General features: G+C 37.0%; 98 protein-coding genes, 6 pseudogenes and 2 riboswitches (2 of these 106 cut by a window edge). Of the genes and pseudogenes, 25 read left to right on the forward strand and 79 right to left on the reverse strand.

Translation table 11 applies throughout. The features are described from left to right. Both A6749_RS26795 and A6749_RS26800 read left to right on the forward strand, forming a co-directional pair. Nucleotides 1-28: the end of a DUF6022 family protein gene (locus A6749_RS26795; RefSeq protein WP_236719745.1), read on the forward strand. 731 nt of this gene lie to the left of the window's left edge; the window shows 28 of its 759 coding nt (coding positions 732-759); its start codon lies beyond the left edge, outside the window; its stop codon occupies nucleotides 26-28. A 568-nt stretch (nucleotides 29-596) separates the two neighbouring features. Beyond that, nucleotides 597-875, forward strand: a complete 279-nt coding sequence (locus tag A6749_RS26800; protein WP_066400187.1) for an HU family DNA-binding protein — start codon at nucleotides 597-599, stop codon at nucleotides 873-875. Between the two features lie 264 nt (nucleotides 876-1,139). On the opposite strand, the gene A6749_RS26805 is transcribed toward A6749_RS26800, so the two are convergent. The 4 genes from A6749_RS26805 to A6749_RS26820 form a co-directional block, all read right to left on the reverse strand. Then, nucleotides 1,140-1,643, reverse strand: a complete 504-nt coding sequence (locus A6749_RS26805; RefSeq protein WP_066400189.1) for a DinB family protein — start codon at nucleotides 1,641-1,643, stop codon at nucleotides 1,140-1,142. A gap of 499 nt (nucleotides 1,644-2,142) precedes the next feature. Continuing rightward, a complete protein-coding gene (locus A6749_RS26810) occupies nucleotides 2,143-2,397 on the reverse strand; it encodes a DUF1292 domain-containing protein (protein WP_066400191.1) in 255 nt (84 codons plus the stop codon). 250 nt (nucleotides 2,398-2,647) lie between these two features. Continuing rightward, on the reverse strand, nucleotides 2,648-3,103 hold the full coding sequence (locus A6749_RS26815; RefSeq protein ID WP_066400194.1) for an NUDIX hydrolase: 456 nt from the start codon (nucleotides 3,101-3,103) through the stop codon (nucleotides 2,648-2,650). A 388-nt stretch (nucleotides 3,104-3,491) separates the two neighbouring features. Then, nucleotides 3,492-3,779 carry a hypothetical protein gene (locus tag A6749_RS26820; protein WP_066401241.1) on the reverse strand — a complete coding sequence of 96 codons (288 nt, stop codon included), beginning with the start codon at nucleotides 3,777-3,779 and terminating at the stop codon, nucleotides 3,492-3,494. Between the two features lie 355 nt (nucleotides 3,780-4,134). Here A6749_RS26820 and A6749_RS26825 point away from each other — a divergent pair. Further along, nucleotides 4,135-4,530: pseudogene (locus A6749_RS26825) on the forward strand (tyrosine-type recombinase/integrase); the annotation flags it as partial. Between the two features lie 210 nt (nucleotides 4,531-4,740). Here the strand turns inward: A6749_RS26825 and A6749_RS26830 are convergent. Together A6749_RS26830 and A6749_RS26835 are read right to left on the reverse strand one after the other, a co-directional pair. After that, on the reverse strand, nucleotides 4,741-5,208 hold the full coding sequence (locus tag A6749_RS26830; protein WP_066400198.1) for a hypothetical protein: 468 nt from the start codon (nucleotides 5,206-5,208) through the stop codon (nucleotides 4,741-4,743). Nucleotides 5,209-5,843: 635 nt separating this feature from the next. Then, complete coding sequence (locus A6749_RS26835) at nucleotides 5,844-6,725, reverse strand: aminoglycoside phosphotransferase family protein (protein WP_066400202.1); 882 nt, start codon at nucleotides 6,723-6,725, stop codon at nucleotides 5,844-5,846. 309 nt (nucleotides 6,726-7,034) lie between these two features. On the opposite strand from A6749_RS26835, the pseudogene A6749_RS26840 reads away from it, so the two are divergent. Further along, a pseudogene (locus tag A6749_RS26840) lies at nucleotides 7,035-7,795 on the forward strand (tyrosine-type recombinase/integrase); the annotation flags it as partial. Between the two features lie 244 nt (nucleotides 7,796-8,039). Here A6749_RS26840 and A6749_RS26845 read toward each other — a convergent pair. From A6749_RS26845 to A6749_RS26910, 12 genes and pseudogenes are all read right to left on the reverse strand, one after another. Beyond that, entirely contained in the window at nucleotides 8,040-8,624 is a 585-nt protein-coding gene (locus tag A6749_RS26845) for an O-methyltransferase (protein ID WP_066400210.1), read from the reverse strand. A gap of 410 nt (nucleotides 8,625-9,034) precedes the next feature. Continuing rightward, nucleotides 9,035-9,226 (reverse strand): annotated as a pseudogene (locus A6749_RS26850) (3-hydroxyacyl-ACP dehydratase FabZ); the annotation flags it as partial. A gap of 287 nt (nucleotides 9,227-9,513) precedes the next feature. Beyond that, on the reverse strand, nucleotides 9,514-10,005 hold the full coding sequence (locus A6749_RS26855) for a GNAT family N-acetyltransferase (RefSeq protein ID WP_066400220.1): 492 nt from the start codon (nucleotides 10,003-10,005) through the stop codon (nucleotides 9,514-9,516). A 236-nt stretch (nucleotides 10,006-10,241) separates the two neighbouring features. Further along, complete coding sequence (locus A6749_RS26860) at nucleotides 10,242-10,748, reverse strand: SRPBCC domain-containing protein (RefSeq protein WP_066400223.1); 507 nt, start codon at nucleotides 10,746-10,748, stop codon at nucleotides 10,242-10,244. A gap of 216 nt (nucleotides 10,749-10,964) precedes the next feature. Beyond that, the gene (locus A6749_RS26865) at nucleotides 10,965-11,666 is read right to left on the reverse strand and encodes an MBL fold metallo-hydrolase (protein ID WP_066400226.1); all 702 of its coding nucleotides are present in this window, start codon (nucleotides 11,664-11,666) and stop codon (nucleotides 10,965-10,967) included. Between the two features lie 582 nt (nucleotides 11,667-12,248). Then, nucleotides 12,249-12,503 (reverse strand): hypothetical protein, encoded by a 255-nt coding sequence (locus tag A6749_RS26870; RefSeq protein WP_066400228.1) that lies wholly within the window; start codon nucleotides 12,501-12,503, stop codon nucleotides 12,249-12,251. A 938-nt stretch (nucleotides 12,504-13,441) separates the two neighbouring features. Continuing rightward, nucleotides 13,442-13,708, reverse strand: a complete 267-nt coding sequence (locus A6749_RS26880) for a hypothetical protein (protein WP_066400234.1) — start codon at nucleotides 13,706-13,708, stop codon at nucleotides 13,442-13,444. An 867-nt stretch (nucleotides 13,709-14,575) separates the two neighbouring features. After that, nucleotides 14,576-15,016 (reverse strand): DoxX family protein, encoded by a 441-nt coding sequence (locus A6749_RS26890; protein ID WP_066400243.1) that lies wholly within the window; start codon nucleotides 15,014-15,016, stop codon nucleotides 14,576-14,578. An 88-nt stretch (nucleotides 15,017-15,104) separates the two neighbouring features. Continuing rightward, nucleotides 15,105-15,758: a Vat family streptogramin A O-acetyltransferase gene (locus A6749_RS26895; RefSeq protein WP_066400250.1), complete on the reverse strand. Its 654-nt coding sequence runs from the start codon at nucleotides 15,756-15,758 to the stop codon at nucleotides 15,105-15,107. A gap of 24 nt (nucleotides 15,759-15,782) precedes the next feature. Continuing rightward, a complete protein-coding gene (locus tag A6749_RS26900) occupies nucleotides 15,783-16,667 on the reverse strand; it encodes a Vgb family protein (protein ID WP_066400253.1) in 885 nt (294 codons plus the stop codon). Nucleotides 16,668-17,099: 432 nt separating this feature from the next. After that, nucleotides 17,100-17,561: a hypothetical protein gene (locus A6749_RS26905; RefSeq protein WP_066400255.1), complete on the reverse strand. Its 462-nt coding sequence runs from the start codon at nucleotides 17,559-17,561 to the stop codon at nucleotides 17,100-17,102. Between the two features lie 267 nt (nucleotides 17,562-17,828). After that, complete coding sequence (locus A6749_RS26910) at nucleotides 17,829-18,485, reverse strand: hypothetical protein (RefSeq protein WP_066400259.1); 657 nt, start codon at nucleotides 18,483-18,485, stop codon at nucleotides 17,829-17,831. Nucleotides 18,486-18,651: 166 nt separating this feature from the next. Here A6749_RS26910 and A6749_RS26915 point away from each other — a divergent pair, with 166 nt between their 5' ends. Further along, on the forward strand, nucleotides 18,652-19,485 hold the full coding sequence (locus A6749_RS26915; protein ID WP_236719821.1) for a tyrosine-type recombinase/integrase: 834 nt from the start codon (nucleotides 18,652-18,654) through the stop codon (nucleotides 19,483-19,485). A 159-nt stretch (nucleotides 19,486-19,644) separates the two neighbouring features. On the opposite strand, the gene A6749_RS26920 is transcribed toward A6749_RS26915, so the two are convergent. From A6749_RS26920 to A6749_RS29230, 13 genes are all read right to left on the reverse strand, one after another. Further along, nucleotides 19,645-20,661, reverse strand: a complete 1,017-nt coding sequence (locus A6749_RS26920) for a DUF1835 domain-containing protein (protein ID WP_084798012.1) — start codon at nucleotides 20,659-20,661, stop codon at nucleotides 19,645-19,647. Between the two features lie 221 nt (nucleotides 20,662-20,882). Further along, complete coding sequence (locus A6749_RS26925; protein ID WP_066400264.1) at nucleotides 20,883-21,374, reverse strand: hypothetical protein; 492 nt, start codon at nucleotides 21,372-21,374, stop codon at nucleotides 20,883-20,885. Between the two features lie 155 nt (nucleotides 21,375-21,529). Further along, on the reverse strand, nucleotides 21,530-21,991 hold the full coding sequence (locus A6749_RS26930) for a hypothetical protein (protein ID WP_066400268.1): 462 nt from the start codon (nucleotides 21,989-21,991) through the stop codon (nucleotides 21,530-21,532). Between the two features lie 160 nt (nucleotides 21,992-22,151). Then, the gene (locus A6749_RS26935) at nucleotides 22,152-22,508 is read right to left on the reverse strand and encodes a hypothetical protein (RefSeq protein WP_153043050.1); all 357 of its coding nucleotides are present in this window, start codon (nucleotides 22,506-22,508) and stop codon (nucleotides 22,152-22,154) included. A 554-nt stretch (nucleotides 22,509-23,062) separates the two neighbouring features. Next, a complete protein-coding gene (locus tag A6749_RS26940; protein WP_066400277.1) occupies nucleotides 23,063-23,485 on the reverse strand; it encodes a hypothetical protein in 423 nt (140 codons plus the stop codon). 449 nt (nucleotides 23,486-23,934) lie between these two features. Next, nucleotides 23,935-24,273 carry a YolD-like family protein gene (locus tag A6749_RS26950; protein WP_066400285.1) on the reverse strand — a complete coding sequence of 113 codons (339 nt, stop codon included), beginning with the start codon at nucleotides 24,271-24,273 and terminating at the stop codon, nucleotides 23,935-23,937. A gap of 189 nt (nucleotides 24,274-24,462) precedes the next feature. Then, nucleotides 24,463-25,149, reverse strand: coding sequence for a hypothetical protein (locus A6749_RS26955; protein ID WP_066400290.1), 687 nt, complete (start codon nucleotides 25,147-25,149; stop codon nucleotides 24,463-24,465). 283 nt (nucleotides 25,150-25,432) lie between these two features. Further along, complete coding sequence (locus tag A6749_RS26960; protein ID WP_201787882.1) at nucleotides 25,433-25,819, reverse strand: hypothetical protein; 387 nt, start codon at nucleotides 25,817-25,819, stop codon at nucleotides 25,433-25,435. 283 nt (nucleotides 25,820-26,102) lie between these two features. Next, nucleotides 26,103-26,468, reverse strand: a complete 366-nt coding sequence (locus tag A6749_RS26965) for a DUF4362 domain-containing protein (RefSeq protein WP_153043051.1) — start codon at nucleotides 26,466-26,468, stop codon at nucleotides 26,103-26,105. 456 nt (nucleotides 26,469-26,924) lie between these two features. Further along, nucleotides 26,925-27,221 carry a hypothetical protein gene (locus tag A6749_RS26970; RefSeq protein ID WP_236719746.1) on the reverse strand — a complete coding sequence of 99 codons (297 nt, stop codon included), beginning with the start codon at nucleotides 27,219-27,221 and terminating at the stop codon, nucleotides 26,925-26,927. Between the two features lie 111 nt (nucleotides 27,222-27,332). Then, nucleotides 27,333-27,578: a hypothetical protein gene (locus A6749_RS26975; protein WP_066400298.1), complete on the reverse strand. Its 246-nt coding sequence runs from the start codon at nucleotides 27,576-27,578 to the stop codon at nucleotides 27,333-27,335. Nucleotides 27,579-28,006: 428 nt separating this feature from the next. Then, nucleotides 28,007-29,251, reverse strand: coding sequence for a serine hydrolase domain-containing protein (locus tag A6749_RS26980; RefSeq protein ID WP_066400301.1), 1,245 nt, complete (start codon nucleotides 29,249-29,251; stop codon nucleotides 28,007-28,009). 70 nt (nucleotides 29,252-29,321) lie between these two features. Then, nucleotides 29,322-29,450, reverse strand: a complete 129-nt coding sequence (locus tag A6749_RS29230; RefSeq protein WP_269085718.1) for a hypothetical protein — start codon at nucleotides 29,448-29,450, stop codon at nucleotides 29,322-29,324. Between the two features lie 971 nt (nucleotides 29,451-30,421). On the opposite strand from A6749_RS29230, the gene A6749_RS29080 reads away from it, so the two are divergent. The 3 genes and pseudogenes from A6749_RS29080 (at nucleotide 30,422) to A6749_RS26990 (ending at nucleotide 32,655) form a co-directional block, all read left to right on the forward strand. Beyond that, entirely contained in the window at nucleotides 30,422-30,766 is a 345-nt protein-coding gene (locus tag A6749_RS29080; RefSeq protein ID WP_236719747.1) for a DUF3995 domain-containing protein, read from the forward strand. Next, nucleotides 30,753-30,929, forward strand: coding sequence for a hypothetical protein (locus tag A6749_RS29085; RefSeq protein WP_236719748.1), 177 nt, complete (start codon nucleotides 30,753-30,755; stop codon nucleotides 30,927-30,929). The genes A6749_RS29080 and A6749_RS29085 overlap by 14 nt, the downstream gene beginning before the upstream one ends. Before the next feature lie 711 nt (nucleotides 30,930-31,640). After that, nucleotides 31,641-32,655 (forward strand): annotated as a pseudogene (locus A6749_RS26990) (S66 family peptidase). A 264-nt stretch (nucleotides 32,656-32,919) separates the two neighbouring features. On the opposite strand, the gene A6749_RS26995 reads toward A6749_RS26990, so the two are convergent. Further along, nucleotides 32,920-33,774 carry a malate synthase gene (locus A6749_RS26995; RefSeq protein WP_066400305.1) on the reverse strand — a complete coding sequence of 285 codons (855 nt, stop codon included), beginning with the start codon at nucleotides 33,772-33,774 and terminating at the stop codon, nucleotides 32,920-32,922. Between the two features lie 617 nt (nucleotides 33,775-34,391). After that, a pseudogene (locus A6749_RS27955) lies at nucleotides 34,392-34,511 on the reverse strand (cold-shock protein); the annotation flags it as partial. A gap of 666 nt (nucleotides 34,512-35,177) precedes the next feature. On the opposite strand from A6749_RS27955, the gene A6749_RS27005 reads away from it, so the two are divergent. Next, nucleotides 35,178-36,029 (forward strand): hypothetical protein, encoded by an 852-nt coding sequence (locus A6749_RS27005; protein WP_066400314.1) that lies wholly within the window; start codon nucleotides 35,178-35,180, stop codon nucleotides 36,027-36,029. Between the two features lie 1,268 nt (nucleotides 36,030-37,297). Here A6749_RS27005 and A6749_RS27010 read toward each other — a convergent pair. Then, nucleotides 37,298-38,005, reverse strand: coding sequence for a M48 family metallopeptidase (locus A6749_RS27010; protein WP_066400317.1), 708 nt, complete (start codon nucleotides 38,003-38,005; stop codon nucleotides 37,298-37,300). A 237-nt stretch (nucleotides 38,006-38,242) separates the two neighbouring features. On the opposite strand from A6749_RS27010, the gene A6749_RS27015 reads away from it, so the two are divergent. Beyond that, nucleotides 38,243-39,247 (forward strand): DUF3231 family protein, encoded by a 1,005-nt coding sequence (locus A6749_RS27015; protein ID WP_180321145.1) that lies wholly within the window; start codon nucleotides 38,243-38,245, stop codon nucleotides 39,245-39,247. A 606-nt stretch (nucleotides 39,248-39,853) separates the two neighbouring features. On the opposite strand, the gene A6749_RS27020 is transcribed toward A6749_RS27015, so the two are convergent. The 27 genes from A6749_RS27020 to A6749_RS27155 form a co-directional block, all read right to left on the reverse strand. Then, complete coding sequence (locus A6749_RS27020) at nucleotides 39,854-41,260, reverse strand: amidase (protein WP_066400320.1); 1,407 nt, start codon at nucleotides 41,258-41,260, stop codon at nucleotides 39,854-39,856. Nucleotides 41,261-41,289: 29 nt separating this feature from the next. Continuing rightward, a complete protein-coding gene (locus A6749_RS27025) occupies nucleotides 41,290-42,060 on the reverse strand; it encodes an SDR family NAD(P)-dependent oxidoreductase (RefSeq protein WP_066400323.1) in 771 nt (256 codons plus the stop codon). Between the two features lie 481 nt (nucleotides 42,061-42,541). Then, the gene (locus A6749_RS27030; RefSeq protein ID WP_066400327.1) at nucleotides 42,542-43,105 is read right to left on the reverse strand and encodes a hypothetical protein; all 564 of its coding nucleotides are present in this window, start codon (nucleotides 43,103-43,105) and stop codon (nucleotides 42,542-42,544) included. Nucleotides 43,106-43,167: 62 nt separating this feature from the next. After that, nucleotides 43,168-43,569 carry a hypothetical protein gene (locus A6749_RS27035; RefSeq protein ID WP_066400329.1) on the reverse strand — a complete coding sequence of 134 codons (402 nt, stop codon included), beginning with the start codon at nucleotides 43,567-43,569 and terminating at the stop codon, nucleotides 43,168-43,170. Nucleotides 43,570-43,727: 158 nt separating this feature from the next. After that, a complete protein-coding gene (locus A6749_RS27040; RefSeq protein WP_066400332.1) occupies nucleotides 43,728-45,062 on the reverse strand; it encodes a 5-methylcytosine restriction system specificity protein McrC in 1,335 nt (444 codons plus the stop codon). A gap of 5 nt (nucleotides 45,063-45,067) precedes the next feature. Beyond that, nucleotides 45,068-46,855, reverse strand: coding sequence for an McrB family protein (locus A6749_RS27045; protein WP_066400335.1), 1,788 nt, complete (start codon nucleotides 46,853-46,855; stop codon nucleotides 45,068-45,070). Between the two features lie 169 nt (nucleotides 46,856-47,024). Then, nucleotides 47,025-47,714: a DNA/RNA nuclease SfsA gene (locus tag A6749_RS27050; RefSeq protein WP_066400339.1), complete on the reverse strand. Its 690-nt coding sequence runs from the start codon at nucleotides 47,712-47,714 to the stop codon at nucleotides 47,025-47,027. A gap of 81 nt (nucleotides 47,715-47,795) precedes the next feature. Further along, on the reverse strand, nucleotides 47,796-52,493 hold the full coding sequence (locus A6749_RS27055) for an FtsK/SpoIIIE domain-containing protein (protein ID WP_066400342.1): 4,698 nt from the start codon (nucleotides 52,491-52,493) through the stop codon (nucleotides 47,796-47,798). Nucleotides 52,494-52,503: 10 nt separating this feature from the next. Continuing rightward, complete coding sequence (locus A6749_RS27060; RefSeq protein WP_066400348.1) at nucleotides 52,504-53,967, reverse strand: hypothetical protein; 1,464 nt, start codon at nucleotides 53,965-53,967, stop codon at nucleotides 52,504-52,506. Between the two features lie 6 nt (nucleotides 53,968-53,973). Beyond that, a complete protein-coding gene (locus A6749_RS27065; RefSeq protein WP_066400350.1) occupies nucleotides 53,974-55,536 on the reverse strand; it encodes a hypothetical protein in 1,563 nt (520 codons plus the stop codon). Nucleotides 55,537-55,554: 18 nt separating this feature from the next. Further along, complete coding sequence (locus tag A6749_RS27070; RefSeq protein ID WP_066400352.1) at nucleotides 55,555-57,630, reverse strand: Druantia anti-phage system protein DruA; 2,076 nt, start codon at nucleotides 57,628-57,630, stop codon at nucleotides 55,555-55,557. Between the two features lie 764 nt (nucleotides 57,631-58,394). Beyond that, nucleotides 58,395-58,676 carry a hypothetical protein gene (locus tag A6749_RS27075; RefSeq protein ID WP_066400354.1) on the reverse strand — a complete coding sequence of 94 codons (282 nt, stop codon included), beginning with the start codon at nucleotides 58,674-58,676 and terminating at the stop codon, nucleotides 58,395-58,397. Nucleotides 58,677-58,810: 134 nt separating this feature from the next. Then, nucleotides 58,811-64,327, reverse strand: a complete 5,517-nt coding sequence (locus A6749_RS27080; RefSeq protein WP_066400356.1) for a DEAD/DEAH box helicase — start codon at nucleotides 64,325-64,327, stop codon at nucleotides 58,811-58,813. A 16-nt stretch (nucleotides 64,328-64,343) separates the two neighbouring features. Then, nucleotides 64,344-65,453 (reverse strand): hypothetical protein, encoded by a 1,110-nt coding sequence (locus A6749_RS27085; RefSeq protein ID WP_066400366.1) that lies wholly within the window; start codon nucleotides 65,451-65,453, stop codon nucleotides 64,344-64,346. Beyond that, nucleotides 65,434-67,350 carry a hypothetical protein gene (locus A6749_RS27090; RefSeq protein ID WP_066400371.1) on the reverse strand — a complete coding sequence of 639 codons (1,917 nt, stop codon included), beginning with the start codon at nucleotides 67,348-67,350 and terminating at the stop codon, nucleotides 65,434-65,436. The genes A6749_RS27085 and A6749_RS27090 overlap by 20 nt, the downstream gene beginning before the upstream one ends. Then, nucleotides 67,340-69,064 carry a competence protein CoiA family protein gene (locus tag A6749_RS27095; protein WP_066400374.1) on the reverse strand — a complete coding sequence of 575 codons (1,725 nt, stop codon included), beginning with the start codon at nucleotides 69,062-69,064 and terminating at the stop codon, nucleotides 67,340-67,342. Before A6749_RS27095 ends, A6749_RS27090 begins: the two co-directional genes overlap by 11 nt. Before the next feature lie 1,347 nt (nucleotides 69,065-70,411). Next, the gene (locus tag A6749_RS28525; RefSeq protein WP_161487176.1) at nucleotides 70,412-70,579 is read right to left on the reverse strand and encodes a hypothetical protein; all 168 of its coding nucleotides are present in this window, start codon (nucleotides 70,577-70,579) and stop codon (nucleotides 70,412-70,414) included. A 429-nt stretch (nucleotides 70,580-71,008) separates the two neighbouring features. After that, nucleotides 71,009-73,435 (reverse strand): DEAD/DEAH box helicase family protein, encoded by a 2,427-nt coding sequence (locus A6749_RS27110; RefSeq protein WP_066400398.1) that lies wholly within the window; start codon nucleotides 73,433-73,435, stop codon nucleotides 71,009-71,011. Then, nucleotides 73,428-73,754: a nucleoside triphosphate pyrophosphohydrolase gene (locus A6749_RS27115; protein WP_066400400.1), complete on the reverse strand. Its 327-nt coding sequence runs from the start codon at nucleotides 73,752-73,754 to the stop codon at nucleotides 73,428-73,430. The genes A6749_RS27110 and A6749_RS27115 overlap by 8 nt, the downstream gene beginning before the upstream one ends. 133 nt (nucleotides 73,755-73,887) lie before the next feature. Beyond that, nucleotides 73,888-74,478 carry a competence protein ComK gene (locus A6749_RS27120; RefSeq protein ID WP_066400411.1) on the reverse strand — a complete coding sequence of 197 codons (591 nt, stop codon included), beginning with the start codon at nucleotides 74,476-74,478 and terminating at the stop codon, nucleotides 73,888-73,890. 173 nt (nucleotides 74,479-74,651) lie between these two features. Next, nucleotides 74,652-75,683 carry a DNA sulfur modification protein DndB gene (locus tag A6749_RS27125; protein ID WP_066400415.1) on the reverse strand — a complete coding sequence of 344 codons (1,032 nt, stop codon included), beginning with the start codon at nucleotides 75,681-75,683 and terminating at the stop codon, nucleotides 74,652-74,654. Continuing rightward, nucleotides 75,680-76,777 (reverse strand): DNA sulfur modification protein DndB, encoded by a 1,098-nt coding sequence (locus A6749_RS27130; protein WP_066400417.1) that lies wholly within the window; start codon nucleotides 76,775-76,777, stop codon nucleotides 75,680-75,682. Before A6749_RS27130 ends, A6749_RS27125 begins: the two co-directional genes overlap by 4 nt. A gap of 716 nt (nucleotides 76,778-77,493) precedes the next feature. Beyond that, nucleotides 77,494-77,874 carry a VOC family protein gene (locus A6749_RS27135; protein WP_066400419.1) on the reverse strand — a complete coding sequence of 127 codons (381 nt, stop codon included), beginning with the start codon at nucleotides 77,872-77,874 and terminating at the stop codon, nucleotides 77,494-77,496. A gap of 74 nt (nucleotides 77,875-77,948) precedes the next feature. Continuing rightward, nucleotides 77,949-78,464: an SRPBCC domain-containing protein gene (locus A6749_RS27140; RefSeq protein ID WP_066400423.1), complete on the reverse strand. Its 516-nt coding sequence runs from the start codon at nucleotides 78,462-78,464 to the stop codon at nucleotides 77,949-77,951. A gap of 45 nt (nucleotides 78,465-78,509) precedes the next feature. Further along, a complete protein-coding gene (locus A6749_RS27145; RefSeq protein WP_066400425.1) occupies nucleotides 78,510-78,992 on the reverse strand; it encodes an SRPBCC family protein in 483 nt (160 codons plus the stop codon). Between the two features lie 27 nt (nucleotides 78,993-79,019). Next, complete coding sequence (locus tag A6749_RS27150) at nucleotides 79,020-79,343, reverse strand: ArsR/SmtB family transcription factor (RefSeq protein ID WP_066400427.1); 324 nt, start codon at nucleotides 79,341-79,343, stop codon at nucleotides 79,020-79,022. 709 nt (nucleotides 79,344-80,052) lie between these two features. After that, nucleotides 80,053-80,520, reverse strand: a complete 468-nt coding sequence (locus A6749_RS27155; protein WP_066401253.1) for a DUF3995 domain-containing protein — start codon at nucleotides 80,518-80,520, stop codon at nucleotides 80,053-80,055. A 177-nt stretch (nucleotides 80,521-80,697) separates the two neighbouring features. Between A6749_RS27155 and A6749_RS27160 the strand changes: the two genes are divergently transcribed. The 3 genes from A6749_RS27160 to A6749_RS27170 all read left to right on the forward strand — a co-directional run bounded on the left by A6749_RS27160 (nucleotide 80,698) and on the right by A6749_RS27170 (nucleotide 81,400). Next, on the forward strand, nucleotides 80,698-80,919 hold the full coding sequence (locus A6749_RS27160; protein ID WP_066400437.1) for a DUF1659 domain-containing protein: 222 nt from the start codon (nucleotides 80,698-80,700) through the stop codon (nucleotides 80,917-80,919). Between the two features lie 49 nt (nucleotides 80,920-80,968). Beyond that, on the forward strand, nucleotides 80,969-81,187 hold the full coding sequence (locus tag A6749_RS27165; RefSeq protein WP_066400440.1) for a DUF2922 domain-containing protein: 219 nt from the start codon (nucleotides 80,969-80,971) through the stop codon (nucleotides 81,185-81,187). 75 nt (nucleotides 81,188-81,262) lie between these two features. Continuing rightward, the gene (locus A6749_RS27170) at nucleotides 81,263-81,400 is read left to right on the forward strand and encodes a YvrJ family protein (protein WP_042462125.1); all 138 of its coding nucleotides are present in this window, start codon (nucleotides 81,263-81,265) and stop codon (nucleotides 81,398-81,400) included. Between the two features lie 465 nt (nucleotides 81,401-81,865). On the opposite strand, the gene A6749_RS27175 is transcribed toward A6749_RS27170, so the two are convergent. The 5 genes from A6749_RS27175 to A6749_RS27195 form a co-directional block, all read right to left on the reverse strand. Then, entirely contained in the window at nucleotides 81,866-82,318 is a 453-nt protein-coding gene (locus tag A6749_RS27175) for a hypothetical protein (protein ID WP_066400442.1), read from the reverse strand. Nucleotides 82,319-82,766: 448 nt separating this feature from the next. After that, nucleotides 82,767-83,342, reverse strand: a complete 576-nt coding sequence (locus A6749_RS27180; protein ID WP_330220459.1) for a thermonuclease family protein — start codon at nucleotides 83,340-83,342, stop codon at nucleotides 82,767-82,769. A gap of 144 nt (nucleotides 83,343-83,486) precedes the next feature. Beyond that, nucleotides 83,487-83,909 carry a hypothetical protein gene (locus A6749_RS27185; RefSeq protein ID WP_066400455.1) on the reverse strand — a complete coding sequence of 141 codons (423 nt, stop codon included), beginning with the start codon at nucleotides 83,907-83,909 and terminating at the stop codon, nucleotides 83,487-83,489. Nucleotides 83,910-83,972: 63 nt separating this feature from the next. Then, complete coding sequence (locus tag A6749_RS27190) at nucleotides 83,973-85,235, reverse strand: replicative DNA helicase (RefSeq protein ID WP_066400457.1); 1,263 nt, start codon at nucleotides 85,233-85,235, stop codon at nucleotides 83,973-83,975. Then, nucleotides 85,232-86,230, reverse strand: a complete 999-nt coding sequence (locus tag A6749_RS27195; protein ID WP_456237951.1) for a DnaD domain-containing protein — start codon at nucleotides 86,228-86,230, stop codon at nucleotides 85,232-85,234. The genes A6749_RS27190 and A6749_RS27195 overlap by 4 nt, the downstream gene beginning before the upstream one ends. A 267-nt stretch (nucleotides 86,231-86,497) precedes the next feature. Further along, a riboswitch (purine riboswitch) is annotated at nucleotides 86,498-86,595 on the forward strand. A 61-nt stretch (nucleotides 86,596-86,656) separates the two neighbouring features. Here A6749_RS27195 and A6749_RS27200 point away from each other — a divergent pair. Both A6749_RS27200 and A6749_RS27205 read left to right on the forward strand, forming a co-directional pair. Next, a complete protein-coding gene (locus A6749_RS27200) occupies nucleotides 86,657-87,829 on the forward strand; it encodes an MFS transporter (protein ID WP_066401257.1) in 1,173 nt (390 codons plus the stop codon). 267 nt (nucleotides 87,830-88,096) lie between these two features. Further along, on the forward strand, nucleotides 88,097-89,017 hold the full coding sequence (locus tag A6749_RS27205) for an alpha/beta hydrolase (protein WP_066400460.1): 921 nt from the start codon (nucleotides 88,097-88,099) through the stop codon (nucleotides 89,015-89,017). A 200-nt stretch (nucleotides 89,018-89,217) separates the two neighbouring features. Here A6749_RS27205 and A6749_RS29320 read toward each other — a convergent pair whose 3' ends face one another. The 3 genes from A6749_RS29320 to A6749_RS27220 form a co-directional block, all read right to left on the reverse strand. Continuing rightward, a complete protein-coding gene (locus A6749_RS29320) occupies nucleotides 89,218-90,513 on the reverse strand; it encodes a LysM peptidoglycan-binding domain-containing protein (RefSeq protein WP_066400463.1) in 1,296 nt (431 codons plus the stop codon). A gap of 22 nt (nucleotides 90,514-90,535) precedes the next feature. After that, a riboswitch (cyclic di-GMP riboswitch) is annotated at nucleotides 90,536-90,620 on the reverse strand. A gap of 199 nt (nucleotides 90,621-90,819) precedes the next feature. Continuing rightward, a complete protein-coding gene (rpmG, locus tag A6749_RS27215) occupies nucleotides 90,820-90,969 on the reverse strand; it encodes a 50S ribosomal protein L33 (RefSeq protein ID WP_066400466.1) in 150 nt (49 codons plus the stop codon). A 19-nt stretch (nucleotides 90,970-90,988) separates the two neighbouring features. Then, nucleotides 90,989-92,176: a GTP-binding protein gene (locus A6749_RS27220; protein ID WP_066400468.1), complete on the reverse strand. Its 1,188-nt coding sequence runs from the start codon at nucleotides 92,174-92,176 to the stop codon at nucleotides 90,989-90,991. 338 nt (nucleotides 92,177-92,514) lie between these two features. Between A6749_RS27220 and A6749_RS27225 the strand changes: the two genes are divergently transcribed. The 4 genes from A6749_RS27225 to A6749_RS27240 all read left to right on the forward strand — a co-directional run bounded on the left by A6749_RS27225 (nucleotide 92,515) and on the right by A6749_RS27240 (nucleotide 96,224). Next, nucleotides 92,515-93,555, forward strand: coding sequence for a metal ABC transporter solute-binding protein, Zn/Mn family (locus tag A6749_RS27225; protein ID WP_066400472.1), 1,041 nt, complete (start codon nucleotides 92,515-92,517; stop codon nucleotides 93,553-93,555). A gap of 116 nt (nucleotides 93,556-93,671) precedes the next feature. Then, complete coding sequence (locus A6749_RS27230) at nucleotides 93,672-94,670, forward strand: permease (RefSeq protein WP_066400474.1); 999 nt, start codon at nucleotides 93,672-93,674, stop codon at nucleotides 94,668-94,670. A gap of 12 nt (nucleotides 94,671-94,682) precedes the next feature. Then, nucleotides 94,683-95,579 carry a TIGR03943 family putative permease subunit gene (locus A6749_RS27235; RefSeq protein ID WP_066400475.1) on the forward strand — a complete coding sequence of 299 codons (897 nt, stop codon included), beginning with the start codon at nucleotides 94,683-94,685 and terminating at the stop codon, nucleotides 95,577-95,579. Between the two features lie 309 nt (nucleotides 95,580-95,888). Further along, nucleotides 95,889-96,224 (forward strand): L,D-transpeptidase, encoded by a 336-nt coding sequence (locus tag A6749_RS27240; RefSeq protein ID WP_066400476.1) that lies wholly within the window; start codon nucleotides 95,889-95,891, stop codon nucleotides 96,222-96,224. 1,304 nt (nucleotides 96,225-97,528) lie between these two features. On the opposite strand, the gene tcuA is transcribed toward A6749_RS27240, so the two are convergent. Then, on the reverse strand, nucleotides 97,529-99,028 hold the full coding sequence (gene tcuA / locus A6749_RS27245) for an FAD-dependent tricarballylate dehydrogenase TcuA (protein ID WP_066400477.1): 1,500 nt from the start codon (nucleotides 99,026-99,028) through the stop codon (nucleotides 97,529-97,531). A 183-nt stretch (nucleotides 99,029-99,211) separates the two neighbouring features. Here tcuA and A6749_RS27250 point away from each other — a divergent pair, with 183 nt between their 5' ends. Continuing rightward, a complete protein-coding gene (locus tag A6749_RS27250; RefSeq protein WP_066400483.1) occupies nucleotides 99,212-100,078 on the forward strand; it encodes a LysR family transcriptional regulator in 867 nt (288 codons plus the stop codon). Between the two features lie 52 nt (nucleotides 100,079-100,130). Here the strand turns inward: A6749_RS27250 and A6749_RS27255 are convergent, their stop codons facing one another. The 4 genes from A6749_RS27255 to A6749_RS27270 form a co-directional block, all read right to left on the reverse strand. After that, nucleotides 100,131-101,240, reverse strand: coding sequence for an AbrB family transcriptional regulator (locus tag A6749_RS27255; protein ID WP_066400484.1), 1,110 nt, complete (start codon nucleotides 101,238-101,240; stop codon nucleotides 100,131-100,133). Nucleotides 101,241-101,341: 101 nt separating this feature from the next. Continuing rightward, complete coding sequence (locus tag A6749_RS27260) at nucleotides 101,342-102,370, reverse strand: ABC transporter substrate-binding protein (protein ID WP_066400486.1); 1,029 nt, start codon at nucleotides 102,368-102,370, stop codon at nucleotides 101,342-101,344. Between the two features lie 23 nt (nucleotides 102,371-102,393). Beyond that, the gene (locus A6749_RS27265) at nucleotides 102,394-103,230 is read right to left on the reverse strand and encodes an ABC transporter permease (RefSeq protein ID WP_127487395.1); all 837 of its coding nucleotides are present in this window, start codon (nucleotides 103,228-103,230) and stop codon (nucleotides 102,394-102,396) included. Then, a complete protein-coding gene (locus A6749_RS27270; RefSeq protein WP_066400488.1) occupies nucleotides 103,227-104,006 on the reverse strand; it encodes an ABC transporter ATP-binding protein in 780 nt (259 codons plus the stop codon). The genes A6749_RS27265 and A6749_RS27270 overlap by 4 nt, the downstream gene beginning before the upstream one ends. 227 nt (nucleotides 104,007-104,233) lie before the next feature. Between A6749_RS27270 and A6749_RS27275 the strand changes: the two genes are divergently transcribed. Continuing rightward, nucleotides 104,234-105,436: a 2-methylaconitate cis-trans isomerase PrpF family protein gene (locus A6749_RS27275; RefSeq protein WP_066400489.1), complete on the forward strand. Its 1,203-nt coding sequence runs from the start codon at nucleotides 104,234-104,236 to the stop codon at nucleotides 105,434-105,436. A 243-nt stretch (nucleotides 105,437-105,679) separates the two neighbouring features. Here A6749_RS27275 and solA read toward each other — a convergent pair whose 3' ends face one another. The 5 genes and pseudogenes from solA to fdhF form a co-directional block, all read right to left on the reverse strand. Further along, nucleotides 105,680-106,819, reverse strand: coding sequence for an N-methyl-L-tryptophan oxidase (solA, locus tag A6749_RS27280; RefSeq protein ID WP_066400491.1), 1,140 nt, complete (start codon nucleotides 106,817-106,819; stop codon nucleotides 105,680-105,682). Between the two features lie 38 nt (nucleotides 106,820-106,857). After that, on the reverse strand, nucleotides 106,858-108,198 hold the full coding sequence (locus A6749_RS27285; protein WP_066400493.1) for an MFS transporter: 1,341 nt from the start codon (nucleotides 108,196-108,198) through the stop codon (nucleotides 106,858-106,860). Nucleotides 108,199-108,653: 455 nt separating this feature from the next. After that, nucleotides 108,654-108,968, reverse strand: a pseudogene (locus tag A6749_RS27965) (formate dehydrogenase accessory sulfurtransferase FdhD); the annotation flags it as partial. A 180-nt stretch (nucleotides 108,969-109,148) separates the two neighbouring features. Continuing rightward, nucleotides 109,149-109,691, reverse strand: a complete 543-nt coding sequence (locus tag A6749_RS27290) for a helical membrane plugin domain-containing protein (protein WP_066400495.1) — start codon at nucleotides 109,689-109,691, stop codon at nucleotides 109,149-109,151. Next, complete coding sequence (gene fdhF / locus A6749_RS27295; RefSeq protein WP_269085719.1) at nucleotides 109,684-112,644, reverse strand: formate dehydrogenase subunit alpha; 2,961 nt, start codon at nucleotides 112,642-112,644, stop codon at nucleotides 109,684-109,686. Before fdhF ends, A6749_RS27290 begins: the two co-directional genes overlap by 8 nt. Before the next feature lie 239 nt (nucleotides 112,645-112,883). Between fdhF and A6749_RS29235 the strand changes: the two genes are divergently transcribed. The 4 genes from A6749_RS29235 to A6749_RS27310 all read left to right on the forward strand — a co-directional run. After that, nucleotides 112,884-113,012, forward strand: a complete 129-nt coding sequence (locus tag A6749_RS29235) for a hypothetical protein (RefSeq protein WP_269085720.1) — start codon at nucleotides 112,884-112,886, stop codon at nucleotides 113,010-113,012. Between the two features lie 140 nt (nucleotides 113,013-113,152). Next, entirely contained in the window at nucleotides 113,153-113,524 is a 372-nt protein-coding gene (locus tag A6749_RS27300; protein WP_066400497.1) for a hypothetical protein, read from the forward strand. Nucleotides 113,525-113,728: 204 nt separating this feature from the next. After that, nucleotides 113,729-113,944 (forward strand): aspartyl-phosphate phosphatase Spo0E family protein, encoded by a 216-nt coding sequence (locus A6749_RS27305; RefSeq protein WP_084798016.1) that lies wholly within the window; start codon nucleotides 113,729-113,731, stop codon nucleotides 113,942-113,944. A 297-nt stretch (nucleotides 113,945-114,241) separates the two neighbouring features. Beyond that, on the forward strand, nucleotides 114,242-115,343 hold the 5' portion of the coding sequence (locus A6749_RS27310) for a cytochrome P450 (RefSeq protein WP_066400501.1). 128 nt of this gene lie beyond the right edge of the window; only the first 1,102 of its 1,230 coding nucleotides appear in the window; it begins with the start codon at nucleotides 114,242-114,244; the stop codon falls past the right edge of the window.

The raw sequence follows: 115,343 nt of genomic DNA on the forward strand, positions 1-115,343 counted from the left end.
TAAACGTCCTGTTTTCGGAAGAGAGTAGAAATTAAAAGTAAGCACTGTAGTTACGTGCCTTCTATGGTGAAGGACCATGGGAATTAAAAACGAGCGCTTAGCAGATTCTTGCTCGTAGGAAAACTGCGAAAATCATTTCAGTAAGTAGATTGCAGTTGATCACACAGTTACGGTTACTGTTTCTACCAAAATTGTAGCTAACCCCCTCGATATCATCTACTCCTTGACGCATGGGTATCTTAGGGGTTCGCTTATATTTTATATTGACGTACACTTTACCCAAAAAGCTTTAATCCCTGTCAATTCTTTTTTAGTAAAAGTCCACAACTTAAACACGTTATCTTCAACAATCTGGCCCGATTGCGGAATAAAAAAATCCTACATATCAATACAAAACTTTTAATCAAACTTTTTTATAAACATCGCGACTTTATTTCAAAGCCACATGAAATCGTTCGGATGTTAAACAACAATGAATCTACTCAAAGATCCTTTTATCTTGCTACCTAATTTAATAGTTGCGAACTTAGGTACGATATGGTAAAACTTAGGTACGCCCATAAGGGTTCAATGTTATTTTTAAGGAGTGTTATGCAATGAATAAAACAGAACTTGTAAGTCAAGTGGCTCAAACTTCCGAACTTACCCAAAAAGATGCTGGTAAAGCTGTTGATGCTGTTTTTAATTCTATATTGGAAGCATTAAAAAATGGAGATAAAGTTCAATTAATTGGTTTCGGTAACTTTGAAGTTCGTGAACGTGCTGCTCGTAAGGGACGTAACCCACAAACTGGAGAAGAAATTGAAATCCAGGGCGGGAAAGTACCTGCATTTAAGCCTGGAAAGCAATTAAAGGATGCTGTAGCTGGTAAATAACTTACTCTTACTACATAACAAAAAGTGATGGTTTCAATCATCACTTTTTTATTTTGATCTGCTAAATTCCATTGTTGATAAGGGGCAAAGAAGACTCTAATAATTCAGCCAATAATATATTATAGTTTTCAACTAATGCACCTGTTAGCTTAAGTACACTCTTTCACAAACTCATACAATAACACCGTTAAATTACGATACTTTTTTCAAATAAAGCCTTGTTTGTACTGCTTGTTTATATTACTCGACGCTCAATAATTGAAATTACATTTTAGGGGCTTCCATACCTATCATTGCCCATTCCTCTTTTGATGGACCATAAAGACCTGGGACTGTTAAACCTGCTTGACGCATAAGAATTGTCATTTGTCCTCGATGGTGAATTTGATGTTGAATTAAAAAAGATAAAATCTCTCCCTTTGACATTTTTTGCCCAAACATATCCTGTACTTCTCTAAGACTGTTGTCAGTCCATTGATTTTTTACTGCTTCAACCAAACCATTACTTGCTTGTTGATAGCTGTCAGAGATGGACTTTGCTGAAGTTGGAACTGTATAATCTTGATTAGGAGAATCAAAAGAAAGGTCTGTTCTAGATGTCACAACGCCAATTGCTGTTACCGTATGCCAAGCAATCCGACCTAAAGTCCAATTTTGAGGTGTTACTTCTTGAGGTAATGATTCATCAGTAAGTTGATTAAGGATTTTCTGAGTAGCGTCTGCTTCAAAATTCCATAATTTAAAGAAACCATCTAAAGTTTGAAACATATTCATCCTCCTCACTTAAATACTTAACAAATATATTCTACACTTTCAAAAAGATGCCTGCTCATTTAACAAAAAACCACTAATTAATTTCTAAAACAATAATATTAATTGAAGTTATTATTAGCTATCTTGGTGTACTAACCTGCTCCGTTAGTACAATAACCTCAACAAAAAAGGCACTTTTCCTTCTTGAAGGTAAGCACCATAAAGTCTCTGTTATTGTTCCTCTAACCATTTCTCTCTAGCTAACCATCCCCAAAGTCCCATTCCTGTCATCACAATTATAAAAACAAGGTATACCCAATGCATTTTAAAAATCCTATCCTTGTTAATTTAAAACACTTATGAGAATTTCTTATAGTAAAACGGGGCGTTGTCTCTATAACTGTTAGTCCCAGAAGCCTTGTTATTAAAGAATGGTGCACGATTGCGATTGCTGAACAACAAAAAACCCTGCATGAGCAAGGTTTTCATATTCCTTTTTTTGTCCTGTAAAGTATTAGTCTTCTTGCATTATTTCATCAAAAGCTGAAGAAACTCTGTCGAATTCCTCGTCGCTTTCAATGGCTGTGAAGTCTCCATCCTGGTTGACCTTTAAAAAGAAAATATCAATGTCTTCCTCGATTTCTTCTTGAAGATCCTCCACAAATCCGACTGCAACGTATTCTGTCCCTTCCATATTTACCACTGCCAGCACTTCAATTTCCTCGCCCTGGTCATTTGTAAAAATTTCGCCTACTTCAATGTTTTCCATGAGATAGCCCCTCTCCTTTTTGAAAAATTTTCTTGCACAAATTATCGTTTAGAAGGATTCATAATCATTTTATTTCCAAAGAAAACTTTATTCATGCAGGAAATCCATATTTAAACATTAAACATACTATTATTAATATATAACAAAATTATCTGAGGTTTCAAACTACCACTAACCTGCCTTTTAGTTCAATAAAAAAGAGCTATTCTCCTTCTTGAAGAATTGCACCCGTTAGTTGAACAAGGGCGATTTAAATTAGTTGCTCATTATACACGCTAATTGGGTGTATTTTCTTTTGTAATAAGTTATTAATTATTTGCTTTATTACACAAGGTTCTCGTAAGTCTTTGTTTTCAAATGTTACAAGTTCATTTACTTTTATCCACTTGCTGTCAGAAATTACATCTTCTTCGAGATTTAGAGAACCTCCTGTAACCTCACCAACAAAATGAAATAAAATAACTTGATTGTTTGTATTACTAACAAAATTATATACACCAGTGGTACCAATTAGTTTTACATCAAACCCTGTTTCCTCTTTAACTTCCCTCTGAGCCGAATAGAGAATGTCCTCACCGTTTTCGACATGACCACTTGGAAAGTTCCACTTATCAATTGCAGTAGGTTTATTCTCTTTTATAATTAAGACTTTATCGTCATTAAAGATTGACACACTTGCTACTAAAACAATTCCATCTTGCGACATCTGAGTTCTCCCCAATTCCCTCTTCAAATTAATTTATCTCTATTATACCTGTTTAGCTTTCTTTCACTAACCTGCCCCGTTAGTGAAAATCGTTCCTGAATATAACAGAAACGCACTTCATTAGTTGATTTTCAATCTTAACGAATTATCTCGTAAGATTGAAAAAAAATACCATTAAAAAGAATGACTAAAATGATTATTAATAAAAGAATAGTGACAATCAATAAACTTTCTTTATTTTTAATTTTTTCAAGCACTCTTTTTTGTTTTATTTTTTGCTTATAATTTTCTTCGAACCATAAGAATCACCTTTTTGATTTATGTAATTCCTTCAAAAGATGGTCCCTTCCTCTACTAACGCACCCGTTAGTTGAATAAGCAGTTTCTTTTACCACTCTCTCCATTCTTCGGTAATGTCTTCATCGGATACTAAGCCAGCTATATTTGCTGCTTCAATAAAATATTCACACAGTTCTTCTCTCTCCATTGTCTCAATAAAATAATCATATTTGTCATTTATTTCATTTAAACTGATTACAACCTCTTTAACAAATTTCATTATTTCTTTCTTTTTCGGCTTAACTCCAAGTTTTATTAGGTTTTTAATGTAAGAATCAAGAACCTTGATAGTAGCTTCAATATTTTCGAGATTAAAAATATCATCACCATCAGTCATTCTCTTTGTCCATTCATTTGTAGGTTTAGTTAATTCCTGAAGATTCCTTTTTCCACCAGAAATCTGTTTAGTTTTGAGTTTCTGTTTAGTATAATACACATACTCAATTCCGTCACAAACTGTTAAATTTTCATCTATGATATTCGTTTCAGGAAACACGAGACTCTTGAGTTTGGTTAATTTTTTGACAAAGCTAAGGGATGGTATATCACCACAGGCTATTATTTTGAGATCTTCAAGTTCCTTTAGATTCTGGATAGGAGAAAAATCCTCTATGCTTTTACAATTCTCAAAAAACAATTCGGATACTGGAGCCTTTAATTCTTCCAAAGTTGTTATATTAGCTAATGTTCTTAGTAATTGGTCTAATCCCTCAGTAATTGTAATGGGAAAAGGAGACAAGGAACGTGAGGTCTTTTTTAATATAAGGGCCGAAATCTGGCTTAAGCGATACATCAATGGTCGCCAGGATACGGATCCTGCCATATTTGTGACAGAACGACTGCAGCCACATAGGATGAGTATTGCCCAAATGAGATATGTCATAAAACGAATCTCAGCTCGTGCGGCCATAAATAAGGAAATTTATCCTCATCAACTCAGACACATCTATGCAACCCATTTGTTGAATAACGGAGCCCCTGTTGAAGTCATACAACGTCTTTTGGGCCACGAGAAGAGTGAGACTACTCGAATATATGCCCAGCTAAGCGGAAGGGTAAGGCAAGAATTTTATCAAAAGTATTTCTAGAGAAAGAAGCGACGCTGTTGGCGTCGCTTTTGTATTCTCGCATCCTTTACTTTAAGTATATTTATTAACAACTAAAAATTAAATTTAATAAATCCCCCTTCATTATAGAGGGAAGTTTTGTTTGGTTAATATTTTTCCTGCATCCCTATTTTAATGACCATATATAGGAAGGAGATAAGATTATGATCTCATCTCCCCCTTGATTTTACTTCACTTTGAAATAAACTTCCATTGTCCATTGCTAGAGGCTCCACCTAAAGTTGGTCTGGTAATATTGTTTGTTGGAAATAAATCATGATGGCGGAAGAACATAGTAGGCTCATTCATATCGTCTGATGAGCGTATACCAATAACTTCTACTTCTAGTAATGTCCCATTTCTTCTTACGTCACCTGTCATTGATACACGAACAACTTGCCCCGGAACGAAAGTTACAGGCACAGCAAGCGTAATGAGACTATCAGCAGGAAATGTGATAACACCGGATGGAAAAACATGTGTTAGAGGACTACCGGGTTCAGTACCAAAATCAGCGAAAAATTCAGCTTCCAAATCTGTGTGTGTAGGATTCATTACCTCCACAAGAACGATGTCAGGATTAGTCCCAACTGGATCCCCACTCACTTTACTAGGAACACGAAATGGACCTGTTGTAAGACCAAGAAACCTTATTCCCATGTAAACAACTCCTTTTAATATTTGATAATACTTCGATTGAGAAGCGTTTCCGTATAAATTATGTTGAAATAAGTAAACTGGCACAACAGTTGTCCATAATCCGGTGAAAGTTTTCCAAAATGTGTAGATGATTATATGATTGCGAATAAAAGTGGTTTTTTTTCGTCAATACAAGAGAAAGATAAATCGGAAAGTTACCCGTATTCTTATAGCGAAAAAAGATATCAAATAATAACAACATTTAATCAAAGGTGTGCAGGTGGTGGGAGAGTGTCTTAAATTACCTGTTACTCTTTTGGAAAGCGCCTATTTAATTTACCTAAGTATGGAGCAAACTTTTAGGTCGCCACTTGAAAGTAAGCTGTATTCTAGACAGTCTAGAGGAATGTCTCAATTTTGGAGACATTCCTTTTTATTTAACCAACAATATTTAATTCCTTCCTAAACAAAAGCACCCGTTAGTTTAATAAGAACAGCGACGCTTCTTCAACAATCGCGCCCTTTAATGGCATAACTAAGATATGTCTCAATTCTTAAATCACTGAATTGTTCTTAAACTAACGCCCCTCATATGTTCAAGGAGCTTCCATTTCGGTGTTGAACAAGGAGGGGGTTGGCACTCCTCCAGTTGCGTGTCAATTAAAACAATCGTCTCTCAGCACTAGGTCTAGCCAGGCTTTCGCCTCATTGTACAAAATCGGATTGTTTTGCGGCGTGTAGTAAGCGAGGATTGCGACTGCCTGTGATACGACCCATCCGCGGGCCCTTGCCCATGTAGCGTCGTCCATCGGGAGAGCCTTACGGAACGCATCGCGTGCCACAGGCGAATGCAACTTCCATGCGACCATCACATCGCACGCAGGATCGCCAATGCCCATTGTTTCCCAATCAATCACACCGCTGATACGCTTATCTCGTACAAGCCAGTTACGTACATCTAGATCGCCGTGATGCCAAACAGGAGGGCCGTTCCACCGAGGCGCAGCAAGAGCCGACTCCCACACAGCAGACACCGCTGGGTCGCCATCGAATCGTGCCAACCAGTATCGGAAGTCCTCATCCCGTTGGGCCAAAGGAATGCCGCGTCCTAACGGCCCTCCCGATGAATCGACTTGTTGCAGCGCTGCGACGAACGATGCGAGATCACGCGCTGCCTGAACCTCGTCAATCGCCTCTATCGGCACCGTCTCGCCCTGAAGCCACGTATGTACCTCCCAAAACCATGGATATTCATTATTGGGACTCCCCTGAGCTATAGGCACAGGGATTTCAAGCGGAACCAAGGGTGCGAGTTTTGGAAGCCATGTGAGCTCACGACCTCCCGGTGTCGTCGGTCCTGCCCTCCGTGCGAGCCGAACTGAATATTCGTCGCCAAGTCGGAAAATGGCGTGTACCGTTCCAACTGGCTCGACCCGCGACAGGGGCAGTTCTGCCCAGTGGGGGAACTGATCGACAAGCAAACGACGCACGAGTCGCTCGTCAATTTCTAATTCGTCAACGTGCATTTTCTCGCCCATCAAAATATCCCCCCTCGGTTGCTGTGAGGTAAAATTTGCGATCGCCATGTCTTGAACAAATGTCCTGACATTTCCATCTAGTTAAATGCATTACATTGTATCCCCCTCGTGTCATTAGATGTTACACCTTAGTTTTTGGTGGAATCTTATATGTTGCCTCCTTTTCCCCACCTAACCAATATCTGTTTCTACAAAATGGTTAATAACTCCTTCTTCAACTATCCTGCCACTTTAGCTTAATAAGCCTATATTTCGATAATCTAGGCAATAATTCCTCTTAAATGAGAAGTTTAAATGGGAGGGATTGGGTTGTTAATATCAAAAGCGTGGGAAACATATGCAGCCGACAAACGAATTGAGGGCTTTTCACCGTATACAATAAAAGCCTATGGCATTCAGGCAAAGTTGCTTGTTCTATATTTCAAGGATGCAGAAATTGCTACTCTTAACACAGAAAGTTTGAAGGAATACCTAAATAATTCAGCGGCTGCCCTAAAGCCATCCAGTATGGCTCATAGGATACGGTTTATGAAATCATTATTCCGTTGGTGCCACGAAGAAGGTCATATACACCATAACCCTGCATCAATGTTAGAGGAACCCAAGGTCGGAAAACGCATACCGAAGTTCTTAACTGAAAGAGAAATCGAACTTCTGAGTGAAGCGTGTGTTAGCCCGATGGAAAAACCTTGTTTGAATTTATGTTTTCGACAGGATGCAGAATTGGGGAAATAGTTTCACTTGAACGTAATTGCATTAATTGGTCCAATCGCTTAGCAATTGTAAAGGGAAAAGGAGACAAGGAACGTGAGGTCTATTTTAATATAAGAGCCGAAATCTGGCTTAAGCGATAAATCAATGATCGCCAGGATACGGATCCTGCCATATTTGTGACAGAACGGCTGCCACATAGGATGAGCATTGCCCAAATGAGATATGTCATAAAACGAATCTCAGCTCGTGCGGCCATAAATAAGGAAATTTATCCTCATCAACTCAGACACAGCTATGCAACCCATTTGTTGAATAACGGAGCCCCTGTTGAAGTCATACAAAGTCTTTTGGGCCACGCCTATGAAGGGACTCTTAACGGGTTCCGAAGATAGGTGTAATTAGAATAATGACAGTAATATTTCTAAGTAAATTGACACGAAAAAACGTTATAATGTAATACGAAAAAGGGCGGCATTTGCCGTCCTTTTCGAATAGCTCTGTTAAAACTTGTTGTTGATTTTTGACTAAAACACAACCCACCGATTAGGAGGGTTCTTACTATGCTATTGAACTAAAGAATCCCCGTTACTCCAATAAGCATCACTTTTTATAAATCATTAGCTGACCTTTGCCAACATCAACTATCAATGAATCATGAACCTCAGAATTTTTAACAATCTCGATAAACTCATCGACTTCTTGACGATGTGAATTTACGTTATCGACAATCATTAAAGAATTTGGTTTAAGAATCCTATTTAAGTCTTCCCACCAATTTAAATATTGCTTTCGGTCAGAATCTAAAAAAATAAAATCAAATATCTGGTCTTCTTGGTTCTTTATGAATTCTCCTGCATCTCCGTGGTGCAATGAAATAATACTTTCTAACTCTGCCCTTCTAAAATTATCTAAAGCCATCGTTACCTTATTATCATTAAATTCTAAAGTGGTTACATGCCCTTCTGAATCTAAGAAGTTTTGAGCCAACCAAATAGTTGAGTATCCATTTGAAGTACCTACTTCTAAAACACTCTTAGCTTTATTACTTTTAATTAATATTGAAAGGAATTCCCCAGTTTCTTTCGTAATATTTTTCATTTTTAATCTGCCCTCTTGCATGTTTAAATCGTTATTTAGACCAAAAGACTCAAGCTCATTTAAGAGTAGCTCAATATTTTTTTGCATTGTATCCCCCTCCAATGTTATCAACTAACATATAAAATTCTGTGTATCCTCGTTAAATCCTTTTAAAGTTTTCTGCCCGGTTGTTCTAATAAGAAATTCAACAATGAAGGCTATTAGTCCTTCTAGATGACCACCTCTGTAAGTTTTTGTTGTGGCGTATTTCTTTGCTCCACAAACGATAAAAGCAGTGCGATTTCAGTTGCGAAATCCACTGCTCTTATACTTGTTTTTATACTTGTTTTTTGCTGTGCAGGTACTCCAAAAGAGAACGGCTTAGAAAACATCCCAAGCTTTTTATCTTTAATGTATTGTTCTTATTCCACTAAAGCCCCCCGATTCTGAATGGGCACTTTAACTCATTCTCGACTATTTTTTAAAATTCTCATCTACCAAGGGTTTTCCTTCTTGATCAATGCCTCTACAATTAATACGCCTGGCATAACTGGATAATTGGGGAAGTGTCCGTTAAAAAAATCCTCATTCACACTCACATTTTTTATACCAACTGCTCTATTTCCTTCTTCTAATTCCAAAATTCTATCCACTAAAAGAAATGGATAACGATGTCTAATAACTTCCTTAATTTTTTGAGTATCTAACATCATAAAAGCTCCCGAATCAATAATATTTAAAAAAATCTATTTTTTTATTTTATCACTTGGTATTAATAGTTTGTACTAAAAGAAAGAGCTTCATTAACTCTACTGCCCGTTAGCACAATATTTCTAGTTCAATACTAACATAATATTGCAAAAAACATTTAATTCCCCTAATAGAAAAGACGACCTAATATGATCGCCTTGTATAACAATTGCACCTGTTAGTTAAACAACAGAAGGTATCTTAGTCAAGAACTTCCCAACCCGTATTAGAGTATTTATTACATATCCTAAGGTTCAAGCCTCAAAATAAATTCTTCAACAACCTTGCCTCTTGCGTTGGAAAAACCCTTATCTTCAGGGATGATTTTAAACCTGCATTTTTCCAATACCCTGATGGAGGCGAGATTATCTTTAGCGGCACGAGCATAAAGCGGGCGCAGCTTTATATACTTCAGAAATTCTAACAACGCTTTAGTTGCAATACCTTGACCCCAATATTCCTTCCCAATCCAGTAGCTTACTTCGGGTTCGCCGAACTGTTCAAAGTTCGAGAGGTGTCCAGTGACAATGCCATTGAATAATATAGTCTTAATTGTGATGGTCTCATCAGCGATAATTTTTGTCCAATGGTCAAAAAATGCGTCCTTATCAGTGGGGTCTTTAGTTGTAAATGCAGCCATATAGTTCGCCGTTGAGTCAAGTTGTTGTTCGAAAAAGATAGGAAGATCTTCCTCTGTGATATCTCGTAGCTTCACTTCGCTTTTGCTAATGGATTCCATATAATTCACAAGCTCCCTAACATATTTTTGGATATAAATTCTGCCTAGTTTAGATAAATTCCTTCTTCCACAAACCTGCCCGTTTGTTCAGTAAGGAATTTAATTATAAAGGCGGTTAATCCTACTTGGATCAACGCACCCGTTAAGAGATAATCGTATCTTACTAAGGGAGTTCAATGACCTGTAGCGTTCAAAGTGATTAGGGTTTTTTGGCCAATTAAATTTGTTATCGCATTCTAATTCAGGGAGACAAGATAGTCGGCAAGTTTATCGAAAGCACCCTCAAGATCTTGTTGAAGCATTGGAGCCATATCGTTGTAGGATTCTTGTTCCTCAGCAGAAGCGTTCACAGGGCAACCTTTCAGTTTTAAAACAGTTTTCCCTTCGTTATCTTCAAGCGTTATGAGATTCATAATTTCAAGAGGCCAGCTCCCACTAAAAGGCGCTCCGACCGTATTGCCATGCTCATCGGAAAAAGATTGAATATAAGACACTTTCTCAGGTTCGACAACCTCTTGGTATGTAAATTTTCTCCACATAACTAGATTTCCGTCAGGAGACGTCAGAATACCTAAAAATCGGCCACCTGATTGAGCGTCCATTATAACGACTTCGAGTGTGAATCCCTTTGGTCCCCACCATTTCGCGAAATGCCCGAGCTCTGTCCATGCTTTAAATACGAGTTCGCGAGGGGCATCGAATACACGCGTAAATTCGAACGATTGATTCAGATTGTTAACCATAAAATCCTCCTTGTTTTTTGAAAGGAACTATTTCTAGTCTACAACTTTATTTTCTCAGTCAAAAACTTTGTTTTTCAGTTTTAATACTTAATCTCACAGAACAATGATACCATGTATTGGAAGTATCCTGCCCCGTTAGTGGAACAAAAAAAGGAGTTGCCACAGCAACTCCCTGTTCAATCCTTATCACCCGTTCATTAAGAACTCTTTTCTTTACTATTCAAATGCAAGTAAATCTGAGATAAATCCATTAATATTTCCTTTTAACACTACCCCGTGTCCCGTACATAAATATTCAACATCAAATTTATTAATAGCCCTTAAACCTTCGATAAATAAATTAAAATTGTGTTTTTTTCTCATATCCTCGTTTTGGGACCAATCAGACACAAATTGTTTAAACTTTTCTCTTTCCAATTTACCTGTATCTACAACATTATTCCCCTTCAATGGTTCTCCAAAGAAACAGATATGGTCTCCACAAAATAATACTTTGCTTTTACGATGATATAGTAAGACAGAACCTTTTGTATGATATCCAAGTAGCACACATTCTAAATTGCTTACGGTTGAACCGTTATCTGGGAGATTCATTTTTAATTGGTTTCTAAGATTTTCTGGAATTAATTCTAAATCTTTATTATGAATAAAACCTTCTATTTCTCCTAAAAAGTGAGCTCCCCCGATATGGTCTTTATGACCGTGTGTGGCAATAAAGTGAGTTATATCTTTATTGGAAATCCCTTTACTGTTTAGGGCAGAATACAGGAAGCCAGAATGTTCTTCCTTCCCTGAATCAATAAGTATATAATGATTGTTTTCGAGCAACAAGTAGCAATTATTATATGAGTTCCAGGATTTATCCCACAATAAAAAAGCGTACACATCTTTCGCTATTTCTTCGAGATATGTTTTCATTCTATCCCCCCAATACTCTACAATTATTAAGTACTATTCGTTCAATTTTTGGAAAATACCTTCCTCTACTAACATGACCCGTTAGCTCAACAAAAAAAGACCGCCGCAGCGATCAATCACTTTTTTACTAACGCCCCCGTTACTTTAAGTACATTTCTTCACAATATTGCTTTAATATAAAAGTTTTATGAAATACTAACTCTTTAGAATGTAAGCAATAAGGTCTAATATCGTTCCTAAACCAACTAAAGATGTCCAAAAAACATTTAGTTTTAACAAACGTTTTTCTTCTTTATCTAATAAATTATCATCAGTTCTTTTGTATTATTATCTTACCTTTTAATTTCTTTAAGACTTTTATTGAGTTCAACAACCCAAGAAGTTCCAGTATAGTCCCAATTACAAATAGCCAAAAACTAATACTCATATTCCGCCCCTAACAATAATATGGTGGGATTTCTCTTTAAAAAGGTTTTAATTCCAACGTCTGCAATAGCTTTATTAATGATGTTCCATAATGGAGTATTTTCAAATTGTTATTTGGATGAGACATTTTATGTACCTCCTTCACTCAAGCACCCTTTAGCGTAAGTGAGTAAATGCATAAACACTAAAATAAAAACAAATAAAGGCAAATATAAATAAAAATGTTTTGCTAACCTGATATGGCAACAGTCTTAATAAGATGACAACGGATAAAGCGATGATGGTACCGATGATTGAATCGGCTCCAGAACCATCTAAACCCTCGTTTTCGTGTCTTTTTTTATTATAGGCAAATCCACCATATAACGCCAAAAAACCAATTAAAACAGACATTGACCCCAATAAAGCCATTATCTCACCCCATTAATTTAGCGAAGTCTTATTCAAGTATCCTGCTCCGTTAGCTCAATAACAAAAGGCTGCCGTTTGTGCAGTCAGTTCTTTAAGGAACAACCGTTAGTTGAGTTAGGATTTTCACTTACTGTCTTTCAAAAAATTAGAAATTAGAGATATTACTAAACCTAAAAATGAAACGCCTAATCCAAATGTAGTTGCCGAACCACTGGATGTTAGTATAAGTGCTATACCAAAAAGAGATATTGAAATACCTAAAAGTGATAAACGCATTTTATCTTCACCCCACCTTAATGTAATAATTCTACACAAAGTCTAAATATCCCTGTTAAACTATTCTGCCATTTAGTTGAAGAAGAAAAAGATGGAATCTCCGTGGAATCCCATCTTGTAAAGCACCCGTTAGTGAAGTAAGGAAGTAAGGGCAGTCTGACTTTAACTGTTCCAACGTAAGATAAATTTCCACCAAACAAAATCAAAAATTATAAGGATGCCTATCCCAAACAAAATGTAAGCGGAAATTTTGTGTTTTTTCATATATTCTTCAACCCCACCCACAATGGCACCACAAAAAAAGAAAAGATAGCCCAATCTGGTAAGCCATATCGTAAACGAAGTTTCAGGTGGGACTAAGAATGAGCGGATACTGAACATAACAACACCTATTATCATCAACAAATACCACAAACGCTGCTTGAGGTGATTCAATTTATTCACCCTCACTTACAGTTTTATTAGAATAAATTTATAATTTCTTAACAAATAACTGTTTTCTTTACTATCATCTTGAGTATCCTACTAGATTCTTCATTATTTGCATACGGTGAATTAATTCCTTTATTTCATACTCCTTATTCAAGCATGCTGCCCCGTTACTTATAGGAAATTATTTCACAATGTTTCCTAAATATAAAAGGAGGTTGACCTAATCTAAACTACTTTTCAAACCTTCTAATATTAGCATTCCAACTGTTATTTCCGACCCATACTCCCAATGGAATATAGACTATTAGGGCAAATAGATAGATAAAAATAACTTGAGGAATATTGGATAATGTTGTTCTATTAAACACAAACATATCAAATGTAACAATTAACAATATAAAAACTTCATAAATAAATATTGATTTTAAAACATAACCTTTTTTACCTTTGGATTTTATCCTATTCCATTTTTCTTTTTTATTATCAAAACTACTCATTTGAATCGAAGCCTCCATTTGTTTTCAATCATCTTTCATTGTAATCGCTTAAAATGGCTCAATGATACTGGAAATTAAAGGGGTTTTTTCGAAGACAAAAAGGAACCCTTCGGGTTCCCATAGCGGATTGCTCTATTCAATTAACGCACCCGATAGTTTAAGTACAATGCTTCACATACTTACCTTATTGCTATGTAGAAAGGGTCTATTTGGTAGGAGTCCATAGTGGAATATTATTTGCCAATTGCCGTTTCTTTTTTCAAATAGAACTTCGCAAAGTATATTTATTTCTGTTTTCTCATCGTTTTACATTTAACACAATTACCACACTTGAAGCTGTTCTGAAATTCCATCTTTGTCCTATGCTATAAATATATATTCCTTCCTCACCTGGCGATGTAAAGCTAAAGTCTGGTAATTCTTCTTCTTTCTCCAACTTATTATTCGCCCACTGTTTCAGAACCATTTTGGGAACTTCGTCATAATTTAACTCAATTATTGTATTAGGTTTAATAGTATATGGTTCCACATCTTTATAAACTGATGGAGGTTCATTATTATCTACCCCCGACTGATTAGCAACATAACCTAATTTATTAGTATATTTATCATGCTTTTATTAGTCACTTGCTCATACTGTATTTTTTATTCTACGTCGACTAAGAAAATTTTCTCTTTAAGGGGTAGAGTGAGCAAAGCTACGATATACCTCAAAGTAGATTCCATTCCAAGAAATGTATTAAACAAGACCTCACTGGAGTTCAACGGGTTTTTAGCTGCTTTGGTTCACTTTTTTCGATATAAGGTCATTCGCGAAATACTCACTTTAGAGATCGTAGCTTCTTGATTAATGTCCACACTAGTCTATCACTGCAATCCTGCGAAAATAACAGCTATAAAAAATATGATTTGTAAAATCGTTCGGGGGAAAAGAGGTGTACTTGGTCTTCCACCAATGGTGATTCCTTTTCGTGCAGCTCGAATGTTAGCTGGGAACATAACAATAAGTAAGAATGCTAAAATGACTGAAGCAATACTTGAAGTAATAGGAATCAACAGGCCTATGGCGCAAGCGATTTCGATTATTCCAGTAATGGTCACGATGAGACCTGGTTTTGGCAGAACTGGAGGTACCATTTTGATAAGATCTGGACGTCTCTTTCCCCAATGAGCAGTTGCCGTAAATAAAAACATCAGAGCAACAGCGATTCGTAAAGAAGTTTCCCAACCATCAAAATATGACAGTCCGAAAAAACCGATCAAGTAAAATATCAAGAATGATCCAATCAATAGGATAAATGGAGCCATTTTTTCCCCCCTTCTTATTTAAAACCATTGGTAAGCATTAAATACAAAATAACGACAGGTAATAAATATTCTCGGAAGTTGTACTTTGTCATATTTTATTTTTTAAATTTCTTAGATTTTCTATATCTCCATTTACTATTACATCTATATGAGCAGAAATAATATCAATATTTAAATCCCACCATTTAATTTCTAGCAATTCGTTAATAATTTCTTCTGAGAAACGATTTTTAAGTTTCTTTGCAGGATTTCCCCCAACGATAGTGTAAGGTTCCACATCCTGTGTAATAACCGATTTGGCTGCTACAATTGCACCGTTCCCTATTTTTATTCCAGGCATAATGACAGTATCCATTCCAATCCAAACATCATTTCCAATTATGGTATCACCTTTAAACGGCAACTGATCTAACGTTGGCGTATATTTCTCCCAACCGTGTCCGAAAATATTGAACGGGTAGGTTGAAAAACCATCCATTCTATGATTAGCTCCATTCATAATAAACGTTACACCGGGGGCTATGGCACAAAATTTCCCTATAATAAGTTTGTCACCGAAGAATTCGTAGTGGTATAGCACTTGATCTTCAAAGGATTCACCATTTCTTGCGTCGTAATATGAGTATTCACCCACATTAATGTTTGGTCTAGTAATTGTATTTTTAATAAATTGCACAACTTGATTTCCTTTAATGGGATACATATCTGTAGGATTTGGCCCATGTTGCTTATTTGATTCCATAGGATCTACTTCCTTTCAGGATTTTTATAATAAACTTAGCCGACCTATCTTATTGCATTCCTCAGCGAACCAAATGGCCCCATCGGGTCCTAATACAATTCCATGTGGCTCCGCATTTTGTGTAGGGATTGAATATTCTGTAAATTCTCCTTTCGTTGTAATTCGACCAATTTGATTACTTCCCCATTCGCTGAACCATAAAGCACGATCAGGGCCTTCTACTATTGCGTGTGGGCGAGCATTTGCAGTAGGGATTGAATATTCACTTATTGTTCCAGAGGGAGTAATTCTGCCGATTTTATTTCCATTAATTTCTACGAACCAGAGGGCGTTGTCAGGTCCACATGTAATACCTACAGGACAAGCATTCTTTGTGGGTAAAAGGTAATTCGATACTTCTCCAAGAATAGTAATCCGCCCAATTTGATTACTCTGATTTTCAGTAAACCAAATCGCATCATCCGGTCCAGCAACAATAAAAGAGGGGGAGGAACCAGGATTCGGTAAATCATACTCAATCATTTCACCTGACGGTAAAATTCGTCCTATTCTATTTCCGTTCATTTCCGTAAACCAAATGTCTCCATTGTGTCCCTCAGTTATTCCAAAAGGTGCTGAATCTGGATACGGTAGAACATATTCGATGATTTCACCTGTTACTGTCAGTTTTCCAATTTTATTAGCCTTATTTTCCGTAAACCATACATCACCCTGAGTTGTGGAGACTATAGACAGAACACCGGCATTGGATGTAGGAACAACGAAATGAGTGAATTCGCCGTTAACAGTCATTCGCCCAATTTGATTGGCTTTATGTTGTGTAAACCATAGCGCACCATCTTTTCCTGTGGTTATTCCATAAGGGCCAGAATCTATGTCAAGAAGTTCGTATTCTTCAATTTTTAACATTCGTGTAGTTCCTCCTTTTCTTAATAAAAAATCTTTTAGTAATTCGTTAGAGAATAATTGGATTGCTGTTAAAGAAGCTTTTTAAAAGGTGGGCAAAGTTAGTTTCCATAAACACATATGCTATCGGTATTAGAATTATCTCGAAAATTTTTATGAAACCATTTCTATTTGAATTCTAGAGTAGAAAACATTCATTATATAGGCCGGTTAACTAATTAGCCATGTGGTCTATTTGATCATGACAAGTTGTCTTCTAATTGAATAATTTTTTTAATAATTTCTTCTCAATTAATTTCTTCTAAAGGAAAGCGCACGATTGCTGAAGATTAAGATATGATCGTGATTGCTGCCTTTATCTTGTTGAACTAATGCACCCGTTAGTTTAAGTACATTATTTCACAAACTTTTCTTTGAAGTTAAATGAGATACTATCTAAGACAAATCGATAAATTCTAGTTCCATTTCTGCTTCTGCTTTCGAACGATAAACGGTAACTTTATCATAGGGTTTCAAGTTGTCATACCATGATTCTATATTACTCAGAAAATCTTCTCCGTTTTCAGAAATTATCATGCACTCTAAATTCTTATTGATATAACAGATTGGTGCGACACTTTCTAGGTCACATTGTTGTCCAACGGTTCCGATAAATCCACCTTTACTATCTTTTGCCATAATATCCACATGTGGTACCGTATAAAATTCTAAATGTGGAATATAATCGTCAAATATAAATTGAATATCATAATCGTTAGCATATTTTTGATACTCCTCATTTCTATCATAAACACTCATAGAAAAAATTGTTGTACCTGCTGATATAAACTCAGTATCTTTTAAAAATACATTTATGGCTCCAGTTAATTCTGTTCTATCTAGATAAACTTTTCGCATCTTTAACCTCCGTCAAATCTGTATTTATGCAGATATCCATATTGCTTTAATGTCGCATTTTTCTACTAATGTGTATGTCCTTGATATTTTACATAACTTTTTTATTAGTACTTTAATACGTCTAATCTAATTTTACAGTAAATGCCCATTCCTTTTGTGATTTCTTATTGAACAAGCCTGTCCCTTTAGTACAATAAGTTCAACAAAAAAGGCGTTAACCCTTCTTAGATTAACGCTACCCTTTAGTTGAACAAGAAACGAATAAGATCACCCGTAAATATCAAGTCCAACTACACTCATATCCTTATGATCAACAACTAAAACAATTTGTTTTGCAAATGTACTAAAAGTACGAATCGTCACTGAATCTTTCAATTTATCATCTAATTTCCATCCTGTTGGTTGAAGCATTATTGAACCTCTTTCAGTAAAGAAAGAACTCATAAAAAATCCTCGTATCTTCTCTGTCTCTTCAATATGTAGTGATTCAATCATTTCTTGATTTACCAAATAATATTTCAATTCTCTTGGTCCAGTTGCCAAATTAAGATTTTTTGTACGATATAAATCTGGAAAAACTGGATATATATCATTTGAAAGTAAGTCCTGTACAATCCTTTTAGACTCCTTTTTAAGACCCCTAACGTTTATTTCTTTTAGCTTCCCATCAATGAATATTTGTTTTATATCTAAATAATGAGGAACTACTTCATTCAATATAGTTTCTAATGCATAATCATTAGGGGTTGGCAATGATGTAACGAAATCAATACCTAAAATAACATCAATTGAGGCAAAAAACTGGCAAACAGGACTCATTTCATTTATTTCAACCGATGAAATCATTCTCTTGATACTATATTCACCATTGTCGAAATTAAATCTGAATGGTGATTCATCAATTTCAGTAATCCACTTTAACATCGTGACCCCTCAATTCATAGTTATTTTATATCCATTATATACCAATACATAGGTTGTTTCCTTCCTCCACTAAACTGCCCCTTTAGCTTAATAAGTCTATATTTCGATAATCTAGGCAATAATTCCTCTTAAATGAGAAGTTTAAATGGGAGGGATTGGGTTGTGAATATCAAAAGCGTGGGAAGCATATGCAGCCGACAAACGAATTGAGGGCTTTTCACCGTATACAATAAAAGCCTATGGCATTCAGGCAAAGTTGCTTGTTCTATATTTCAAGGATGCAGAAATTGCTACTCTTAACACAGAAAGTTTGAAGGAATACCTAAATAATTCAGCGGCAGCCCTAAAGCCATCCAGTATGGCACATAGGATACGGTTTATGAAATCATTATTCCGTTGGTGCCACGAAGAAGGTCATATACACCATAACCCTGCATCAAAGTTAAAGGAACCCAAGGTCGGAAAACGCATACCGAAGTTCTTAACTGAAAGAGAAATCGAACTTCTGCGTGAAGCGTGTATTAGCCCGATGGAAAAAGCCTTGTTTGAATTTATGTTTTCGACAGGATGCAGAATTGGGGAAATAGTTTCACTTGAACGTAATTGCATTAATTGGTCCAATCGCTCAGCAATTGTAAAGGGAAAAGGAGACAAGGAACGTGAGGTCTATTTTAATATAAGAGCCGAAATCTGGCTTAAGCGATACATCAATGATCGCCAGGATACGGATCCTGCCATATTTGTGACAGAACGGCTGCCACATAGGATGAGCATTGCCCAAATGAGATATGTCATAAAACGAATCTCAGCTCGTGCGGCCATAAATAAGGAAATTTATCCTCATCAACTCAGACACAGCTATGCAACCCATTTGTTGAATAACGGAGCCCCTGTTGAAGTCATACAAAGTCTTTTGGGCCACGAGAAGAGTGAGACTACTAGAATATATGCCCAGCTAAGCGGAAGGGTAAGGCAAGAATTTTATCAAAAGTATTTCTAGAGAAAGAAGCGACGCTGTTGGTGTCGCTTATGTATTCTTGCACCCGTTTCTTTAAGTAAAATTCTTCACAAACATTTTTACAAAAGTAAAAGAAGAATTATCAAAAAGAGAAGCCCGTATTTCTATTTCGAGCTTCCCTCACCGTATCCAATAAAACATTTAACAAAATTTAATACCGTAACTACGCATTGCCTCTAAGCTACCTTCATAAGTAAAAATTCCATTTTCGATTAACTTTCTAACCCTATATTCTATAAAGCTGTCACCGATATATTGAAAAATATGTCCATATACTTCACCGACTAATCTTGCACATTTTATATATCCCTTTTTCTTCCCAATCAGCTTCTTGGCTTTTTCAATTATAAAATCATCGTAATAGTCTTCAGAAACTATCTTTATTTCACCGTTTTCCCATATTCTTAACGTTGCAGAATTTCCAGAAAGTTTTAACCATTGTATTTCAACCTGTTTACGCTCTGTGTCAGATAAATTTTTTTGATTTTCTTGAGTATATTTGTAAATGGATTGTAATTCTTCAGTAAGTATTTCTCCTGAAAAAAATGGGATGTACTTTTTAGATTTTCTCTTAAATAATTCACTATACAATTGCCCAGTATTAACGATAAAGATATTATTTTTTCTTTCCCTTAACAAGTACATTGTAAAAAGAAGTCCTGTTTGTTCATTAGCATTGCCTGAAACCCATATGTAAATTGGTATGTTTTCTGGAATAGAAACTAATCGATCAATTGTTCTTTGAAGTTTTTCAGAAAATTTTTCTGTTTCTTCTAAGTTGTTTTTAATCCATTCAAATCTTTCTCTTTGACCTTTTTCTGTTTCCAAATTACCTATTGGGGCAACAGCAAAATTATCTTCGAAAGTAACAATAAATTCTTCTTCGTGTAGGTTTATTTCTTTTAATGTATGTCTTAAATATGGGTATCCAAAATTGATGTGAACTTTTTTGTAATCGCCTTTATCGAATATATTTTCATTAGGGTCTTGTGGGTATAGAATGTGGTTATAAAATTCTTTAAGATCTTTTGAAAACTCAACTAAAGAAGATTCACTTTCCTCCAACATTCCTATCCTAAAAAGAATAAGTTGCAAGTATGACCTTACTTCCCGTTCTGGTAAGTCTTTAACAATGCTTTTAATCTCAAAAATATCCACATAAAAAACTCCTTATCTTATTGAGCTGTTCATATGTTCAGTATATCAAAGCTCTAAATATAAATTCTAAATCCTATAAATCATATTTAACTCCTTATCCGTTAATTGGATTAAGTTTCTTGTTCCACTAACCTGCCCGTTTGTCCAATAAGCAATTTAACAAAAAAGGCGGTTAATCCTTCTAGTTCAACGCACCTGTTGAACAACACTTTCAAATTTATTTAAGAATTTTGCTTAATCGCTTCTTCCACATAAGTGAGCAAATTGCTATATCGGCAGTTCCCTTTTAATAGCTGCGATACTACATTTAAAGGTAATATCACTTTATCCTTCCTTTTAGAATAAAGTACACTCTGTGTTTTATTAACACTATGCAATTCATTAAGATAGGGAGAAAAGTTTTGTACGGAATCAGATTCATACCAGTAAAAGTCTTGTTTGACATTATTTTTAATAACCTCACCTACATATGCACCTAAACGAACCACTAAATTATCAAAATGCTTATTTAAGAGTTCAATGCCAAACTCAGTATTCAATAATCTTTCGGTATACATATCAATATAACGAACGCTTTCAATAGTAAAATCTAAATTTCTTCTAGTAAGGTTCTCTTTATCCCAGGAATCATTTGAATTATCCTGATACATCAATTTGGAAATGCCTTTTAAATCATCTTTTTTTAATTTTGCTCTATTTAAGAAACCAAACATTTAATGGGATTTCTCCTTTTACAATTGTCTACTAACAGCTATGCTAATTATAACTCTTATTAAGCTCCTGCTTAGTTACTTCAAAAAGAAAAGCCGCCAAAATGGCAACTGAATCTTTAACTCTTGCACCCCATTAGTTGAAGAAAAGTTATTTTTCATTCGTTATAAAAAGAGTCCCATATCATTTCCATCCGTTTATATCGAAGTCTTAAGTAGCCCCAGGAATCTTCACCAAAATTCCAAGCAAAGCCCTCAAAAGTTTGTTCGATAAATGATTCATTTTTAACTTTTATATCTTCAGTAACAATTGTAAAGTCATTAATTAACTGTAATAATGGAATTTCCACAAAAGTACAATCTTTATCAAGGTCTATGGTTTGTTTTTTTACGTGTGAACAGTCATAATAACCTGATTCCAATACTTCAAAGTCATAAAATACTAATACTACTTCGTTTGTATCACGTTCATTATCAAATGGATTTAGTGGGTGTTCTTTTACTATTTCAAGACATTCAAGTGTTAAAAATAAATTGTTGTTTTCTACTCTAACTGCTTCAATATAAACGGACTGCCAATTTAAATATTCAAAGCAATTTTCTGATATATATTTTGCCACTTTTTTCAGTCCTTTTGTTTTTATAATATCACCTTATTTAATTAACCTGCCCCGTTACTTCAATAAGAAAAGCCGTCTAAATGGCAGCTCGATCTTCAACTATTCCCCCTGTTTGTTGAATAAGCTTTGTTAAAACAACCCAGTATTTTTAAAGCAAAAGTTAATCTTCAAACTTTTCCAAAATTGCATTTAACCTTTTTTCGATTTCCTCAAGTTTTAATTCTTTTGCTTGTTTTTTTAATACTGAAAGTTCTTCCCACAACGTATATATTTTTTTCCGAAATTGTGCTACACCCTTCGCGTAATCAATCCATATCCAAGTAATGATGAAAACAAAAACAACAGATAAAAGCATTAAAAGGAATGGATGTTGAGTTTTCTTTCCAAATAGCATTAGGAAAAAATTTAAGGGAGGTCCTAATAAACTAAGTGTAATAAAAATGGTAAAACTCAGATTTGGCTTTAAAATTTTCATCAAAGCACTAATCGTTTGGATATATTCTTTTTTTGTAGACAACAACTAATACCCTCTCTCAAAACTGCGTAATCATAACTCTATAGTAAAACAGATGAAGGGCAGCCGTAGCCGCCCTTTGTTAAACTCAAGCACCCGTTCAACAACGTCTATTCATTTTTCTTTTGACTTTATATTCTCTGATTTTTGAACTAATCTTAAAGAAACGATTTATCATTAATAACCACACAATAATACTGATAGTGTTACGAAAATCTCTATGGATGTTAAACAAGAAACCAATTAAATAATAAATACAGTAAAAAGTTAAAATAATTAATAAATAATCAAATATTGCTAATTTCATTTCTTTAGATGTAACAACATAAATAACTGCCATTATTATTAAAAAAACCAAAATCAATCAAATCCATAATGTGTGTTTCACATCCAGTTTTTAAACTTTGTTTTCTAATCAATAATAATTGTTATTTTTAAGTATTACATCAGGTAATTTTAGCCTGCATCCCTTCTTCAACTAACCTGCCCCGTTACTTCAATAAGAAAAAGCGATCCTTCGTTATTGAAGAATCGCACCCATTTATTCAAGAAGGTGGTTACTGATTTCCTGACATAACATCGAATGAGGCTTCTTCATCATTACTAATAGGCTTAATAATCTCATATTTCTTGTCTAAATTAACCTTATATAAAAGTTCATTGTTTAATGATTGATTTGAATAATCAGCAGTTTCAGCAGTATTGTATAAAATGCTTAATGTCTCACCGTTTTTTTCAACATTAAAATCAGTAAAATGTATTGCTTTTTCACCTTGTTTTACATTTGAACCATTCAAATATACATAAACAGCTTTTTGTTTTTCGAAGTAAAGATGTACTCCATTTTCATCCTTTACATTATCAATAAACGATTTAATATCTTTACTAACCCTCCCATCACTTACTTCTGAAAAAGATAGTTTTGAACTACAACCAGATAGCAAAGAGATAATTACAAGTAAGGATAGTAGCTTTTTCATTTTACAACACCCCCATTTTTTGACTATTCATTTTATTCTAACACAAAAGTCCCTATAAAATATCCTTCTTGTTGAACTAAACTGCCCGTTAGTGAAAAACGTTCCTGTATATAACAGAAACGCACTTCATTAGTTGATTTTCAATCTTAACGAATTATCTCGTAAGGTTGGAAAAAAATATCATTAAAAAGAATGACTAAAATGATTATTAATAAAAGAATAGTTACAATCAATAAACTTTCTTTATTTTTATTTTTTTCGTGCACTCTTTTTTGTTTTATTTTTTGCTTATAATTTTCTTGAACTTGTTTCCTTTTAGCATTCATTCTCATAAGAATCACCTTTTTGATTTATGTAATTAACCTTCAAAAGATGGTCCCTGCCTCTACTAACGCACCCTTTTAGCTTAAGAAGAAAAAAATAAACACTCCACTCGACATAATGTCTGCCTAATTAACGACCTTCACTCCGACAACATTGTCGAACGCCACTTTCTCGAATTTGCCAGGCTCTACTTCAATCCGCAGTTCATTTGTAATAGGATCGACGTAATGAACACAACCAGTTATATCCCAAGTAAATCCGTCATCCCATATCTTCAGCGATACAGCATGACCGTATTCCATTGAGTAAATTATGCGAAGGTCAAACTCTTCTGCCTCATTTTCATCAATTATCGGTTTACTTATCCGCTCAGTACACCGCCAAAAGTTACGTTGTTTTTTTGCCAATTCAGGCAATTGAAATGCAGCCTGCCATTTAACCATCCCACGATCACGTATTGCCATATAATAGCCTCCTTTGTTTATATTATATACGAACTAACGTTCTATATGCGAATAAAAATTAAAGACCACTTTTACAGTAGTCCTTGGCTTATTATTCGATTAAAGCTACCCTATAGATTAAGTACATACCTTCACAATTTTTATTAATAAAGTATGTTAATTCCTATTCCGAATTTATTGACCGACTGACTAACTTTCGGAGTGGAAAGTAGTAGACTGTACCTTCTCACCAATATTCTGGTTACTTTGCCTCCACAAGCCTACCGCTATCCATAAACAACCTATGGCGACCAGAATTCCGTGGGTAATTCGCAGCGGCTGCCCACCGAAAAATTGCGGAATATATAATCCCATTCCTAAAGCGAAAGGAACACCACTCCATTTTGGGTACCTGCCAGACCTCCAAATTACGATAGCAAGTATAATCGCTGCAATGGCAAGTAGTAGTAGTCCTACAAGGAACATAACGAGACCCGCGCCAGAACGGACGACAGTTGCTAAACTAATAAGGGTGGACGCTTGTAGCCTTATCGCCTCTTGCCCTATAGCGTGTAGACCGAACGTTTCCCCTCCGTAAAACGGCAAGGTTAAACCTGTTCCTATCAAACACAGCACGACCGCCCAATACGCAAGTGAGTTTACGGCCGTCCCTTGTAAAGAGTTATGAAGCCCAAGTAAACCTAGTGGTAGTAGTGTAAAAGCGACAATGGCTAGTATATGTGCCACTAGCCAATCGGTGGAGGCGAAAGCTGTGGCACCTTGCAAGGATGTTTCATCTGAAAAAGGTCGTATCGTTGGATAAAGTACAAACAAGATTCCAGAAATCACGAGAGATGAAGCACCAAGGCGCATTCGTAACAATTTGGGTACTGGCATAGGATCTTCCTCCTTCGTTTGGATGTTCGATATAAATATGCATTAAAGAAAAGTAAGGTTAACTAATTACAAAGTTGATAATATATCCTGATTTTATATTAATTCAACTATTCAGATAATTGTGTGGTTTTATGTAAAAATTAAATTAAGTTTTTCTCTCATTGGATTAATTCGGAGTCAACCATTGCTTTTGTTAACTGATTCACCTTCTGTCATCTTTTAGGTGAAGAACAAAAGGAATTGCTGCGGTCGCCTTAGCAATCCCGTTTTTTAACCATCAAGGTTAGACGGTTTCTCGCGGAAAAAAATATCTAAAAGGTAGCATCAATCCCAGGAGAGATATAACAATGAAAAAAACTTGATGGATATGATCATTCCCTGGCGGCAGTCCGCCAACCAAGTGCAAAGTCCAAAAGGTGGGATAATACCAGAGTGTAAGCCACGCCAATCTTTCTTTTCTTCTATACGACGTAAGAGTTATCACTATACCGAAAAACCCCATTCCTGTCGTTGCAACACCAAGAGCTCGAAGCAATCCTAAATCATATGGACCTGCAATCCTTGGATACGTGACAACTAATATTCCAAAGATCAAGATCCCAATTCCATTAAATAGAAGAAACATCCAGCTGATTCTTAGAAGAACAGTCTGCTCTTTAAATTTTGCCAAATCCGAACACCCTTTGCCCGTTTTTAGTTCAATAATTTTTAACATAGTCGGTTTATTAGAGTCTACTATGTCTAATTAACTTTTATAACCTGGGACATTTGCTCAATAAGAAAAATGACTGCCGTAACAATTTTGCTCTATAACATAAGCACCCATTAGTTGAACAAGAAAAAATGACTGCCGATAAGACAAGTATATCTTGAACCAACATAGTGAGTAAAACTACTTCAACTGGGTAGTATATGTTTGGGATGGTGTGCTTTCATCATCAGCATATTCCCCATTAATAAACAAGGAAGTGAATAGATGAATCAGAGTAACGAACGCTGTTATTGCAGTTATATTCTTCAATAAAATCACCATCGACACTATGGGAAACATTAATTTTTTCTCCATCAAACGTTAATGTCCTGACTCCCCGTTGCCCTTCAATCCCATATTGCACATAGTTAATTTTAGTTTTATTATGATCGTTTACATTTTCAACAAATCTATTTAATCCTTCTAAATTTTGAATGTCATTGTGTTTGTTTATTACTTCTTCAATATTATAATTTTTTGATTCGCAACCTATTACAATAAATAGAAACATTAAGCCAATAAAAACACGCCACATTTTTATTTTCCTCCCCCCACCTAATTTAGACAATTTTCCCCCTCAAAAGTTCCAAAAACCTTGTTAAACTAAACTGCCCCGTTAATCGAATAAGAAAAGGCTGCCGCAGCAGCCAATCTTATTTAATTCAAGCACCCGTTTGTTTAAGTGTAATATTTCACAACTATTATTTTCTTAAAGAACATTCATTTTCATCCTTATCCATTACCTCTATTATTTTATCCAATTTCTTTTCAAGTTGTACTAACCTGCCCCGTTAGTACAATTACTTTAACAAAAATAAATGATAATCCTTCTTGGCTCATCGCACCTATTAGTGTAATAAGGTTTAAACTTCTTCCTGATATATCTCTGATTTTATCGGCTTTAGATTCAATGGTATTTTAAACTCCTGAAGGTTAATAAACAAAAATGCTGCAATTAGCAGCCGAATCTTCAATTAATGCACCCTAATTGAAGAAGATTATCATCATTTATGCAAAACTATTTCTAATGAATTGAACTTAATGGAGTATGTTTTTCCCATTTCCCTTGTAAATTTCCCCAATAATCTCCAGTTTGTTTATCAAAAATCATATCGTAATCATCCGACGTTTTGATATATTCATAACGATTTTGTTCTTGTTGTATCTTTACGACATCATCTTTTTTGAATTTTAAAGATTGTGAAATAAACCAAGAACCTAGAACTATACATAGCCCCAAAAAAATAATAGAAAAAGCCATTAGGTTTTTATTCATAACTACCCCTATATTTTCCCTTTTTAAAGTCATATTCCACAACATTAATCATTATTCCTTCTTCAACTAAACTGCCCTTTAGTTGAAGAAGAAAAAGATGGTATCTCTATGGAATCCCATCTTTAAGTAAAGCCCCCGTTCCATATAGAGATTACATTATTTATTTCCCTTTAAAAAACCAAAAACTAAAAGTAATAACCCGATTAGGAAAAAAAACCAAACAAAAAAGTTATCAAAAAAACCAGGATAATATTGATTTCCCACTGAAGAGCCGCTATAAGAAGCAAATCCAGCATCAGTAATACCTACTGCCAGCCTTTCTGCAATTCTTTCAGCAGTAAAGAATAATCCACTAAGTGAAATAAATATTGTCCCCATTATCCAATAATTATTTTGCCTCATACAAATCCCCCATTTTTTAAACTTGTATTTCTCGCCATTAAAGTCTTACTTCTCCTAGACTAACCTGCCAGTTAGTTCTATAACTTCAACAAAAAGGGCGTTAATCCTTTCTGGAATAACGCACCCTTAAGTCGAGCATTTTTATCAATTTATTTTTTTAACTTAAAAAGGGGTAGTACCAGCGAAGCTGACACCACCCGCAATGTAGATGTAATTAAATGGGGAATAATTTATTGATGACCTCGTTATATCCCTGCTGGGCATCGGTGATTGCAAGCTTTGAATAGACCTCCAAGGACTTGCGGCCATGCCCCTGCCCGTTTCCACTCCGTCCAACCAACTCCGCATCACGTCATGGTTCTGCCCCAATAAGTTCGATGAAATTCACCGGCCTCTTTTTAAACGAACGACGAACCGCGGGCTCGGTGTCAGTCTTCGATTGCCTGGTAGACCATAGTCCAGAAGTCGTGGATAAGCCGCGCTGAATCCGGAGTGGACGCCCCAACCTGGGTGAGCAGGATTCCGATGAGCTGTTTGTCCGGGTCAGCGTACGTCGCGGTGCCGCTTCCGCCGTCCCAGCCGAACTGGCCGATGGACGCGTAGTCACCACGGTAGGTGCGCACCGCCATCCCGAAGCCCCAGCCGCCGTGCTGCCCTTGGCCGAATGACACATGGACGTTGTTGTGAGCCATGGCGTTTCGGGCGGCTTGTTGCTCGGGCGTGAGGCGGTTGGTGGTCATCAGCTGGACGGCGGGCCGGGATAGGATCCGTTCGCTCCCGTGCATCCCGTTATTCAGCAGCATCTGGAAGTAGGCGTGGTAGTCGTCGACGGTGGAGACCAGTCCGCCGCCGCCGCCCTGGAACGCTGGAGGCTGGCTGTGGCGTCCCCCCTTGGCCTCGTCCCACACTATGAACTCTCCGGTCTGCGGGTCGGGGGCGTAGAGGGTTGGCAGCCGATCAATCTTGTCGGCGGGCACGTGGAAACCGGTGTCCTTCATGCCCAGGGGGTCGAAGATGCGTTCGCGCAGGAACGTCTCAAACGACTGGCCCGTGACCCTGGCGACAAGCACGCCGAGTAGATCGTTGCCGATGTGGTACTGCCATCGCTCTCCGGGATGGTGCATTAGCGGAAGCGCGCCAAGGCGGCGCATCCACTCATCCGGCTCGGGCACCTGCACCGGTAGATTGGGCGTGAGCCCCTGCTCGAAGATCGCGTTCATGATCGGAGTGCCCAGCGAGGTCATATCCATGCCGAGCCCGAAAGTGGAGGTCAGCAGGTCCCGTACGGTGATCGGCCGCCGCGCCGGCACGGTATCGTCCAGCGGGCCGTCGATTCGCTTCAGCACCCGCCGGTCGGCGAGTTCCGGCAGCCACTGCTCTACCAGGTCATCCAGCCGCAGTCTGCACTCGTCGAGCAGGACCATCGCCGCCGCGATCGTAACCGGCTTGGACGTCGAGGCCATCCGGAAGATCGTGTCCCGGCGCATCTGCGCACCACCGTCATGGCACATCGTCCCGATCGCTTCGACGTACTTCTCATCGTACCGGCTGACCAGGGCGACGAGCCCAGGAATCTTCCCGGATTCGACATACCGTGCCAGCACGTCGCGCATTCTGCGCAACCCTGTTTCGGAGAAGCCGCTGTTGCTTTGTCCCGTTGTAATCTTCTTCATTTGGTTTCCCTCTCTTTACTTTTTTATCTGCCCTATGGATATGTCCTGCGCTTAGCATAGAGCTAATTGTTCATCGGACGATTATTCTCGGTTTTATTAAATCAAAGTCACCATTATTCCGTAAGTAAGCTTCTTTGACAACCGTTGTCTTGCCCGCCCTATTGGAGCCGAGCAGGGCGAAAAAACTGACCTTATCCATTTAAGCTCCCACTTTCACATTACCTAATTATGTATATTATGTAAGTGAATACATATTCCTTCTTCAACTATCCTGCCCTTATCTACAGTATGTTTTTTCACCGTATTTATCGTATTTTAAGATACTAAATATGCGAAAATTTATCTTTGTGGAAGCATTATCTACAGTAATTATTTATCGTATTCAACGTACACAAACATAGGACTTTACTTGGAGAAGTGGGTATGATAGGCTCGTTTGCCAGATGAAACAACTGCTTCAGCCTTTCAAGACAAATCGTACCCACAGAGGCTCCAAGTCAAGTCCTTAAACACCTTATCAATGGATACATATAGTCAATGATAAAAGGGCTATTCTATCAACCTTTTTATGAGGGTACTGTAGATAAGGGCAGGTTACTTGAATAAAGAAAAGCGACAATTCCATTTGAAAAGTCGCCCAAGTTCATTATTTTTTTAAAACCTTAGCTAATTTAAATAACGAGAATTCCCAAACCTACTGTAAGAGCTAATATAAAAATAGGCATCAGTATATTTGCTATCATCGAACATCATCCTTCACTGGATATTTGGGTTAATTTTACCACTATTTCCATTGCTTGTGTTCCGAACTTTTATTGAACTATCCTGCCCGATAGTTTAAGTACACCTATTCACAATCTATCCTTGAAATGAAAAAAGAGCGCATTGTTTCAGGATAACGCCCTTTTCTTGAACACTCGATATAAGAAAATATTAGACCAAAGTATAATGATCTTCTGTTTTTGTTCCCGATTAAGGAATAAGACGATCGTATACCTAATATGTTTAGTTAACATAATCGGATGTTAAAGACATATGAAAAAAGATTTTCATTCAAAGAATTGTGTAAGGGTACAGTTATTAAATAAATCATTAATTTAAACAAAATTTAAACTTAAGTTTACCTTATCTTATATTTTCAGCAAACATAATAATGGTGAGGTGAAGAAATTGAAGATTAAACAAATAAAGTGGGCTGGTTATGCTGCGTGTATCTGGTCACTCTTGTATATTCCGATTCACATTTATTGGGCATTGGGAGGAACTGCATTAATGCCTGGGGTTTGGAAAGATGAAGCAAAGTGGGCTGTAGTAAATTGGGGAGCGTCTGTAGTGATGTTAGCTGCGGCAATATTTGGATTATTACTGGTTCATCATTGGGGACAAAAGATCCCGAGATTTTTGATGCTAACTATAGGTTGGGTTGCTTGCCTATTGCCAATCATGCATGCTGTTTATGGATATATTACAAAGGGGCTTTTTCTGGCGGGTGTTAATTCGTTTGGAGTTTTTTGATTTCTCCGCATCGGCAACAGTAGACGTCGATAATATTGTCTTAACAGATCTACTGCTTTTCGAACCTTGGTTTTTAATTGCAGGGGTCTTATTTGGATTAGCTGTATTACATTACCAGAATGGAAGGAAAAAAATAAAAATGAAGCCTCATGAGCAAAGTTGAAGCTCATTTATATTTATGATTAAACTTTTTTGAGCATAAAAGATGTTTTTGGCATATGAAAAGGATCTTCTCATGTTGAAGATCCTTTTATACTAAAGTAAAGCGCCCTATAACGGAAGTTTGTTTCCAATACCTTTTGTTTCGAAAACATCCTTATAGTTTGAGGCGTTTGAAAACTATGAGAATCACTGACATATTCCTAAATTACTTGTACATTTCTTTCTAATTAATATTTCCAAATCAACGGTTATTTGAACTGAATTAGCTTTTAAGAATGGTTTATCTTGCCACTTCGTTGTTGCCCATGGTAATGGAGTCATTTGAATCAACGTATGAATCGATGGTTTGTCAAGTGCCACGGTATAACATAGTCTTGAACGATCTATCAATTGAAAATTCAAATACATTTAGTTTGTGTGACATGGTTTTCACTCCTTTTGCACTCTCTCTACCCTTTAAATGTTTCAAGAGGGATGAAAAGATATGGGGGCAGCAAAAATTTTATTACCATTTATTTTATTATATTCATACATGATTAACATTCGCTTCATGGTTTAGTAACAAATTTGGGCTAAAGTAAAGATAGCGGGGGCAGCACGCGTGGCTGCCACGGTATTTGGCGAAGGTGGAGCCGATACTAATTCATGAAAAGGGATGGTTCGTTTTCAATAATTTTGGTAAAATCATCTAAAACCGCTAAGGAGGATTCCCATGATTACCTATCCTCATTTAAAGAATGGAGCAACAATTGGTGTCACAGCACCTTCATCGGGAGTACCCGTTGAGTTGCAAGACATCGTGAAGCTTGCAAGCACGCGTTTGGAACAAAATGGATTCCGAGTCGTCTGCGGCGATACAGTTTGGACGCAGGAAAAGGCGAAATCCGCTCCCGCTGTTAAACGAGCAGCTGAATTTAATGAAATGATGGCGAACCATGAGGTGGACATCATCATCCCCCCTGGGGCGGCGAGCTATTGATTGAAATTCTTGAACCTATTGATTTTAAAAATATGAAAAACAAATGGGTGCTTGGCTACTCAGATCTCAGCGCCTTGCTGCTGGCGATTACCTTGAGAACAGGCATCGCCACCGCGCATGGAACGAATCTTGTGGATTTAAGAGGAGAATGTTCAGATGAAACGACATCGATGTGGCAGAAGGTTCTATCATGTAAGCCTGGGGAATCGGTGCTGCAAAAGTCTTCTGATTATTATCAGAAGGAATGGCAGCACGACAATCCCTCCCCTTGTGTCTATCATTTAACTGAACGACGCGATGGAAAACAGTCTCCAACCGTAATGTGAAAATCCAGGGACGCTTGCTTGGCAGCTGTATTGATATTATCAGACATCTCATTGGTACGCCGTTTGGGGATGTTCAAAGCTTTAGAAACACCTTTTTGGACGGTGGCCCCATCATCTGGTATCTGGAAAACTGTGAAATGAATACGACTGATCTAAGGCGGTCATTGGTGCAAATGAAGCTGGCAGGCTGGTTTGACCGTTGTTCCGGTTTGATGTTTGGCAGGAGCTCAGCGAATACACCGGTTGACAATTACACGGTTGAGGATGTCTATCACAAGCTTGCCGATGAACTCGGCATTCCGATTATATACGATATCGATTGCGGCCATGTTCCACCGCAAATTACCTTTATTAATGGGGCTTATGCGGAGGTCGAGGCTTCAGAAGGGAAAGGGTCAGCTTTGCAGTATTTCCAGCCCTAATGAATAACTTGAATGATAACGAATCCGATTTTCGTCCTTTATGAGGATAAAATTTCATAGTTTTAGAGTTTTTTCGTCCCCATGGATGCCCCATGAGAACGTTTTTCTGGTTCTTTCTTCGTTTTCGTCCTCATGACATTAGAGGACAGTGAGTCAGTCCGTTGGTACGTCAATGCTTCAACTCACAGTAGGACTGTCCCTAAATTCACACGGGAACGGTTCTTATGTTTACTAATCTAAACACAAGAACCGTTCCCCTGTTTTCTAAATACTCATTAATACACCATTAGGTTTTGGTATTTCTTGATCACAGATCTGATTCATCTTACAAAAATATTCAAAAAATCGTTGTGCTAGCTCGCGTTCTCTTGGGTCACTTCTCAAAGAAACAATATCAAGCAAAATTTGAGCCAGCCATACATTATCAAAATAACGGTATTTACCGGAATTCCACGTCATTTTGTGGGGCGTTCTTTCATTTGTGTAATATTTCCAGAAAAGCATTTTAGCCGATTCCTGCTCTGTCAGTTGGAGTCTGTATTCAGAATGAGCGGGAATATACCCATCTTCACAAAGCTTTCCGATAAAATTTTCATTCACCATATAAACACCTAAGATACGTCTGTCTTTTTCTGGCTTTCCTGAATCTATTGCTGTTAAAAGACAAGCGCTATTTTGGTGAAGGCGGATGGGTTTGTTTGGCTTCCCTTTGTTATTACCACTTTTTATGACGCCGGAAAAAACCTTCCACCCTGAACAAGAAATATCCTGTTCTTCAGGGTCACACCAAAAAGCCATTTGTGATTGAGGATGAAGTTTATGATTTTTCATAAGTTTTTCATGTTCTGAACGAAGCTGCTGTTTTTTATGTTGTAGTTTTTTTTCCTCTTCCTTCCTCCATTCTTCCTCCTTTCGTTCCATTTCTATTTTTTGTATAACCTTTTCCATTGAATCAGCAGCACTCTGATCATGTAATTTTAGGTGTTTTTCAAATACATCGGGGAAAACAAACTTTTTATTTTCCGATGCGAAATGTATTTCAATAATAGAATCATTATGTTTAACTATACTACCCGTGCCAAAACGATTGTGTGTTACCTTCTCATTGATTAAATTCATTTTTCTAGTCCTCCTTGTAGAATAAAAACTCAGTTACTAAAAGATAGCAGCTTGAATATTTTATTAGTCTTTCTTCCGTTTAAAAAAGGATATAAAAAAACGTATCCATAATTCCATCTGCAAAAAAATACAGCAGAATTGAAATACGCTTGGAAAATAATTGTAAGATTATTATAACATTTTTCCAAAAAAGGAGCAAATTTTTATTGACAAAATGTTTTATTATGATGTAAAATAAAATTTTTGTTTCAAAAATTGTACAAGGCAGTTCCTATATTTCCTGGCTGCTACTCTATATATGAAGTTGATAATTACATATATTTTGGATTTAAATTTGAATGGCAGAAGGATAAAATAATAATAAGAAAATTAGGGATTGCTACTTTCCTGTGTTATACTTAGTCTACCATTTGTACTTGTACCGTTTTTATTTTATATTTGTTGTTGCAAAAGCTCTATTCAATTATTGAATAGAGCTTTTGAGCTTTATTGAGACCGCCATCTCCTGCTTTGTCTCTCGTTCGGCACCTAGTCTTGAGTTGGAGTGTGTCGGATCCTGTAAAAGAGATACATATAAAAAAACAGACCCTGCATTAAGGGACTGTCAGTAGCAATTATTAAGCTTTTTGAACGTTAGTAGCTTGTGGATCACATTGTCCTTGTTCAATTTCAAAAGTTACACTTTGACCTTCGTCTAAAGATTTGAAACCTTCGCCTTGGATTGCTGAGAAATGTACACCCATCGATCGTAATACCGTCATTATTAAACAATATATCGATTTTTTCATACTGTTCCAATATTTCTTGTACCATCGCTTGAACATCTTGCGTTTCCACCGACATTGCATTGGATAAATGGAATTTGACCCAAATTCCTCAAGCTCTTCATCTGCAGCATTCCCCGCTTCGGGATTCAAATCGCTAATGACGACATTGGCGCCTCCCTATAAACTATATCCTGCCATAAATGAACCCTGGGAGTTGATCCGAAAGAATTAGGCTTCCAAATCCTGTTCTTCTTTGGTGAACCGGGTGCGGGTCTTCCGTCAACAAAGAAAAAGATTGAGGAGACCTTTGGGGGCTCTTTTGCTTTTTATAATGTAGGAATTACAAAAAGACTGGACATTGTTGGAAAAATGTCCTGTCAGAGTGATAGACGGTTCCCAAGCAAAATTAATACCAAAAACGCACGAAATGGCAAAAATCAGCTCCAAAAAATCATTTTGGAGCTAAAAAAATGCATTTTCATATCAAAATTGGCTCCAAAATAGATTTTTGGTCATTCGCGAACCCCACCCATAAGCGATATCTTAAAAGTACTTGGGAGCATTATGAGAAACTTTTGCTCTGATAAACATACGAAGCAGGAGTACCTTCACTGTGCTACGAAAGGGTGGCTCAAGATGCAAAATTTAAAATCAGGATCCATTGAACAATTCGAGATGTATTCACAGTTTGAGAGCCTAAATGAATTTAATCGGCATATGGAGCAGTGGATGTTGGAGTACAAGGATGATTTTTCAAAAGGGGAATTAATTGGATTAAAGCGTCTAGTACGTTTCGCGGCGAAAATCCCTGGTGTTTGCAATGCCAAAATTGGAACAATGGTTGCGGCGATTCAAAAAGAATATAATGGCAATGGGATTTCCCGCTCTACCTTTAAAAGAATGGTAAGCAAAGCCAAAGACTTAGGGATTTTCACCGTCTATGAAACCGAACGAAAAAACGGATCCCAAACCAGCAACTTATACATATTTAATCGTTTTCCTTCAAATGAACCACCTAAGGAGGAAATAATGAACCAGCCAAAAGAAACTACTAATCTTTTAAAAACTGAAAAAGATCAAAAGAATAATAAACGTAAAGAAGAACCGTCAGCATCTGAAATCAAATTAGATCACACTTATGTCAGCAGCCGTGTTCCTAAACAGTTTGTTGACTTGGTTAAGTATTGTGTTTCCGATGCAAAGACCATCGAGGAGTATTGGCATATGACCAAAATCGCTGCTCACAGTTTTGATTTTACAAACGCAACAGAATTCATGCTGGATGTGGCAATCGATTCTTTTAAGCAGCTGATTCGGAAGATGAAGTTAACTGGGACTGTTAATAATCCGATAGCTTACTATTATGGGATCTTGAAGAATAAGTTTTTTGATCATTACGAGCAGAAACACTGTGTAGGAACTGGTGTTGGTAAGGACGAAAGTGACTATATTAGCCTGCTCTATTCTGCACTTGATTATGTTCTATAAGCTAGTCCAAGAGCGTTAATTGAGGGCTTCTATTCGGGAAATTAAGATAGTAAAATGAGCATTGGGAGTATTTTATCCAATGCGGGACAAGGGGAAAAGGTTCCTTGCCCTATCTGATATAAATTTTGAATTGATGGAAAAGGGGTCACTCCCCCATTACATTTATACAGTTTCCATCATTTCAGCATAAAATAAACTCCAAAGCAAAAATTTCAACTAATGAGTTTTCATGGAGACGCGATTTGTTTGCAAATCCAGCAAACGCAACGAAAAAAACAGTTAAGTCGCCAATATTTCGGAGATGACCTTTTATCATTGAATTAAATTATGATCTTTGGATGTCCTTCATAAGGTTGATGAAGACCATTTTGGATGAAAAGCCGAAGTGAAATGTCCTTCATAAGGGTGATGAAGACCATTTTGGATGAAAAGCCAAAGAGAAATGTCCTTCATAAGGTGTATGAAGACCATTTTGGATGAAAAGCCTAAGAGAATTGTCCTTCATAAGGGTGATGAAGACCATTTTGGATGAAATGCCGAAGAGAAATGTCCTTCATAAGGGTGATGAAGACCATTTTGGATAAAAAGCCAAAGAGAAATGTCCTTCATAAGGTGTATGAAGACCATTTTGGATGAAAAGCCAAAGAGAAATGTCCTTCATAAGGTGTATGAAGACCATTTTGGATGAAATGCCGAAGAGAAATGTCCTTCATAAAGGTGATGAAGACCATTTTGGATGAAAAGCCAAAGAGATATGTCCTTCATAAGGTGTATGAAGACCATTTTGAACGAAAAGCCGAAGTGAAATGTCCTTCATAAGGGTGATGAAGACCATTTTGGATGAAAAGCCGAGTTAATTTCATAATATTATGCCATTTGATAATTCCTTAACAAACCTTTATGTATTGGGCTTAGGTTTTAGTAAGAAAACAATACATTCTTTTCATTAAGAGTTTTTTCAAGTCTTTCAATTTTTTATCGATTCCTCTGATGAGCGTTTACCAATTTCAATTACCAAAGCCTCTATCAATGCAATAATAGGTACAACTGAAAATTGTTCTTTACTAACTTCTACCGCGTATTTAAGCTCTCTTACTTCTCCTACACTAAGCCCAGTAACTGTTGATCAATTCAAAGCTTATTCCTTTCGCCAACACCCTTTTAGCAGTTTCTTAAAAATGTCTTATAAAAGGGCTTCTGGTCGTGCGGCGCTGTCCCTTTGGACTTTTCTAGTTATTTCCGGAAATCGGTTGGTCGAATTTTTAAGCTTAAACAGTCATTTTCCAGCTTGATAATGTCAACCAATTTTCTTTTTCCTTATAATCCGGCATTAATTTGCCTACAAGGCGCCAGAAGGATCGGTCGTGATTCAGATGAACCATATGGCACATTTCATGAATGACAACGTAGTCAATGACGTCCCGTGGTGCCATAGCCAGTCTCCAATTAAATGTTAACTGCATTTTTGAATCGCAGGTTCCCCAAGTCGTTTTGCTATCCGAAATCCGAATGGAACGGGGTTTTGTTTTGAAGTGGCTTTGATGGGAAGCAATACTTTTTTCAACTAAAGTCTTGCACTGCTGGTAATAAAATCGTTTTAAAGCTTGTTTAATTTTTTCACTATCAGCCTGCTTTACATAGATACAGAGCTTACCCTTTTCCAACACTACTTGTTCTTGCGGTATATTGATATCCTGAATGACTTGCAAGGAATAGGTGGTCCCCAAATAGAGAATACTCTCGCCTTCCTCATAAACCTTTTTCTGCGGTCCTTGAAGCCTATCATTCATTTCCTTTAATTTTTGCTGAATCAGGTCCCATTTGTCCTCTAATAATTGCTGCACCCGGTCATCAGGTGTCCCTTTGGGAGCATGAACTTCAATATTTCCATAGCTATCCATCGTTATTCCGATGGATTTACGATTTTTGTACTTGATTTCAAAACGAATGGTCTCACCTAAATAGGTATATATCATATTATCCCCTGTGTTTGATCGCCAACTCTTTTAAGAAATTCCTGGCAAATTTATTTACACAATCATTATAATTCATATGGCTTTCTTTTCCTAATTAAGAATTAATCTTAAGTCGCCCAAATATTGTCACATTATTCGGGGGTGCCAGGCACGGAAATAAGTACGATACGCCAAAATCAATTTTAGCAAACACATTCTTTTGTTGTTTTAGTAAATAATATAAATGAGGTGATAATTGTGGATAAAAATGAATTAAAGCTCACATCTTCCGAAATAGGAACACTTTGGGGCGAGTATGTGAACGGTACAATGACAGATGTAGTAAATAGATATATGGTTTCTATTATTGAGGATGAGGCCATTAAAGCCCTTTTTGAAGAAGCACTTAAAATGTTCGAAAAACAAAAGCAGCAAATCGTCACTTTTATGGAGAATGATGGGTTTCCGGTTCCCATTGGGTTTAATGAATCTGACCTTTTTAATGGGAAGGCGAGATTGTTCACGGATATATTTTGCCTAAATTATTTGCATATCATGACCTTGCATGGTTTGCTAGGACACACCTCAGCATTAAGTGTTTCCGTTAGAAAGGATTTAAGGGATTTTTACGATTCATGCGACAACGATGCGAAAAAGATGTATCATCAGACAATTGAGTTATTACTTGAAAAGGGAGTTTTTCAAAGGGACCCATTATTTTATCCAGCTAAAAACCTTGAATTTGTTTCGAGCAAAGATTTCAAGGATGGGATTTTTGGAAAAGGAAGAACATTAGCAGCGACAGAAATCATTGGTATTTCTTTCAACCTTAAAAAAAGCATTATGGCTAAATGTCTTTCTATCGCATTCAGTCAAGTTACTCAATCAAAAGAAGTTAGAAAGTTTTTAACTGATTCCGAAAAAACAGCTGATGGGCAAATAAAAGCATTTGCAAAAATATTGCAGGCCGATAACTTACCAGTTCCGAAATCTTGGGAAACAGAAGTGACAACTTCAAAGGAGTCCCCTTTTTCGGATAAGCTAATGCTATATCATATGGGATTCTTGTTTCAAGCTGCACAAAACTATCATGGGGCAGGGTTAGCAGCAGCCATGCGAACAGACCTTGTTGCTACGTATGAGAGTACAATTCTACAAAATCTTATGGTTACAAAAAATTGGTTTGATTTGATGGTACAAAATAAGTGGATAGAACAACAGCCGCTTGCTCCTAATAGAACCGAAATCGCAAAAGAAAAATAATGTTCTTCCTACAGGAGGGACATTTTTATTTTTAAGAAAAACCCTTGTTTAACAAACCTGCAAGATAGTTTAAGTATGGTCAATTGCCTTACCTGGTTTTGGACAACTATTAAATCAAAAATATGTAAAAGGCATTTTGCTCATTTCCCTTGAATTTCTAGTTCTCTATATTATGAAATTGACAAAAACAGTCTTTATCTAACCTGCTCGGTTCGTATTACAATGCCTTTAGGTATTTTTTCTTGGAAAAAGGGGCAGTCCCCCTGTAAAAAGGTCTCCAAGTCATCGCTTTTTAGAATAAAACCTACAATACATGTTTGATGAATGTACTCCAATAACCCATTGTGATAGTACTTCTTTCTCTTTAGATGTTGCCCCTATAACCTTGAAGCAACTCCAAATTTATACGATTTAGGTAGTTCATTCTTTTGGAGATTTTGTGGAACCATACTTTGAAACAAGAAAATTCGTGGTGCCATGCACAGAAATAGCACCTTTGTTGGGTATTGCAAAAAGAGCAAACAAAAAAGTGCCCTGTATCTTCCAGATTTCTGGTTAGTACATGACACATTTTAACGGCAAATAAATGGCTACAAAAGTTCCGCTTTAATTAAAGGATGTTGTATTTACCTCCAATGCGGATGCGTATTTGTAAATAGTTGCTTCATCAAACCAATTCCCCACCAATTGTAAACCAATTGGAAGACCGGTTGTAGAAGTTCCGCAAGGCATGGATAAACTTGGCAATCCCAATAAATTAAATGGACCGGTAAATTTGTTTAAAACCGCACTAATATGGACAATTGAGTCCCCTATAATGATTTCTCTTTCGTCAATATTTACAGGTAAAATTGGGACAGTTGGAACTATGAGCACATCGGTCTGTGAAAAAACTTTTCGAAATTCCATCATGGCTTTCTGCTTCACTTGTTGGGCAGTAATATATTCTGTTGCGTTTATTGCTGCACCGGTAAGTAGACGTACTTTTACTTCCTCATCCCATTGATCAGGATATTCTTGTAATCGTTCACTATGGACCGTATAGGCTTCACATTTTAAAATCGTTCTAAATGCTTCAATGATTTTATCCATGTCAGGTATTTCGATAGATTTCACTTGAACGCCCAGTTTTTGAAAAGTATCCAATGCTACTCGTAAGCATTGATTAATTTCTTCTTCCACAGCAAGGAAAAATGATGATTTTGGTACAGCAATTGTCATTCCATTTATATCTTTATTAAGAAATGTAGTAAAGTCCGCATTATCCATTTTTACAGAATAGGGATCGTTATCATCGTATCCGGATAATACATTTAATAAAATAGCATTATCCTGAACGGTTTTAGTCATCGGGCCAACCGTATCCATCGTCCAACAAAGAGGAAAAACTCCATATTTGCTTACTCTTCCAAAGGTGGGCTTCATTCCAACAATCCCATTAAACGAGGATGGAATCCGGATAGAGCCGCCTGTATCCGTTCCGAGTGCTGCATAACATAAAGAGGCAGCAACAGCCGATCCGGATCCGCTGCTCGAGCCTCCGGAAATTTTCGCTGGATCATGGGCATTTTTTACTGGTCCGAAAAAGGAACGGTCACCAGTGGTGCCATAAGCAAATTGATGTGTATTAAGCTTTCCTAAAATGACCGCTCCTGCTTTTCTCAGTTTTTCAACAACGGTTGCATGATAGCTGGGAACATAATTTTTAAAAATTTCCGAGCCCATTGTTGTTTTCGTATTCTTAGTAAAAATAAGATCCTTTAAAGCAATTGGCACCCCATGCAGCGGGCCTCTGATAATTCCACAAGCTATTTCCTCTTCAGCTTGCTCTGCTTGAATTATAGCATCCTCTTCTGTAAGTGTGATATAGGTGTTGAATTCTTTGTCTTTGGAGGCAATCCTCTCCAACATTTTTTTGGTAATCTCGGTTGGTGAAACCTGCTTATTCCTGTATGCAACAGATAAAGAGGAAATATCCGTCTCTAATAAAGAATCATTAAATTGAACAGACATGAAAAGCTCCCCCTTCCTATTTACGTTGACTACCACACTAAATAGCCGCCATCTGCATGTAAAACAGAACCGGTTGTATAGGAGGACGCATCCGAAGCCAACAAGACTGCGAGGCTGGCAATTTCTGATGGATCTGCCAACCTGCCAAGGGGTATTAGACTTTCTACTTCCTTTACATTTTCCTTATTTTCCAAAAGTCCTTTGGTCATCGTTGTTCTTGTATAACCAGGTGCAATCGAATTCACTCGAATGTTGTATTGGGCCCATTCTGAGGCAAGGCATTGGGTTAACATATGGATACCTGCTTTAGAAACATTGTATGCACATTGAGGCTCTTTATTGGCAATAAAGCTTGAAATGGAGGCGGTATTTACGATGGAACCGCTTCTTCTTTTCATCATTTCCCTTCCTGCATATTTAGACATCAGAAAGACGCTGTCTAAATTCACCTCAAGGATATGTTTCCATTCCTTTAATGACATGTCTTCAAAATTTGATTTTTGCATGATACCGGCATTATTTATGAGAATATCAATTTTACCAAAATGCTCCATTGTAAGATTCACTAACCTTATGACTTCATCTACTCGAGAGACATCCGCTGGAACGGCTATTGATTTCACCTGATATGACTGTAATTCTTGCGTAGTTTGAGCTGCCTTTTCAGCATGAATATCGACCACGACCACATCGGAGCCAAATTGAGCCAAAGCAATGGCTATTTCTTTTCCAATACCTGATCCGGCACCAGTCACTATGGAAGTTTTATTGTTTAAATTAAACCTATTTTTATAATTCATAGTTCCTCCATTTGCTCAGAAATTTATAGATTGCTAGTTTTACAGCATGACATCGCCCAAATTGGGTCCGAGCGTTTGACCGGTATAAGCATTTCCGTCCGGGTCTGAAGCTAGGAGGTTAGGTTGATACCGGTGGTCGGGATCGAAATAGCTTCATAGGTATTGAGTTTATAAGATTTTGTAAGGGTAATGTGTAAAATTTGTGTAAAATGATATGGATGTATAAATTTTATAAGAAGTGTTTTGAATTCCTCCTATATTTTTAGCTAAGCAACTTATTAACAATTGTTGGCCATTGAGATGAGAGTTCATTTTTTATTCTAGAAAAAGCATACTCAAGTCTATATTCCTCTTCTAAACTTTCACTAAAAGTCCAAAAAATTTTAAAATTAATTCCATTTTCTTTTTCTAATGTATCTATTTTTGTAATATCAATCTTCTTACTACCTAACTTTTCAGTTATTACTTTACTTATTCTACCTTATTTAGTAAAAATCGTAAGTTCAGTTACATACATGGCTTCCTCTGATTCGGGATTAACCGAAAATTTACCTTTTTCGATTGATTCCTTTATTTTACTATATACTTTATATCTTATATTCTTATACCTGTCTAGGCATCCTTTACCTTTTAGTTCTTCATATTTTTCTAAATATAACTTTATGTGATTGTATAAATGTTCATGAACGGCCTCTTCTCCTAGTTCAACTAGTTTTCTAATACCCTCTTGAAAAATCTCAGATGAAAGTTCCTGATCACCATGATGTACGGTAAAGTTTTCAATTGAGTAAGCAACCTCTAGAGTGTCTTTTTCATTAAGAATGGAAGTAAACTCGTTTAAAATAGTTTTTAAAAAATCATCTTGTAAGATATTGCTTATTTTTACTTTATAGTTATTTACTATATCTTTTACAGTTTGTGTTGGGACATAAAGGTCTAGGTCATATTTATCCTCTTCAGTTTCTTCATCTTTTGTTCCGCTGACATAATCAACGACAAATTCCCTGTTATTAAAAATTTCTGCATTTTCTAAACTTTCTTGCATTCTAATTAAATCTTGAGTTATATCAGTTATTAAAAAACTTTTAATAGCTTTCTCGTTACCAATTAATTTATAGTAGCCCTCCTTGATTTCAAAGTGTTTACTATATCCTCTGCAAAAAAAAGATAAGCTTTTTTGTTATTTTCCTTCCCTGTATGTATATTAAGAAAAAATTCATTCCTTGGATTACCATTGTTATCTTCTAAATAATCTATTTTAACTTTAACCTCATTTAATCGACCATTTCTTGTTATTTCACGAAATTTAGATTGGACAAATCCTAATCTGGTTGGTTCGAAATCAAGCATATTTTTTTGTGTCAAGCGCCTTTGAATAATAAAATCTGCTCCTTCTATATCAACTGATCGCTCTAGAATCCAAAAACGATCAATTAGAAATTCCTTAGTCCTAGATTCACCAATAGTTCCATTCTCCATTTTTTTTAACCAAGCTTCTGGTTCATACATTTCTCTATCCCCAATACATAAAAAACTATTAATAGTAATAGTATTATAATTATTATTAACAAAATATTGAATTCATTTTACCTAACACATTTAAACAATAGTTTACAGGCTAGATTCATCAAATAAGAAACATCTTTTCCTATCACCAAGTCCTGAACTCATCCCAACCCCCTCCTCACCTTGCTCAAAAATGATTGTTCGAGTGTATTGAACGAATCATCTCTAACTATATCAGGATCAACCTCTAAGCGTAAAAAATGCAAGTTTTTGTTTTTAATATTTTGATATTTCCAAGGGCTTTCATTTTCCATTTCTGATAGAGCAGTTTGGTTACCTTTCAAAATAGGATAAACTAAAAATGCATCAGTCCGTTCATTTGGTAGATGATATGCGGACAGGTATGCCGTCATTTGGTATAAATCCTCTCTCACGATACCTTTTGGCCTGTCTGGACGACTTTCAGTATTTTTATATTTAGCATCGACGATACCAATCGTATTTTTCTGCTTATTCAGTAAGATATCTGGCTTTAATCTTCCATGAAACTGTCCCGATCTGCTTTTTAGAAGATAGTCATTTTCTTCATCACTTCTTCCAATATGTTTAACGTCTAAATCTGTCAGCCCATCGTCTAACAGATGATATAAATAAAGCTCCCACAATTCAGCCATATCAATTAAAGTACCAATTACTTTCTCTTCACCAACCACGGTCGATTGCAAAGCTTGTTGATTGATAATTGGTAGCGAAAGGTTGACAAGACTTCGATAGCTTTCATTTATTGGTGTATATCTAATTGGTTTTCTTAACAAAGCGTAAACAGATCGTTCATTATAAGAAAACTGATTTTTTATCTGCATGATAAGTTCTCTTGTTCTTCCTGTTGTCCACCATGTTTTTGTTACATCAACATGTAATGCTTGATTAATTCGATCATAGGCCAGTAATAATATATTACAGATTGTTTCATCCAACTGCTTTTCTCTTGTCATACTGATTAACTGTTTACTACCTCGTTTCGATTCCATGGCTGTTTGCGGAACTAGCAAGCGACCTCTAATAGACTGCCCCAGGTAAATTTGATTTCTTCTAGTGTAAGGTAATCCATGTTTAGAGGCTATCATTAGCTTATTGGACCACAGTTTTGCTATTAGTTCCCATATCCAAAGTCGGCCTTCTTGATATTTTCCAGTAGAATCAAAGAGTTTAACTCCAAATATTCGACTAAGCCAGTGACGAATCGTTACCATTCCAAAACGAGGTTCAATTGTTAATGTTTTTCCTTTATATAGAATCTCACCAATGTATCTACCCGTTCTCCACAACGACCGCTTTTCATCAAAGCTTAGTACTGGTTCATCCTCGGCGTGCCGTTCTAAAAAAGAGAACATTATGTTTGAACCAACAATTACTTTAGCAACTTCACGCAGCCATTCTTCCTGCTCTTTATCTAAGTTCGGTATTACTGATAAGTCTTTTGCTTTTATATACATAAGTTTCACCCTAGAAAAAGCTGTTCGAGTTCTTGGATAAATTTTTTTCGTTGTTGCAAATCTATTCCTGATAGATATTGCTCAATGAGTGGATAAATGGAGAAATTCCATAATGCTCTCATAGGTTCTCTCGCTTTGCTATTTTTATAAAAAAGAACTGTTTGTACTTGCTTTTCACCTAATAATGTTCTTTCCACAAATGGGACAATATCAGCAAAATAAGTATGTCCAATTTGATAATTTTCTCCAAGATAATAGTGATTGGATATCGCTTGATTTAATTTCTCACAACGACTTGCAAGATCTATAAACTCGTCCTCTACTCGTTCCCACGGCTTCCATCGTTTCTTTCCTTCTGAAGCTTTGTTCCAATTATACTTAACTAATTTTAAGAAATCATTTGTAGAATAGCCCTCAAAGTACCACAGAAATCTCCGACGTAAAGCGAAATCAACTTGCTCTAATGATTGGTCAATCAAATTCATCGTCCCAATAAAATAGATGTTGGATGGTATGGAGAGATAAGTTGGTTCATCTGATGCACCTGCAAGCTGAATTTTCTGATCCCGATTTTCTAACAATGAAAAACATTCGCCAAAAACTTTACTTATATCAGCTCGATTCATTTCATCAAGGATTAAAACATAAGGGATATTTTTATTGTCAGGATCTTTTTCCATCATCTCAATGATTTGTAAGAGTACACCATTCTTGTATGCTGTTTGTCCACCCTCTACAATCTGCAGTCCTCTAATAAAATCTTCATACCCGTATCCAGGATGAAACTGAACACGCCGAATTCTTTCCTCAATAACACGTTCTACTTTTTCTGTTTCGGTAAAAAATCGCTTCGGCCCCCACTCAGTTAAAAGATGCTTTCTTATAAAGCGTTCTGCCAATGAAACCGCTCCATAGGTTTTACCTGTACCAGGAGGACCATAAAATACGATTTGTTTCTTTATTTCAAGTCCTTGTTCTGGGGTGAGGTCATCTACATCGTTGTCACTGTACCACACTTCCCGTAAAGGAGAACGATAAAAATCCAGTTTCTTAACTGATAATATCTTTTCAAGCTTTTGACGGATTTGATATATTAATTCATCCAAATCTTCTTCGTCACTATCCCCAATCATATCTTGAAATATTTGATAGATATGTCGCTTGTGACCTTTACTCGCAATTCGCTCATATCTCTCTGGAAAAAGGAGATGGAGCAGAATATGACGTCCCTGCATTTGTCCTTCACTTTGTAAATTTTCTAGTATTTCTTGAATGGCTTTATGGTTATATAGTTCCGACTTTCGCTTTTCTAAATCCTTCGAAAGAAGTTCCAATGCAAATAGTCCAATTAATTTGATTTCAAACGGACGACGTGTATTATATGCAATTCCTGTTCCTCCAATGCCATTCTGAAGAGCACGATTTATTTCTGTAGTGTATTCAATCGGATTGTCTTTCCAACCTGCTATTTTATTTAGTATATTTTTCTTTTTATGTAACGTGATATTTGATGGATAAAGCAAATAAATTAACACAAGCTCAGTTGCTAATTGATAGACTCTTTTATGTTGACCAGATAACTGTCTTTCTAACTTTTCCTCAAAACTATTATTAGATTCATCTCGATCATCAATAAAGCATGCTTTAAACGCAAGTAAATTTTCCTTCGACCAAACTTGATCTTTAGGCCATAACAAAGAGCCTCCCTTTAATAAGCAATCGGTCTTCCACTTTTTGATTATGTTATAAATTCCCTCTGTATCCTCAGGTTTTGTATGATAGAAAATAGCCATGTTTATTCCCCCATTCGCCCTTAATATCATAAGTGAATAATACCCAGTTCCACTTAACAATATCCACCTCATGATAAGATCTGCTCATTAAATTGTTCAATGAAATCTAACGCAGTCCCTCTCTCTTATTTAAAAATCTATTAACCTACAAAGTGTTACTTAGGTCAAGTTAATATATTACTTTTATTTCCCGAATGATTTTAAACTCACCATCTATATTTCCCACTGATAGCCCCCTTAGAATCATTCCCTTTTGAATGCAACTTTTTATCTTCTTAAAGAATTCCTCATCCTCTTTATTTAAGCTTATTTCTCTTGTTATTGGACTTAGGCTGACTATGTAATACTCAATTGAATAACCTGACTGGAGCATTATTTCCAACTGTTCAAGTTGCCTAACTGCTCTCTCTGACTTAACAATAGGAAATAGACCGGCTCTTCTAGTGGATATAAGGCCTTTAATCTCTATAATGGTTTTTATATTCTTCTGTTCATTAAAATTAATTAAGTCTGCTTTATAATTGTTGATTTTATACTCTTTTTTTAAATCAGTATAATTATCCTCTAATTTCATCTCTAAATATGATGAGACAATATCATTAACCATATTTAGATTAAGTAAAACATACTTATTATAGTATTTCACAGCATATAATGAATATTTAGTTCTACATTTTTCAGAGCTGTTCAATTTTAATAATACCTTTTTCCCTTTTAATTTAAGATAATTTTCTAATCGAGAAGAACTTGGGACATAACATTCCTCTACTTTTCCATCAATTAAGACTTCACATAAGAATCTATTCTTGCTTTCTCTTAAAAACTCACCATTAATAATTGTACTTTTATTAGATATCATGAAAATCAATCCTCGCTGCATTACTTTTAGTTTTAACCTGTATAAAAGCCCTTTAGGTGTTCCACCTAAAAGGCTTTTGCATTAGTTCTTATACTTGTTATCTAAAAATTTTTGAAGTTGCTCTTCGCTAATAAATAACCCTTGTATCCTTCGTAAGTCACCATTGATGGAATAAAGCATATCCCCTTTTCCAAGTAAATCCTCAGCTCCTGAAGCATCCAGTATAGTTCTTGAATCCTGATTGGCTGGTAAACTAAATGATATTCTCGTAGGCACATTTGCTTTTAAACGTGAGGTTACAATATCAGCACTTGGACGCTGTGTTGCTATAACTAGATGTATTCCCACATTTCTAGACCTTTGTGCCAATCTTATCATATTTCTTTCAAAGTCCTCTTTATTTCCCTCTAGATCAGCCACTGATACTAAATCAGCATATTCATCAATTATTACCAATATAGGCTTAAGAAGATTATCAGGATTATTTTCGTTATAAGTAAAAATATCTCTATTTCTAGACTGTCTAAGTAAATTCGTTCTTCTAGGTAATTCATTTTCTACTAAGTCGTTAAGAATATCAACTGCATCTTCCGCTTCAATGATCACTTCATTATTTCTTAAGTGTGGAAGTTCTTCAAAAAATATAAAATCAGTTTGTTTAGGATCAATTATTACAAGTTCTAATTCATCTTCAGTATATTGGGATATAAGACTTACTATAATACTGTATAGAAATATTGTTTTTCCTGAACCTGTTGATCCGGCAGTAAGAAGATGTGGTGCTTTTGCTATGTTTAAAATTTCAATTTCTCCGCTTGGCTCCTGACCTAATATCACATTTAAGTTCCCAATATCAGATGCTGGAAGTTGATTTAGAAAACTCAGTAAGTTAACTGTATCTGTTTTTTCTCTTGGCACATCTACATATATGAAGTTTGTCCCACGCTCATTGTCAATTAATATTTCATTAGTTGCTTCTATTTCTCTTGCTATATCAGATCGGACCCTTAGAATCTTTTGAAGTGTCTCTCCAGGGCGCAGTCTTACTCTGAAGCGAACAAATCTAGATGCAATTAAAGCTTTTGATGGGTCAACTTCTTGGACATCAATCGAAAAATCTTTCATTGCTCTTTTTATAGATACAGCAGTGGTTTCAATAAATTTTTCTAATTCATCATCTATTTCCTTTTTGCGGTCTGTTTCCTCTGAATCTTCTGTATCTTTTTCTATTACATCGTACTTAATTAGTTTGTTCTGCTCTATTAAATCCATATTTTTTGATTTACCCTGCTCAGCAGTCTGCTCTGTACTATCGTTAGAACTCATTACCTCTTTGTTTTGAATCTCTTCAAAATCACTATCCGAGGTTTTTTTCTCAATAGCATCTTTAGTTACACTTTTTTTCTTAGCTTGATAATTTTCTTTAATATTTGATTCAACTTGCCTATCACTATTATTACAATTTGTTAATATTTTTTCGATGATATCATCTTTTATCTCATATAATACTATTTCATTTTCAGCAACACATTTAGTACCATATCGATCTGTATTGCCCTGTACATTAAAACATATATGATACAAACTTAACTTTATATTTACTTCAATATTTCCTGCAAAAAGATCATTAATAAAGTTTGTCCATATCTTCTTTTTTGACTTATCCAAGCCTAAGCTATGAAGTACCTTAAATACTTGATACCTTAATAATTCTCTTCTTGAAACACTTGTTATCTTATCAGGTTCAAAAAATATTTCATAAATTATCTTGTAAACTGAGTTTAATTGTTCTATCGCTTCACCTTTAATTTCATTTATCTCAGTTCCATCTTCTAATGCCGTGTTTTCAATTGAATAAGCTCGGTAAGTTTTTACCTCAATTATTTCAATTTCTGCTTGAAAATCATTGATTTTCTTGATACCTATTAAATCTGATATTGTATTTTCTTCTCTCTCACTCAACCAGCGTCTTGCCAAATCGGTATCAAGGCTTGCTAAGATACTATCTTTATTAGATTGTTTATACCAAAAGGAAGATATAGCAGTTCCAATGGCTCCCTTGCTATGATTTTGATTAAATGTTTGGTTTGTAGATAATGAAGCAATATTTAAAATACCTTTCTCATTCAATGATTGTATTTCTTTTAATACCATTTCCAAGCAGTTTGGTTTGGGATCATAATTCCCGATTTCTCTGACTATCCTGTCTATTCCACTTGTAAGCTTTGACCAATTTTTTGAATAAACACCTACTTCACGATAAGAACCTGATTGATAGTAAATACAGTTCTCCGATCCAATGGTGCTTATTTCAAAATTTTTCAGATTCGGGTCTGCAATCACTAGCCATTCAGAGGAATTAATTATTTTTTCGAGTGTACCCTTTATACTCTCTGTATTTGCTACTACAGTATTGTGCCACCCTCTCGGTCTATCGTTTAGCCTGGCAATTAACTCATGATGATCAGAAAAAATATTCCCGTCCGAGGATGGTATTATTTCCAGACGATCTGTCATAGGATCATAGTGAAACACCTTTGGTACACATAATGGGTGAATTCTTAGATTTAATCTACTTTCGGTTTTCACTTCACTTACTGTTCTTTTACTCGGATCAAAAAGTATTACCGAATGAAATTGTTTTGGCTTAAACTTGCTTACCAGTTGATCAAAGTCATATGTTTTTGAATGTATTTTTAGTGTAAACGAATTACTTTCACCAAAAAGGTCTAATAAGCCTTCATCAACATCTTCAAGATTAGACCATTGCTGAGAGGTTTCTTTTGTTTTAAATAAATCGATGTGAATCCCCCTTAGAACTTTGCTATTTATTTTGTCTCTTACTAACTCAAGGATACTTTTGCAATCAGGGGGGTTAATAAACCCTAATCTTAAGCCATTTTTACTATGCGGGTAAAGACTAATAAACTTATCAATTGATTTTCTAACTGCATCTAGTCCATCAGAAACCTGATTTACTTGCTGTTCGCTAGAGTAAATTGGTAGTCTACCAATTTTACCAACCTCTGCAATTACTTCGTCTTTTGTATTAGAAATCATGCTACTAATAAATACAGTAATTAGCGGATTTGGAATATCATCAGATGCTCTTATTAGAAATTCCTTATCTGTTTCATTTAGATTAGATGAGGTTTCCTTTAGCCTTCTAGTTAGTTCAACATATTTCCACAAATATAAAGGGTTTAAAGGAGATATAATTGAATGAAATTTTTCTCTCCCCAAAACATAAACCATATCAAGTGTATTAACCGTAGCAACTAGCTCTTTTGTACCAGGTGCACTATAGGATGAAAATTTGTTAAAATTACTTCTTAGAACCTTCATGAACTGTGAATAAGTATCTATATAATCAATTAAATCATTATAGATTTCATCGGACTCTACAATTTTTAATATAGGTGAATCTGATAACCTATAGGAATGGTTGCAAATAAGCTTTCTTTTCTGTATAAATAAATTAAATAAATTTAAAACTTCAGTACCTTCTTCTCTAAACTCTTCAATTAGTAATAATAGCTTTTCTCTAATTTTTTCTATATAATCATCATCAAATTGATAAATTTCATTTTTATTTATTGAATTTAGTACATCAGTAGGGGTTTTTTCCTCAGTTCTAATAATACCCCCATAAGAACTATTACCGATAAAAGCCTCAATAAGGTTAAAAACCTCTGGAATAAATTCAACTTTTGACTTGCTGCCGTCTTCGGTCTCAACTGTAATAGTTTCCTTCTTACCTTTTTCCCATCCCTTAAATTGTTCCTCTACCTGCTCTAATATTTCTTTAATTTGTTCTTCTTCATGGTCAATTAATAAGTCTACTCCAACTGAATCAGGACTTGCAGGGGTGTTGTTTTTTGGTTTATTCTCTTTAGTTTCTTTTTCTTCCTCACTCGTAACATCTTTCTTTTTATTTTTTTTCTGTTTATTTACTTTTGTTAATATGTTTAAGACTTCCTTTAGCGTTAGATCTTTTAAACTGTCATTAGAGCGTGTTTTATAAAAGGACAGGATATTGGCCCTTATTTTGGTCCCACCTGTAATCTCACTTGATTGTAAGGCCCTTTGATCGCCTTTATCCAATTGTCTAAGTCGTTGAACTGTTTGATAATTTTCTATTAGCTTGCTTCTAATACTTTCGTAGTTTGTGCTTTCAAATAAGGATTCATCAATTAGTAAGCCTAGCCTATAAAATTGATAAACCGACTGTTTCGGTATATCTTCACTTAACTGTATTAAATATTGATAATAATCCACTAATCTTTCTAAAGAAGTAATACTTCTTATACTATTATGTTTAAAAGCCTTCCAAAGTCTTACGATATTATTATTAATTAACTTAAATTCTTCTTGAGCTAAGTCACACAATGAATTATATAGCTCTTTAACCTCTATTTTTTCAAACCATAATAATGAGGAGAGTTTAGGAACAAATCTTTTTACTATTACTATCCTTGTAGAGAGTACATCTTTGTCATGTCTAAATTTTTCTGCCTCTTCCACTGTATAGTAAATTTTTAAATCTAAATCTTTGTTAAAGCTATTTTTAAGCTCCTCCTGCTCATCTGGAGTAAAACCAACGAAAAAGATATACGGCTTTAAGATATCCTTTTCATTTACCCTCGAAAGCACCATGTCTATAAAGGAACTATAGCTATATCCCGGTAAATCCATTAATATAATTCCATGTGCATCATTTTCTATTTTGTTTACAACTGAACCAGCAAGTAACTCAGCTATTATTTTGTGTATTGACATTATACTCCTCCTAAATACTTAGCATTGTTACACCATCCGCATACCTTCTACCGTATCCCATGGATATATATATATCAGCTATTTTCTCAGCATTTATTGTCAGACCGCCTGCTAAATCTCCAGGAGTATTTTGGCTAAGATTCCAGCGGTCCAGTTGCTTTAAGTCTTCTTCTGGATTAGCACCAATAATAATTCCGTATTGCTCCCAAAGCCTTTTTCCAAACTCAGAAAGCTGAAGCTTTTCACCCTTCTTTAATATACTTAAAATTATGATTTCAAGTATAATTGGGTCAGGAGAAAATCTTTTTCTTCCTCTCCCTCCTGCTCTAGGCGCTAGTAAACCAATTTTACCTCCAAGCGCTGAAATAAATACAGAAGGGTCAGTTGAGTAAACATTAGAAAAAATTAAAAACCTAGTAGCTTTAATAAATGAATCAAACGCATCCTCACTCTGTTCATAGAAACCCAAAAATAGCTTCTTATAATCGTCCCTTTTTTCATCTTCTGATGTAAGGTTTTTCTTTTTACTACTATCAGCTAATGGGGTTTCTTCAATTTTTTCCAATATCTCCTCTAACGTTAACTTATGATATTGCTCTTCCTTAAGAATAAGCTCTAACGTTTTTTCAAAATATTCCTCTAGACCTAGTCTTGAGAATAATAGCGTTTCCTGACTTGCAAACTTTATTGTTTCGAGAGTACCGTCAGCATCAAAGAGCAAGGGAATTCTATCTTCTTTTTTGTATTTTCCTGAAATATCAAGTACTCTAGATGATAGATGAATAATAACTGCAAAGCATGAAAATAAAACTATTCTTTCCAAAAATATCAATTTGTTTCCGTTTCCATTATCGTTTAATGCAATGGTATCATATGCATTTCTTATCCTAAGCTCTATACCCGTTAACTTATTATCGTTTTCCTCGAAACTGACCTCTTTATTTAATGAACTATCTATACTTACAAGTGGTTGCGCCAATCTACTAATCTCATCATCTTCATTATTCAAATGTTGCTTTATTATACTTAAACAAGGCGAAACTTCTCCATTTACTTTGGCACTTAATATCTTGTATAAAAATTTTGGAATACCAAACTCATTTTGAACAGCTTTAGTAACCTGTGTCTTAGAGGCAATCGTTAAAGTAGAAAACTTCAAGCTTGGAGTAGCTGCATTATCGGCATTAAAAATCAATTCAATAAAATACCTTAGCTCATTCAGTTCTTCTAAAGTTACGTCTTCATCTAAAATATCAAGATATTCATCTTTTATTTTATCTGCAGAATTAACTTCTTTACCTTGGCTAAATCTTTTGGACCATTCATTTAAGGATTTAATATTGTATTCTTCCCCTATCACATGTCGAAAAAGCCCATTCGCAATATGAACTGGTTTAATTTGGTTAGAAATTGGTTCATATCCGATATGCTCAAGTACTTCCTTACTGTATCTTTTCAGTCTGTTATTAGACAAATGTCATCACCCACGTTTTGGAAGATATTTATTATCTCTAATAGATAATTTATAAGAATAATTGTTGCCCATATCTCTAATAAGGAATTCATTTGAGCGTATCCTGCTTTGAAATGATGCAAGCTCGTTCATAAATCGGTACAATTTGAATTTGTAATTGTCTGGTACTATTTGTGGTGGATACCCTTCACTGATAAGAAATAACATCCTATAAAATTTAAGGTCTATCTTCAAATCAACCGATTCTTTTTGTCCTCTTGGGCCAAATACTCTAAAAAGGAAATGGTCAGGAATATATTCTACTTTTTTAAGATGACTTGGAAGACCAGGAACTAACAAAATAATATCATTTAATGAAAAACTCTTATTAGATATCGCTACATTTGGATGATTTCTCAACTCATATTTATGGGTAATCCAAACCTTTAGCTTTTCATCCTCTGTCTCATCGGAGTTAAAAAATTTATTGATTGCCAAAACAATTTGTTTTATCATATCTAATTCCCTATCATTTGCTTGTCTTAATAAGTCAAAAAACGCATTATACTCTATAGGAATTAGATTTAACAGCTCGTTTCCTCTTTCATTTTCAAAGAAAAATTTTCTCTTAATAGAAATAAATATCTCATTCGCTTCTTCCTCAGTCTCTACATCAATAGGATTTATTTTTGGTATATTAAATATCCAATCGTTCTTCAATGTTCCATTCCATAGACCCTCATCAATCTCAGGGTGAGAAAAATGATAGGGATCAAATTGTCTCATACTTTCAAATAACTCGTTTTCCCCATTAAACATTAAATTATAATATTTGTATTCATCTTCTTGTCTCTTCTCACAACTTAAACCTGCCGTAATAATATAAGAAAAGAACCCTAATATGTCTCTCATTACAACATGAGTTCCTGTATTACCTAGCATACTTACAACCTTTATTAACCTTTCTTGCACAGTATTGTTACTTAGTGCATTTAAGTTATATTGAGAGTCACACTTTTTATTAAACTCACAGCCACCACACACATTACTTATCTTAATTATTTTTTTTAACGAAGCAGTTAATACTTCTTTCTTAAGTAAATTTCTATTATTTAGATCTAAGATTACTACCTTTGAACTGCCATTATTTGTATTAACATCGTTATTATAAATTATTGAGCTATCCTTAAGTTCAAGGATTTCGTTATAGTAAGGAAAACGTTCTTTAAATTGTTCTAACATCGAGATAAGTGGATACTCATTAACAGCTATAATACAAGGTCTTCTATTTTCAATTGCTTGATTTATATTATCAAGAAATTCTTCATAGTCCTCAACCTCATTTATATCAAGTTCTACAAATGCGTTATGCTCATCTAATAACTCCTTCAATGATCTAATCAAATGAGTTTTTCCATCTCCCGGGTTCCCGGTTAGTAATATAAATTTCTTCATTTTTATATATTCACGTAATACCTGCTCAACAGCAGTTTCAACATGAATCATTTTAATATCTTCTTCCTCAAATACTTCTGCGTAACTGTTTCTGTTGTTATAAATTTTTGATAAAAAATCCATACTAAAGCTCAAACAGATATCCTCCCCTCTTTACAAATAGTTGCTTACTAGGATAGATTCTTTTTTAAATTTTAAAAGTCTCCCTAATAAATCGACATTATCAACCCTTTTTAAAAGCCAACGTTTCCTCCAATAATCAATCATCTCATTTGTATAAACATCTTCGTTACCATCCAAAGGGTAGTAATAGTTTAATTTGTTATCTTTACCAGTTAAATATTCCCTAGAATTAGAAGCCAACTCAATTCCATAAACAATTCTTCTTGTATGGTGCTTGGTAAATTGCTCTGGAATCCCTAAATGAGATAAGCCTGATCTCAATAATCGTAGTCTCGGGCTAGTCCCTTCACCAAAAACGTTATTAATTCTTCTACCTCCTTCCATCTCAAAGAGCATTTTATTAATTAAAGAACTTGTTTGGTTTGTGAAAAACACTGATCCAAAGCCCTCAGTTTCTCCAAGTTTTTTATATTCTAACGTTCCGTTAGGTGCGGGGACTTTAATCCTATTATATTGGCTGCTTCCCATTTGATATAAGGAGGTTGTACCTAAAAATGAAAGCTGTGAATCCCTAATAACCTTTTCACCCTTCATCCTAGAAGCTATCTCGCTTACTTGGCTTGCATAACGTTCGTTATATTGCTTAACCACTGTGGGACTCATAGCTAGTATACTTACTAACTTCCCCCCTAATAATTCATTATAAGGTGGTATGGAGCCACATACAATAATTTCCATGACATTTGAACCAATCTTCTTCTTTCTGTTTGCTTGTAAGGCTATATTTAGTACCTTTCCCCCTTTATAAGATACTAATTTATTTATGATTTCTACTGGGTTATCGTGACTTTCTTCTATTTGTTTAATAATTAATTTTGCACTAATAAGCTTTGATAATTCTTGTGCTCGTTTCTTTTTAAATAGAGAAGATTGTGACTCTGAATGCCAGTCTACAGTTCCAGTAGACCTTTTATTATTTAATTGGTTCTTCCTTAGGTGTTTAACTAAGCTCTCAAGTCTTTGTATAACTTCTTCACTTGGATTAATAATTTCATCTTTTGTAACTAGGTCATCTAAATATATCTCGTTAATTGCTTCAGTTAAAAATTCCCTAATACTATTAAGAAGTTTTACACTTTCCCTCTTCACTCTGACTTCATACTCATAATCCGTCTCCAAAGGAGTAACTTTTTCTACATTTCTGGTTAGACCCATTTCGCCTTTAAGCATCACTTCAAAATTTTCTACCTTTACTCTCTTTTTTAGACTTTGTCTTATGCTTTCTAAAGTCCATCCAATGTAGTTGTCTCTTTTTGTTAGATGTAACACAGTATTTCCCAGGGCTGTTATACCAATTATAGGGTGAAATGGTTGTGAGGAATCCCTGATTAAGTAGAACATATTTCTACCTGGAGTAGACTTATAGGGTATTGACCACGTGTACCTAAAATACCGCCAAATATCCATTAATTTATATCCTGTGAAAGAACACCTTTCATTGGTTACTAACTGTAAATAAGGAGATACAACTTTTTTTGATAACTCATATCTTTTATTTTGGTCTTTTACTTCCGCTATTTCTTTTAAACCCTGATACAACAAATTACTATCTCCAATTAAAACGGAAACATCAATCTTTGTATTTTTATAAAGTTTTTTATTTTCCATCCTCTTAATAAACTTTTCCACACTATCTACTTTAAGCTGTGCATTTCTTTCAACTTGCAACTGCTGTCTAAGGTAAAATTTACTGTCGTTGCTACGAGATTTAGGTGGAGCAAGTTTTACAAGATTGTCTAAGCCTAATTTTATCCTCCATTCCTGTGCAATTAAGTCTCTTAACACAGACAATGCGGACAAGTATTTAAGTCCTTCTAATGGATTATCATTATTATTCACAAATTCCAAACTTTCATTTATAATTTCGTCAAGCTTAACGCTCCTTTGTTTAGGGAATTCGTCTAATATCCTCTTTACTATTTTTATAAATTTTCTCTTATAAGAATCTGCAAGAATCGGATTAAATAAGGAAAAGTCCTCATTATCATTGATATTCTCTTTCATATAATCATGATTTGATTCTTTAGCAGTATTGTAATTGCTCAAATTAATCCCTCCACGAAACGAACGTACATTCTATTCTTATACAATTTTAACACATCTTGATTTCTATTATAAATGACAAAGAAACTAATATAAATTTTCCAAAATTTATAATTACTTTTCATATAGAATTATATAGCTCAATGTAAAACAACGATCTACATATTTATTTTAGCTTGTTCTGATTCCAGTTGATTTACAACCTTTCAATTAATGTTACTTGTGTGGCTTAAAATATTTTATTTTTGTAGAGCACATTTGAATTTTATCTCTATGTAAAATAATAAAGCAACAGGGGAAGCGGAATATCATTTACGTTCCCCCTTCAAATAAATCGCCTAATCAAGAACTATATAGAAGCTTCTTTTTCATATGATTATTACCTTTATTGTTATCATATATGATAACAATCAATTTGTAAATGAATTATTATTATTTCAAGTTTATTCCACAAATAGATTAAAATTATAAATAAAAAAGCCCCAGTAAAGTTGATTTAAGGGCTTTTAGTCCGATCGAAAGAGGAACTTATATCTATTTTTTTAGTCAAATTAAAGCTTTTACTTATTTTCTAAGCACTTAAATTAAATTATTTTTTATCCTTATTATTTTTGTACTTTCAACATATTTTCCATATTGTATGTATCAACCCATCGAACAGATTTTTTTGTAACTAAAAAACACATTATGTGTTTTTACATATATTTCCAAGCTTATCAATTAAACTATTAGAAAAAAAGATTCTATAAGAACTAATCCTATCCCCATCATTCACTTTTCTTTTTCTTTATAATTTCTAATTTTAAATCAAGTATATCTAAAATTTTTAACAAAGTATCTATATTATAATTTTCTCCACTAGTCACTCGTGAAATTTGTGTATAACTCATGCCCTCTCTTAATTCAGCAGCTTTTCTTAAAGATAAATCTTTTTCCTTTAAACCATTTCTAACTGCATCGGAAATAGCTTTTTTAGGGAGTTCAATAATATAGTATTCCTGTGGTATATTACCAATAAATTCAGTAATGTCACGTTTGTTGTCGGACATAACTAAACTCTCCTTTCAAGTTAAAGCATTACTTTCTATAGTAAGTATGTCAAATGTCGAAAAAGTAAAAAGGATTGGGTATAACCAACCCTTTTTACTTGTAAAAATAGGTTCTAAACAGTAAATTTTACGATTTAATTGTTTAAATCGCCCTTTACCTTGTTATAGACAAGAGGGAGATTATGCATTATTAGATATTCGTTTACTATATATGGTTCCACTGACTCTTTGACCAATGGATGTAATTTCCTTGCATCTAAATCATCTATTAATGGTGGGGATGTGACTAATGGTAGCTTTTTATGTCTCCCTTTTACGACAAATGGGTAGCTTATACCACTAATACTCGCGCTTTTCTCACATTCATATCCCTCTAGCTGTAGTAATCGAATTAACGGCTTAAGTTTGAGGGCCTGCTCCAAGATTGGTTCAAATATCGGCACTTTCCCATTTAGAATATACCCTAGCATCTCAACCCCAAGCCTTCTGTCTAACTGTGAATGAAAATACTGATTTTTATAATGACGCAGACATTCAGTACATGAACGATCACAGTTAGCCGGACAATCACTTAATATTCTAAAAGTCCTATCTAGAACAGGCTTTAAACTCGCCCCAGCTTGCTCTGCATAGCCAGCTCCTCCAGATAAAGTATCAAACAAATAAATATCTGCACGTAAAGATTCATCAGAGTCACCTTGAATAAGCCTGTACCCTGCTTGGAATTCAGACGGATCAATATCAAGCTCTTGACTCGCTGCCAATAATATCGCTTCTGATATTGTCCTAAGAGAATCATTCAGGACTGCCAATGAAGTGTTTAAGCTTGAGTTTCTAACTATTGGAGCTTTTATGTTAAATCTAAGCAAAAGCAAATCTGATCTGAACTCATGACCTAAGTAAATCTTTCTAAACTCCCCATCACAGTAGTAAGGAATGTCAACTCCTTTTCTCTTTTCTACAAAGTAAGGACGCTTATGTAATCCATTCCTTGGTTTTTCTGGATCATAAACAGAGGCGGAACCACATTTAACACAAACAGAAAAGCCCTGGTTATTTTCTTCATTCCCTTTATTAACCATTACAAGTCGTCTATCACGTGCATGAGTATAAGAAAGATTTCCCCCTAAATGTATCCAATCCTTAAGATCATCCTCTGATAATGGAACTGGGAATTGAGCCGATGTTGCATAAGTAAACTCCTGACTATTATCTTCAGTTGTTATTGGCTTCCCTTCATTTGGATGAAAGACCTCAGGAATAAGCATGTCTCCCTTATCTAAACCTCCACCACAGATAGGACACTTCTCTAGCTCCTCTTGATCTATCTGCCTATCTTGTACATAGGTACAACGACGGCAAGTTACATAAGGAGTTAAATTTTCCTTAAATAATGGCTCGGCTCTATTCACGTCTGTTACTAAAGAGGAATTTGCTGTTATACCACCTGACTTATATGTCTTCTTATCGACAACAATCTGCCTTCCTGGAGCATACTCACTTAATGCCATATCAATTGCCTGTTGTGGTTTCTCACTTACTACTACTTTAATACCACCATTTTTATTTTCTGCTCTTTCTATTACAAAGCTACACAAATTTGTTGGAAATGCGTAGCTTGGGAGAATACCCTGATCAAATAAAAATCCAAGTAATTCATCTCTACCGGCCCTTGTTTCAGTTGAATTATTTTCATCATTTTCATCATCATCCTCTGAATCAGACACGAAAGCTTTTGGGTAAATACCTTCATCTGCAATTTCTTGGAGACTTTTTAATAAATCCTTTGAAACTTGTCTTATCCATTTCTCTTTCTCATTAGAAACCCCTTCTGGAAGCCACTCTATAATTTGAAGCAATAATCTACTATTGTTATTTAATACATTACCAAAAATCCAATCCTTAAATTCCTTTAGGTTAAGCGGCGAGCTACTATTATTACTAAAAAATTCACTAGCAGGTCCTAATACCGAAAATAGGTTGTTTGAGAAATTAATAATATGACCATTATCAATCATCTCATGAAAGAAGGTTTGTAGCAAAAATGAATGTATATGTCTTTTTGCAATCTTAGCATTATCAGTTTTTATAAGAGGCATTCGTGGTGCACCAGCTACTATTTCCTGAGGATTATGAAAATAATGGCTATCATGTGGTCCTCCTTGAGCATAGGTTATTACTGTTGAAACGGATGAACCTCTACGACCAGCACGACCAGCCCTTTGCTGATAGTTCTCCCTTTGAGGCGGAACATTTCTTAGTCCCACAGCGACCAAGGACCCTATATCAATTCCAACCTCCATAGTAGTGGTACAACTCAACACATCAATTGGACCCTGATTCTTATCGTCAATACTTGCATCCTGGAAACGAAGCTCATATTTCTCTGTTGTTGCAAAAACTATCCCTTTATCCTTGTTTGAAAGCTGAGCAGTATGCTCTTCAGCAGATATATGCTTTGGTCTCGTCTTACCTGCTAACGTTTGAACAACTGAATCTCTAAGAAATCCTTTTCTAGATCGTATATATTCATTATTGTTAGGGTCGATTTCCTCAATTGAACTACCACCACAATTAATACATTGATTGGAGAAATGGATGGGTGATAAATTAGTACACTTATGACAGTTATACCACTTTCTTTCTGTATCAATTGCTAACGCTACCGCATTACTTTTTAATACATAAGCTTCATCAATCTTATGGCATAGCCTTGCCCTTAATATTAGTTCTATTTCGTCAATTTGTTTATTACTAAGGCTATATACACTCTCTAGCAAGCCTCGAATTTCTCCCGTTAGCTTTCCGGAACCACTCCAATCATCCTGATTATAGCCTGCTGCTTCACGTCTTACCGATTCTGAAATCACCTGGGTGGTTTCAAAAGCAAAGGAAGTCAGTAGGTTCTCAATGAATGCAAATGTAATTGCTTCAATATCAGTCTGTTTGATCGAATTACTGACCTTTTCAATATCCTTTTGAATATTCCTTAAATTATTCGGCTTTACAAAGCCAATAGTAGATGCCTTAATCGAAAATTGCTTACTACATAACTGACGTAACAATGCACGATAGTAGCTCGGTGTCGGTTTAACCTCCCAATCATTTTCAAGAGCATCCTCAAGAGAGTTATCATAGTCCTCCCTTAGTTCTTCAACAGCGCGCAATAAAGCCAGTCTGTCCTCACCATCAAAGAACTGTAAATTGTATTTTGATACTACTGAAATAAAGGATCGATATAAAAGGGAGGTAATTACTGGATCTTTTCCTTTTAATTCCTTTAATTGATAGGAGGCTAAAGCTAAAGCTTGTCTAAAAGAATCCCACTCAACCTCTCTAGGAATATCACGTGCAAGTCGAGCTGCCTTCTGCCTTCCATCTGAGAAAAGCAAAACCTTTCTTCCTCCATTTGGTGTTTCTAGTGTTTCAGATTTACCTGGTGGTTGAAGAAAGAGCTGAGATTTAACTAGATTTGCAAAAGGAGCCTCACCTTTTGTCCTTAGGTCCATAATCTTACTAGGACCTCTCCATTTATTTAAACAGATAGGACATGACTTAAACCTTTTATGAACTACTCCTACCTGTCCAACAGGTTTAAATACTCTAATAAATCCGTCCTCATTAGCTGGCTTTTTTTCATACATTTGCCCTGTTGTTACATCTAACCAACACTCGATGCAATCCTTTTGAGCATTCTCATGCGGCTCTTGGCCAACTAGCAACTCAATTTCAAAAAGCTTATCTCCTTCATCCTCATCAGTGCCAATAAAGTTAGTAGGCTCATGAAGTAGAAAATTCCCCTCATCTCCCCGTATATATCCACGTAAAAACGCAGTACCACAGTCCCTATGTGTCAATAACTCAAATACTCTAGCCTTAGCCTCGCAGTTGCAATGAAGTAAAGGAACCGTGTATAACCTACCTAGGATTGGGGCTGCTTCTGACTCTTTATCTAGCCTCTCTGAGCATTCTGGGTTTGTACAAGCATAAAGTCCCGGAAGACCTCTGTAGAATAGGTGTAAACGCGTTGGCAAGAAAATCTTATTATCTGATTCCCTTCGTGCATAGGAGCCTAATGCAATTAATGACTCTGTCGCAGATCTAGCTAATTGCTTATTTACCGCAGGGAACAATTTAGAGGATAACTCGTTTAACTTCATGGCCTTACCACTTACACTATGAACAAGCATTTCAGCAGGCCCCCAGTTTGTAAGCCTTTCATAGAGATAATCAGCCAAGTTAACACTTGGTTCACTCCATCCAAGGGAAGCAGCAATTTCAGTAACAGCAACCCTAGCTTTATCTAATTCAATTCCTGCCCTTTGGAAATCTCCGAGATTTAATTTTGACAGGGCGGTGGCCTCTGCTAAGGTTCCTGCTCTTTCTCCTTCTCTATATTCCTTAACACCTTTAATTAACTTCATCTTTAATGATGAGTTCTCTGATAGTCCTGTTAGCTCTCGTGCAAAGCTTATTACTGCGTTTTCAGCTTCTTGACCCTCTCCTAAGCTTGCACTTGTTAATATACAACGAAGCTGTTCTCTTTTTATTCCTAGTCTAGCAGTTAAACGCCTAATTAATAGAGCAACCTCTGCCCCACCCGTCCCTCTGTACATGTGTGCTTCATCAAGTACTAGAATAAGCTGGTTAGTTGGGTTTGATTCTAACCAATCTTTTGTTTGTTGGAATATGGTTCGTTCAATAGGTCGAATGAGCATATACTCTAACATAGAGTAGTTTGTTATAAGTATATCTGGGCAAGCAGCCTGGATTTCTTGTCTCGTCAGCATTTCTCTATCATCTGGCTGTGTCTTTAGTCTTTCCTGCCAATTGTATTGAGTAAAGTTTTTTCCTTGTCTTTTGCCACTCTTATAAACTTTTTCTGTCTCTTTTTCCTTTGCATAGAAGCCAACTAAATCTTTACTTGGCCATTTACCTTTATCCTTTAACTCCTCCACAGCCTGTAGATTATTTGCATATTTTAAATAGAACTCCTCAAAGATTGGCTTTAAGTGAGTCATATTTTTATTAGACGAAGCCTCTCCTGGATATGGGGTTCTAGATGTATAGGATCCGAAGCGAACGGGTCTATTTCTCCCTTTCTTTAGAACATTAGCTACCCTCTCATCCCCAAATAACTTTCTGATTCTGCCTAGTTGATCGTTAACCAATGCATTCATTGGATATAAGAGAATTGCACGACATCCAGGCATCGAAGCTGTTTCAGACTGCTCTACTCCTTCCTTTGCCAATTGCCCAAGAATTGGCATTAAAAAGCTTTCAGTCTTACCAGAACCAGTTCCAGTTGCAACTATAATGTCATTTCTTTTCCCTAAGAATGCTTCAAGTGCCTCAGATTGGTGCATGTATGGCCTTGGATAGACCCCAACCTGTAGTTCGGATACTTCATTAAGCGCCTCTTTTGCAGGATGAGGTATAGCAAGGTCACTAAAGGATCTACCAATTTCATAGCTCGGTGTTGACTCAACATAAGGCTCTTGTACTATGTTACCAACACGCTCTAAGAGCATTAATCTTTCAGCAATTAAGCTTTTATCACGAATATGATATGCTGATTCAAGATAAGATTTCAAAGTCTCATGTAAGGCCTCTGCTAAGGTAAAAACACCATATGCTTCATTTTCAATCATGGAAAAACGCCTCCTCTTACTTTTTTATAAAAACATAACCAAAGTTCTTTAGATTCTCTTCAACCTTTCCCTTATATTCATCCAAAGCATAATAAGCTGTTTCTTCAGGTGTCTTTATCTTGTAGGAATGTAATAATATTATTCTCTCAAGTGGTTTGGGTAATGGAGGATATACTCTTAATTTCCCCTCAGTCCAACGTCCAGCAAGATTTCTTCCATGTATGTTCCTTAAACCGATTCTTAACCATGAAAGAATCTCCTTATCTTTAATTGGAAGTTCCTTTATTATCTTCCCATCCTTGAACACACCAAGAAAATATGAAAGTCGTTTATCTCTAGTTCTACATAAAAGAACCCCTCTTTTTGGTATATCATCACTTGCTTCAATGGCTTTAATCCATGCTGTTCTGAAATTACTGTTTGATTTAAAGGAAATAAAAATTTCAAAATCATCATAGGAGTATAAGGTACTTGCACCTTTCTCTTGTGCTTGCTTTATCTGAGCCTTAGTCCATTCAGATAAATTTTTAGGTATCCAACCAGCCCACTGTGAATAGGGCTGCCATAATTTTTTGTCATCTAAAGCCCACTTTGAGATATTGTCCTTTTTAATGACCCTTCCTAAACCCACTTGAGAAATAGAACCTGAAATAATAGAGGCATATTTAGTAGAACTACCACCAATTAATGCAATATCTTCATTATTAGGTAGTTGTATCAAACGTATAGGTGTAGGTATCCAAAAACCGTTCCCAATGTGTGAAATATCTCCAAGTAGCTCTAGAGTAACAAGTTTTGACCTAATTAATTCAGTCTCTAATGGGTTGTCAAAGCGCTTTGAATTATCATTATCAAACTTAGAAAGCTGCCAGGATTTCTTAGCTGGCCAAACAGCTTCAAGTTGTTGACGAAGTATGTACATAACTTTTCTTGTATGTACTGGATTATTGTCTCTCAAAAAATTATCATCTTGTTCGATATGAGTTAGCTTGTGAATACAATCCCTTAGATATTCTGATATTACAGCCTCCTGCTTCATTAGTTCATTTGGAAAGTTAGGAAGTTTTAGTGCTGAAATCAATAGTTTAATTTGGTCATTCCGATTATTAATAATCTTCCAATTCAAAACTATCTACCACCCCAAAAGCATTCTTTGACAGGATATACCTTAAACGATCGTCTTTTTCTACCAAATTAGAAAAATCAACTAGCTTACTGCTATCAAGATGTACAGCCATTGGAAAAATCCACCCAAATATTGAAAATTCGAATGGGGTATCAATTGTAGAGGCCATTTCTCTTCCATAACAGTCCGCAGTAATTAGTACTCTTCTCCAAAGAGGTCCCCCTAAAGTATATAGCCAATTAGGTATTATTGAATCCTCCCAGTTATATTCATCAACCAAAGTGGAGGCTTCCCCACTAAATATCTCTTTTTCTATCAAACCCAGTGGTCCAATTGCTGAGGGCTTATCCAACCATTTAATTGAATCTATGTTAAGTAATGGACCTAGTTCAAGATAATTAGAGCCTATAGGTAGCATTGAAGGGCCGTCTGTTACTGTACCAAAGACTAATAAGGACTTTGAGTTAGGGCGAATCTGAAATATTCTCTCAATAATAAACTTTGAAATAGTTAAACCATAAACATCAAAGGCTGAACGATTCATACCTTCCAGAATAATAGCTATAGGAGAATTTGTATCCTCATATTCCGTTATAATCCTTTCTATAATAACTTCTATGGAAGAATCAATACAACCAAATGGTATTTTGATTACTCTGTAATTGCCACCTGTTAGGCAGTAAGCACACCTCTCTGCAACCAAGGATGCTAAAGATCCTTGGAATGACACCAATTGACCAGATCCTATTGCCGCCATTATTTCTCTCGATAAACGTCTAGCATGAGGTAATTTTATTCCTAAGAGATTTAGGTTTTTTTCCAGATGTTTAGCAACTTCATTAACTGAGGCTAAATTTAATACATCTTCTACCTCATTTTGCTTTCGGATAACCTTAATTTCCTCACTATAATGCTCTTTTAAAGGATAAATCGAATTGGTACTAGAGGGAGTCCCTTGATTTTTGAGTTCCTCAAAATCCTGGAGCAGTAACTTTATGTTAGACTCCATTTGTACATAATCAGTACTAAGTTGACTAATATCAAAATTTTGTTGTTCACGATATAAATCTATTTCTTTTATACTCTCTATTATTGAGCTAAGTCTACTTCGTAGGTTCTTAGCTTCATTATTCATTTCCACATTATCGGAGTACAAGGACTGGATTTTTTTATTGTGACCTTCAAGTTCCTCAACAAACATACCCCTAATTTTCTCAAGATCATATATTTTTGAATTTGCTTGCTGCAGATCCTTTTTCACCTTGTTTAATTCCTTGGTATTATCTAAAAGATCTGAATTTATTTTTGTTACATTCTTATTAGTTGCTTGTAACTGAGTTAATTGAACTGATTCTTTTTTTATTAACTCAATTTGATTTTCTAGGGAGCTTATTTTAGCTTTTAATTCAACAGGGCTTTCCTTTGGAACAAAAGATAAAAGTCTTTCTACAACTTCATCTTGAGGTAATGGACTGAACAATAGCCAATTCTTAAGATGTTTTTGTGTGATATTTTCTGTGTTTATTAGGCTAATAGCCTTCTCAATAATTTCTTGTCGTTTTTCCGACGAATTAAGTAATTCCTCAATAATGTTTTCGAGCATTTCTTTATTATGAAATCCTAAAATATTTTGAAGAGCATTGTGGTGTTCTGTATATGTAAGCCATAGATTTTGTAATAAACTCCAGTCCTGCTCCTCCCAGGAAGAAGAGCGGCCAAAATAACGTTTTAATCGAATCTCTGTATCCTTTCCTGATCTAAAGCCCTTCACCATTGGTAAGGTTTTGATAATTTTCTCCAGTTTACTTTTATCAATAGCTTGAGTAATTACAGAAAAATCCCTATAATCGGCCGTTTTGATTCTTTCTTTAGCATCTAGGGCATAGTTAATAGTCATTATAGTTCCCTCCATTCGTACCACTGTTTAACCTGATTAATCTTTCAGCTTCATTAAGGAGAGTCTGGCAATGTGCAGCAAGCTTTGATGGCCATTTTCCTTTAGAAATTAGCTTAACTAATACTTTCTTATCTCTTTCACAAAATAACGAAGGATCGACTTTCTTATGAATAAAAGTAAATTCCCCTTTATATATAGCTCTTGATAAAATTAAAATATTATCTGCTCTATCCCTCCATTTATCCCCCAAATTAAGTCCACGACGAACTCCTCCACCCCTATTAATACCCATATTTGGATAAACCTTCAAACTACCAAATGGACCAGCATCTATTGAAAAATAACCCTTTTTATGTTTATCAAGGCAGTTTAGTATATTAAGCATGCTCTCTTCAAATTCAATAGCATTCTTATGATCTTCTACTACCAACCTATTTAGTTCATGCACCTCATTGTTGGAATCCATCCAACTTATCCTAATATTTATATGAGGAAGAGCACTCACCTTTGTAAAGGTGACATCACCTTCATATGCTTTCCTTATCATTTCATTTGCCTCTTCATTGAACAATAGAGCCTCATATTCTTTTCGACTATTGTTATCTATAGCAAGCAGTTTAACACCTGGAATATTTATAGAAGATGAGGCATTCTCGTCAAAAATAATTTGCTTATTTCTTTCGATATCATCATCAAGCCAAATATCATTTCGACCAGGATTTAGCTGAAACTGTATAATAGTAGGAACCTTACCATCACCTTGAATACTTTTAGTTACTCCAATATTTGGACTATAGTAATTTATCTTGTTCCACTTTCTTGCTCCAGGTTCTCCAATAATCCCTAATGTGACCTGACCCCCATCCTTTATTACATAACTCCCATCCGGAAGTCGATACTCTGCAGTCGGAATGATTAATTCAAGCTCAGCAGGAGGATGTTGGATAGAGCGTCCTGTTGTCTCTGTTACCCACTTTTCTACCTGTTGATTGTACCTTTCAGGTAATTCTATATAAACACCATCCCATGAGGTATACCCTTTTAATGGTACAGTTTGCATAATATCCTTGGCTGGTATCCATTCCGGGCTAGAGTTTATTGTCCATATTAATACATAGGCCCTTCCCCAATACATTGGACTATCCTCATTTAGTCGTCTCCCACCAAAGGGTGAATATCTAAAAACATTTAAATTTACTGTACTAAGGCCAGGTATAGGGTGGCTAATTCTATTTCTCCATCTACTTTCGGGGATATTATCATATATTAAAGAAAAAGGCCCTGGTCCTGGAGGAATTCGTACTCTTTGTCCACCACTTTTTATTGCTGAAACTGGGATTGTCCTTAAGCCTCCTAAAGCAAAAGGTAATCGGATTGTTCCCATATCTACGTCCGGCTCAGGAATACTTACTTCTAATGACCAACCTATCGTCTGATTTTGATCATCTATTAACCTCAAATATAGACCTAATGAGCGGTATGGTGCTTCACTCTCTTTATGAATTTGTGAGATTCCCTCGGTATCTATCGAAAAATAAAGCTCACAGTTAGATTTTGCTTGCTTAGAATTATGTGCAAAATGAGGAACCTTGCTACCTCTTCTAAGATGAACCGGTGCTCTACAAATTGGACATATGTAGTAAGGTCCTCTAGTTACAGCAGGGTTAGAGGCCCAGACTTTTTTACCAGTTATTGAATGAATTGCATATTCCATCCAACCCCCCCTTATAATTTCAACTCTATGTTATAACAATAATTTAACATATTATTAACAATTAATTGTTAATTAATTTGACAACACCATAAATAATAAATCAGATAGTTAAAATGTAGTAAAAACTTTTCTCTAATAACCTTTAAAACCGGTATGTCATTATTCTTTCTTTTAACCTTATTTTGAAAATATGTAATTAAAGGCACGGCACTTTGGAATTAAAAGTACTCAACATAATTTTTTGTAATGACATTCTACAAGAGGCCACTCCTACTCTAAATTATTCAGTTACCAAAAGGTATTCCCTAAGGATCAAGACCTATAATGGAAAAGGGTAGTAGGGGCGATAATATTCTTTCAATCCTCCAAATTCCTCATATTTCCCACAGTGAGAACTCTTTAGAACCTTGAATATCTGTTTCTATGTTTCAGACATTTAATTCGATCATTCACTTCATCGATCCTAGGGATAAACTCCGTTTGAATAGTATCGGTTTTAATCGTTACAACCACCGATTCAGATGTATCTAGTAAACGTCCATCTAAGAAATTTTGAATATTTTCTCGAACCAATCCGGTAATTCTTAAATTGAAGAATCGCTTTAATGTTTTATCGAAGTTTGACTCTTCAATATTCGGGATTGGCGAGAACTGCTAATACCTTTTGTTTTTGGAATTCATAGTCATAACCTTCTCTATATTTCAGTACAAATTTCTGTTAAGTATTGTATTCATTAAATACATAGTAAAAATCATTTCGATTCTTTTATTCTATTATAAATATATTGTAAATTGTATGTTTTTAATTTTCTTCTTTGTCAGTTCTTCCTAGAGTTCTAAATTATAGCAAAATTGCCACGCACAAATTATTAATGAACGTGGCCTTATTGATTTGTTAAAATTTATTTTATTTTGCTGTACACCTATTAAGTCCTTTTCAATAGTCCAATTATGGGTTCGGATGTATGTTTCTATCTTGCAAAATAAATTTTCTTGGAGGAAACCGTTACCGAATTTACAGTATCTTACGATCGATGGGCAAAGCAACTAAGAAATAAGGTCAGTCCCTCGATAACAAATTTTTATGCATTATCATGAAGGTCTGACCCTTAAATTGATTCTGTATTTTTTTATGTTGTTTAGCCTTAACATATACTTTCAGCCGCTCAATCTCCTCTATTTCGAGACCTTTTACTTCAGCAATTTCTAGTAATGGTTTACCTCTATCTTTCATCCTTTTAGCGGCCATCTTGATTGTCTCAAGTTTCCCTTCTTACCTTCCTTCATCTCTTCCTACTTGTCTTCCGAACTCTCTCCCACGTCTTTCATAGGAATTAATAATTTCCATCACCTTATCGGCTCTTTTCCGCTCATTTTCTTCACCTCTTCTATGACTATGTGTTCCTCAACATCTGTTAACTCTACATAGGTATCGAAGAATCTCATAATTAAAGTTTGCCTTGCAGGGTCTAGTTTCAAACGAAGCAGCATAAATAAATACTGTAATTTTAACACTGTTTTCTCTTTTTCAGTATATCCTATTTTACTTAACAGTGCCGCTGCGACCGAGTTATCTTGGCGAAGGAAGTTTCGCCAGTTTTCATTTATTAATTGAATGGTCAAAAAATGGAAATATATTACCAGCAGAAATAAAAATGAATTGAAAATGAATCAGGCTCTTTGCTTTTTGAATGATGGCTAAAGATTGCAATTGGAAGGATTTTTCTGCGATACTTTTCAGAGAGGCGTCCGATGTAGATAAACATTCTTTCACTGGTTCCCAATCAGGGGAACTGCATTGTTGGGAAGGTACTCGACCCAAGTGTGTGAAACTCCAGAGTATTTTATTTTTTGTCCCGCTTTACTAACCTATTGCTCCATTATTATAAGAGAATTAAGAAGATACATTCTTTATATTATCAACCAAAAAATCCTTGTCCCAAATTAGGTCCAAGGATTTTTAGCTTTCCGCTCAAAATGATAATGTAGGCGGTATTCACATATTTTTTTGGTCCAAGCATAAAGGATATCTTCATCTTCTTTGGACACATCAAAATTTAGGACAAAAAGATCCTTTTCAAACGAAATCAATCCTTTCGAACTGCCGCTCCATTTTGTCATCGGCATGGTGGCAATTAACTTGCTGACAGCTATTTCATCAAAGGTCCACAACTTTCTTGCACTTTTATCCGAAAAATCAATCCGTTTTCTGTATTCTTTTTCCATCAGATACTGGTGAAAAAAGGGAGCAACCTCAATTGGTGTAATAGGCTTGTACCAGTCCGACTTTCTACGTTCCAACATGGCTAGGAGGACAACCATCTTATAACTTTTCGCCATTCCTGTTTTTTCAACCTCTATCAGCCAGTTTTCATATCGCTCGTAAACGGTTGTTTCTCGATCCGTTAATTCTTCTGCCCATTTTAAAAATCCAAAGTAGGACTGAAATTCCTGGCGGTACTGAGGGGAATCAGAGCCACCTTTTAAATGTAATTCTAAGTATGTCGGTCTTCTCCCAAGTTCACGTTTTACCTCTAGATAGTCCTGATATAATTTTTCTTTTCGAGGCTGATGTTTACGTGCCATTTCCTGCAGCAGGTTAATGACATTCAAGTCCAGTTCCATTTCGCAAAAATGCGGTAATGCCGGCTGAATTTTTCTTGGTTTCTTGTCAGTCGGATTGGTATCAAATAAACTTAGTTTGATATCCGCGTTGCGATAATTTCCAATTAAATCAATGATGACACAGGCTACCTTCTCCGGATGCAACCGCAGTCCCCTGCCAATCTGCTGTGTAAAGACGGTTAAGGATTCAGTCGGTCGAACAAACAACAGTGTATCAACAGTAGGGATATCGACCCCTTCATTAAACAGATCCACCGTAAAGATGACATCGAGCTCACCATTCTCCAGTTGAGCAATAGCCTGACTCCTGCTGACATCCACTTGTTGCGAATGGAGACTAACTGACCGATAGCCTTTTAGATTAAAAAACCTCGATAAGAAATTAGCCTGTCGAATGGACGAACAAAATGAAATGGTCCGAGTCTGCTTTCTTTCCTCCCAGGAATGGAAAATTTTTTGAGCCAGTTCCTCTTTCAATTGGACCTGTAGCAATTCCTCTTCATCATATCGATTTCCTAACCACGTGATTTGCGAATAATCGGTATCATCGTAGACCCCATAGTATTTAAACGGTGCCAGCCACTTCCGTTCAATCGCATCCAAGAAATCTAGACGAAACGCAACGTTCCCATCGCAAATGGCATAGACATCTTTATTGTCATTCCGAACTGGCGTAGCTGTTATCCCTAATAAGAACCTAGGATGAAAGTAGTTTAACACTCGCTGATACGTGTCAGCAGCGGCATGATGGAATTCATCTATGATAATGAGATCAAACTCATCCGGTTGGAATTGCTCCAAATGTGTTTTCATACTTAATGTATAAATAGAAGCAAAAATAGCATCGGCGTTGCTCTCTTTTATTTTTCCATTGTATATCCCAAATCGTCGTTCAGGCATGATTTTCTTAAAAGACGTTCTTGCCTGATAGAGGATTTCTTCCCTGTGTGCGATAAACAGCACCTTCTGAAAATTCTTCGAAAAGAATCCCGCTAGGTATGTTTTGCCCAAGCCCGTTGCCATCACTACAAGGGCCTTATTGTACTCTTCCTCTATGGTTTTATGAAGCTCCTCAAGTGCTTCAATTTGTGCAAATCTTGGTTGGATGTCCCCATATTCTGCAGCCGGCTCCTTGATTTTTTCTGGATTGACTGGAGCCTTGTCGTTTGAAGGTAACATAATTTCTAACTCTTCAAGCTCGCTCCATTTTTTCGCCAAATTGAGATGCTTCTTATGGTAGGCTTCATAATTTGCCTTGTACTCCTTAAGGGTTTCCGGATTAAGGGTAACGGTTTGATCAGCAAGAAACAGCTTAGAAAATTCCTCCAACGCTTGTTCAAATACCTCTTTGGCCTCGCTGATACCTACATTCCATTCAACCCCCTGATTCAGGGCAGATTTGGAGAGATTAGAAGATCCAATGTACAAGACATCCTGTTCATTGTTTTTAAACATGTAGGCTTTTGGGTGAAAGGATGTACCATTACTCTTCCACATTCGAATCTTAATTCGGTCATCAATAGAGAGCAATGCCTCTAATGCTTCAGGCTGGGTAATATATAAGTAATCCCCCGTGCAAATCTTGATATCGGCCCCATTTTGAGCTGCTTCTTTTAAAGCCTCCGCTATAAATTGGACACCGGATTTCATCACAAAAGAGGTTAACACACAAATGGTCGAGGCATTTTCCATTTTCTCTAGCAAATGTTTCCCAAGTTCGGATGTAATTAATTGGACCTTAGTCATCCTCAACCTCAATCAAGTAGATTTTTTCCTTGAAGCCGCCGCGTTTTTCGGCCTTCTGTTGCCTAACTTTTTCAAGATCTTCAAATGTTGCTCCATGGCATTCTGCAAAAGCATGAATGATTTCTAGCAGATCTGCCAGCTCCTCTACTGCATCCTGATCATTATCAGTATTGATATATTCATTCAATTCTTCGAAGCTTTTGGTTTTTAGTTCTTTTATGTATTCATCATCATTTAGAATTTTGGTAGAAAACTTTTTCCCGGTTGCTTCTATGATTTCTGGTATACGGTCGCGCACTAATTTGTTATGTATTGGCATATTAGGTTCCTCCTAAAAAATAAATAGTTAATCTTATTATATCGAAAATATTGTTATGAAAAAGGTATGAACTAAAAAAAGCACCAGACCCCCTCTATTAATTTAGAGATCTGGCACTCACCTAAGTTAAAGCCTATAAATTGTTTTTATTCTCCTGTACTTTCTTATTCTCCTTCGGCATCCTACAGCGATATTTCCCCTTTACTTCCATAATATGAATGCCTTTCTTATGATCCACTAAGATGTTAAGTGAATGTTGCTTATTATAAATAATCATGTCCCTAAGATCCTGCGTATCTTTCCATTTATTCCGAAACGATGATTCTTTCATTTCAATCGTGATCATATGTCCATCATTTAAGAAGACATTGGTATATTTCACACCCATGGCTCTGCTTACCTTTACATGGCTTAGAGCGAACCATACGCAATCCTCTCGTTTGATAGATTTCGTCGGGAATAGATAAATATCTAGACTTGAACTTATTTTAATTGGATACTTTTTTTGGTTTTTGCCAAGCAGCTTTTTGGAGCTATTAAGCGCTCCTTTTAAGTCAGATCCGTATTTGATTAACGATTGATTGATGAACTGTAAAGGTGTCATCGCTACCAGAAACATCTCATCGCCTTCGATGACCTTTGTGAATAACTCGCCATTTTTGTATAAGACACCATAAAACAAGGTGGTTTTTTCATTTATGATATGATTTCTTTTGATTTCCATTTGAGTATCCCTTCCTCACTGATATAAGTTGAGTCTATGAAACTAAAATCTTTTCAATTTTTTTGAAAAAGGGTATACTAACTAGGAGTTGGCATACCCAACTTGCCAAGACCCATGGGCGCCGTCTGCCAGGACACTATCGCCTATGGGTTTTTCTTCTATTTCTTCACATACTACTCACCCCCTTGCTGCTCAAGCCATTTTACTAGCTTGTGAATATTCTCTTTATCATTCGTCAAATAATAGAATCCGCCTCTTGCTGTACCCTTAAATGATTTCCAAATCGGATTTGTGCTTTTCCAGTCTACCTTTTGTAAAGATCTCATTCTATTAATCAACTCTTGTTTGCGTTCTTCAAAGCTGCTTATCTCCAATCCTTTATTGGCATAATAAGCAATAGAGGCAAGTAACGGATGGCTGGCTAGCATTGATACTTGGAGATCACCTATCCGCTCTGGCCGGTATAGCTTGAATAATTCGCTTAACCAGGTATTGATTAATTGAATGTACTCCTTTTGCTCCAAATAAGCTTCATAGCGGTCATCCACTGTTCTGTAAACCATTTTTCCTGTGAGAAAAATAGCCACAAGCTGGCGTAAGTGGGATAGTGACAGCAGCTTTTTATTCATTGGTCGCACCACGGCCCGTTTCTCAATTTCTACTCCTGCTGTCTTTAGCTGCCTATTGGTTCTTAAAATGCTATTTGTTATTTTGTTCAGTTCTTTTCTGGAATCAAAGGCTATTCGCTTTGATAAGGCTACCTTTTTTCCTTTTGTGTTCAGGTCGATAAATAGTTGATCTGCCTCTTCTTTGGTCAGTCCTTCAAATAGTTGTATCGCTACCTCTGTATTTTGAACGAAATGAAGGAGTTTGTACCCTCTTTTCATTTCTTCCTCATGATCGCTTTTAGCGGTCCGACATCCCATTTCTTCGATTTGACAAAATGCTTTCAGCCGCTGGTTCCCGTCAATTATGGTCATTTCCAGAGGCTTATCGACTCCTATACAGGCAACATTCGCAACCATCGGCGGAAAATAAATTTGCTCAGTCAAAACATTTTCCAGAATATATTTCTTAATCGCTCTTACATGAAGCTTGTCTACCTCACGTAATGTCACTTGCCCGTTTTTGATTAGTACAGAAAGCTCTTGAATCGTGTAGGTCGCAATGGATTGTCGTTTGGAAAATACATCGTTAACGATCAAGTAGACCCAATCCTTTCTTTATCTAGAATATCTAGAAATTTAAATGCTGTTTTTTGAATCGCTGTCGTTGATGAATGGTGCTTTATTCTACTCGTTGTCGTGTCATACAGGTGGATAAAAAGCGGATCATCATGTTTCCATGTGCAATATTTCTTTAAGCTGCTAAGCTGCTGGATGGCTTCTAGATGAGGAATGGAGTGCTTCTTGGTGTAATGATAAACCGCATAGGCTAATGAAATTTGAATGCCGGTCAATCCTGAGACAAATCTCTTACGGTTGGCTATTTGAGACGGGAAAATTTGCGGCCATACTTGAAAGAATGCTGTTGCAATCGCTGCCACTTCTTCCGTCTGGTAATTTCCAAAGTCGGCCTCGCCTTTCTTTACTGTTAAGTTCCCTTCAAACATGGCTAATAAGCACTTTCTCATGGTTGTTAGAGATGTTACAGCTGAATTCTGGCTGCTTAACCGCGATAATTCCCGTTCAATTTCAAACTGATTTTGCAGCTGTTTTGCTACCTTTCTTGTTAATTTTGTATAAGCATCGCGATGATCATATTGCATGATCAACCCGTTATGTGCTTCTTTCCGTTCGGTATTGATGTCAGTAAATAACTGCCGCTCCTCCTGCTGTGTTAAATTCAAATAAATTTGCATAGCGACGGGATATTCTCTTAACTTATCAATATAGCCTTGGATTTTTTGTGCTTCCTTGTCATTTTCGGTTTCTTCTGCCGTTTCCTTTTGCGAATGTAAGTGGTTTAATGCTGAAATGAAAGCGCTCTCACGATGCTGTCCATCGAGTATGTATAGCTTTGCACCTGGTTCAAGTGCCCAGCCTTGTTTCGTTTGTGTCAGTGCTCCACGGGCTGAGAAGATGAACGGTGAGAAATAAAAATCTTTTCCTCTTAAGGATTTTAATATAAACTCTCGTATTTCCGATCTCCGTTGCGGGTCCAACTTACGCTGAACCTCGGGGTCTACTTCAAAAATTGCCTCCAGCGTTGAAAATCGCATTTGTGTCGCCAATACCTTCTTTCCAAACTGATTGTACTTCATTCCGCCAATAATCGTCCTAAAGTCATGATTCGACAAATATCTTCACCCCTCTCGACCATTATTATAATTAGCTTAGGATATAAATGTAAATTGACTTTTTTCTTCATTTCGTGCTTAAACTTAACTCTTTGAATGGTTTGTTTGTCCTTGTTTTAGCAGAACCTTGACGGATTTGAAATAAAGAATTAAAATCTATTATTTCACTTTTTTAAGATCACATTTAATTGTGACTAGTGTCATAAAAAATTACAAAACGTTACTTTTAACCTATGAATCTGCCATTTTTTAAAAATTTTTTCAGTTGTTAACGAAATGTTCACTGTTTGTTTGAAAAGAATTCATTTTCTTGGGAAAAGCCTTTTATGACGGGGGTTATAACCATTTTTCTTGTGGATATGGTACATAAAAGGGTTAATCCAACTTGCAGGGATCAACCCGAAAATATAACCATTGCAGCAGATTTTCATTTTTTCCTCCAGTGTTATTAATAAGCTATTCCGACGATACAAGTTGTCCTCTTTTTGACGGGATGAATATCCCATTGCTGTTTTCATATCACTTTTGGCATCTGGCCCTATAATAAAAATGAGCGCTTATCCTTTTTCCAGGATTGCCTCCGTTTATGGAGGATCTTATTGAAGAAAAGCACCCAGTTACTTTAAGTGTAAATCCTCACAATCTGTTTCGTAAATCTAACAAGCAAAAAGGCGATGCCTTTAATCAAGCATCGCACTCGTTAATTAAATAGAAATTTACTTTTTTTCCATTACGGCAAAGTAATTATTTTCACTATCTGCAAAATTAAATACTCTACCAGAAGGCATATTTACAATTTCTCCGACTGTAACGTTTTTGTTTGATAAGTCACTAAATAAATTATCGAAGTTTTTCGAGAAGAACATTAAAGAAGGTGTGCCAAGATCTAATTCAGGCGACATTTTCGCAATAAATTCCTTATTATGGAGAATGATGCTTGTTTCAGCTTCTTTAGTTGGAGCAATTTCAATCCATCTCATACCTTGACCATTGTCTTCCTCTGAAATTACAGTAAACCCTACTTTTTCTGTCCAAAACTCCTTTGCTTCATCTTGGTTATTAACATACAACATGATTTGACCTAACTTACTAATCATTGATATTCACTCCTTTATATAAAGACAAATCTAAAGATTCCTTTCTGAATACTAGAATTAGCGTTACGGTAACTCTACTTCAGTGACTCCACACGCTCGTGCAAACGGTCCCAAGTTTCGGTGATGCCCTGCAGCATGCCCATGTCCATGACAGTCTTAAGGGCCTCTTCGGAAACATATTCAGCACGGTTTATTAGCTTTGTCTTTCCACCTAAATCGATGAATTCCAATGTGATTTCGGTCGACGGCATGGAGTCATTCAAATTACCCTCGGCATCCGAAAAGTAATCGGTATAGACGATCTTCTCCGGCTCGATAATCTCCTTATAAACCGCTTTGCCCCAAGATTCCATACCAAAAAATTGACCCTGATTCTGATCGACACACTTCATACAGTAGTGCCAAACGCCTTCCGGACGGAAATCGACGGTACAGACTGGAATCTCCCAGCCCCTCGGCCCCCACCAGTGTTTCAGATGCTCCGGCTCTTTAAACATCTTGAATACGAGGTCACGTGGCGCATCGAAAACGCGCTCCAGTACCAGTACCCGATCGTTCTCTACTCTCGATACCATTGTGTTGTTTGCCATTGTATTTCCTCCTAGTTCATGAAAAGTTTTATATTTTTTAAGGGATTAACGCATTGCTGCCAACTGTGCTTCAAGTCGATCGAGGGTTTGGCTAGCTCCCTCTATGGCTCCAAACTCTTTAACTACCTGTTCCCTAATTTCTGCAGAAGGAAAGATTAATCGTTGAATAAGTAATGTATTATTATCCTCTTCGACAAAAGTTACGATTGTCTGAAATTGTCCGGGATCACCCTCTATATCATCGGCGGATGTATAAACGAGACGCTCAGGCTTTACAATTTCCTTAAAGGTGATCTTATTTGGATATTCAACGCCATCTGGCCCTTTCATAATAAATCTCCAAATACCACCTGGTTTCATTTCAAATTCAGAAGTCGTAATGGAAAAACCTTTTGGCCCCCACCAGTTTTTTAGATGTTCCGGTTGGGTCCATGCTTTCCAGATTAGGTCACGGGATGCATTAAAAACTCGTTTTACAAGTATTTCTTTTCCTTCAACTTCAACGGACGTTTGATTATTTGTAATCATTTTTAAAACCTCCATTAATTTTAAATGTTATTTTTCTTGTTTTTCTTGCATTACCTTTAAATAATCGTCCAAGCTATCAAATCTTTCTTCCCAAATTCGGCGATAAGACTCAAGCCAAGCATTTAATTGGATAAATGGCTCAGGTCGTAATTGATAGATGCGCCGATTTGCATCAGCGTGTACTTTAACAATTCCGGCATTACTAAGAACACGAAGATGTTTAGAAACTTGTGGCTGACGGATTTGTAAACGTTCGGAAATTTCCCCCACTGTAAGAGGACCTTCTCGCAAAAGCTCTACAATCTGTAAACGATTGGGTTCGGAAAGAGCATTCAGTGTTGTAGTATCCATTTATTGAACCCACCCCTATCCATAAAACAGCTAAATTTAATATCCATTTAAATACTTTTTAATTTAATTGTAACAAGGACTAAGTCTCAATATCCCCTCCCAACTGCATACAAATCTCCAAAAATGACATTGTGTTATGAAGCTCTCACCTTTGTTTATATTCCTTAAAAGGAATATAACATAACAGGAATATTCCTGTAAAGGAATATTTAGATTATTTTTTATTGAATTTTAAATTAAGAAGTAGCCAGGGTCGAACGAATCTGCCCGTGGGTTTATCCCGTCAGCGAAACCGTTCCCCCCTACTTGTAGAAACGTGAAGGGGATAAAGTATTATCCATCAATGAAATATCAGTCTCATTTTATAATCAAATATAAATCAAGGACTATAAAAAAGAACAACGATGCCTCCGACGGGATTCGAACCCGCACTCCTTGCGTAAGCATAGGCTATGGGCAACACGCTTCCCTACGGTATTTCACCGGCTGGAATTTCACCAACCTCAGCTTTTTTGCTTTTCGGTGCTTCTGAAACCATTACCTTGCGACCCGGTGGCTACAATGTTTTCCGGCGCTCTTCCCTTCTAGAGCTACGGAGGCATTTTGTACATTATATGCTAATTAAGAATATTTTTTAACAAAATACTATTTTTCCGGTTCAATCACAAACCAGTTCATTGCTACTCTCGTACTCATCCCTGTTTTATTTTTAAAATCTTTTGACGGAAAAGAAATAAAAAATCCCACCCATCATCCAGTATGGTTCCCAGAAGAATAGTCTCCAAAAGGTCGCATATGGATCAAGGTTAAATTCTAGAAGATGAAACGCATGTAATACAATTGTGATGAAATTTAGAAAACCGTACAAAAACAATAATGCTCCTCCAATTTTTGCAGTGTAATAAAGTAATTTGTTCATGATTGGTTTATTCCAACGAACAATCAGCATCAAAAGAAAGATCCCACCAAGTAATTTAACAAAACCTGTCAACCAAACGATGACTACAAATGAGGGTGATGGGTTTACGGACATCTCATAAATGGAACCGCCTAGAGACCGTACCCCCATCAAGCCACCCATTGCCCAATAAAAACTCATCCCTGAAAAAAGAAGCGTCCAACTAATTCCCAGACCTATACACCAAGGATTTCTTTTTAGAAAAAATCTCTGATTCATACTATTCAAAAGTTTCTTCCTCGCTTACCATCTGTATTTAATCAAGATAACGTTTTTTCCAATATTATACTCTAATTTTTATGAATTGGATTCAGACCCAAATTCAAAAATATTTATCCACCCCTGTCCTTTTTACCTGAAACTTACTATATAGAAGGTGAAAGGAGGTGATTGACCATGGCACAAGCGGTATTAACCGGTTCAAAGCTTCGCTTGGTGTTCCAGGTTGGCATGGATGAGGAAGGTAAACCGATCCTAAAGTCCAAAACGTTTAACAACATTAAGATGGAATCCACCACAGATCAGTTATTCCAAGCAGCAACCGCCATTTCCAGCTTAACAAATGGCATTCTGAACAACCTTGAGCGTAACGACAGCTCAGAACTTTTAGCAGAATAGTAGTCTTAGAGGAGTAACAGGATAATCCATGTAAAGGAGGTGATTGACAATGGCGAAAACATTGGAATTACAGTTTGGGACAGAGTTCGGAAAGACAGCGCGAATTACTGTGGACAATCCAAAGGAGCCGATTGATGAGGCTGCTGTGAAGCAAGCGATGGAGCAGATCATTGCGGCAGATGTTTTCTTCACTCCGAGCGGTAACCTTTCTGTTGCGAAGGGTGTAAGAGTAGTCGACCGCAACGTGACCGAATATGAAATCATCTAATGACGGAGGGGCTGGATTTCATAGAGAATCCGCCCCTTTTTTACAAATATTAATTAACGAAAGGAGCGAATAACTGTGGAGCAAATCATTCCACTCATTAGCGAAGTTGGCTTCCCCATCGTGGTGACCCTCTACCTGCTTTACCGGATTGAGTCTAAGCTTGATTTAGTGGTCCAATCGATTCAAAGTCTGCCAGAACGTATGAAGGGATGAAGCAGGGGAATCGTTTGCAAAAGATCATGTTATAAGCAAAGTTGGTGGATAGCGTGGGAATGTTCTACATAAGAACTTTCCCATGCCCCACCATCTTTGCATTAGAATATACATTTTAATTCACTCATTGTGAGGCACAAGAACCTTCCCAATAATTTTTTATTGAATCATGCTTGAATTTTTGTTAAATCATTGACAACTTTTTAAAATATTCATTAATAGAAATGGGGCCATCCCCCACAGCATTAAGGTATTAATACTGTGGGGAGACTGACCCCAAATTTAAATATCCCCTACTTATTGTAACTCTCAATTCCTTTTGATTTTCAATCCTACCAGTATGCTCTTTGTAGTCCCCCAACAATGGATCCAACAGGACCATTTCGGTTTTTCATGACAATGTTTTTTGGTTAAGTTAGGACTCAATAATTGCTTTCAATAACGTCTTCGGCTTTAGGTATTCACTCATCCTTGGGGAAATTGTTCTGCTTCTATCTGCTCCAGAAAAAGTTCCAGCTGTTCTTGATGGGCTGCGTTTTCTTCCGTTTGTGGTATTGGAGAGCTTTCTTGTACCTCCGATTGAATCCCCGTTTCTTTTAGTACCTTTACTTTTTCATAATTAATCGTGTACCACTTTGTCTTATCTGTTTTCATCCGGTTCCAGTTGGCAGAAATCAGGTATCCCTGACTTTCTAGTGATTGAATGGTGCGTTTAATGGTATTCTCTGACCAATATGGCATTTGCTTTTTCCATTCTTTGTAGGAATTGCAAACCCATTTTTGGCCATTCATTTCATGTGAGCTTGTATTCAGCCAGTAATGGATTTGCTGTAGAATTATGGCTTCCTTTAAGCCAATCTTCACCGCCAAATTAGGGAGCGCCATAATCGGTCTTTTGTCCATAAATGATTTACTCATGAATGTCCCCTGCCTTTTCTATTTCGATGAATAAATGACTGTGTATGTCAATAAGCTTACTCATCCATAGGACCATAATCTATTCACCTCCTATATAGTTTGGCGGTGGGAATAAGGATAGGATCTGATAAGATTGTTTTCATAAAATTAGTTATTTTCTTTTTGGTTGGAGCGCAAAAAATGGTAACCCTTGATGAAAAATTACACTATAAAAATGACTTCGGAATTTATCGGCGAATTTTCGAAGCATATCGGCGATTCTAGTAAATTTATTGGCGAATTTTAAATTTTATCGGCGAATCCAGCCAGTTTATCGGCTAATCTAAGAACAACAATCTTTAAAAAAGAGCAAATTAAGACCTTTTTAATATCCCATCGTTCCTCCGCTAGCTTATTAGCCATTAAGACCGCATTTGAGCCACCTTTGTAAGATTAGTGATGATCCCACTTACATCCCACACCCTTCAAACCCTCTGCTCGTCACATACCCTGGCCTGCTCCAAATCTTTCGCTTGTCCTCCTTCGCCATCTTTTCATTTGACTGATATTCTAGTAAATATTTATAAGGCGGGTTGATGATGTAGGCTACACGCGCTAGCCCTCCCTGAAGCAGCTTTTCTTGAACCGATTGCCCATCAACATACACATAAGCAAGCAGCCGACCGTATGAATCTTTGGTGTTCCCTTGTTCGAACTCAAGACTTAATGGACCTCCCCTTACAAGATGCTCATTCCGTATTGCCGCTTCCCTGGCATACGGCTGGATACAAAACCCCGGCTTTTTTGATTCGGGTGTATCTATTAATAGGTAACGTACCGTTTCTATTTTTCCCATGACCATCACTTTAATCGTATCGCCATCAATCGTTTCAACCAATCTAGCAGGAATCCGACCCGTTTCAGTGGCACCGGTCAATTCCATAACGGAATCGGTGCTCTGCTGGACTTTTTCCGATTCTTGAGGCGAAAAAATAAGAATGGCAGCCGATGTAATTAAAGCGGTATTTACCAAATACTTTCGCACGATATTTCCCTCCGCCAATAAGATTGAAAAACCTGTCGTAATCCTTATAAAACCTAGCTTGATCATTCCAAAATAGGGTCAGTCCCCCGCTGCATGAAAGTATGATTACTGCGGGGAACTGACCCAAATATCTAATTTCCCAATCTAGCCCCTCGTATAATAACCTGCAACAGCTGGGAAACTTTCATATTCCATCCTCATATCCCGAAACGAAATTACCTCTTTTCCCCTAAAAAGTTTGTAATCTAGCGAATATTTATGACAGTTCAATGGGGGCTGCTGATATGTCATAGTATAAAAATGGATGGCCTCCTGCTCGCTGACAGCAAAGATAAAGACAAAATCCTCACGGTTCATTTTAAGTGAGTAGATGCCTACCTTATGAAAGCCCAAAACATTGTTTTGTATCATTTCTGCTACCTTCTGATGATCGGCCTGGTCCAAGTTTAATTTTGATACATTGTCATCTAATGAAACTTTCTGCTCCGCCAGTAAATAGTAGATGTAATGGGCCAATGAGGATTCTTCAAAATAGATCGAATCCAGGTAAAGCTCTTTCACTAGCATGTGAAAACACCTCGCATTTTAGACTCATTTATTGCCCTAATTGTTTTATAAGGCAAAGGAACGCTATAAAAGGCTAACACTGTTTTCCTTCTTGTCCTCAACCCTGCCGGTATGCTCGTTGTAATTCACAGCAATTGTTCCAACTGGACCATTGCGGTTTTTCGAAACAATGATTTCAAGTGTAGGATCGTTGGAGTCCTTGTCATAATACGCTTCCCGATACAAGAATAAAATGACATCGGCATCCTGTTCCACACTTCCGGATTCCCGTATATCAGACATCATCGGCCGTTTATTGTTTCTTGATTCCACCGAACGATTGAGCTGTGCCAAACAAATGACAGGGCAGTCAAAATCCTTGGCCATTGTTTTGAGTGATTTGGAAATTTCCGTTACTTGTAAATGGGCATTTCCTCCGTAAAATTGACTTGGTTGAATCAATGTTAAATAATCGATAAACACGATTGGTTTCCTGTATGGAAATTGGTGTATCAGCTTTCTTGTTTTCGCCCTCATTTCGGCAATCGTTTGCCCAGCCCCATCAAATATTTGCATATGGGTTTCATTGAGATCCCCAATGACGTCCGACCATTTATTCTTTTGACTTTGAGTTAGCAATCTTTTTGGATCGCGCATTTTTGCGCGGTTAAAACCCCCTGTCGAAGCCATTAATCGGGAGGTTATCAGCTTTTCAGGCATTTCTAATGAAAAGACAATCGGCAGAAACCCTGCCCAGCCCGACATTTTTGCAAAATGAAGCATCACATCGGTTTTACCCATTGACGGCCTTGCAGCTATAATCGTCACTTCCCCGCCCCTAAAGCCACCGGTCACAAAATCGAGCTTTTGGATACCCGTTGTCGCACTTTTCAGTTGTGGTTGCTCTTCCCAAGGGGCTTCATATATCCCAGCCAACGCTTGTTGTAAGGGCGTATGATCGTCCATTTTCGATTGGTTAATATTATCCAATTCGGTAATAACCTTTGCAATCTCCCAATCATTCATCGCTGCAAGCGATAAGATGTTTTTCTTTTCCCGTTCCTTCCACTGCTCAAGAATGAGCTTCTCCATTCCGTCAAACTTCTCCACATCCGCATACGATAACAGTTCCGACATGTAAGACATTCCCCCGTATGATTCGAGGTCGGGTAAGGTGGTCAATGTAATCAAATCAATATTCTTACCAGCTTGCTTAAACTCCGCCATTCTTCTCATTAATTCCTTATGCCGGCTGCTTTCTAGCTGTTCAGGTTGAATCACAGTATCCATGAGTAAGTACTCTGCCTTCATCAAGCTTCCTAAGAACGCTTTTTCAGCTATACTCATTCCTCTTCACCTGCCGTTAAATCAAGTTCGAATCCACCTGGAACCGCTCTTCCACTCGAATACGTTTCGGGTGATTTCTTAGACTTAAGCTCAGCCTTTTGGTTCTCATGATCCTCTATTTCATCCACGGTCAATAACGATTCATTTTCCCAGTTTTTCAGTATGCCAACAATATAGTTCAGCCTTCGTTTGTTAGTGGCACAGGCAATATTCATCGCCTTTAAAATCACCTTTTTCGGCTGTAGAAAACTTGAATCATCTAACCAGGATAACAGCTGCTGTTTTGCATTCACATTCGTAAAACCGAATCCATTCGAATCCCAAAACTCAACGATTTCTTTTACATCTTCTATTTTTTGATTACTCTCTAAGGTCTTCTCTATGTATGAATGGTTCTCTTCCTTCGGATGCATAGCTTGTTGTTGTTGTTGTTTTTCTTTTTTATTTTCTTTTTCTTTTTGTCCACGCGTCGTATAACGATACGGGAACGATTCGTCAAACAGTTCAGCTTCAGAAGCAATATATGGTTTTTCGTCATGGGTTTCCATGTCCTTTTCAAGATCGCTCTCTTCTTGTCCACAAAAAGATTCAAATAAGCTGCGAATTTCACCTTTTTGTATAGCTTCCGCAACATAACGAATAAGCGAGGGATCCTCTACCTCTTTTAATTCGGAATAGATACAATCCATGACAGGTTTCCCGCCTTTATGCAGGTTGTCTTTCCCCCAGTTTTTGATGGCGAGTTCCCTTGTTTCTGGATTGTAGCGAATCAACTTATGGTGCATTGTGAACCTTTCCATTAACGCATGCACACTCTCAATCGAATAGCCTAAATCAAATGCCATTTGCTTTTTCGTAATTTGATAGATTCCGATTTGAGTCGTATTGGGATTCGTAAGAAGATAAAGGTAAAAATACTTATCTTCAGGAGTCATCTCTTCCGAAACAATCGGATTCTTCCAAAAATCAACACGCACCATTCTAAATTTTGCCATCATCAAACACTGCCCTTTCTTCAAAGAAATTTCTTCATAGTATATATAGATGCTTAGAAAGGAAATGGACAGGATGTTTAATAAAAGTATGTGAATATTTTTTGACAAATCAAAAAAACACTCACAAACGTGATGTACAACATTTGTGAGTGTTTAAGAAACTTCCTTTCTAAGATGGCATTTTAACTACTAGGTCATGCCCCTGTCCCCTTGTTCCAGAAAATGGGCTTGAAAATTATATTGGAACATAGTATTATATTTTACTAGTTGCAATCAAATATATCCCAATGTATAACCTCAAGAATACGGCTTGGGGGTCTCTACCAGGAACCGAAAAATCCTGACTACAGAAATGAAAACTTCATTTTTGTAGTCAGGATTTTATTTTTTTCCAAAAAACTAAGCAGAAAGGACAGTGATGTTCATATGAATATAAGAGTTTTTATATTGGCCCTTGCAGCAGTTGCAACCGGCTTGGTTGAGCTAATGGTTGGCGGAATATTGCCAGTCATTGCAGATGATTTTAAGATTTCTCTTAGTACCGCGGGGCAATTAATCACCGTGTTTGCGCTCATATATGCCATTGCCGGGCCTGTTCTACTTGTCCTAACAAGCAAAATAGAGCGCAAGAAATTATACCTCATCTCCTTGTTTGTCTTTTTTATCGGCAATATCATGACATATTTTAGCACGAGCTTCACCTTTATGATGATTGCCAGAGTGTTGACAGCCATGAGTACAGCATTAATTGTCGTACTTTCGTTGACGATTGCAGCAAAAATTGTGAAACCGTCCCATCAAGCAAAGGCAGTGGGGCTTATTTATATGGGGATTAGTTCGTCGCTTGTGTTTGGCGTTCCCCTTGGCATTTTAATTTCCGATCAATTGGGCTGGAGAATGATTTTTCTCTGTATTGCCGTTTTATCAATTGGCGCAATTTTTCTTATTTCCCTGTTTTTCGAGAGGATCCCAGGCGAGCAAACCGTGCCGCTGTCCGTCCAACTAAAGGCAGTGGCTAGTGCAAAAATTGGAAGTGCTCATCTCGCCACCTTGTTTATGCTGGCAGGACACTACACACTTTATGCTTATTTTACGCCGTTTCTGGAAACGAATCTTCATCTTAACGCCAATTGGGTCAGCATCTGTTATTTTATATTTGGCATAGCGGCTGTGAGCGGGGGTGCATTGGGCGGAACACTTTCCGATTGGATTGGTGCTAAGAAGAGTATTCTGATTGTCATCAGCTCATTTGCGGTGATCCTGTTTGTTCTTCCATTCTCTACTGTTTCGCTCGCGGTGTTCATACCGATTATGATGATTTGGGCGGCATTAAGCTGGAGTCTCGCACCGCCGCAGCAAAGTTATTTGATCCAAGTCGATCCTGTTACATCTGATATCCAACAAAGCTTCAATAATTCAGCATTGCAAATCGGCATATCACTCGGTTCGGCGATTGGGGGCATTGCTCTTGGGCAAACGAATCATATTTCCAACATGGCTTGGGTTGGCGCCGTTGTTGTCATCATCTCCCTGCTTTTTGCCGTATTTTCTTTGACAAGACCGGTTATTTCCCATAAGTCTGAAGCAAAGAGTGCTTAATGGATTGATGAAATCACCTAATCAAACACATTACGTTTAGATAACATAAATAACGATAGCTAACAAAAGCGCTTGGATTTTAATATCCAAGCGCTTTCCTCCTCTGAAATGGTCCTTCAAGAATAATATAATTCCAATGTTCTTTATTAAGATGAAATGTAGAACTATTGAAGAAATCCAACAAAATAGTCCTTTATGGTTTTCCGTTTTTTGTTAATCGGCATATGATAAAGTACCGATTACTCAAAATGGACAGGAGGAATTGGAATGGATGAGGAGAAAAAGAAGAAAAAAAGTAATTCCCTATGGCGACCGTTATTAGCAGCCCCCTTTTTATTTTTTCTTCCCCCTCTTAGCATCGGTTTGTATCTAACCCATCCCATCCCTGCAAAAACTACGAAAAACCCGAAGGATTACGGTTTGATTTTCGAAGAAATCCAATTTCACAGCAGAAAAGATCAAGTTAGGCTAGCCGGCTGGTGGATTCCCGCTGCTTCAACACAAAGCAAAAAAACGGTCATTACTGCACACGGTTATATGAATGAACGTTCCATGGATGGTATTGAAGGACTCATGCTTGCTAGGGTACTGTCAGAACGAGGCTATAATGTGTTGATGTTTGATTTTCGTAATGCAGGTAAATCGAAAGGCAGAACGACGGGTTTGGGGTTCTTTGAAAACCATGATTTATATGCAGCGATAGATTATGCCATTCAGAAAAAAAGGCAGAAAAAGATTGCTCTTCTTGGTTGGAGTATGGGTGCTTCCACTGCTCTTATTGCTGGATGTGAACATCCTGCAGTGTCTGCTATTATTGCGGATAGTCCCTTTAGCGATTTAGAACCCTTTTTAAAAGAAAATCTGTCTTATTGGTCCAAATTACCAAAGAAGCCCTTTACACCGATTATTTATCATTCCATGCGAAAACTCCTTAAAATTGACCCCGCCGAAGTTTCACCCATCAATCTTGTTAAAAAAGCGAAAGGAAAATCTTTCTTCTTCATTCACAGTAAAGCGGATCAAGCCATTCCTTATACCGAGAGCAAAAGTTTATTTCATTCGGTATCATCCGATAACCGTAAAGAATTATGGCTGACGGAAGAATGTCAACACATTCATTCCTACCCTATGAATAAAAAAGAGTATACGCGTCGTATTGTGCTGTTTCTTGATAAGTGCTTAAAATAGTGTAAAGCTGAAGCCGCCCTGCCATGTTCTTTAAGTGGATATAAGGGACGAGGTACAAGGTGATGTATGTATGGTTATCAAACATTCTAATAAAGGGTCGGTTCCATCAGTGCACTAAAGTTTAAATGCACCGGGGAGCGACCCGCTTGCCTACAATGATTTTCGTAGAAAAAGAAAAGAACCCGCCCGAAGGCAAGTCCTTAGTTTGCTGAAGCTATAGCACCTGCTTGTACATCGTACTGAGTCAAGTTGTGCTGCGTGATTTTAGCTTGTAATAATTTTGCATAGTTAGGATCCGTTGCATAACCGTCTTGTTGAATATTTTTGGTTGCAGCCATGTAGTCCGTTACACCAATAATGTTTGCATATCTAGGTCTTAGTAAGAATTTACTATGGTCAACGATGGACTCATGTATGCTGCTGTACTTTCGGAATTTTTCAGTTAAAACGAATTCAACACCGTTACTGTCGAATTCCCTAGTAGGCATGGATACATAATTGCCGGTCCAACTGGAATCAGCTTTAATGCCAAAGTAGTTATTCCCATTTACTGATAACCATGAGAATCCATAGTAAGATTCAAGAATAGCTTGAGCTATTGTTAGTGACGGTAAAATCTTATATTCTTTCCAAGCAAGGATTGCTTCGGGTGCTACTTGATGAATGAAGTTGGCTTTTTGCTGTGCTGAAAGGTTATAGTTCGTAATGTAGTCTACAAATTCACCTTGAGGTACAGGTTGTCCTACAGTACCATCAGGTGCAGTTAAACGCAGAACTTGTCCAGCATAAATCGAGTCTGATGTTAAATTGTTGTATTCTTTCATTTTCGCTACTGTCAATCCATTTGCTTTAGCGATTAAGAATAGGGTGTCACCTGCAACAACTTTATAAGTATCTCCTTTAGGCTGAACCGGTTTTGGAGCTTCAACCGCTGGCTGCTTTACGACAGGTTTCGGGGCTGCTGGTTTAGCAGCAGGCTTTGCTGCAGTTGGTGCCATAAGCTTTAACACTTGTCCAATTTTGATTATGTCTGATTTTAGACTGTTGTATGACTTTAATTGGGTAACTGTCAAACCAAATTTCTTTGCTATTTTTGATAATGTATCACCTTTGACCACCTTATAAGTTGTTGGTTTTGCCTTTGGTTTTGTAGTCGCTGCGGGCTTCTTTACCGTTGCAGCAGGTTTAATTGCTGTTTTGGAAGCCGTTGTTGACGGTTTTTTTATGGTGGTTTTCGTAGTTGTTGATGGAATTTTAAGTACTAAGCCAACTTTGATTTTGTTAGCGTTAGTGATTTTATTAGTAGATTTTAAACTTGTTAGAGATACCTTATACTTTTTAGCTATTGCTGATAGGGTGTCACCTGACTTAACTTTGTAAGTTATTGTAGCCGCATTTGCTGTTAACATGGATGCGGGTGTAATGATAGATAACGATAGTACTGCAGCTGTAATGGCTTTTGGGATTTTCCCTGTTGTTGTGAATATTTTTTTCAAAATAAAACTTCCCCCTATATTCTTCAGTAACCCAGCTACCATGGCAGATGTGCTTTAGGTCTGTGGTTTTGCGAAACTACCTTTCGATAGCTGTGCCTTTTTCAAATAAGGAACGATCTTCTCTCTATCTATAATTCCTAAAGATTACTATAGATGATTTTATTGATAGAATATAGGGGGAATTGTTTCCAACATACAAAATAACCATTATTTGGTTGAACTTCACCGGATTAGTTTCCAGTGTTCATATTTTCAAAATTAGAGGCCTTATATTGATCTCCTTTAAATTGCAAACATCATGAACAGCTATTTTGTTTCTCGATGTAGCGTGCGTCTTTTTAGACGCGGGGAATATTTCATTAATTCGATACGCTCTGGGTTGTTGCGCTTATTTTTTGTGGTGATATAATTTCGATCTCCTGTTTCAGTACATGCTAAGGCGATTTTCACTCTCATTTTTCATTCCTCCTAAGTTTTATGCCGTTTCTGTAAAGACCGGAAGCGGATCAAGTAATGAATTCCAGTCCGTTTTCATTTCCTCTTCTGTTAACAAACATTGATCTAATGAAGTCTCAATTGCTTCACGATTCATTTCCACCCCGATAAAAACGAGCTCATTCATTCGGTCCCCATACTGTTTGTCCCAGTTTTCCAATAGTTCGGGTTCTTCCATGAGGATTTGCTCCTTTTCCTGCTCGGGGTAAGCCGCTAACCATTGACCTGCCCCCTGAAGTTCAATCGAAGGTCCTGCTTGTGACAATAACCCTGTTGTATCATTTCGTGTTGCCAGCCAGAAGAATCCTTTGGCCCGCACAACATCTGTCGGCCACTCCTCTAACCATTTCATCCATCTTTCTGGATGAAATGGTTTTCTTCTGCGGTAGACGAAGGATGAAATCCCATATTCCTCTGTTTCCGGAGTATGTTCCTCCGTTAATTCCTTTATCCAGCCTGCAGCTTGACTCGCTTCTTCAAAATCAAATAAATTCGTATCTAAGATTTCCTTTAATGCTACTTGTGAGTGATTACTCTCAATAATTTTCGCATCGGGATTTAGCTTATGAAGAACTGCCTTCAGTTCAAGCACACTCTCTTTTTTCACTAAATCCATTTTGTTTAAGATTAATACATTTGCAAATTCAATTTGATCAATTAATAAGTCGACCACTTCACGAGTGTCCAATTCATCCGTTCCTTGCTTTCGATCAAGAAGACTTTCACCTGAAGAAAAATCATGCCAAAAGCGATTTGCATCGACTACTGTCACCATCGTGTCTAACCTGCAATAATCCGAAAGATTGATTCCTAAATTCTCATCTACATATGTAAATGTTTGGGCTACAGGAATTGGCTCTGAAATTCCAGATGATTCAATTAAGATATAGTCAATATCCCCTGCCTGAACGAGCCTTTCCACTTCGACCATTAAGTCTTCTCTTAATGTACAGCAAATACAGCCGTTTTGAAGCTCTACTAATTTCTCGTCCGTCCGGGAAAATCCACCTTGTTTAACCATTGCAGCATCAATATTTACTTCACTCATATCATTCACAATGACTGCAATCTTTTTATTCTCTCGATTAGCCAATACATGATTCAATAAAGTAGTTTTCCCAGAACCTAGATATCCGCTTAGCACCGTAACCGGTATTTTTTTATTCATTTCCTTCACCTCATTTTAGATAAATCAAAATCATTACGATTTAGAAGCTATAGAAAAATCCTTTTTCTCTATCCTCTATATCCTGTGTTTCATTTCCAAATCCAGTGGATTTGTTCTTTTTCATTTCCATTTCAATGTAAATCGTAATAGTTACGATTAACATAATAATAAATTTTTTTCTTTATTGCAAGTCTTTTTAAAAAATTTTCCTCTTCGTTTCACGGAAGATTTTTTTAAAATGAAAAAGGCATAATTTCATTTACAAACCCATAGAGTTAATTTAGAATGTAAAACGGAATGGTTACGATTTTCCACAAATACTAGATTGGAGTTAAAAAATGAAATTCAAAAAATTAGTTTCCTCATCTGCCCTACTGTTAGGTCTTATTTTAGCTGGATGTTCCAATACTGAGACTGCAGGTAAAACCAAAGAAAAAAACAACAAAGAACCCTTAACAGTTTACACAACCATATACCCGGTAGAAGATTTTACCCAAAAAATCGGTGGAAAGTTTGTTGAAGTGAAGAATATTTACCCGCCAAACGTGGATGCTCATTCCTATGAACCTTCCACAAAAGACATGGTAAATCTCTCTAACTCTGATTTATTTATCTATTCAGGGGTTGGGATTGAAGGATTTGCTGAAAAAGCATCTGAAATATTGAAAAAAGAAAATGTAACAGTCATAAAGGCTGGCGAAGGGATTCATCTCATAAAATCAAACCATTCACATGAGCACTCGCACAATAAGGAAGAAGAAAATGTGGATAATGAACACCATGACGATGGACATGACCATGATGCTGAAAACGAAGAATCTCATGACCATGAAGCGGATGAACATCATCATGGTGACCTCGATCCTCACGTATGGCTGGATCCGATTCTTGCAATTGAACTAGCAACCAATATCAAAACTTCTTTATGCGAATTAATGCCAGAACATAAAACAGAGTTTGAAACCAATTTTAATTCACTTAAAAGCGATTTAGAAAAACTAGATCAAGAATTTAAGACGACCATTGCCAGTTCAAAAACGAAGTATTTATTAGTTTCCCATGCTGCCTACGGATATTGGGAAAAGCGTTATGGGATTAAACAGATAGCCATTTCAGGACTATCTCCTACTCAGGAACCTACCCAAAAACAATTGAAGGAAATCGTGGATGAGTCAGCCGCCCATAACATTCGTTATGTGATTTTTGAGCAGAGTGCTTCACCTAAGGTAGCAACCATTATTCAAAATGAATTAGGGGCAAAGTCGCTTACATTGCATAATCTAGAGTCCATAACAGATGAAAACATGAAACAAAAAGATGATTACTTCAGTATCATGCGTAAGAACTTAGAAACTCTTAAGTCTGCACTAAATGATTAAGAATACGGGAGAACCCCTGCCGTTATAGGGCAGGGCAATCCTATTACAAATTATTATTCATACTCTATCAAAATTTAAGATAAATTTTATGGAATACTATATTTAAGGAGGTTATTATGACTCGAATTCTTCGTAATCATATTATCGATATTACTGGTATGGTCATTCTCTGCTTCACCCTGCTTCTGCTTTCTTTCAGTTTACACTTTCAACTACCCTTTCATCTGTCTCCATCATTGCTAAACCTTAACACGATTTTTCTAAGTATATTAATAGAAGCCCTGCCATTTGTTTTAATAGGCGTCCTTATTGCTGGTGTCATCCAAGTCTTTGTGACGGAAGAACATATCCGAAGATGGATTCCGAAGAATAGATTTCTAGCCATCACTATGAGTTGTGTCATTGGAGCCCTCTTCCCCGCTTGTGAATGTGGAATTGTGCCCATCACCCGCCGTCTTGTCGGTAAAGGTGTGCCAATTTATGCAGCTATTGGCTTTATGCTGACAGGCCCGCTTATTAATCCAATTGTCATTGCCTCTACATACATGGCGTTTGGAAATGATTTTAAAATAGCTGGGCTAAGGATGGGATTGGGTTTTATTATCTCGATCATTATTGCTTTTGTTATCAGCTTGATTTTTAAAGGAAATCAATTGAAAGCCTCCGTCCCTTCCGTTCAATCACACTCCCATTCTAAAAAAGAACCTATTTCAACAAGATTTTGGGACATGCTGATCCACTCCATTGATGAGTTTTTCGATATGGGAAAATACTTGATTATGGGAGCTTTTTTAGCAGCTTTTGTACAAACCTATTTGCCTGCGAGGGCTCTCTTTGAATCCGGAAATGGTCCAGCGGCATCGTTGGCAATCATGATGGGATTGGCGTTTGTTTTATCACTATGTTCAGAAGCAGATGCCTTTATCGGTGCGTCCTTCAGCAGCCTTTTTCCAACCTCTGCGATTTTAGGATTTTTAATCTTCGGGCCGATGATGGATTTGAAAAACACCCTCATGATGCTGGGTGTCTTCAAGGGGAAATTTGTGATGGGTGTATTGGCGTTAATTACGGCAACCATCTTTATTACTATTATGCTTGTACAAAGCTTTCTATAAGGGGGAGAATTTGTGAATTTTCACATACAACAAGCTGTTAGAGCGTTTATTTTGCTATGTTTTTCCGTCATGCTTTTTAAATTGCATTATACAGGTGAAATCTTAAAGTTTATTAACCCTAAATATGAAGGACTAAGCCAGTCCGCTTCCGTTTTATTTTTAATTTTGTTTTTTATCCAAATCACGAGAATATGGTCCACTACGAGACATAGCCATCACCACAATTGTGATCACGATGACCATTGCTGTCATCATGACCATGGTGATTCTCAAATTAATACAAAAAAGGTAATTGCCTATGTCATAATTGCTTTTCCTTTGGCCACCGGGTTCCTGCTTCCTGCTAAGGTGCTTGATGCCTCCATCGTAGATAAAAAAGGTGGTATGGCTGTTTTAACCAATCAAAAGAAAACAAAAAAAGAGAATATTGGTGACGACCAAAAAGATCTTACATCACAACATTCCAAAGTGATAGATCCTAAAATAATTTCGGAAAAGGAATATGAAGAAATTAAACAAATCTTAGAACAAAGCCACTTGATTAAAATGAAGGACAATGTATACTCCGTCTATTATGAGGAAATCGATAACAATCCTGATAAATTTAAAGGAAGAGAAATCGAATTAAAGGGGTTTGTTTATAAAGAAGACGAGTTTAAACAGGACCAATTAGTAATTGCAAGGTTTTCTATTACCCACTGTGTTGCAGATGCTGGTATAATTGGATTTTTATCGGAGTTCAAAGATGCCTCCAGCGTTGAGGAAAATACATGGATTGAGGCAAGAGGAGTTTTAGATATCAGTACCTTTAACGGTGCCGAGCTTCCTATTATAAAAATTACAAAATGGAAGGAAATTAAGGAACCTAATCAACCTTATATTTATCCGATTAATGTTAAGATATTTTAAATTTCTCCAAAAATACTAACTAGTGAAGGCAAAAAACAAAGAAAAACAATTTTTAAGCAAAACTTACAGCATTTTAGCTAGTTTTTTATTGGGAGCTATTTCAGGAATCTAGCCCTTTAAAGTAGAAGTGGCACAAGGATTATTCTATTCTTGCGCACGACTAGTATAAGCTACCGCCTATTTGTTTGTTCGAGTACTCCATTAAGGCTGTTTTGCTTTCTTTTCACATTAACTATCAAACAAATATGTTGTTAATTAACACATACCTGAGTTACTCCATACAATATTCAAAAAATGGAGTTGAACCTTATGGCAAGATGGATTGACGTATCAACTTCAAAACATCAATTAAAACTTTTTGATCGTCACAAGCTTATAAAAACTTACCCAATAGCAGTTGGAAAGATATTGTCACCAACCCCATCAGGAACATACACAATTATAAATAAACAAAGCAATCCCGGCGGACCATTTGGAGTGCTTTGGATGGGATTATCAAAACCTCATTATGGTATACACGGAACAAATAACCCATCTTCTATCGGTAAGAACGTATCACATGGATGTATTAGAATGTTTAATCATGATGTTCTAGAATTATCATCTAGAGTTCAAATTGGTACTAAAGTTTTTATTCATAAATGAATTTGTTATCTCGACCCTTCACAGCATATTTTTGTGTCTAAAACTTCGTTGTGTGCATCGTTGAATATTTCTAAAATAGTGAATTGTGAAGAAAGATTAGAAGGAATGCTTCCATCAATTATTCAATCAGCTATAGACATTCTTACTTCTGAAAAAGAGCTATATGGCAGACTGCGGGAATCGTGCAAAAGCAAAGCGATTTTATCATAATAAAAAATAATAGCTCCTAATACGGAGTTAATTTGCTTAAGATTGCACAATGTCAACATCATTTCAACACGGGCCTTCACCTTGCCATTACGGAGCTAATATCAGTCTTTTATGTCATCAACAAACAATACTGGATAATGTTATTGATATTCAACAAACCTGCCCTTATCTACAGTAAGAAGGCGTCTTTTTGATATGCCCCTACACAAAAAGGGATTAGATTGTGGTAAGATAAAAAGATTGTGAAATTCATCACTTAAACTAGCAAGGGCGTTCTACAATCAATGGAAACACCTTTTTCTTATTGAACGGGGAGTTTAGTTGAAGAGAGGTTTTTAACTTGTATTCGACAATCGGGCCATATGTGGAACAACTCATTTTATGAAAATTAGATATCTATTCTAAATTTTAAAGGAGATTGTGTAATTATGTACTTAATGTAACGAGGCTTTAGTTCAACAAGAAGACCATCACATCATAAATTTTAGAAAATAAAAAAAAGAATCTTCAGTTGAAAATTCTTATTTAAAAGCTAGGCTATTCATCGTAATGTTATAACTCATTTACGTCAATTTTTCAAATTGTACTTTCAGTGAGAGTAACACTAAGGTTATTCATTATGAACAGACTCCTATATAAATTTTAAATTGGTAAAAAATCTTCTAATTGCAAACATAGTTATTATTAACTTAGACAAGTTTTTTTATTCAACCACCTAATTTGGTGAGCTGTTATATACATTTCTATTGTTAACATTATTATTTTGCAGTTTTAATCTTCAGCAATCGGACGCTTTTCTTTAATAAGAGGCATCTTTTTACATTGCTCCTGATTCTGGAATAACTTATTTGAGAGATTGGATTATGTTTAAAGTTTAGAAGAGTTGTGAAGGTTTCTATTTAAACGAACAGATGCTTAAGTTAAATAAGGTTTCAGTAATCATAATAACAAAACTCGCCAATTTCTATGGCGAGTTTTGTTTTTTATATACCAATAACGATTTCAGAACGAATTTCATTTCGCCATGTATTTTAGAAAAGACCTCAGAACGGACCTTTTAAGAATAAACCCAGATACTTTCTTACAAATATTAATTAGTAAACTACATTCCCTTTCCGCTCTAACGAATACCTGGCTGCCGATTCACCTGCTAACTTTCCAAAGACCGCGCCAGACATTAGGCCTGATCCTCCAGGGTAATTTTCATAAAAGAGACCACCCACCATTTCACCTGCTGCATATAGGCCCTTAATAGCATTCCCTTCCTTATTTAATACTTCACCTGTCGGGCTGACATGGACTCCCCCAAATGTAAAAGTGATTCCGCAGGTGACAGGGTAAGCATAGAAAGGTGCTTCGTCTAAGCGTAAAGCCCAATTCGTTTTTGGAGGCGTAATCCTAACGGTTCCTTTATGATCTTTTACGGTTGGATTGTATTCCCCCTCTTGGACTGCTTCATTGTATTCAAGGATAGTTTTTAAAAACTGTTCCTTATTCACATCCATTTGATCCGCTAATTCTTCCAGCGTATTCGCCTCATATACGGTCGCTTCTTCTAGATTGTACTCTTTACGTAACATGGAGCGTACCTTCGCATCAAATAATTGGTAGGCTATCTGATCTGGCTGTTTTAATACTTCTCTTCCGTATTTGGCGTAGGTATAATTTCGGAAATCTGCCCCTTCATCAACAAATCGCTCGCCATTTTTATTAATTAAAATACCAATTGGAAAGGAAGATTTCTTATAAATATCACCTGGCTTGTTAAAATCTCCTACTTTTGGTGCGTTAAGATCTGTACCAATGGAATGGCAACCTGACCAATCTCCATACCTTTGCGCACCCAGAGCCAATGCCATAGAAAGGCCATCCCCTGTATTAAATTCTGTTCCACGTACAATGGCTGATCCCCATTCCAATCCAATATATTGGGTACGCATTTGTTTATTGGCTTCAAAACCTCCACACGCCAATATAACGCATCCCGTGTTGACCATTACGGCTTCCTCTCCTCGTTGAACGAGGATGCCTTTCAATTGATCATCTTCAGCCAATAGTTTGATTGCCTGAGATTCATACCAAATATCAATTCCTAACTCTTTTGCCCGATCATTTAATTGCTGGACAAGACCGACACCTTTATTATGGGTTTTCACTGGAAGTCCACCCCAAAAATGGTGTTTCCCCTCATTTTTATATGATTGATTTTCATAGTTTAATTCAAATTCAACACCATGGCTCTGCATCCAAGCAATCGTCTCAAAAGACTTTGATACAAGTTGATTCGCTAATTCTGGATCACTTTTCCCCTCTGTCACTCTCATCAAATCATGATAGTAATCGCTTTCTGAATAAACCGGCATATTAATTTGTTCAGCTTCTTCATCCGTAATACTAGGAATGACTTTTCTTATTTCTTCTATTCCTTGGTAAGCAAATCGAATGGCTCCATCCGTAAAAAATGAATTTCCTCCTCTTTTATTCATAGGTGCTTTTTCAAGAACCAGGACGTTCACTCCCTTTTCTCGAGATGAAATGGCCGCACAAAGTGCCGCATTCCCTGCCCCAACTACAACAACATCATAATTTATCATTTATATCTCCTCCTCCATTGACTTATAAATCTAGTTTATTTCGATTTTACCGATAAATAAAATACCGTAATTTTATTTAGATTCATAAATTTTTTTTATAGATGTGTTGAGGAACTTTACAGATGATGTTAAGATTCCTGTATACTTAATATTTAGAATATTGCAGACTGAGAGGTATATAAATTGGACGAAAAAGATTGGAGAATTCTTCAAACCGTTTATCAGGAGAGAAATATTACAAAGGCTGCTGAGCGTTTATACATATCTCAGCCGGCTCTAACCTACCGAATTAAACAATTAGAGGAAGAATTTAATGTAAGAATTCTTTTAAGAGGTAAAAGAGGAGTCGAATTTACACCAGAAGGAAATCATCTAGTACTCTATTCAAATAAAATGTTGGCCGATTTGAGAAAAACGAAGGAACACTTGGAAAATATGGATACCAAAATTAGAGGAACATTAAGATTAGGGGTTGCAAGTATTTTTGCACGATATGAGTTACCAGAGATCTTAAGTGCCTTCTTAAAAGAATATCCAGACGTTGAAATTATCTTAAAAACCGGATGGAGCGCCGATATGCATAATTTACTTCAGAAGGAAGAGACACATGTCGGAATTATTCGGGGAAATTATAATTGGCCCGGGAAGAAGTATTTGCTTAATGAGGAAAAATTATTTGTTGTTTCTAAAAATAAAATTAATATAGAGGACCTCCCTGAATTGTCAAGAATTAACTACAAAACAGATCTTACATTAAAAACAATAACAGATACCTGGTGGCAAGAAACATTTGATACCCCACCTAAATATACGATGGAGGTCGACCGGATTGACACCTGTATTGAGATGGTGTTACACGGACTTGGATTCGCGGTAGTTCCTGAGATTTCCTTAAAAGGCTATCATCAATTACATAGAATTGAAGTTTCATCCAAAAATAAGAGTGAATTCTCTAGAAGGACTTGGCTGATTTTTAATGAGAATTCCCTAGAATTATCCATTGTAAAGGCATTCGTAGATTTTATTCTTAAACGGGAAAAAAACGAATAAGGCACACGAATCAAATCTGATTCGTGTACTCCCATTATCGTTAGGTTAACCATTATTTTGTCATACTTATTTCTTTTTTCGTTATTCGCCGCTCTAGAAATTTAAAAACTGTTGGTAACACCGTGATGACAACGCCGATTCGAAGCACCTGCACGACCACGACGAAGGTAGAATCTGCATCTAGCGCAACAGCAGTAGCTGCCATTTCCGCAATCCCACCTGGCGCGAATGCTAAAATAGCTGTAATCCAACTAATATCGGTTACTTTTGACATCACGGTTGCACAAAGCGCCATCACCATAATTAGCCCCACTGATCCAAGTGAACCGACTAATAATGTCCGTTTGATTCCAACAAACATTCGACTCGTAAATCGTGAGCCGATGCTGACTCCAATTAATAGCTGTGATATGACGAGGAGCCAGTGCGGCCAATAAATGACTGTAAAGCTTTCCTTATACAGACCACCTATCGCCTGCCAAATGGCTACCACGATCATACTGCCTAGCAGCCATGGAGTAGGGAATTTTAAATATTTCGCTAGGAATGAACCGCCAACAGAAAGAAGCACTACTAACCCCATCCAAAAAAGTTGATGTGCCCCCACTGACGCATCACTAGCGATTACACTGGTATGAAGCTCTTCACTGCTGTTCGTCCAATAAATGGCTAAAAGCGGAACCGTACCAATCACTAATAGAACTCGGATGATTTGAATGATACTAACTAAAGCAGGATTCGCCCCTATTTCTTCGGCAAAAATAGGCATGACTGAAATCCCGCCAGGTGCGGTTCCAATAAAACTTGTTAAGAAATCCGTTTGACTAAATCGCCATAAAAAATACCCGGAAAGAAGGGAAAATAGAATGGATACTAGGAGGATAGTGATGACATAAAGCCAATTCTCAATAAATAGGTGGAAAACGCCCGTATTCATTTTTTGTCCTAATTCTACCCCCAATATCCATTGACCGATAAACATCCAGTATTTAGGAACTCCTAGTGACCCCTCGGCAGGGTGAATCCAAGACGGGATCCAAAGAGAAAAGATTCCACCAATCAGGAATGCCCCTATCATCCAACCAACAGAAATGCCTGTTAAAGAAACAAAATACCCGGAGAGGATACAGAGTAACAAAATATAAAGTCTTTTCTGATTCACCTATAAAAACCTTCTTCCTACCTCAGGAAATTTTCAATCCCCCCATTAAAAGGAAAAGTCTTGCAGCATTCACAAGACTTTTTCTACTCTATCCCTCCATTTTATTGATTACTCTTTTCGGCAAACTCATTGTTAACAACCTTTTCAAAAGGCGCATTCACTCCTTCAAACTTAACATTCATCTCATATCCACTTTTGGTTATAACCGGTGTCCGTGCAAACGCTTCGAAGTTGTTTTCAAATGCGGCATCAAAGGTTACCTTATCAAGCTTATCAAATGATTTTCTGACTACCTCTTTCGCCTCTTCTTTATTCTCACTTATAAACTTTTCCGCTTTCGCAATCGCATTGGTCATTTTTTGGATTGTTTCCGGATTCTTTTTAATAAAATCTTTTTTTGTTAGTAATGTACTATGTGTAAACCCATCTAATTCTTTAATTTCGCCCTTCGACAGGTTTAGTAATAATATACCTTCATCACTAGTAATAGCTTGCTCAGATGTCGGCGAAGAGAATACAAATGCCTGAATTTGATTATTCGTGAATGCCGGGAGAATGGCTTCGGCTTTTCCTAGAGGGACGATCGTTGCATCCTTATCCGGATTTAGATTTTGAGTTTTTAATAAATGACGAACTAAACGATCACTGCCGCCTCCTGGCTGTGTAATTCCAATGCTTAATCCCTTTAACGCTTTAATTTTCTCATCAATGGATGAATCTTCGGTCACACCCAGCTTCTGAGCCACATCTTTCCTAATCACCACATTAGATGCATATTGATTAATTAAAGAGGCAAATGCCTGTACGTCCTGACCTTTACTATTCACATCCATTACCACGGACAAGCCTGTTGCCCCAACCTCTGCTCCACCCCCTACTACTGCAGAAAGAACATTTGTAGATCCTCCGGCAATTGTTACTTCAACGTCCAAACCTTCTTCTTTAAAAAAGCCTTTCTCTTGGGCAACATAAATTGGTGTAAATAATAAGCTGGAAGAGGATTGAGCAATGGTTATTTTTTCTGCATTCCCCTTTTTTCCTGCTTCGTTTGAAGATTTTTCAGCACTACATGCCGATAACAATAACATACTAGTTAATAACCCTGCTGCAAATGTTTTTACCCTACGCATAGATACTCCCCATTTCCTTTTGTTTAGTTTGATTGGTCCGTCTTCCAACGGAGGAAGCGTTTTTCAATTAATCCAGTAACAATGAAATTTAAGGCAATTGAAAATAACATGAGTATAATTAAGGCCGCAAAGGTGCCACCCGTGTCATATTGCCCAGCCGAATATTGAATTAAGTAACCAACTCCTCTGTTCGAAGCCGTAATTTCACCAACAACGGCTCCAATTAAAGCGTAGGGAATAGATGTTCGTAGTCCAACCATGATCCACGTCAGTGCAGAAGGTAGAACCACTTTGAAAGTAATTTGTCTTTCAGAAGCTCCCATAATCCGAATATTTTCCAGCATATCTTTATCCACATTTCTAACACCTGCATAGGTATTGATAAATACTAAGAAAAACACTGTAACCGCTGCTAAGATTATTTTCATATCGATTCCAATTCCAAACCAAAGAATAAATAATGGTGCTAGCGCAATTTTAGGCAAGCTGTATAAAGACATAATGAAAGGTTCAAAAATTTTCGCGCCATATGTCCAGCGGCCAAGCAAAAATCCTACAATCCCCCCTGCCAATGCACCGAATACGAATCCTAGTAGCGTTTCTTGCACTGTGATGGATAGATGGTAAAACAATTCCCCACTTACCGTCCACTTGTAAATTGCTTGCATAACATCAGTGGGAGAGCTAATCCAAAACTTATCTATCACTCTTCCAGATAAGAAATGCCAAATGAATAGAGTAAAAACGATGATAAATAGTCTAATAATAGAAAGTTTAATAAATTCCTTACGTTTCCTCATTTTTCTTTTGGAAAGGGCCTTTTTCTTTGACTGCTCAATAATAATTGCTTCTGAACTCATATACTAACCTCCAATTCAAATTCATCTTTTAATGCACTCCAAAGCGTTGTATGCGCTTTCGAGAATTCCGGCGATAGACGGATGTTATATACATCTCTTGGTCTAGGGATATTTATTTTTTCAACCATTTTAATGGTCCCCGGGCGCTTACTGAATACCGCTACTCTATCGCCTAAAGAAACCGCTTCGTCAAGATCATGGGTAACAAAGATTATGGTTTTCTTTGTTTCCTTCCATATTTCTAATAATTTATCCTGCATGATTAACCTTAATTGAGCATCTAGTGCACCAAACGGTTCATCAAGCAGTAAGGTTTCTGGATTGTAGGCCAACAATTGAGCCAAACTTACCCGTTTTCGCATTCCACCGGAAAGCTCTTGAGGATAATGTTTTTCAAATCCATCCAGTCCTACCATTTCAATATAGCGTCTACATCTTTTTTCTCGTTCACTTCGACTGATCCCTTGGATTTCTAACCCGAGTTCCACATTTTTCATAACTGTTCGCCAAGGCAGCAGGTTATCCTTTTGGGTCATATATCCTACCTTCGTATTTACCTTGTTTACCGGCTTCCCATCGTACATGATGGATCCCTCATCGGCCGTCATTATTCCAGCACACAAATTTAGCACCGTTGATTTCCCACAGCCGCTTGGACCAATTACTGTTAGAAACTCCCCTTTTTCAACCTCTAAATTAATGTTGCGTGTTGCCCAAAATGTTTCATCATTACGTTCAAATTGTTTGGATACACCGGAAAATTTTATTAGTGCCATTTTTAACATTTCCCCTTTCGCTATAGTAATAACCTATCATAATTAAAATAAATTTTAAAATTTAAAAAATTTATAATAGTACATAAAAATAATCTATTTAAAAATTTAATCCATTTTCAATTTATTAATAAATTTATTTTATAAACTATGATAAAAATCCTGTATTTTTCTTACTATCTTAATCCCGTTAAGCTAAATGTAAAATTATTAACAAGGTTGTGTTTAAAATGAGCAGCTACATTCAGAATTATCGAATTCCTACTACCATCATGAGAGGCGGAACGAGCAAAGGTTTAATATTACGCTCCATTGACCTCCCATCCAATCTCATTCTTAGGGATCAAGTGATTTTACGCATATTTGGAAGCCCTGATACAAACCAGATTGATGGTTTGGGAGGCGGGTCTTCCTTAACGAGTAAATTAGCGATTGTTGGTCCTCCTTCCCATCCAGATGCACAAATAGATTATACTTTCGGTCAAGTCAGTCTTAATCAAAATACAATAGATTATCAGGCTACTTGCGGTAATATTGCTACAGCGGTTGGGCTCTATGCGTTAGAGGAAGGGTATACTAGATTTACTGAACCCCTGACATGTATTCGTGTCTATAACACAAACACCAAAAAAATAATTGCCATTGAAATACCTGTAGCAAATGGTCAGATACAATATGAAGGGGAATTTAAAATTGACGGAGTTCCCGGTCTTTCATCAAAAATCATGTTAAATTTCTTAGATACAGGTGGTACACATACAGGAAAAACATTGCCTACCTCCAATCCAACAGATATCATTCAGATACCGGATGGGAGAAAATTTGAAGTTTCGATTATAGACTCTGTCAATCCTCTTGTCTTCGTACGAGCTAAGGACGTAAGTATACAGGGTACTGAGTTACCGGCTCAAATAAATAGTAAGCTAGAACTATTAAATACTCTTGAGAAAATACGTGTAGAAGCTGGAATCCTTGCAGGTTTCCTTGAAAATAGAGATCATGTTACACCTTCCACCCACGCGTTGCCTAAAATTGCCGTTGTTTCACCGCCACAGGATTATGTAAATATAAATAACGAAATCATTCGGAAAGAAAATATTGATATTACATCCCGATATATTTCAATGGGGACATTACATCGAGCCTTTGCGGTTAGTGGGGCCATTGCTGTTGCAACCGCTGCCCAAATTAATGGAACCATTCCAAACCAACAAATATTTGTAGCAGGAAACGGAATCAGAATTGGTCACCCTTCAGGCGTACTTTATACTGAAGTCACTGTCGAAAAGTCAGGTTCCAACTGGATCGTCCCACGTGCAGCAATTGGAAGAACGGCTAGAAGAATCATGGATGGATATGCCTATGTCCCATTTTCAATGCTCACTCCAGAGGATGAAGTTGGAAAAGAAATATATGAAGTGCAACAGTATTAAAAAAGGCTTGTAATAAGCCGCATAAGGTTGGATTTGTTTACCGAAAATGTATGAAGCACCATACCTAAAGGTTTTTCCTATATAGGAATCTATAAAGAACTCTATGATGTTGCTTAACTCTAAACTGAATACCAATGGCTCATCATTTGTTCTTGGTTGGTTTTACCTGCAGCGAACAGGACAAAAAAAGCGGCAGTCATTATGTGATATTTTCACATCTTGCTGCCGCTTTTTCATTCATATTTAAAACCTTGCTGGTGAGAGATGCTCGATATTATGATTAGTTTTTCCATCTATTATTAAATCAGCACCAATTTTCCCCATCGCTGGAGCCATCTTAAAACCGCCCCCTGAAAAGCCGCTGATTACAAACACATTTTTCATTCCAGGGACTTCTCCTACCAATGAATCATTGTCATCAGTATAACCATCCATATGGACACTTACCCTGGTTGGTTCTGGTATTAAGTCCGGGAGAAAACTCTTAACAGCACTATTTATCGTTTCAAGCTCATCCATTCTTATATTCTTGTCAACATGATCGGGATCCTCAATATCCCCATACAAGGTATTAAGAGCTATTTTTACCATCGAACCTTCAAGAGTTGGAACACCAAAAAAATTAATCCCATTACTAATTCTCATAAAGCCCGGGAAACGGTCAGGTTTAAATAAACTGATATTTCTTGATGGATACCAAGTCATACCAATTTTTTTAGGAGTAATGACTGATTTCTTTACATTTGGAAGGAATTTTCCTGTCCATGGTCCTGCAGAAATAACAACTTTACCAACATAATAATTCTTCCCGTTTGCCTTAATCCGTACCCTTTCATTCTCTTGTTCTATTTCCTCAACACATGTGTACCTATGAATAGCCGCCCCTAATTCTTCCGCTCGTCTAGATGCCGTAACAACCGATAGTTCAGGTCTGATATACCCGGCTAATTTATCAAGAACCATAACTTCGCCATCTAATAATCGATGTTGCGGAAATCTCCTTTTGGCGGATTCGCCCTCAAAAATTTCGTGATCTAGTTGAAATTCATTGATAGCTGTAAGGATATTTCCAACAAAATCCTCATCGGGATTCCCTATCATGAGGCCGCCATTGATTGTGAGTAAATCTTCGCCGGTTTCCTTTTCTAACTTTCTCCATAGATTATAAGATTCTAATAATATAGGAACAAATAATGAGTTTGTATTTTTTAATGGGGCGTAACCTGCTGTCCGAAAAAGTCGTGACTCTCCTCCTGCTGCCGACCGGTCATGACCAATCCCAAATTGTTCAAACCCAATAACACTAGCTCCCCTCTTGGCCAGCTGCCACATCACCATACTCCCCATTGTTCCTACACCAATTACCGCTACATCTGCATCCATTACTTTCTCCTCCTTCCATCTATACAATTCTCCAATGCTTAAATCTTGTTATTAGCTGTTTGATCCAATACAAGTGATGCCTCGTTTAGAGATAAACCTCTTGTTTCTGGTGCTAATAAAATGGATGTAATAAAACCAATGACTAGTACTCCTGCACCAATTAGTAATGTCACCCCAATTCCGTAACGTTCTATTCCCATTGGAAGCAATAGTGTACCGACAGCTGCGCCCGTTCTTGACATCGCTGATGCAAACCCTACACCGGTAGAGCGTATATGTGTAGGAAAAAGTTCACTTGGGTACACATATTCAAGATTTCCAGCGGCAGTTACAACAAATAAAAATACAGCAAAACAAAGGATTAAGATAAAAGCACTTGGATTCGGTATGATTCCTAGAATAAATAGGGAAGGGATTAGAATGGCGAAGGATACAATCATAAAATATCTTCTGGAAACCTTATCCATAATCCAAACACCAAAAATGACTCCAGCTAATTGAAATAAATTTAATATGAGAGTGCCAGTTAAGCCATCATCGGAAAGGTTAAATGTTTTTAGGATTTGTGGAGCGAATGTGATAATAGCAAAGAATGGAGTTATTTGGCAAAACCAAAAAACGGAGCAAAAGATGGTTCGTTTCATATATTTTTTAGAGAAAAGTTCGAGATAACTGGTTTTTACATTTTCTTCTATAACTAAATCATCAATGACAACATTGGATCCAATATATTTCTTAACAATATTTTCAGCTTCTTCTCTTCTGCCCTTATTAATTAGCCAGCGAGGAGATTCAGGTGCCCCCCATCTTAAAATTAAAACAATAAACGCAGGAATGGAGCTGCTTGCAAGCATCCAGCGCCAGATAGTATCTCCCCCCATTTTAAGCATAAAGTAGCCGGCAATAACTGATACTACAAACCCTAATGTCCAGACTGCATTTAGACAAGCAAGCAAACTTCCACGTTGTTTTTTAGGCAAAAATTCAGCCATAAGTGCCGCCCCAATAGCATATTCAGCTCCAATGGCGATCCCTAATAATAATCTGACTATGAATAATTGTGTTGGATCTGTAACAAAAAATTGGGAAATAGATAATACTAGCATTAATATTAAATCAATTGTAAAGGCGAGTTTTCTTCCGATTCTGTCTGTTAACCATCCACATAGTAAACTTCCAATAAAAATACCTATTAATGCAGAACTCCCGATCATTCCATACCAAAATGGAGTAAGATTCATTTGTGGACCTAACAAAACCATTGCATAACCAATCATACCCAGGATATACCCGTCGCAAAACATGCCTCCAGTTGTAAACGAAACCACCCGCTTATGAAAGCTGTTTAATGGTGCTTCATCTAAGGTTATTTGACCCATTATTCGTCCCTCCATTTGAATTATTATTTAGTTTTGAAAATCTGCTGTGTAGCATTTTTACTACTATCCGAAACCTTAAACTTCTTCTGTACTGTTTTTATAACCAAATGCTCAGTCCCTTTTTAAATTAAAAACGCCTTCAAGGATCCAAGTACCCACTTACCTCATCTCCCTTCTTTTGTTATGTTTATTATTTTATTAAGGAATGGTCATCTGATGACCATTTGTTTGGAAAAGTTACTATCTTCCTAAGTAAATGCCACTATTATCCAAATAGTACAAACACTTTCCTTTCCTGACAACGTGATTAGTTTAAAGTATTTGCAGAAAACTGCTAATAATAAAAAACCGTCGGTGCTTTAACACCATACGGTCTAATGCAATAGTAGATTCTTGTCATCGGGATTCATTATAAGCAAAAGTAATATACCCAAGATTAACTGAACTCCAATTTTTTAGAAACAATCGTAACAAGATGGATATGAATGGCAATGCTCTTCAAATCCCCGTATCCGTTCCTGATGAGTATATAAATTAAACTCTTTTCCTCTGATAAACCCAACTGCGGTTATGCCCAGCTCCTCTGCTAAACTTAATGCTAGATTAGTAGGAGCAGATTTGGAGAGAATGATGCCTGTGGCTTTTAGCAGGACTTCCGATGAGATTCTGCCGCTGAACACAAGGATTTTATCACTTAAGGAAATACGATGAATCAAACAGTAGCCATAAAGTTTATCAAGAGCATTATGCCGGCCAATATCCGATCTCGATTTCAGAAAAAAAACGCACTGCATGAATGGATTTCTGTGTTCTATTAGCGAATTTCAATGTCCTATTAGCGATTTTAAGGATTCTATTAGCGATTTTTAGAGTTCTATTAGCGAATCAAGAAAGCCACATTTTTTTAGAGAAGAGCCTTGGTTTTTCATAGGGACACAATCTACACAACCTTATAAATAGTGGTCGTCATTGGCATGGTGCGCCTGATGTTCCGGTAACTGGGTGGTCCGTTCTAAATGGCTTGTTTCGCTTCCCATCCCCTTCAGAAATTCAAACAGAAAGGCAAACGAACGGTTAATTTCAGGATCCTTCAAGGACCTCACGATATCAAAATAACCCATCTTATCATCTTCATCCTTGCTTTCCGAAACTTTAGCGATTCCGGCATTCAGCTTGAGGAGAATTGGTTCAAGCTGCTTCACGTTTAATGTGCCGAGGATTCCCGCCATGAGCATCAGGTTCTTTAATGTGTTCGCTGTTTCCTTTGTGTCTGCCTTTTTAATCAAGATTTGCAGGACCTTGTCACCTTCCGCAAATAGTCCGCCTAGCAACGAAATGATTCCTCGATCATGCATATGTTTCACCATATCCAATGTATCTAACAGAGCTTCCTTATTCTTCAACAATGAATCTTCTATTTCCCGTAAGTCCTTTTTCCGCTGATCGTCTTCTGATATCCTCATGTGCTGGATTTGCTTGATTGCTTTAGCCATTTTTCGACCGCTCCCTTTCCTTTACAAGATCCCCTGGGAAAATATAATCCTTTCTGGCCCATTTTTTCTGCACCTGAACGCCGATCTGCGGCAGTGGATGTCCATGACGGAAGTTGATTTTTGGCAGTGGATTAATTCCCTCTTGCTGTAAGATTTCGAGTTTGACGCGGGTATCCTTGTAAGCTGGTGTATCCGTATCTTTATCGGCTGCACTGCTTGTCAGGAAGTTGACGGCTCCGTCTCCTGCGTCATTCATAGGGAGATACACTTCCTTTCTTTTTACTCGGTCGGTAATCGTACATTTCACTTTGACATTACCGAACGGGGATGTCAGGCGGACAAGCGTTCCGTTTCGAATCCCGCGCTCTTCAGCAAGCTCCGGCGAGACCTCGAGGAAAGCCTCTGGTGTTTTTTCGGCGATTCCTTTTGATTTGTAGGTAAGATTCCCTTCATGAAAATGCTCTAAGATCCGGCCGTTGTTCAGATGAATATCATATTGTTCATCAAAATCAAGCGGCTTTGTCCATTGAACGGGGTATAGCTTTGCTTTTCCGTCCTGCATAGGGAAACCATCTTTGTAAAGGAGCGGCGTATCGGCTCCATCTGGCTGCACCGGCCATTGCTGGCTGTTGTAGTCCTCCAGCCGTTCATAGCTGACACCGGCATAAATCGGCATCAGCATCGCCGCTTCTGCCATGATGTCACTTGGATGCTGATAATTCCAGCCAGCCCCAAGTCTGTTCGCGACCAACTGGATAATCTCCCAGTCCGGCTTGGAATCCCCAAGTGGTTCAAATACTTGATACAGCCTTTGGATGCGCCGTTCCGTGTTGGTAAAGGTTCCTTCTTTTTCGAGGCTTGGACTTGCCGGCAGCACCACATCAGCAAACTGCGCTGTCCGGGAGAGGAACATATCCTGAACGACAAAGAAATCGAGCTTTTCAAAGGCGGCATGCACATGGTTGATGTTGGAATCGACTAATCCCATTTCTTCCCCCTTGATGTATAACGCTTTCACTGTCCCTTCGTGAATCCCTTCAATCATGTCGTGATTGTTAATGCCAACCTCTTGTGAAAGCTTCACACCCCATGCTTTTTCGAATTTTTCCACAGCTTCCGGATCGTCTACCCGCTGATATCCCGGGAAATTCTCCGGTGCACTGCCCATGTCCCCTGCACCTTGGACGTTATTATGGCCTCGCAGTGGATAAGCTCCTGCACCTGGCCGCCCGTAATTGCCTGTCACAAGTAATAGGTTGGAAATGGCCGTACTTGTATCACTTCCCCCGAGATGCTGGGTAACGCCCATCGCCCAAAGAATTGCCGTTCCGTCAGCCTTATAAATCATTTCCGCGATTTGAATCAGCGTCTCTTTGGAAATACCGGTTACCTCTTCGGCATACCCAAGCGTATAAGGAGCCAGGCTTTCCTGGAATTCCTTGAAGCCATTGACATTTTTTGCGATAAACTCTTCATCTGCCCAGCCCATATCAATGATGTATTTGGTCAGCGCGGAGATCCACACTAAATCAGACCCGGCCTTTGGATGAATGAACAAGTCCGCTCGGGCAGCCATCTCATGCTCGCGCAAATCAGCGACTATCAATTTTTGCCCGCGGAGCTTGTGGGCGCGCTTGACCCTTGTTGCTAACACAGGGTGTGCTTCCGCGGTATTAGAACCGACAATGATCACCAAACCGGCTTTGGCGATATCCTGAATCGAACCCGCATCGCCGCCGTAGCCTACCGTGCGGTGCAATCCGACCGTTGCCGGAGTTTGGCAGTAACGGGAACAGTTATCAACGTTGTTTGTACCAATCACCTGGCGGGCCAATTTCTGCATTAAATACGATTCTTCATTGGTACATTTCGAAGAAGTAATAAAGCCCATCGATTGTGGCCCGCTCTGGATGCGAATCTCATTAAATCGTTTCGCAATCAATTCCAGTGCCTCGTCCCATTCTGCTTCCCGGAAGCTGCCGCCTTCCCTGATTAATGGCTTGCTTAACCGTTCTTCACTGTTCACAAAATCCCATCCAAATTTCCCTTTGACACAGGTGGAAATGCCATTGGCAGGGGCTTTCGTATTTGGCTCCACCTTTAAAATTTTCCGTCCTTTTGTCCAGACGTCGAAGCTGCAGCCAACGCCGCAGAACGTACAAACCGTTTTCGTCCGTTTCACTCTTGCCTCGCGCATCGCGGATTCCATATCCGAAACGGTGAGGATCGAACCATAACCTGTCTCTACTCCTTTGGTCAATTCAATCATCGAACGGAGCGTCCCTTTTTCAATCCCGGTCAGATACCCGGCCTCTCCAAGCATTCCTTTTTCCATCATCGCATTACAAGGACAAACAGTGGAACAATGGCCGCATGATACACAGGAGGATTCATTGATTGGGACATCGTTATCCCAAATTACCCGCGGGCGTTCCCTGTCCCAATCGATTCTCAGCGTTTCCGTCACCTGTACATCCTGACAAGCCTCGACACAGCGGCCGCATAAAATACACTGGTCAGGATCATATCGGTAAAAAGGGTTGGACATATCCGTATGGTACGGCTTCTGCTCCCATGGAATACTTTGATGATTGATGCGCATTTCCTTTACGGTGTTATGTATTTCACAGCCGCCATTGTTATAATCACAAACCGTACAATACAATTCATGGTTATGAAGAATATTGTCCATCGCAGTTGTTTGCGCTTTTTTTACCAGCGAGCCCGTCGTATCGATGACATCCCCTTCCTTTAATGGGGTCGAGCAGGAGCGGACAAGCTCTCCATTTACCTCGACAATACACGTGTCACAGGTTTCTATCGGTCCGAGGCTGGGATGATAGCACACCTGCGGCACTTCAATGGAGCTGTTGTTCAGGTATTGCAAAACCGTCTGGCCTTCCGCTGTCTCCACTTCCTTGCCGTTCATCGTAATGACGATGTTATTTTTCAAATGTCATCACCCTTCCTATCAGATTAGTAGTCTCTTTTTTTAGTACCCCAATTGGGAAAATATCAAAACCTTATTTGCTGGTTTTTATGAGAAGTCATCATTATTTTCATAAAACTTAATAAATAGGCTGCCTATTTTTCTATGTATATAGTTATAAGCGTAAGCTTGTCCACCATTTTTACATATGATGTTCTTGTAAGAGTCTCTTATAGACTTCTAGATAGAAAGGAGGAATAAAAATGCCTTTCAACGTAGCCACATTTCTTGTCGTTGTTGTTTTATTAGTTGCCCTGCTTTTAGCAAGTTTACTTGGCGTTAACCAAGCTCCGATTTTAGCTGCTATTTGCGCAACCTTAGGTTGTCCGTAATTAAAGTGGACAAGCTTTATCTATCTAGGAGCTCCTTTTAAATAGAGTCATAAGCCCCGATAGATTATTTTTAAATAATCTATCGGGCTTTTTTAACGGTAGTGAAAAAAGAATAAGAAAATAGGAAAGGTGGTTTTATCATGACCAATCATAATAAAGGTAAAAATAACAATCAAAAAATGGATTCCTCCGACCAGCGAGAAGCCATCACGAAACTCGCAAACAATCTTGTCAAAAATGAAAATACCATTGATATGAGCTCTATTATGAGAATGGCAACCAATCTTCTCCAAAATGATTCATTAATGGATTCTGTGAAAGACCTTGGTCAATATCAGCAAAATTCGCCGAGTAATGCACCTGGAGTTCAAGAGAAACAAGAGAAAACAGAGTTGACATTCATTCACGAGGAATTAAAAAAAATAAACCGTCAGATTATGGAGATTAAAAAGGAAATAGCAGCCCAGAAGCCAAAACCAAAAGGAAATAGAAATTCCCCGCAAAGACCTTAGAACACTTTACTAGGGCTGTAATAGCACCCGTAAACAGCGCAGCGAAGCCTCTGCAGGTCTTTAAGAACTGCTAAGCTTCGCTCTATTTTTTTTTTAAAAACCATTTTTCGGGATGCCGGATATTGCCTCCAATAACTCCATTTTCACTGATTACAATCTTTCATGTTTAATACATAAAAATCTTACATATTCTAATACTGGATAATGTTTAGAATTGATGACCCTAAAGTTGGTGCTAACATGAATGAAAAACTTGATAAAGAGAAAGAGCTTTGGAATAAAATTAATCTCCTTCGTGAAGAAATGGTTCGTACTGCTAGCAAAAAAAATTTAGATTTTCTTGATGATGAAGTTTTAGCATTGAGTCAGGCTTTAAACAAACTTTTAAACGAATATGAAAAATTATTACACGAAAAATAGAGCATCATCACGGATCCCCCTTTTTTTAAAAATGGCTGCTGGCTTCCTTTTTAAGCTCTTCTCATGTGGCTTGCACCTTTCACCAGTGCAGCCTTTGTTTAAGCTTACCTGCCTCTTTTATGGGTTAGCTGTTATTTTTACCGTTAGGCACTTTCTCCTATTCTCACCATGATAATATCCTTACCCCTTAAATTTCCAAATAGGTAATTGGTATAGAATTCCAGAAAAAGGATTGAACCACAAATTCCCATCTATTATAATTTAGACGTCTAAGTAAGTTTGATGGAGGTGCAAGAAATGTCTACAGAGCTTATTTTGTTACAGGACATAACAAAATTTACTTCGAGGTCTGAAGAGTTTTTTCCATTAGAATGGTACAAAAAGATGCTGGAGAACCCGGTATTTTATCACGAAGAAACAGATACGTGGAATGTTTTCAGATATCAGGACGTTAAAGAGGTATTGAGCAACCATGACGTTTTTTCAAGCGTAAACGCAAGAACAAGTATTGCTGTTGGGGCAAATAATACTGAAGGACAGATGCCAGATAAGATAAATTTGATATTTGCCGATCCTCCCTTACATAAAAAAAGACGCTCCCTTCTTTCTGCAGCGTTTACTCCTCGCAGCTTAAAAAGCTGGGTGCCGCGGATCCAGCAAATTGCCGAGCAGCTTATCGATGACATCGAGCCGGGTAACACAATCGATATCGTAGAGGCTTTGACTGGGCCTTTACCTGGGATGGTCATGGCAGACCTAATCGGTGTCCCTTCAAAGGATGTCATGATGTATAAACAATGGGTGGATATCCTATTTCAACCAATCGTGAAAGAAAAACAGGAAGAGCTTGACCGAAAAAAACAGCAGGCAGCCTTAGAGTATTACCAATACCTTTACCCACTTGTCGTTGAAAAACGGGCGAATCCTTCTGATGATATCATTTCCGATTTATTGAAAGCGGAGATTGATGGAGAGCGATTCACCGATGATGAAATCGTAAGGACCACCATGCTTCTATTAGGTGCAGGCGTGGAAACAACTGGACATATGCTGTCCGGCATGTTCTATTCCCTTCTATATGATGATCAGAGCTTATATGGTACATTACGAAACGATTTAGAACTCGTTCCGAAAACCGTGGAGGAAATGCTCCGTTACCGGTTTCACAATTCCAAAAGAGAGCGGACCGTTAAACAGGATACCAACCTCTTGGGTGTTGAAATGAAAAAAGGTGATGTTGTCATTGCATGGATGAGTGCTGCCAACTTCGATGAGAGCATGTTTGAAAATCCTTTTGAACTCAATATCCATCGTGCAAATAATAAGAAACATTTAACCTTTGGGAATGGGCCGCATTTTTGCCTTGGCGCCCCTCTTGCAAGATTAGAATTGAACATCG

It is taken from the genome of Neobacillus mesonae (genome assembly GCF_001636315.1).
Classification (GTDB): domain Bacteria; phylum Bacillota; class Bacilli; order Bacillales; family Cytobacillaceae; genus Neobacillus; species Neobacillus mesonae.

Coding starts and splice junctions, on each gene's coding strand:
- A6749_RS27045 (WP_066400335.1), bottom strand. CDS start 46,855: ATGGCTATTTTCTATCATACAAAACCTGAGGATACAGAGGGAATTTAT.
- A6749_RS27260 (WP_066400486.1), bottom strand. CDS start 102,370: ATGCGTAGGGTAAAAACATTTGCAGCAGGGTTATTAACTAGTATGTTA.
- A6749_RS27040 (WP_066400332.1), bottom strand. CDS start 45,062: ATGTATATAAAAGCAAAAGACTTATCAGTAATACCGAACTTAGATAAA.
- A6749_RS26900 (WP_066400253.1), bottom strand. CDS start 16,667: ATGTTAAAAATTGAAGAATACGAACTTCTTGACATAGATTCTGGCCCT.
- A6749_RS27145 (WP_066400425.1), bottom strand. CDS start 78,992: ATGATTACAAATAATCAAACGTCCGTTGAAGTTGAAGGAAAAGAAATA.
- A6749_RS26800 (WP_066400187.1), top strand. CDS start 597: ATGAATAAAACAGAACTTGTAAGTCAAGTGGCTCAAACTTCCGAACTT.
- A6749_RS26890 (WP_066400243.1), bottom strand. CDS start 15,016: ATGGCTCCATTTATCCTATTGATTGGATCATTCTTGATATTTTACTTG.
- A6749_RS27270 (WP_066400488.1), bottom strand. CDS start 104,006: ATGGCACTAATAAAATTTTCCGGTGTATCCAAACAATTTGAACGTAAT.
- A6749_RS26810 (WP_066400191.1), bottom strand. CDS start 2,397: ATGGAAAACATTGAAGTAGGCGAAATTTTTACAAATGACCAGGGCGAG.
- A6749_RS27285 (WP_066400493.1), bottom strand. CDS start 108,198: ATGGGTCAAATAACCTTAGATGAAGCACCATTAAACAGCTTTCATAAG.
- A6749_RS27175 (WP_066400442.1), bottom strand. CDS start 82,318: ATGAGTAAATCATTTATGGACAAAAGACCGATTATGGCGCTCCCTAAT.
- A6749_RS27185 (WP_066400455.1), bottom strand. CDS start 83,909: ATGCTAGTGAAAGAGCTTTACCTGGATTCGATCTATTTTGAAGAATCC.
- A6749_RS27225 (WP_066400472.1), top strand. CDS start 92,515: ATGAAATTCAAAAAATTAGTTTCCTCATCTGCCCTACTGTTAGGTCTT.
- A6749_RS26835 (WP_066400202.1), bottom strand. CDS start 6,725: ATGGGCGAGAAAATGCACGTTGACGAATTAGAAATTGACGAGCGACTC.
- A6749_RS26980 (WP_066400301.1), bottom strand. CDS start 29,251: ATGAAGAAGATTACAACGGGACAAAGCAACAGCGGCTTCTCCGAAACA.
- A6749_RS26820 (WP_066401241.1), bottom strand. CDS start 3,779: ATGACTGATGGTGATGATATTTTTAATCTCGAAAATATTGAAGCTACT.
- A6749_RS26905 (WP_066400255.1), bottom strand. CDS start 17,561: ATGCGAAAAGTTTATCTAGATAGAACAGAATTAACTGGAGCCATAAAT.
- A6749_RS27265 (WP_127487395.1), bottom strand. CDS start 103,230: ATGAGTTCAGAAGCAATTATTATTGAGCAGTCAAAGAAAAAGGCCCTT.
- A6749_RS26955 (WP_066400290.1), bottom strand. CDS start 25,149: ATGCCAGTACCCAAATTGTTACGAATGCGCCTTGGTGCTTCATCTCTC.
- A6749_RS26815 (WP_066400194.1), bottom strand. CDS start 3,103: ATGTCGCAAGATGGAATTGTTTTAGTAGCAAGTGTGTCAATCTTTAAT.
- A6749_RS26845 (WP_066400210.1), bottom strand. CDS start 8,624: ATGCAAAAAAATATTGAGCTACTCTTAAATGAGCTTGAGTCTTTTGGT.
- A6749_RS27220 (WP_066400468.1), bottom strand. CDS start 92,176: ATGAATAAAAAAATACCGGTTACGGTGCTAAGCGGATATCTAGGTTCT.
- A6749_RS26975 (WP_066400298.1), bottom strand. CDS start 27,578: ATGAGGCAAAATAATTATTGGATAATGGGGACAATATTTATTTCACTT.
- A6749_RS27055 (WP_066400342.1), bottom strand. CDS start 52,493: ATGTCAATACACAAAATAATAGCTGAGTTACTTGCTGGTTCAGTTGTA.
- rpmG (WP_066400466.1), bottom strand. CDS start 90,969: ATGAGAGTGAAAATCGCCTTAGCATGTACTGAAACAGGAGATCGAAAT.
- A6749_RS29235 (WP_269085720.1), top strand. CDS start 112,884: ATGCCTTTCAACGTAGCCACATTTCTTGTCGTTGTTGTTTTATTAGTT.
- A6749_RS27075 (WP_066400354.1), bottom strand. CDS start 58,676: ATGTCCGACAACAAACGTGACATTACTGAATTTATTGGTAATATACCA.
- A6749_RS27035 (WP_066400329.1), bottom strand. CDS start 43,569: ATGTATGAACCAGAAGCTTGGTTAAAAAAAATGGAGAATGGAACTATT.
- A6749_RS26830 (WP_066400198.1), bottom strand. CDS start 5,208: ATGGGAATAAGGTTTCTTGGTCTTACAACAGGTCCATTTCGTGTTCCT.
- A6749_RS27020 (WP_066400320.1), bottom strand. CDS start 41,260: ATGTCTGTTCAATTTAATGATTCTTTATTAGAGACGGATATTTCCTCT.
- A6749_RS27120 (WP_066400411.1), bottom strand. CDS start 74,478: ATGGAAATCAAAAGAAATCATATCATAAATGAAAAAACCACCTTGTTT.
- A6749_RS27240 (WP_066400476.1), top strand. CDS start 95,889: ATGGCAAGATGGATTGACGTATCAACTTCAAAACATCAATTAAAACTT.
- A6749_RS26805 (WP_066400189.1), bottom strand. CDS start 1,643: ATGTTTCAAACTTTAGATGGTTTCTTTAAATTATGGAATTTTGAAGCA.
- A6749_RS27135 (WP_066400419.1), bottom strand. CDS start 77,874: ATGATTAGTAAGTTAGGTCAAATCATGTTGTATGTTAATAACCAAGAT.
- A6749_RS26950 (WP_066400285.1), bottom strand. CDS start 24,273: ATGGCAATACGTGATCGTGGGATGGTTAAATGGCAGGCTGCATTTCAA.
- A6749_RS26880 (WP_066400234.1), bottom strand. CDS start 13,708: ATGAGTAGTTTTGATAATAAAAAAGAAAAATGGAATAGGATAAAATCC.
- A6749_RS27050 (WP_066400339.1), bottom strand. CDS start 47,714: ATGATATCTAATAAAAGTACAATTATTAATGGTGAGTTTTTAAGAGAA.
- A6749_RS27095 (WP_066400374.1), bottom strand. CDS start 69,064: ATGGAATATGCAATTCATTCAATAACTGGTAAAAAAGTCTGGGCCTCT.
- A6749_RS26855 (WP_066400220.1), bottom strand. CDS start 10,005: ATGGAATCCATTAGCAAAAGCGAAGTGAAGCTACGAGATATCACAGAG.
- A6749_RS26910 (WP_066400259.1), bottom strand. CDS start 18,485: ATGTTAAAGTGGATTACTGAAATTGATGAATCACCATTCAGATTTAAT.
- A6749_RS27205 (WP_066400460.1), top strand. CDS start 88,097: ATGGATGAGGAGAAAAAGAAGAAAAAAAGTAATTCCCTATGGCGACCG.
- A6749_RS27155 (WP_066401253.1), bottom strand. CDS start 80,520: ATGAATCAGAGATTTTTTCTAAAAAGAAATCCTTGGTGTATAGGTCTG.
- A6749_RS26940 (WP_066400277.1), bottom strand. CDS start 23,485: ATGAAAAAGCTACTATCCTTACTTGTAATTATCTCTTTGCTATCTGGT.
- A6749_RS27030 (WP_066400327.1), bottom strand. CDS start 43,105: ATGCAAGAAAGTTTAGAAAATGCAGAAATTTTTAATAACAGGGAATTT.
- A6749_RS29230 (WP_269085718.1), bottom strand. CDS start 29,450: ATGGATAAGGTCAGTTTTTTCGCCCTGCTCGGCTCCAATAGGGCGGGC.
- A6749_RS27160 (WP_066400437.1), top strand. CDS start 80,698: ATGGCACAAGCGGTATTAACCGGTTCAAAGCTTCGCTTGGTGTTCCAG.
- A6749_RS26895 (WP_066400250.1), bottom strand. CDS start 15,758: ATGGAATCAAATAAGCAACATGGGCCAAATCCTACAGATATGTATCCC.
- A6749_RS27090 (WP_066400371.1), bottom strand. CDS start 67,350: ATGACTATTAACTATGCCCTAGATGCTAAAGAAAGAATCAAAACGGCC.
- A6749_RS26860 (WP_066400223.1), bottom strand. CDS start 10,748: ATGGTTAACAATCTGAATCAATCGTTCGAATTTACGCGTGTATTCGAT.
- A6749_RS27305 (WP_084798016.1), top strand. CDS start 113,729: ATGTTTAGAATTGATGACCCTAAAGTTGGTGCTAACATGAATGAAAAA.
- A6749_RS27115 (WP_066400400.1), bottom strand. CDS start 73,754: ATGCCAATACATAACAAATTAGTGCGCGACCGTATACCAGAAATCATA.
- A6749_RS26870 (WP_066400228.1), bottom strand. CDS start 12,503: ATGGCTTTATTGGGGTCAATGTCTGTTTTAATTGGTTTTTTGGCGTTA.
- tcuA (WP_066400477.1), bottom strand. CDS start 99,028: ATGATAAATTATGATGTTGTTGTAGTTGGGGCAGGGAATGCGGCACTT.
- solA (WP_066400491.1), bottom strand. CDS start 106,819: ATGGATGCAGATGTAGCGGTAATTGGTGTAGGAACAATGGGGAGTATG.
- A6749_RS27080 (WP_066400356.1), bottom strand. CDS start 64,327: ATGATTGAAAATGAAGCATATGGTGTTTTTACCTTAGCAGAGGCCTTA.
- A6749_RS27025 (WP_066400323.1), bottom strand. CDS start 42,060: ATGAATTATAAAAATAGGTTTAATTTAAACAATAAAACTTCCATAGTG.
- A6749_RS27290 (WP_066400495.1), bottom strand. CDS start 109,691: ATGGCTAAAGCAATCAAGCAAATCCAGCACATGAGGATATCAGAAGAC.
- A6749_RS27190 (WP_066400457.1), bottom strand. CDS start 85,235: ATGAGTATAGCTGAAAAAGCGTTCTTAGGAAGCTTGATGAAGGCAGAG.
- A6749_RS27010 (WP_066400317.1), bottom strand. CDS start 38,005: ATGATATATACCTATTTAGGTGAGACCATTCGTTTTGAAATCAAGTAC.
- A6749_RS26865 (WP_066400226.1), bottom strand. CDS start 11,666: ATGAAAACATATCTCGAAGAAATAGCGAAAGATGTGTACGCTTTTTTA.
- A6749_RS26970 (WP_236719746.1), bottom strand. CDS start 27,221: ATGTTGTGGAATATGACTTTAAAAAGGGAAAATATAGGGGTAGTTATG.
- A6749_RS27200 (WP_066401257.1), top strand. CDS start 86,657: ATGAATATAAGAGTTTTTATATTGGCCCTTGCAGCAGTTGCAACCGGC.
- A6749_RS27275 (WP_066400489.1), top strand. CDS start 104,234: ATGAGCAGCTACATTCAGAATTATCGAATTCCTACTACCATCATGAGA.
- A6749_RS27140 (WP_066400423.1), bottom strand. CDS start 78,464: ATGGCAAACAACACAATGGTATCGAGAGTAGAGAACGATCGGGTACTG.
- A6749_RS26995 (WP_066400305.1), bottom strand. CDS start 33,774: ATGAATTTAATCAATGAGAAGGTAACACACAATCGTTTTGGCACGGGT.
- A6749_RS27195 (WP_456237951.1), bottom strand. CDS start 86,230: ATGGCAAAATTTAGAATGGTGCGTGTTGATTTTTGGAAGAATCCGATT.
- A6749_RS27110 (WP_066400398.1), bottom strand. CDS start 73,435: ATGACTAAGGTCCAATTAATTACATCCGAACTTGGGAAACATTTGCTA.
- A6749_RS26925 (WP_066400264.1), bottom strand. CDS start 21,374: ATGTTTGGTTTCTTAAATAGAGCAAAATTAAAAAAAGATGATTTAAAA.
- A6749_RS27300 (WP_066400497.1), top strand. CDS start 113,153: ATGACCAATCATAATAAAGGTAAAAATAACAATCAAAAAATGGATTCC.
- A6749_RS27165 (WP_066400440.1), top strand. CDS start 80,969: ATGGCGAAAACATTGGAATTACAGTTTGGGACAGAGTTCGGAAAGACA.
- A6749_RS27150 (WP_066400427.1), bottom strand. CDS start 79,343: ATGGATACTACAACACTGAATGCTCTTTCCGAACCCAATCGTTTACAG.
- A6749_RS27005 (WP_066400314.1), top strand. CDS start 35,178: ATGCAAAATTTAAAATCAGGATCCATTGAACAATTCGAGATGTATTCA.
- A6749_RS27230 (WP_066400474.1), top strand. CDS start 93,672: ATGACTCGAATTCTTCGTAATCATATTATCGATATTACTGGTATGGTC.